The 108,823-nt window shown below is 59.1% G+C and carries 126 protein-coding genes and 2 tRNA genes (1 of these 128 running past the window's edge); 81 read left to right on the top strand and 47 right to left on the bottom strand.

Annotation, left to right across the window (positions count from 1 at the left end; genetic code table 11):
* The 3 genes from Q1A52_RS01870 to Q1A52_RS01860 all read left to right on the top strand — a co-directional run.
* On the top strand, positions 1-152 hold the 3' end of the coding sequence (locus Q1A52_RS01870; protein ID WP_300010083.1) for a lysine--tRNA ligase. 1,432 nt of this gene lie to the left of the window's left edge; only the last 152 of its 1,584 coding nucleotides appear in the window; the start codon falls outside the window, past its left edge; its stop codon occupies positions 150-152.
* 59 nt (positions 153-211) lie between these two features.
* Positions 212-613, top strand: coding sequence for a DUF4864 domain-containing protein (locus tag Q1A52_RS01865; protein WP_300010080.1), 402 nt, complete (start codon positions 212-214; stop codon positions 611-613).
* Between the two features lie 86 nt (positions 614-699).
* Positions 700-2,424: a right-handed parallel beta-helix repeat-containing protein gene (locus tag Q1A52_RS01860; RefSeq protein ID WP_300010077.1), complete on the top strand. Its 1,725-nt coding sequence runs from the start codon at positions 700-702 to the stop codon at positions 2,422-2,424.
* A gap of 21 nt (positions 2,425-2,445) precedes the next feature.
* Here the strand turns inward: Q1A52_RS01860 and Q1A52_RS01855 are convergent, their stop codons facing one another.
* Together Q1A52_RS01855 and Q1A52_RS01850 are read right to left on the bottom strand one after the other, a co-directional pair.
* On the bottom strand, positions 2,446-3,117 hold the full coding sequence (locus Q1A52_RS01855; RefSeq protein WP_300010074.1) for a hypothetical protein: 672 nt from the start codon (positions 3,115-3,117) through the stop codon (positions 2,446-2,448).
* Positions 3,118-3,224: 107 nt separating this feature from the next.
* On the bottom strand, positions 3,225-3,653 hold the full coding sequence (locus Q1A52_RS01850; protein ID WP_300010071.1) for a hypothetical protein: 429 nt from the start codon (positions 3,651-3,653) through the stop codon (positions 3,225-3,227).
* Positions 3,654-3,777: 124 nt separating this feature from the next.
* On the opposite strand from Q1A52_RS01850, the gene Q1A52_RS01845 reads away from it, so the two are divergent.
* On the top strand, positions 3,778-4,023 hold the full coding sequence (locus tag Q1A52_RS01845) for a zf-TFIIB domain-containing protein (RefSeq protein WP_300010068.1): 246 nt from the start codon (positions 3,778-3,780) through the stop codon (positions 4,021-4,023).
* A gap of 17 nt (positions 4,024-4,040) precedes the next feature.
* Here Q1A52_RS01845 and Q1A52_RS01840 read toward each other — a convergent pair whose 3' ends face one another.
* From Q1A52_RS01840 to radC, 5 genes are all read right to left on the bottom strand, one after another.
* Positions 4,041-4,379 carry a hypothetical protein gene (locus tag Q1A52_RS01840; RefSeq protein ID WP_300010065.1) on the bottom strand — a complete coding sequence of 113 codons (339 nt, stop codon included), beginning with the start codon at positions 4,377-4,379 and terminating at the stop codon, positions 4,041-4,043.
* Positions 4,380-4,633: 254 nt separating this feature from the next.
* Positions 4,634-5,104 carry a hypothetical protein gene (locus tag Q1A52_RS01835; RefSeq protein ID WP_300010062.1) on the bottom strand — a complete coding sequence of 157 codons (471 nt, stop codon included), beginning with the start codon at positions 5,102-5,104 and terminating at the stop codon, positions 4,634-4,636.
* A gap of 63 nt (positions 5,105-5,167) precedes the next feature.
* On the bottom strand, positions 5,168-7,375 hold the full coding sequence (uvrB, locus tag Q1A52_RS01830) for an excinuclease ABC subunit UvrB (RefSeq protein WP_300010059.1): 2,208 nt from the start codon (positions 7,373-7,375) through the stop codon (positions 5,168-5,170).
* A gap of 81 nt (positions 7,376-7,456) precedes the next feature.
* Positions 7,457-8,185, bottom strand: a complete 729-nt coding sequence (locus Q1A52_RS01825) for a VWA domain-containing protein (RefSeq protein WP_300010056.1) — start codon at positions 8,183-8,185, stop codon at positions 7,457-7,459.
* A 95-nt stretch (positions 8,186-8,280) separates the two neighbouring features.
* Positions 8,281-9,096: a DNA repair protein RadC gene (radC, locus tag Q1A52_RS01820; protein ID WP_300010053.1), complete on the bottom strand. Its 816-nt coding sequence runs from the start codon at positions 9,094-9,096 to the stop codon at positions 8,281-8,283.
* A 176-nt stretch (positions 9,097-9,272) separates the two neighbouring features.
* Between radC and Q1A52_RS01815 the strand changes: the two genes are divergently transcribed.
* The 3 genes from Q1A52_RS01815 (at position 9,273) to Q1A52_RS01805 (ending at position 10,161) form a co-directional block, all read left to right on the top strand.
* Entirely contained in the window at positions 9,273-9,584 is a 312-nt protein-coding gene (locus tag Q1A52_RS01815) for an ETC complex I subunit (RefSeq protein ID WP_300010050.1), read from the top strand.
* Complete coding sequence (locus Q1A52_RS01810) at positions 9,584-10,042, top strand: GNAT family N-acetyltransferase (protein WP_300010047.1); 459 nt, start codon at positions 9,584-9,586, stop codon at positions 10,040-10,042. Before Q1A52_RS01815 ends, Q1A52_RS01810 begins: the two co-directional genes overlap by 1 nt.
* A gap of 42 nt (positions 10,043-10,084) precedes the next feature.
* Positions 10,085-10,161, top strand: a tRNA-Arg gene (locus Q1A52_RS01805).
* A 60-nt stretch (positions 10,162-10,221) separates the two neighbouring features.
* Here Q1A52_RS01805 and Q1A52_RS01800 read toward each other — a convergent pair.
* The 12 genes from Q1A52_RS01800 to Q1A52_RS01745 form a co-directional block, all read right to left on the bottom strand.
* Positions 10,222-10,422, bottom strand: a complete 201-nt coding sequence (locus Q1A52_RS01800; protein ID WP_300010045.1) for a hypothetical protein — start codon at positions 10,420-10,422, stop codon at positions 10,222-10,224.
* A 132-nt stretch (positions 10,423-10,554) separates the two neighbouring features.
* Complete coding sequence (locus tag Q1A52_RS01795; RefSeq protein ID WP_300010043.1) at positions 10,555-11,436, bottom strand: AEC family transporter; 882 nt, start codon at positions 11,434-11,436, stop codon at positions 10,555-10,557.
* 225 nt (positions 11,437-11,661) lie between these two features.
* The gene (locus Q1A52_RS01790; RefSeq protein ID WP_300010040.1) at positions 11,662-12,639 is read right to left on the bottom strand and encodes an endonuclease/exonuclease/phosphatase family protein; all 978 of its coding nucleotides are present in this window, start codon (positions 12,637-12,639) and stop codon (positions 11,662-11,664) included.
* A 101-nt stretch (positions 12,640-12,740) separates the two neighbouring features.
* Positions 12,741-14,198 carry a hypothetical protein gene (locus Q1A52_RS01785; RefSeq protein ID WP_300010037.1) on the bottom strand — a complete coding sequence of 486 codons (1,458 nt, stop codon included), beginning with the start codon at positions 14,196-14,198 and terminating at the stop codon, positions 12,741-12,743.
* Between the two features lie 20 nt (positions 14,199-14,218).
* Complete coding sequence (locus Q1A52_RS01780) at positions 14,219-14,992, bottom strand: methyltransferase domain-containing protein (protein WP_300010034.1); 774 nt, start codon at positions 14,990-14,992, stop codon at positions 14,219-14,221.
* Complete coding sequence (locus Q1A52_RS01775; protein WP_299829111.1) at positions 14,989-15,378, bottom strand: GtrA family protein; 390 nt, start codon at positions 15,376-15,378, stop codon at positions 14,989-14,991. Before Q1A52_RS01775 ends, Q1A52_RS01780 begins: the two co-directional genes overlap by 4 nt.
* Positions 15,378-16,328 carry a glycosyltransferase family 2 protein gene (locus Q1A52_RS01770; RefSeq protein WP_300010031.1) on the bottom strand — a complete coding sequence of 317 codons (951 nt, stop codon included), beginning with the start codon at positions 16,326-16,328 and terminating at the stop codon, positions 15,378-15,380. Before Q1A52_RS01770 ends, Q1A52_RS01775 begins: the two co-directional genes overlap by 1 nt.
* 158 nt (positions 16,329-16,486) lie before the next feature.
* Entirely contained in the window at positions 16,487-16,786 is a 300-nt protein-coding gene (locus Q1A52_RS01765) for a DUF4387 family protein (protein ID WP_300010028.1), read from the bottom strand.
* Entirely contained in the window at positions 16,779-18,134 is a 1,356-nt protein-coding gene (locus tag Q1A52_RS01760; protein WP_300010025.1) for an acyclic terpene utilization AtuA family protein, read from the bottom strand. Before Q1A52_RS01760 ends, Q1A52_RS01765 begins: the two co-directional genes overlap by 8 nt.
* Before the next feature lie 43 nt (positions 18,135-18,177).
* Positions 18,178-19,683 (bottom strand): tripartite tricarboxylate transporter permease, encoded by a 1,506-nt coding sequence (locus Q1A52_RS01755; protein WP_299780893.1) that lies wholly within the window; start codon positions 19,681-19,683, stop codon positions 18,178-18,180.
* Between the two features lies 1 nt (position 19,684).
* Entirely contained in the window at positions 19,685-20,173 is a 489-nt protein-coding gene (locus Q1A52_RS01750; protein WP_299780895.1) for a tripartite tricarboxylate transporter TctB family protein, read from the bottom strand.
* Entirely contained in the window at positions 20,173-21,141 is a 969-nt protein-coding gene (locus Q1A52_RS01745) for a tripartite tricarboxylate transporter substrate binding protein (RefSeq protein WP_300010022.1), read from the bottom strand. The genes Q1A52_RS01750 and Q1A52_RS01745 overlap by 1 nt, the downstream gene beginning before the upstream one ends.
* A 104-nt stretch (positions 21,142-21,245) precedes the next feature.
* Between Q1A52_RS01745 and Q1A52_RS01740 the strand changes: the two genes are divergently transcribed.
* From Q1A52_RS01740 to Q1A52_RS01730, 3 genes are read left to right on the top strand one after another with little or no spacing between them, the layout of a single operon-like run.
* Positions 21,246-21,914, top strand: a complete 669-nt coding sequence (locus Q1A52_RS01740) for a response regulator transcription factor (RefSeq protein WP_299780899.1) — start codon at positions 21,246-21,248, stop codon at positions 21,912-21,914.
* A complete protein-coding gene (locus Q1A52_RS01735) occupies positions 21,911-23,287 on the top strand; it encodes a sensor histidine kinase (RefSeq protein ID WP_300010020.1) in 1,377 nt (458 codons plus the stop codon). Before Q1A52_RS01740 ends, Q1A52_RS01735 begins: the two co-directional genes overlap by 4 nt.
* A complete protein-coding gene (locus Q1A52_RS01730; protein WP_300010018.1) occupies positions 23,257-24,279 on the top strand; it encodes a substrate-binding domain-containing protein in 1,023 nt (340 codons plus the stop codon). The genes Q1A52_RS01735 and Q1A52_RS01730 overlap by 31 nt, the downstream gene beginning before the upstream one ends.
* Positions 24,280-24,673: 394 nt before the next feature.
* Here the strand turns inward: Q1A52_RS01730 and Q1A52_RS01725 are convergent, their stop codons facing one another.
* The 8 genes from Q1A52_RS01725 to Q1A52_RS01690 form a co-directional block, all read right to left on the bottom strand.
* Positions 24,674-25,297: a trimeric intracellular cation channel family protein gene (locus Q1A52_RS01725; protein ID WP_300010015.1), complete on the bottom strand. Its 624-nt coding sequence runs from the start codon at positions 25,295-25,297 to the stop codon at positions 24,674-24,676.
* Complete coding sequence (gene rnhA / locus Q1A52_RS01720; RefSeq protein WP_300010013.1) at positions 25,294-25,749, bottom strand: ribonuclease HI; 456 nt, start codon at positions 25,747-25,749, stop codon at positions 25,294-25,296. Before rnhA ends, Q1A52_RS01725 begins: the two co-directional genes overlap by 4 nt.
* The gene (locus tag Q1A52_RS01715) at positions 25,742-26,335 is read right to left on the bottom strand and encodes a bifunctional 2-polyprenyl-6-hydroxyphenol methylase/3-demethylubiquinol 3-O-methyltransferase UbiG (RefSeq protein WP_300010011.1); all 594 of its coding nucleotides are present in this window, start codon (positions 26,333-26,335) and stop codon (positions 25,742-25,744) included. The genes rnhA and Q1A52_RS01715 overlap by 8 nt, the downstream gene beginning before the upstream one ends.
* Positions 26,332-26,784 carry a DUF3429 domain-containing protein gene (locus tag Q1A52_RS01710; protein ID WP_300010009.1) on the bottom strand — a complete coding sequence of 151 codons (453 nt, stop codon included), beginning with the start codon at positions 26,782-26,784 and terminating at the stop codon, positions 26,332-26,334. Before Q1A52_RS01710 ends, Q1A52_RS01715 begins: the two co-directional genes overlap by 4 nt.
* 31 nt (positions 26,785-26,815) lie before the next feature.
* Positions 26,816-27,472 (bottom strand): glutathione S-transferase family protein, encoded by a 657-nt coding sequence (locus tag Q1A52_RS01705; protein WP_300010007.1) that lies wholly within the window; start codon positions 27,470-27,472, stop codon positions 26,816-26,818.
* Positions 27,469-28,083, bottom strand: coding sequence for a LysE family translocator (locus Q1A52_RS01700; protein WP_300010004.1), 615 nt, complete (start codon positions 28,081-28,083; stop codon positions 27,469-27,471). The genes Q1A52_RS01705 and Q1A52_RS01700 overlap by 4 nt, the downstream gene beginning before the upstream one ends.
* Positions 28,080-29,030, bottom strand: coding sequence for a 4-hydroxy-3-methylbut-2-enyl diphosphate reductase (gene ispH / locus Q1A52_RS01695; RefSeq protein ID WP_300010001.1), 951 nt, complete (start codon positions 29,028-29,030; stop codon positions 28,080-28,082). Before ispH ends, Q1A52_RS01700 begins: the two co-directional genes overlap by 4 nt.
* A 101-nt stretch (positions 29,031-29,131) precedes the next feature.
* Positions 29,132-29,686 (bottom strand): NYN domain-containing protein, encoded by a 555-nt coding sequence (locus Q1A52_RS01690; protein ID WP_300009998.1) that lies wholly within the window; start codon positions 29,684-29,686, stop codon positions 29,132-29,134.
* A gap of 97 nt (positions 29,687-29,783) precedes the next feature.
* Between Q1A52_RS01690 and folK the strand changes: the two genes are divergently transcribed.
* The 12 genes from folK to recO all read left to right on the top strand — a co-directional run bounded on the left by folK (position 29,784) and on the right by recO (position 39,248).
* On the top strand, positions 29,784-30,392 hold the full coding sequence (gene folK, locus Q1A52_RS01685) for a 2-amino-4-hydroxy-6-hydroxymethyldihydropteridine diphosphokinase (protein ID WP_367277974.1): 609 nt from the start codon (positions 29,784-29,786) through the stop codon (positions 30,390-30,392).
* 97 nt (positions 30,393-30,489) lie between these two features.
* Positions 30,490-30,843 (top strand): DNA-directed RNA polymerase subunit omega, encoded by a 354-nt coding sequence (rpoZ, locus tag Q1A52_RS01680; protein WP_195819676.1) that lies wholly within the window; start codon positions 30,490-30,492, stop codon positions 30,841-30,843.
* 32 nt (positions 30,844-30,875) lie between these two features.
* Positions 30,876-33,035 carry a bifunctional (p)ppGpp synthetase/guanosine-3',5'-bis(diphosphate) 3'-pyrophosphohydrolase gene (locus Q1A52_RS01675; protein ID WP_300009995.1) on the top strand — a complete coding sequence of 720 codons (2,160 nt, stop codon included), beginning with the start codon at positions 30,876-30,878 and terminating at the stop codon, positions 33,033-33,035.
* A gap of 88 nt (positions 33,036-33,123) precedes the next feature.
* Positions 33,124-33,795: a DUF2062 domain-containing protein gene (locus Q1A52_RS01670; RefSeq protein ID WP_299780924.1), complete on the top strand. Its 672-nt coding sequence runs from the start codon at positions 33,124-33,126 to the stop codon at positions 33,793-33,795.
* Positions 33,796-33,809: 14 nt separating this feature from the next.
* Positions 33,810-34,559 carry a pyridoxine 5'-phosphate synthase gene (locus tag Q1A52_RS01665; protein ID WP_299780926.1) on the top strand — a complete coding sequence of 250 codons (750 nt, stop codon included), beginning with the start codon at positions 33,810-33,812 and terminating at the stop codon, positions 34,557-34,559.
* Complete coding sequence (locus tag Q1A52_RS01660) at positions 34,556-35,179, top strand: LysE family transporter (RefSeq protein ID WP_300009991.1); 624 nt, start codon at positions 34,556-34,558, stop codon at positions 35,177-35,179. The genes Q1A52_RS01665 and Q1A52_RS01660 overlap by 4 nt, the downstream gene beginning before the upstream one ends.
* On the top strand, positions 35,176-35,583 hold the full coding sequence (gene acpS, locus Q1A52_RS01655) for a holo-ACP synthase (RefSeq protein WP_299780930.1): 408 nt from the start codon (positions 35,176-35,178) through the stop codon (positions 35,581-35,583). The genes Q1A52_RS01660 and acpS overlap by 4 nt, the downstream gene beginning before the upstream one ends.
* 119 nt (positions 35,584-35,702) lie before the next feature.
* Positions 35,703-36,542: a signal peptidase I gene (lepB, locus tag Q1A52_RS01650; RefSeq protein ID WP_299780932.1), complete on the top strand. Its 840-nt coding sequence runs from the start codon at positions 35,703-35,705 to the stop codon at positions 36,540-36,542.
* Positions 36,539-37,225 (top strand): ribonuclease III, encoded by a 687-nt coding sequence (gene rnc, locus Q1A52_RS01645; protein ID WP_300009988.1) that lies wholly within the window; start codon positions 36,539-36,541, stop codon positions 37,223-37,225. Before lepB ends, rnc begins: the two co-directional genes overlap by 4 nt.
* A complete protein-coding gene (gene era, locus Q1A52_RS01640; RefSeq protein ID WP_300009985.1) occupies positions 37,222-38,130 on the top strand; it encodes a GTPase Era in 909 nt (302 codons plus the stop codon). The genes rnc and era overlap by 4 nt, the downstream gene beginning before the upstream one ends.
* Before the next feature lie 63 nt (positions 38,131-38,193).
* Positions 38,194-38,523 (top strand): DUF1491 family protein, encoded by a 330-nt coding sequence (locus tag Q1A52_RS01635; RefSeq protein ID WP_300009982.1) that lies wholly within the window; start codon positions 38,194-38,196, stop codon positions 38,521-38,523.
* The gene (gene recO, locus Q1A52_RS01630) at positions 38,523-39,248 is read left to right on the top strand and encodes a DNA repair protein RecO (protein ID WP_300009979.1); all 726 of its coding nucleotides are present in this window, start codon (positions 38,523-38,525) and stop codon (positions 39,246-39,248) included. Before Q1A52_RS01635 ends, recO begins: the two co-directional genes overlap by 1 nt.
* On the opposite strand, the gene Q1A52_RS01625 is transcribed toward recO, so the two are convergent.
* The 4 genes from Q1A52_RS01625 to Q1A52_RS01610 all read right to left on the bottom strand — a co-directional run bounded on the left by Q1A52_RS01625 (position 39,232) and on the right by Q1A52_RS01610 (position 42,639).
* Positions 39,232-39,639: an META domain-containing protein gene (locus Q1A52_RS01625; RefSeq protein ID WP_300009976.1), complete on the bottom strand. Its 408-nt coding sequence runs from the start codon at positions 39,637-39,639 to the stop codon at positions 39,232-39,234. The two genes, recO and Q1A52_RS01625, sit on opposite strands and share 17 nt — an antisense overlap.
* Entirely contained in the window at positions 39,636-40,157 is a 522-nt protein-coding gene (locus Q1A52_RS01620) for a TetR/AcrR family transcriptional regulator (protein WP_195819687.1), read from the bottom strand. The genes Q1A52_RS01625 and Q1A52_RS01620 overlap by 4 nt, the downstream gene beginning before the upstream one ends.
* 137 nt (positions 40,158-40,294) lie before the next feature.
* A complete protein-coding gene (locus tag Q1A52_RS01615) occupies positions 40,295-41,980 on the bottom strand; it encodes an acyl-CoA dehydrogenase family protein (protein WP_300012108.1) in 1,686 nt (561 codons plus the stop codon).
* Positions 41,981-42,279: 299 nt separating this feature from the next.
* A complete protein-coding gene (locus Q1A52_RS01610) occupies positions 42,280-42,639 on the bottom strand; it encodes a helix-turn-helix transcriptional regulator (RefSeq protein WP_195819689.1) in 360 nt (119 codons plus the stop codon).
* A gap of 109 nt (positions 42,640-42,748) precedes the next feature.
* Here Q1A52_RS01610 and Q1A52_RS01605 point away from each other — a divergent pair, with 109 nt between their 5' ends.
* The gene (locus tag Q1A52_RS01605) at positions 42,749-43,726 is read left to right on the top strand and encodes a LysR family transcriptional regulator (RefSeq protein WP_299829143.1); all 978 of its coding nucleotides are present in this window, start codon (positions 42,749-42,751) and stop codon (positions 43,724-43,726) included.
* Between the two features lie 54 nt (positions 43,727-43,780).
* Positions 43,781-44,512, top strand: coding sequence for a hypothetical protein (locus Q1A52_RS01600; RefSeq protein ID WP_299780951.1), 732 nt, complete (start codon positions 43,781-43,783; stop codon positions 44,510-44,512).
* 44 nt (positions 44,513-44,556) lie between these two features.
* Here the strand turns inward: Q1A52_RS01600 and Q1A52_RS01595 are convergent, their stop codons facing one another.
* Complete coding sequence (locus tag Q1A52_RS01595; protein WP_300009973.1) at positions 44,557-46,155, bottom strand: phosphoenolpyruvate carboxykinase; 1,599 nt, start codon at positions 46,153-46,155, stop codon at positions 44,557-44,559.
* 324 nt (positions 46,156-46,479) lie between these two features.
* Here Q1A52_RS01595 and Q1A52_RS01590 point away from each other — a divergent pair, with 324 nt between their 5' ends.
* Genes Q1A52_RS01590 through Q1A52_RS01560 form a run of 7 tightly spaced genes read left to right on the top strand, consistent with a single transcriptional unit; the run spans position 46,480 to position 51,865 of the window.
* On the top strand, positions 46,480-47,181 hold the full coding sequence (locus tag Q1A52_RS01590) for a response regulator transcription factor (RefSeq protein WP_195819692.1): 702 nt from the start codon (positions 46,480-46,482) through the stop codon (positions 47,179-47,181).
* Between the two features lie 8 nt (positions 47,182-47,189).
* Complete coding sequence (locus Q1A52_RS01585; protein WP_300009970.1) at positions 47,190-48,911, top strand: sensor histidine kinase; 1,722 nt, start codon at positions 47,190-47,192, stop codon at positions 48,909-48,911.
* A gap of 3 nt (positions 48,912-48,914) precedes the next feature.
* Complete coding sequence (locus tag Q1A52_RS01580) at positions 48,915-49,373, top strand: HPr kinase/phosphorylase (protein WP_300009968.1); 459 nt, start codon at positions 48,915-48,917, stop codon at positions 49,371-49,373.
* Complete coding sequence (gene rapZ / locus Q1A52_RS01575) at positions 49,370-50,257, top strand: RNase adapter RapZ (protein WP_300009965.1); 888 nt, start codon at positions 49,370-49,372, stop codon at positions 50,255-50,257. The genes Q1A52_RS01580 and rapZ overlap by 4 nt, the downstream gene beginning before the upstream one ends.
* Before the next feature lie 4 nt (positions 50,258-50,261).
* Positions 50,262-50,675, top strand: coding sequence for a PTS fructose transporter subunit IIA (locus Q1A52_RS01570; RefSeq protein WP_299780962.1), 414 nt, complete (start codon positions 50,262-50,264; stop codon positions 50,673-50,675).
* Complete coding sequence (locus tag Q1A52_RS01565) at positions 50,672-50,941, top strand: HPr family phosphocarrier protein (RefSeq protein ID WP_195819697.1); 270 nt, start codon at positions 50,672-50,674, stop codon at positions 50,939-50,941. Before Q1A52_RS01570 ends, Q1A52_RS01565 begins: the two co-directional genes overlap by 4 nt.
* A 42-nt stretch (positions 50,942-50,983) precedes the next feature.
* Positions 50,984-51,865: a lysophospholipid acyltransferase family protein gene (locus tag Q1A52_RS01560; RefSeq protein WP_300009962.1), complete on the top strand. Its 882-nt coding sequence runs from the start codon at positions 50,984-50,986 to the stop codon at positions 51,863-51,865.
* Positions 51,866-51,869: 4 nt separating this feature from the next.
* On the opposite strand, the gene Q1A52_RS01555 is transcribed toward Q1A52_RS01560, so the two are convergent.
* Positions 51,870-52,745 carry a 3-hydroxybutyryl-CoA dehydrogenase gene (locus Q1A52_RS01555; protein WP_300009959.1) on the bottom strand — a complete coding sequence of 292 codons (876 nt, stop codon included), beginning with the start codon at positions 52,743-52,745 and terminating at the stop codon, positions 51,870-51,872.
* 157 nt (positions 52,746-52,902) lie between these two features.
* On the opposite strand from Q1A52_RS01555, the gene Q1A52_RS01550 reads away from it, so the two are divergent.
* A complete protein-coding gene (locus tag Q1A52_RS01550; RefSeq protein WP_300009956.1) occupies positions 52,903-53,739 on the top strand; it encodes a DUF6473 family protein in 837 nt (278 codons plus the stop codon).
* Positions 53,740-53,802: 63 nt separating this feature from the next.
* Here the strand turns inward: Q1A52_RS01550 and Q1A52_RS01545 are convergent, their stop codons facing one another.
* From Q1A52_RS01545 to Q1A52_RS01520, 6 genes are all read right to left on the bottom strand, one after another.
* Positions 53,803-54,729: an FAD-binding protein gene (locus Q1A52_RS01545; RefSeq protein ID WP_300009953.1), complete on the bottom strand. Its 927-nt coding sequence runs from the start codon at positions 54,727-54,729 to the stop codon at positions 53,803-53,805.
* Entirely contained in the window at positions 54,729-55,487 is a 759-nt protein-coding gene (locus Q1A52_RS01540) for an electron transfer flavoprotein subunit beta/FixA family protein (protein WP_300009950.1), read from the bottom strand. The genes Q1A52_RS01545 and Q1A52_RS01540 overlap by 1 nt, the downstream gene beginning before the upstream one ends.
* 288 nt (positions 55,488-55,775) lie before the next feature.
* Positions 55,776-56,348 (bottom strand): cob(I)yrinic acid a,c-diamide adenosyltransferase, encoded by a 573-nt coding sequence (locus Q1A52_RS01535; protein ID WP_300009947.1) that lies wholly within the window; start codon positions 56,346-56,348, stop codon positions 55,776-55,778.
* A gap of 18 nt (positions 56,349-56,366) precedes the next feature.
* Positions 56,367-56,558, bottom strand: coding sequence for a twin transmembrane helix small protein (locus Q1A52_RS01530; protein ID WP_299780976.1), 192 nt, complete (start codon positions 56,556-56,558; stop codon positions 56,367-56,369).
* Between the two features lie 80 nt (positions 56,559-56,638).
* Positions 56,639-57,469: an SDR family NAD(P)-dependent oxidoreductase gene (locus Q1A52_RS01525; RefSeq protein WP_300009944.1), complete on the bottom strand. Its 831-nt coding sequence runs from the start codon at positions 57,467-57,469 to the stop codon at positions 56,639-56,641.
* Between the two features lie 58 nt (positions 57,470-57,527).
* Positions 57,528-58,130: an SH3 domain-containing protein gene (locus Q1A52_RS01520; protein WP_300009941.1), complete on the bottom strand. Its 603-nt coding sequence runs from the start codon at positions 58,128-58,130 to the stop codon at positions 57,528-57,530.
* 204 nt (positions 58,131-58,334) lie between these two features.
* Here Q1A52_RS01520 and parC point away from each other — a divergent pair, with 204 nt between their 5' ends.
* On the top strand, positions 58,335-60,638 hold the full coding sequence (parC, locus tag Q1A52_RS01515) for a DNA topoisomerase IV subunit A (RefSeq protein WP_300009938.1): 2,304 nt from the start codon (positions 58,335-58,337) through the stop codon (positions 60,636-60,638).
* Between the two features lie 96 nt (positions 60,639-60,734).
* Here parC and Q1A52_RS01510 read toward each other — a convergent pair whose 3' ends face one another.
* A complete protein-coding gene (locus tag Q1A52_RS01510; RefSeq protein ID WP_300009935.1) occupies positions 60,735-62,114 on the bottom strand; it encodes a cytochrome P450 in 1,380 nt (459 codons plus the stop codon).
* A gap of 112 nt (positions 62,115-62,226) precedes the next feature.
* On the opposite strand from Q1A52_RS01510, the gene Q1A52_RS01505 reads away from it, so the two are divergent.
* Complete coding sequence (locus tag Q1A52_RS01505) at positions 62,227-62,847, top strand: hypothetical protein (protein WP_300009933.1); 621 nt, start codon at positions 62,227-62,229, stop codon at positions 62,845-62,847.
* Positions 62,848-62,956: 109 nt separating this feature from the next.
* Positions 62,957-64,132: an elongation factor Tu gene (gene tuf, locus Q1A52_RS01500; protein ID WP_300009905.1), complete on the top strand. Its 1,176-nt coding sequence runs from the start codon at positions 62,957-62,959 to the stop codon at positions 64,130-64,132.
* Between the two features lie 240 nt (positions 64,133-64,372).
* Here the strand turns inward: tuf (Q1A52_RS01500) and Q1A52_RS01495 are convergent, their stop codons facing one another.
* Entirely contained in the window at positions 64,373-64,522 is a 150-nt protein-coding gene (locus Q1A52_RS01495) for a hypothetical protein (RefSeq protein ID WP_300009930.1), read from the bottom strand.
* Positions 64,523-64,752: 230 nt separating this feature from the next.
* Between Q1A52_RS01495 and Q1A52_RS01490 the strand changes: the two genes are divergently transcribed.
* The 18 genes from Q1A52_RS01490 to tuf (Q1A52_RS01405) all read left to right on the top strand — a co-directional run bounded on the left by Q1A52_RS01490 (position 64,753) and on the right by tuf (Q1A52_RS01405) (position 85,932).
* On the top strand, positions 64,753-65,409 hold the full coding sequence (locus Q1A52_RS01490) for a CatB-related O-acetyltransferase (RefSeq protein WP_300009927.1): 657 nt from the start codon (positions 64,753-64,755) through the stop codon (positions 65,407-65,409).
* A gap of 80 nt (positions 65,410-65,489) precedes the next feature.
* A tRNA-Trp gene (locus Q1A52_RS01485) sits at positions 65,490-65,565 on the top strand.
* Positions 65,566-65,666: 101 nt separating this feature from the next.
* Entirely contained in the window at positions 65,667-66,278 is a 612-nt protein-coding gene (locus Q1A52_RS01480; RefSeq protein ID WP_300009925.1) for a hypothetical protein, read from the top strand.
* A 77-nt stretch (positions 66,279-66,355) separates the two neighbouring features.
* Entirely contained in the window at positions 66,356-66,553 is a 198-nt protein-coding gene (secE, locus tag Q1A52_RS01475; protein WP_195819712.1) for a preprotein translocase subunit SecE, read from the top strand.
* 209 nt (positions 66,554-66,762) lie between these two features.
* A complete protein-coding gene (gene nusG / locus Q1A52_RS01470; protein WP_159978217.1) occupies positions 66,763-67,296 on the top strand; it encodes a transcription termination/antitermination protein NusG in 534 nt (177 codons plus the stop codon).
* A gap of 123 nt (positions 67,297-67,419) precedes the next feature.
* A complete protein-coding gene (gene rplK, locus Q1A52_RS01465) occupies positions 67,420-67,845 on the top strand; it encodes a 50S ribosomal protein L11 (RefSeq protein WP_299780995.1) in 426 nt (141 codons plus the stop codon).
* 1 nt (position 67,846) lies between these two features.
* Complete coding sequence (gene rplA / locus Q1A52_RS01460) at positions 67,847-68,545, top strand: 50S ribosomal protein L1 (protein ID WP_299956959.1); 699 nt, start codon at positions 67,847-67,849, stop codon at positions 68,543-68,545.
* A 271-nt stretch (positions 68,546-68,816) separates the two neighbouring features.
* Complete coding sequence (rplJ, locus tag Q1A52_RS01455) at positions 68,817-69,332, top strand: 50S ribosomal protein L10 (RefSeq protein WP_300009923.1); 516 nt, start codon at positions 68,817-68,819, stop codon at positions 69,330-69,332.
* Positions 69,333-69,405: 73 nt separating this feature from the next.
* On the top strand, positions 69,406-69,780 hold the full coding sequence (gene rplL, locus Q1A52_RS01450) for a 50S ribosomal protein L7/L12 (RefSeq protein WP_195819717.1): 375 nt from the start codon (positions 69,406-69,408) through the stop codon (positions 69,778-69,780).
* Between the two features lie 285 nt (positions 69,781-70,065).
* Positions 70,066-74,202: a DNA-directed RNA polymerase subunit beta gene (rpoB, locus tag Q1A52_RS01445; protein ID WP_300009920.1), complete on the top strand. Its 4,137-nt coding sequence runs from the start codon at positions 70,066-70,068 to the stop codon at positions 74,200-74,202.
* A gap of 53 nt (positions 74,203-74,255) precedes the next feature.
* Positions 74,256-78,500, top strand: a complete 4,245-nt coding sequence (rpoC, locus tag Q1A52_RS01440; protein WP_300009917.1) for a DNA-directed RNA polymerase subunit beta' — start codon at positions 74,256-74,258, stop codon at positions 78,498-78,500.
* Positions 78,501-78,698: 198 nt separating this feature from the next.
* On the top strand, positions 78,699-79,049 hold the full coding sequence (locus Q1A52_RS01435; RefSeq protein ID WP_300009914.1) for a hypothetical protein: 351 nt from the start codon (positions 78,699-78,701) through the stop codon (positions 79,047-79,049).
* 3 nt (positions 79,050-79,052) lie between these two features.
* Positions 79,053-80,285: an HlyD family secretion protein gene (locus tag Q1A52_RS01430; RefSeq protein WP_300009911.1), complete on the top strand. Its 1,233-nt coding sequence runs from the start codon at positions 79,053-79,055 to the stop codon at positions 80,283-80,285.
* Between the two features lie 71 nt (positions 80,286-80,356).
* Entirely contained in the window at positions 80,357-81,223 is an 867-nt protein-coding gene (locus Q1A52_RS01425; RefSeq protein ID WP_300009908.1) for a DMT family transporter, read from the top strand.
* A gap of 416 nt (positions 81,224-81,639) precedes the next feature.
* The gene (gene rpsL / locus Q1A52_RS01420; RefSeq protein ID WP_011570072.1) at positions 81,640-82,011 is read left to right on the top strand and encodes a 30S ribosomal protein S12; all 372 of its coding nucleotides are present in this window, start codon (positions 81,640-81,642) and stop codon (positions 82,009-82,011) included.
* Positions 82,012-82,023: 12 nt separating this feature from the next.
* Positions 82,024-82,494 (top strand): 30S ribosomal protein S7, encoded by a 471-nt coding sequence (rpsG, locus tag Q1A52_RS01415; protein WP_195819724.1) that lies wholly within the window; start codon positions 82,024-82,026, stop codon positions 82,492-82,494.
* A 66-nt stretch (positions 82,495-82,560) separates the two neighbouring features.
* Positions 82,561-84,678: an elongation factor G gene (gene fusA / locus Q1A52_RS01410; protein WP_299781018.1), complete on the top strand. Its 2,118-nt coding sequence runs from the start codon at positions 82,561-82,563 to the stop codon at positions 84,676-84,678.
* 78 nt (positions 84,679-84,756) lie between these two features.
* Positions 84,757-85,932: an elongation factor Tu gene (tuf, locus tag Q1A52_RS01405; protein WP_300009905.1), complete on the top strand. Its 1,176-nt coding sequence runs from the start codon at positions 84,757-84,759 to the stop codon at positions 85,930-85,932.
* Positions 85,933-86,196: 264 nt separating this feature from the next.
* On the opposite strand, the gene Q1A52_RS01400 is transcribed toward tuf (Q1A52_RS01405), so the two are convergent.
* From Q1A52_RS01400 to Q1A52_RS01390, 3 genes are read right to left on the bottom strand one after another with little or no spacing between them, the layout of a single operon-like run.
* Positions 86,197-86,991: a metal ABC transporter permease gene (locus Q1A52_RS01400; RefSeq protein WP_300009902.1), complete on the bottom strand. Its 795-nt coding sequence runs from the start codon at positions 86,989-86,991 to the stop codon at positions 86,197-86,199.
* A complete protein-coding gene (locus tag Q1A52_RS01395) occupies positions 86,991-87,740 on the bottom strand; it encodes a metal ABC transporter ATP-binding protein (RefSeq protein WP_300009899.1) in 750 nt (249 codons plus the stop codon). The genes Q1A52_RS01400 and Q1A52_RS01395 overlap by 1 nt, the downstream gene beginning before the upstream one ends.
* Positions 87,737-88,252, bottom strand: coding sequence for a Fur family transcriptional regulator (locus tag Q1A52_RS01390; protein WP_300009896.1), 516 nt, complete (start codon positions 88,250-88,252; stop codon positions 87,737-87,739). The genes Q1A52_RS01395 and Q1A52_RS01390 overlap by 4 nt, the downstream gene beginning before the upstream one ends.
* Before the next feature lie 56 nt (positions 88,253-88,308).
* Here Q1A52_RS01390 and Q1A52_RS01385 point away from each other — a divergent pair, with 56 nt between their 5' ends.
* The 12 genes from Q1A52_RS01385 (at position 88,309) to Q1A52_RS01330 (ending at position 98,101) form a co-directional block, all read left to right on the top strand.
* Positions 88,309-89,322, top strand: coding sequence for a zinc ABC transporter substrate-binding protein (locus Q1A52_RS01385; protein ID WP_300009893.1), 1,014 nt, complete (start codon positions 88,309-88,311; stop codon positions 89,320-89,322).
* An 86-nt stretch (positions 89,323-89,408) separates the two neighbouring features.
* Positions 89,409-90,020, top strand: a complete 612-nt coding sequence (locus Q1A52_RS01380; RefSeq protein WP_300009890.1) for a DUF1007 family protein — start codon at positions 89,409-89,411, stop codon at positions 90,018-90,020.
* The gene (locus Q1A52_RS01375) at positions 90,011-90,892 is read left to right on the top strand and encodes a hypothetical protein (RefSeq protein WP_300009887.1); all 882 of its coding nucleotides are present in this window, start codon (positions 90,011-90,013) and stop codon (positions 90,890-90,892) included. Before Q1A52_RS01380 ends, Q1A52_RS01375 begins: the two co-directional genes overlap by 10 nt.
* Before the next feature lie 107 nt (positions 90,893-90,999).
* On the top strand, positions 91,000-92,037 hold the full coding sequence (locus tag Q1A52_RS01370) for a GTP-binding protein (protein WP_300009884.1): 1,038 nt from the start codon (positions 91,000-91,002) through the stop codon (positions 92,035-92,037).
* Between the two features lie 12 nt (positions 92,038-92,049).
* Positions 92,050-93,258, top strand: a complete 1,209-nt coding sequence (locus Q1A52_RS01365; protein ID WP_300009881.1) for a GTP-binding protein — start codon at positions 92,050-92,052, stop codon at positions 93,256-93,258.
* Positions 93,255-93,890, top strand: a complete 636-nt coding sequence (locus tag Q1A52_RS01360; RefSeq protein WP_300009878.1) for a DUF1826 domain-containing protein — start codon at positions 93,255-93,257, stop codon at positions 93,888-93,890. Before Q1A52_RS01365 ends, Q1A52_RS01360 begins: the two co-directional genes overlap by 4 nt.
* Complete coding sequence (locus tag Q1A52_RS01355) at positions 93,887-94,141, top strand: DUF6525 family protein (protein ID WP_300009875.1); 255 nt, start codon at positions 93,887-93,889, stop codon at positions 94,139-94,141. Before Q1A52_RS01360 ends, Q1A52_RS01355 begins: the two co-directional genes overlap by 4 nt.
* Positions 94,142-94,598: 457 nt before the next feature.
* Positions 94,599-94,919, top strand: coding sequence for a 30S ribosomal protein S10 (gene rpsJ / locus Q1A52_RS01350; RefSeq protein ID WP_300009872.1), 321 nt, complete (start codon positions 94,599-94,601; stop codon positions 94,917-94,919).
* 18 nt (positions 94,920-94,937) lie between these two features.
* A complete protein-coding gene (gene rplC, locus Q1A52_RS01345) occupies positions 94,938-95,819 on the top strand; it encodes a 50S ribosomal protein L3 (protein ID WP_300009869.1) in 882 nt (293 codons plus the stop codon).
* Entirely contained in the window at positions 95,816-96,433 is a 618-nt protein-coding gene (gene rplD, locus Q1A52_RS01340; protein ID WP_299781027.1) for a 50S ribosomal protein L4, read from the top strand. The genes rplC and rplD overlap by 4 nt, the downstream gene beginning before the upstream one ends.
* Positions 96,430-96,726, top strand: coding sequence for a 50S ribosomal protein L23 (locus Q1A52_RS01335; RefSeq protein ID WP_298974888.1), 297 nt, complete (start codon positions 96,430-96,432; stop codon positions 96,724-96,726). Before rplD ends, Q1A52_RS01335 begins: the two co-directional genes overlap by 4 nt.
* A gap of 226 nt (positions 96,727-96,952) precedes the next feature.
* Positions 96,953-98,101, top strand: coding sequence for a hypothetical protein (locus tag Q1A52_RS01330; RefSeq protein ID WP_300009866.1), 1,149 nt, complete (start codon positions 96,953-96,955; stop codon positions 98,099-98,101).
* Between the two features lie 245 nt (positions 98,102-98,346).
* On the opposite strand, the gene Q1A52_RS01325 is transcribed toward Q1A52_RS01330, so the two are convergent.
* The gene (locus tag Q1A52_RS01325) at positions 98,347-99,060 is read right to left on the bottom strand and encodes a DUF533 domain-containing protein (RefSeq protein ID WP_300009863.1); all 714 of its coding nucleotides are present in this window, start codon (positions 99,058-99,060) and stop codon (positions 98,347-98,349) included.
* Positions 99,061-99,374: 314 nt separating this feature from the next.
* On the opposite strand from Q1A52_RS01325, the gene rplB reads away from it, so the two are divergent.
* From rplB to rplP, 5 genes are read left to right on the top strand one after another with little or no spacing between them, the layout of a single operon-like run.
* Complete coding sequence (gene rplB, locus Q1A52_RS01320; RefSeq protein ID WP_300009860.1) at positions 99,375-100,217, top strand: 50S ribosomal protein L2; 843 nt, start codon at positions 99,375-99,377, stop codon at positions 100,215-100,217.
* 3 nt (positions 100,218-100,220) lie between these two features.
* Positions 100,221-100,499: a 30S ribosomal protein S19 gene (gene rpsS, locus Q1A52_RS01315; RefSeq protein ID WP_067296663.1), complete on the top strand. Its 279-nt coding sequence runs from the start codon at positions 100,221-100,223 to the stop codon at positions 100,497-100,499.
* A 3-nt stretch (positions 100,500-100,502) separates the two neighbouring features.
* Complete coding sequence (gene rplV, locus Q1A52_RS01310) at positions 100,503-100,883, top strand: 50S ribosomal protein L22 (protein ID WP_300009857.1); 381 nt, start codon at positions 100,503-100,505, stop codon at positions 100,881-100,883.
* Entirely contained in the window at positions 100,883-101,590 is a 708-nt protein-coding gene (gene rpsC, locus Q1A52_RS01305) for a 30S ribosomal protein S3 (protein ID WP_195819735.1), read from the top strand. Before rplV ends, rpsC begins: the two co-directional genes overlap by 1 nt.
* A 13-nt stretch (positions 101,591-101,603) precedes the next feature.
* Positions 101,604-102,017, top strand: a complete 414-nt coding sequence (rplP, locus tag Q1A52_RS01300; RefSeq protein ID WP_219499988.1) for a 50S ribosomal protein L16 — start codon at positions 101,604-101,606, stop codon at positions 102,015-102,017.
* A 643-nt stretch (positions 102,018-102,660) separates the two neighbouring features.
* Here the strand turns inward: rplP and Q1A52_RS01295 are convergent.
* Both Q1A52_RS01295 and Q1A52_RS01290 read right to left on the bottom strand, forming a co-directional pair.
* Positions 102,661-103,281 carry a TIGR02466 family protein gene (locus Q1A52_RS01295; RefSeq protein WP_300009854.1) on the bottom strand — a complete coding sequence of 207 codons (621 nt, stop codon included), beginning with the start codon at positions 103,279-103,281 and terminating at the stop codon, positions 102,661-102,663.
* 257 nt (positions 103,282-103,538) lie between these two features.
* Entirely contained in the window at positions 103,539-104,027 is a 489-nt protein-coding gene (locus Q1A52_RS01290; protein WP_300009851.1) for a GNAT family N-acetyltransferase, read from the bottom strand.
* A 354-nt stretch (positions 104,028-104,381) separates the two neighbouring features.
* Between Q1A52_RS01290 and rpmC the strand changes: the two genes are divergently transcribed.
* The 11 genes from rpmC to rpmD all read left to right on the top strand — a co-directional run bounded on the left by rpmC (position 104,382) and on the right by rpmD (position 108,733).
* The gene (rpmC, locus tag Q1A52_RS01285; RefSeq protein ID WP_195819739.1) at positions 104,382-104,588 is read left to right on the top strand and encodes a 50S ribosomal protein L29; all 207 of its coding nucleotides are present in this window, start codon (positions 104,382-104,384) and stop codon (positions 104,586-104,588) included.
* Between the two features lie 11 nt (positions 104,589-104,599).
* A complete protein-coding gene (rpsQ, locus tag Q1A52_RS01280) occupies positions 104,600-104,839 on the top strand; it encodes a 30S ribosomal protein S17 (protein WP_195819740.1) in 240 nt (79 codons plus the stop codon).
* Between the two features lie 71 nt (positions 104,840-104,910).
* Complete coding sequence (rplN, locus tag Q1A52_RS01275) at positions 104,911-105,279, top strand: 50S ribosomal protein L14 (protein WP_011567679.1); 369 nt, start codon at positions 104,911-104,913, stop codon at positions 105,277-105,279.
* Between the two features lie 2 nt (positions 105,280-105,281).
* Positions 105,282-105,593, top strand: coding sequence for a 50S ribosomal protein L24 (gene rplX, locus Q1A52_RS01270; RefSeq protein ID WP_300009848.1), 312 nt, complete (start codon positions 105,282-105,284; stop codon positions 105,591-105,593).
* Positions 105,586-106,149 carry a 50S ribosomal protein L5 gene (gene rplE / locus Q1A52_RS01265; RefSeq protein ID WP_300009845.1) on the top strand — a complete coding sequence of 188 codons (564 nt, stop codon included), beginning with the start codon at positions 105,586-105,588 and terminating at the stop codon, positions 106,147-106,149. The genes rplX and rplE overlap by 8 nt, the downstream gene beginning before the upstream one ends.
* A gap of 16 nt (positions 106,150-106,165) precedes the next feature.
* On the top strand, positions 106,166-106,471 hold the full coding sequence (rpsN, locus tag Q1A52_RS01260; RefSeq protein WP_219505940.1) for a 30S ribosomal protein S14: 306 nt from the start codon (positions 106,166-106,168) through the stop codon (positions 106,469-106,471).
* Positions 106,472-106,483: 12 nt separating this feature from the next.
* Positions 106,484-106,876 (top strand): 30S ribosomal protein S8, encoded by a 393-nt coding sequence (gene rpsH / locus Q1A52_RS01255; protein ID WP_195819744.1) that lies wholly within the window; start codon positions 106,484-106,486, stop codon positions 106,874-106,876.
* Positions 106,877-106,886: 10 nt separating this feature from the next.
* Complete coding sequence (gene rplF / locus Q1A52_RS01250; RefSeq protein WP_300009843.1) at positions 106,887-107,420, top strand: 50S ribosomal protein L6; 534 nt, start codon at positions 106,887-106,889, stop codon at positions 107,418-107,420.
* An 11-nt stretch (positions 107,421-107,431) separates the two neighbouring features.
* Complete coding sequence (gene rplR / locus Q1A52_RS01245) at positions 107,432-107,791, top strand: 50S ribosomal protein L18 (RefSeq protein ID WP_299829227.1); 360 nt, start codon at positions 107,432-107,434, stop codon at positions 107,789-107,791.
* A gap of 172 nt (positions 107,792-107,963) precedes the next feature.
* The gene (rpsE, locus tag Q1A52_RS01240) at positions 107,964-108,542 is read left to right on the top strand and encodes a 30S ribosomal protein S5 (protein ID WP_159974569.1); all 579 of its coding nucleotides are present in this window, start codon (positions 107,964-107,966) and stop codon (positions 108,540-108,542) included.
* Between the two features lie 2 nt (positions 108,543-108,544).
* The gene (rpmD, locus tag Q1A52_RS01235; protein ID WP_299734790.1) at positions 108,545-108,733 is read left to right on the top strand and encodes a 50S ribosomal protein L30; all 189 of its coding nucleotides are present in this window, start codon (positions 108,545-108,547) and stop codon (positions 108,731-108,733) included.
* Positions 108,734-108,823 lie beyond the last annotated feature (90 nt).

The following is a 108,823-nucleotide window of genomic DNA, read 5'->3' as shown; positions in this document are numbered from 1 at the left end:
CGCTGCGGGCCTGGTTCACAGCGCTTTACGAGGTACTGCTCGGGGCCAGCCAGGGGCCGCGCTTTGGCGGGTTCATTGCGCTTTACGGCATCGAGGAAACCATCGCTCTGATCGATCAGGCGCTGGCGGGCGAATTGGTGTCCGACGCCTGACCCCTTGCCGGGCGGACCATCCGCGTTACCCTTTGCCGAGAGCAAAAGGGGGTATTGTCATGCGCAGCGCGGTTTTTGGGCTTTTAATTTGGTTGGGTCTCGCTACGGCGCTGCCCGCGCAGGAGGCGGATATTCAGGCGACCATCGACAGCCAGCTGCAGGCCTTTCAGGTCGATGACTTCGGCGCGGCCTTTGAATTCGCCAGCCCGAACCTGCAACGCCTTTTCCAGACGCCAGAGAATTTCCAGCGCATGGTCACGCAGGGCTATCCGATGGTCTGGCGCCCCGGCGAGGTGCGCTATCTGGAACTGCGTGAACAGGGTAGCACCTTTTGGCAACGCGTGATGATCACTGACCAGAGCGGGCGCGTGCATATCCTTGACTACCGGATGCTGGAAACCGGAGACGGCTGGCGCATCAACGGCGTTCAGATTCTCGACAGTTCCGATTTCAGTGCGTGACCTGACCGTCACGGTGGTGTGAGCCGACCTTAATCCTTTGCCGCTAGGCCTGATCATCTGTCAGCCCCTGCGAAAAAGGATACGCGATGAACAAGGCGATCACCGATGGTGCGCAACTGATGCCACCGCCCTTTGTGCGGGCGCTGAGCGCTTACTCAAGCGGTGACGGCACGCCGGGATCCGAGGGCATCGAAGGGTCCGGGCGGCTCGTCACCGGGGATGGCGATTTCGGCACCTGCCTTGAGATCACCAAGACGGCAGGGACGCAACGCCTGCGCTACACAGGCGAAACGCCACTTTTGCCGGGCTGCTATTTGCGCATCTCCGCACGTGTCAAGGCGGTCAGCGGCCCGTTGCCATCAGTCCGGATCGCCGGGTTTGCGGGCGGGCCGGAAGGTCAGCCGGCACCGGGTGCGCAGACCACTGGCCCGTCACTACGCTTGCCCGCGCTTGGCGCGGTTGTGGAGGTGTCTGCGATCGTGGGTGCCGGTCTGCGCATCGGCGTCGATATGATCTGGGGTGGTGCCGCGCTTTACGGGCATTTCGGACTGGATGTGACGGGATCCAAAGGATCGGTGGTGCGGATCGAAAGTCTTGAAATCGAGGATGTGACGTCGGCCTTTCTGCGCGATTTGGTCGCTATGGTGGATGTGCGCGATTTCGGTGCCCTGGGCGATGGGGAGAGTGATGATGCTACAGCGTTCGCGGCCGCGGATGCGGCGGCTTTCGGCCGTACGATATTGGTGCCGCGTGGTCAGTTCTATCTGGGGCAGGACGTGGCGCTTGACGCCCCGGTTTGCTTTCAGGGACGCGTGCTCATGCCGGGTAACGCGACCCTGCATCTGCGGCGTAACTTCGATTTACCGAGTTACAGCGCGGCTTTTGGTGATGATGCCATGGGTTTACGAAAGGGGTTTCAAGCTTTGATGCAGGCCGAGAGTCACCACAGCTTCGATCTTGGCGGATGCGAAATCGAACTGCACGGGCCTCTCATGCTGAAAATGGCGCAATTAAGCAGCGATAACCGCTACCGCAAGACGGTACACAACGGGCAACTGACGGCCATCGATGGACCGGGCTGGGAAGCCGATACCATCACAACGAAGGGGCAGTGGACTGCCGAACATCCCACCGTGCTGACAGCTGTCGCGAATGTGGAAAAGGTTGCCGTTGGCGCAGCTGTTTCAGGCCCGGATGTGCGCCGCGAGACTTACGTCCACGCGACAGATGCAGCGGTTGGGACTGTGACGTTGAGTAGACCTCTTGCGAATGGTTCAGCCCAGCGGACACTGACCTTCACCCGGTACGCATATCTTCTCGATTTCAGCGAGATCGCGGAGTTGAACAATTTCACCCTGTCCAACGTGCATTTGCAGGGCAATGGGGTGGCAAGCGGTGTGATGCTTGCGCCGCAGGGCGCAGGCATGCAGTTGCAGAACTGTATGATACAAGGGGTGAGGAACCGGGCGCTCACGTCCACCGGTGCAGGCTGCGCCAATCTGGTGCTTGATCGGTGTGACATCATCAGCAACAGGATCGAGGACAATGACCCGGTTGCGATCAACTTGAATGCTGATGGAGTACGGCTGTTGAACTGCCATGTGCGCGGGCCACACCCCTTTGCGCATATCATTGGCAACGGGGTATTGGTCACCGGTCTCCACCTACAAGGGATCGCAGGGGACACGCCCGGTCTGATCCTGACGCAGGGCGGCACAGCTTGTGTCATCGGCAATCATTTTCAGAACTGTACCCTTGTCGTTGGGGATGGAACGACGCCAATCGAGCCACCGGGCAACCTGTTTTCCTGAACGGAGCCACTGCGACGCAGGTCAGAAATCCCGCCAGAGCCCCAGTTTGAATTCCGTGTCCCCATCCCCCTGGATGGGAATTTCCAGACCGATCTGAATGGTGTAGCGGCTCTTGCCCGGCACCAACAGCACCGATGGGGCGAATTTGGCAAAGATCTCGCCGCCCTGATGGGTCATGAAGACCTGCGCCATGCCCTTGACGTGATCGGTGAAGCCAAGCCCGATTGTGCCATCGAGCTTGATGCGGGTTTCGAGGTCCGAGCCGGGGATGTTCAGGCTGCTGTCTATCACCGCCCAGCCGTAGCGCTCGCCGATCTTGATGCCACGCCCCCAGGAGAGCCCGGCCTCGACCGCCGGGGTGATGACGGTGTTCTGCGACCGCGCGCCGATCCCCACATGCCAGGCCCATTTATGCGTAGCGTCCGGTTCGCTGATCGGAAACCGCAGGAAGACGATGCCAGAGCCGGACTGTTGCAGCGTCCGGTCGATGCCATAGAAGAGATCTGCGCCCAGCGTGATAGTCTCGCGCAGACCATATTCGAAATAAGCCGAGCCGGAGGTGTCCTTTTCCTGCGTGATATTGCCGGAGATCGCGGCAAACCCCTTGCCCTTTTCGCGCAGCCACGGCCCTGCGGGCGCGGCCTGCGCGCTTGCCAGAACAACACTTATGGCCAGCGCAATGAACCGCATCATACCATTCTCCCGTCGAAGATCATGGTTAACGGAAGTTAACAATTGGTTACGCGGCGGTTTGAGCCGGTTTACAGGTGCCGATCCGCAACAGCCCCGGATCTGCCGGATCAGGCCCCGGCAGCCACCTCGCAACGGCGGAACCGCTCCACCGGCTCGGCCGCACCGGCCAGCGGGATTGACACAGCCTTGTCGCCCAGCCGCCCGGTTGCGACGCTGTTGAACTGCAAGCCGTTCAGGACATTGCCAAACCCGCGGTCCGTGACGGTCAGCGCCGTGCCGTCGGGGCTGATCTGATGGCGATCCGTGGAAATCGTGAGCGGGGCCGATCCGGTGAACTGCAGCGAAAAGACGGTCTCGCCGGGCCACGGCGCCGCTTGCCTCAGCGTGATCGTGTAAAGCGGTTGCGTCGGATCATAGGTCAGTTCCAACTGCACCTCCGCCGTCTCGTGGGTCAGGCGACAGGGCAGGCCGGGGGTGAACTCCCAGGCGGGTGCGGCGGTGGCGGCGCAGATCAGGGCGGGCAGAACGGTCTTCATAGCGCAAAACTAGGCCGTTCCGCCCCGTTGACCAACCCCGCCGGTTTCTGCGGCGCACCGGATGAAAATTGTCGCCCGCGCCCCTATATGCAGGGGAACGCAACGTAACTCAGGAGACCGCCCTATGAAATGCCCCGTGGATGGAACAACGCTGGTGATCACCGACCGCAGTGGGGTCGAGATCGACTATTGCCCACAGTGCCGCGGGGTCTGGCTGGACCGGGGCGAGCTTGACAAGATCATCGACCGCAGCGCCTCAGCGCCGCCCCCACCGCCGCCGCAATCGCGGGGCTATGACGACCGGGATGATCGCGGCGGGTACCGCAAGAAGAAGCGCGGCGGGTTCCTGGAGGACATCTTCGACTTCTAGGGCGCGCGGCTGGCGGCTCAGGCCAGCCGGCTCATCAGCACCATCGACAGCAGCGCGCAGCCGAGCCCTGCGTATTCCCGGCCCTGCAGGCTTTCGCCGAACCACACGGCACCGATAATGGCCAGCGCGATGAGCGTGAGCATGGAATAGGCCACTCCCGCCTGCGCCAGCGTGACGTGCTGCATGGCGAAGAACCAGAAGAGCGCGGAGACGCCGTAGAGCGCCACGCCGATGGCGACATAGGTCGAGGTGATCGTGTGGCCCGCGTCGGCGGCGGTTTTGATGGCGAAATCACCGATGATGACGATGAGCGCGGTGAAAAGGGCGAAGGCGTAGCCGAAGGCAAATTGGGTCATAAATACTCGCGATTTGAAAAGGGTTTGGTTTGAAATATTGCAAGCATAGCACAAAATCTGGTCGCCTGCATCTTCGGTTGAAATCTGGTAGGAACGCGCACTGCGGAGACCAGCCGTGCTGTGCACGGCAGCGCCTGACCCTCCCCCCAGGGAGGGCGCTTCACACCCCCTACGGTCTGGCGCTGAGGATCACTTGCTCTTGGAAAGGTGGAAGCGTGGTAGGACCTTGCCGACTCCGAACAAGTCTTTGGTCATTATGGTAGTTTCGCGTCGTGTTCAAATGCTGCTTGTTCGCGCTTGTGCAGATTATAGTGACTTACTAACGCGCTGACCGACGTCACCAGAAACAGTGCCCACATCCAGCGAAGGTCAAACAAGGGCGAGAAGCCCACCTGTTGGCAGACAAAAAGCGATAGAACTCCGAGCAAAACGAAAAGGTACATGAAATGCACTTGGGAACCCCACTCAGTGAGGTATTTAGACACGTTTCTATCTTTGTTTAGATTGCTCCATCGGATGATATCCATTTCTTGTTGCGTTCCTTTTCTCCCTGCGACTGAAGCGACACAGAAAAATAACAGCCAATAGACTGTTGCGCGGTACAGACTGTAAGAAAGAGTACCAACTATCAGAAACCCGAAAACTACAGCTGCCCACGCGAGCCCCGCAGTTTTATCTGAAAGCACGAATTGCTGAATTTCTCTAAATGAGGCAACCGAAATCACAAATGGTATTGACCCGGTAGCCATGTATCTGAGCAATTGGTTTAAATTTAGGTTTTCCATCGCTCACCGCCCTCGCTTCTTCCGCCGTGTGCCGCCGCGCATACCGCCACGGCCCAGCGTACTGCGGCCTGACGCCTTAGCGCTTTCTTCAACGGCTTTCTCGACTGCGTATTGGCGGGCCATGGGGTCGTCGGCGATGGCCAGATCCACCGCTTCGAGGCGTTTGACCTCGTCGCGCAGGCGGGCGGCCTCTTCGAATTCGAGGTTCTCCGCCGCCTTGCGCATGTCGGCGCGCAGCCCGTCCAGAACAGCCTGCATATTGCCACCGGCCATCTGTTTGTCGATCTTCGCGGTCACGCGGTTCTGGTCCGTATCGCCCTTGTAGAGCCCGGCAAGGACGTCCTCGACGTTCTTCTTCACCGTCGCGGGTGTGATCCCGTGTTCCTCGTTATAGGCGATCTGCTTGGCGCGGCGGCGGTCGGTCTCGGCCAGCGCCCGCTCCATCGAACCTGTGATGCGATCAGCATACATGATCACCCGCCCATCGGCGTTGCGCGCGGCACGACCGATGGTCTGGATAAGCGAGGTCTCGGAGCGCAGGAAGCCCTCCTTATCCGCGTCGAGGATCGCCACCAGCCCGCATTCGGGGATGTCCAGACCTTCGCGCAACAGGTTGATCCCGATCAGCACGTCGAACGCGCCGAGCCGCAGGTCGCGCAGAATCTCGATGCGTTCGATGGTGTCGATATCGGAGTGCATGTAGCGCACGCGGATGCCTTGTTCGTGCATGTATTCAGTGAGGTCCTCGGCCATGCGTTTGGTCAGCGTGGTGCAGAGCGTGCGGTAGCCGTCGGCGGCAACCTTGCGCACCTCGTCGAGCAGATCGTCCACCTGCATCTCAACGGGGCGGATCTCCACCTGCGGGTCCAAGAGGCCTGTGGGGCGGATCACCTGTTCGATGAAAACGCCACCCGTCTGTTCGATCTCCCAACTCGCGGGCGTGGCGGAGACGAAGACGGATTGCGGGCGCATCGCGTCCCATTCCTCGAACTTGAGGGGCCGGTTGTCCATGCAGGACGGCAGGCGAAAGCCGTGTTCGGCGAGCGTGAACTTGCGGCGGTAGTCGCCCTTGTACATGCCACCGATCTGCGGAACGGAGACGTGGCTCTCGTCCGCGAAAACGATGGCGTGATCGGGGATGAACTCAAAAAGCGTGGGGGGCGGCTCGCCCGGCGCGCGGCCCGTGAGATAACGCGAGTAGTTCTCGATGCCGTTGCAGACGCCGGTGGCCTCCAACATCTCCAGATCAAAGTTCGTGCGCTGCTCCAGTCGCTGGGCTTCGAGCAATTTACCTTCAGAAACAAGCTGATCCAGCCTGATCTTCAGCTCTTTCTTGATGCCGATGATGGCCTGCTGCATCGTCGGCTTGGGCGTGACATAGTGGCTGTTAGCATATACGCGGATCTGGTCGAAATTGTCGGTTTTTTCACCGGTCAGCGGGTCAAACTCGGTGATAGCTTCCAGTTCTTCGCCGAAAAAAGACAACTTCCACGCGCGGTCTTCCAGGTGGGCCGGGAAGATCTCAAGACTGTCGCCCCGCACCCGGAACGATCCGCGCTGGAAGGCCTGATCATTGCGACGGTACTGCTGGGCCACTAGATTGGCCATGACCTGCCTTTGGTCGTAACTCGACCCCACTTTCAAATCCTGCGTCATCGCACCATAGGTTTCGACCGAGCCGATGCCGTAGATGCAGGAGACGGAGGCCACGATGATCACATCGTCGCGCTCCAGAAGCGCCCGGGTGGCGGAGTGGCGCATCCGGTCGATCTGTTCGTTGATTTGGGATTCCTTCTCGATGTAGGTATCCGAGCGCGCCACATAGGCCTCGGGCTGGTAGTAGTCGTAATAGCTGACAAAATACTCCACCGCGTTGTCTGGAAAGAATCCTTTGAACTCGCCATAGAGCTGGGCGGCGAGGGTCTTGTTGGGCGCCAGAATGATCGCCGGGCGCTGGGTTTCCTCGATTACTTTGGCCATGGTGAAAGTCTTGCCGGTGCCGGTGGCGCCCAGCAGCACCTGATCGCGCTCGCCATCGCGGACCCCGGTGCTGAGCTCTTCGATTGCGGTGGGTTGGTCGCCCGCAGGTTCAAATTCCGTAGCCATGACGAACTCTCTACCGCCCTCAAGTTTGGGGCGGCTGCGCACGTCTGGGGCCGGATTGGCCATGATCACGGGGACGTCGGACGAATCGGTCTGGGCGTAGGGCATCGGTGCTCCTTGGAATTACCTCCAAAGTGTCATGAAACGTCAGGGGTTCAAGGGGCCAGCCTCGCCTGATGACAGAAATTGTCAGGTGGGCAGGCGGTTCCGGTCGATGGTCAGCAACCCGATCAGCTGACAGCCCAGCGTCCGGGTCAGCGCCTCCGTCAGTTCATCGAGTGTCTCGGCGGAGGCGTAGGTACCACCCGTGCGGTCAGCGAGGCAGCGGGCGACCGCGATCCTGCGTTCGTAATCGTCATCCTGCGGGTTGTCCCAGCCGAAATGATCGTCGCGCACCTTAAATCCGATCACATGCACCGTGAGGTCATGGGCATCTGCGGCCAGGGTGGCCGCGAGTACACAGGGCTGGCCGTTGCAGGTTTCCTTGCCATCGGTCAACAAGACGATGACGCCCGGACGGGCGCGGTAGTCGAGCACTTCGGCAGCCTGCGCCACCGCATCCGTCAGAGGGGTTTCGCCTGCAGGCTGCAGACCGTCGACGGCATCGATGATCGGGCGTGCGGCCTCAGCACGCGGGCCGAAACGCAGATCGATATTGCCGCAGGTCGCTGTCTGGCCGGGACCGTAGATCACAAGGCCAAGGCGCCGCACGGCCGCAATCTGCGGGATGCTGTCATGGATTGCCCGGCGCGCCTCGAAGATGCGCGGCTCATCCAGCAGGTTGAACCCCATCTCCGACATGGACCCGGACCCGTCGAAGACGATCATCGCATCCTCGGTGCAGCTTTGCGAGGCGGGCAGCGTCGCTGGCAGCAGCGTTGCTGCAAGGGTCGACAAGATACGCAAGGGCAGCCGCATGGATCACGCCTTTCCTGTTTCGGGTGACCCATCCTCACCGGGCCGACGCCATTCTGTCAACGTTCAGGCGTTTGCGGCGGAGTATGGTTCTGCTCTCAGAGCAGCCCCAGCGTGCGGAAAGACGTCTCTTCCGTCTTGCCGATGATCACATGGTCATGCACCCGCAGATCGATTGCCTGACAGGCCATGACGATCTGTTCCGTCATGGCGATGTCCGCCTGGCTGGGAGACGGATCGCCCGAGGGATGATTGTGCACGAGGATAAGGGCTGAGGCGTTGAGTTCCAGCGCGCGCTTCACCACCTCGCGGGGGTAGACCGGAACGTGATTGACCGTGCCCCGCGCCTGTTCTTCATCCGCGATGACAACGTTTTTGTTGTCCAGAAAGAGAATGCGGAATTGCTCAGTATCCCGATGCGCCATGGTTGTGCGGCAATAGGTGATCAGTTCTTCCCAGCATGACAGGGCGCAGCGTTTCAGCACCTTTGCCTGCGCCATCCGGTGGGCAAAAGCCTCGACCAGCCGCAGTTGCAGATAGACTTTTTTGGTGGTGCCGCGGACCTGCAGAAGACGGTGCTCTGAGGCGGCAACCACGCCGTTCAGATCACCGAAGGTCTCCAGCAGTCTTTTGGCCAGAGGTTTCACGTCAATGCGTTCGATTGCGTTAAACAACAAGAGTTCCAGAAGCTCGTATTCCGGCATCGGGGCATGACCCCCTGTCAGAAAACGGGTACGCAGCCGCGCGCGGTGACCCATGTAGTGCGGCGACGGCCCGCCGCCATGGCCGGCAAATTCGCCGGGGTTCAACGGTCTTGTCTCGACGCCGCTGGGAATGCGCCGCTCCAATTCGTCCAACCCCCGCAACGCAGCTTCGGAAAACCCATGTCTCATATCGGCACACATCAATCCCATGTCATCCACGTGAGTCGGATGTTGGGAAATCAAGGTTAGCGAAATCTTAATCGCATCGATTTTTGAGATGATTGTTTGCAAATGTTGCTCAATCTGACGGCAGGGCTGGAAATGGTATCTTGCTCCAGCGGGTTAAATCTCCGATATACAAGGCAAGACCTATGAGGAGCCAGCCCATGCGCGCACGCATCTACCAGCCCGCCAAAACGGCGATGCAATCCGGGACCGCCAAGACCCATGGATGGGTGCTGGAATTCGCCCCGGCCTCGGCGCGCGAAGTTGACCCGCTGATGGGGTGGACCTCTTCGGATGACATGCAAAGCCAGGTGCGCCTGCGGTTTAAGACCAAGGCAGCCGCAGTCGAATATGCGCAGGAAAATGGTATCGACGCGGATGTACAGGAACCCAAGAAGCGGCGTCCGAACATTCGTCCCGGTGGTTATGGTGAGAATTTCGCAACCGGACGGCGGGGCGCCTGGACGCACTGATGGGATTTGATATCGCCCGCGCGCAGGTGTCGGAGGACGATGTCGCCACACTACTGGACCGACACTTTGAGTTGATGCGCTCCCAGTCTCCTGCCGAGAGTTGTCACGTCTTGCCGTCTGAAGACCTCGCCGCTGATGATATCTCGCTTTTCGCCTTGAGGGATCACGGTCAGATCCTTGCCATTGGTGCTCTCCGCAGTTTTGGTGACTGGGGCGAATTGAAATCCATGCATACCGCGCAAGAAGCACGGGGTCGCGGCGCGGGGCGGGCGATGGTGGCGACTCTGATGCAAGAGGCCCATGCACTTGGGTTGAAACAGCTCAACCTTGAGACCGGATCCGGAGATGAGCACCTGGCTGCTCGACAGCTCTACGAGAAAGCGGGTTTTTCAGAATGCCCGCCATTCGGCGACTACGTTGATGATCCGCTGAGTGTTTTCATGATGCGCGCGCTCTAAGACTTGCACGATGCGGCGTGCTGCGGCATGTACGGCAACAGCGGTCCCTTAGCTCAACTGGATAGAGCAGCTGACTTCTAATCAGCAGGTTGAGGGTTCGAGTCCTTCAGGGATCGCCATCCAATCGGGTATACAGTCATGACGCACGGGTGTATTTCGGGTGGGCAGCAGGTGCACACCTATTTCCGCTCGAAATTCAGGATGGCTGTAATCAGGCCAATCAAGGCGGCAATCAGCGAAACAACCGCTGTCACGAAAGCAATTGTCAAAACGACGGTATTGGCATCGCCCGCGCTGTCCTCGTGAAAGGCGCGCTCCATAAATCCAGAATCTTTCAGGGTCTCCCAAAAGACCAAGCAGGAGACGGCAAAAAGGACCATCAGAACAAATAGAACAATTGGTTTCGCCAGATTTCGCACCGTCGCGCTTTCGCTCACTTATCTACATCAAACTGGGGTCTGTGGTTCAGGCGGTCAAGCCGGATGATGCAGCTCGATTTCAACTCAGGCAACTCACAAAACGATGCTCAGTAACACGGGCAGCGTCAGGATCGACAGCAATGTTGATACGACAACAAGACCTGCAACCGCTTGCGCGTCAGCGCCATATTTCTCGGCGATCAGATAGCTGGTGACGGCGGCAGGGGCCGCAAGCTGGAGAACCAGGATGCCAAAGGCAACGTCGGGCAGTTCGAACCAGACACCGATGGTCCAAGCGATGATGACGCAGAGGCTGGTTTTTGTAAGGGCAATCAGGAACGAACGGCCAAGGTTGTTGGGCGTCAACCGGGCTACCGCTACGCCCAAGGTGACAAGCATCAGCGGGATCGCCATCTGACCCACAAGCGAAATGGTGTTGGTGACAAAAACCGGCGTTTGCCAGCCCTGCCACAGAAACAATGCGCCCAGTAAGGTTGCGGCGACCATGGGTTCCTTGAACATGGCAAGGGGTGAGCTCGCCTTCGAGACAATCCAGACGCCGAAGGTAAAGGCGTAGATTGCGGACACTGCAAAAACGACGACAGCATATCCCAAACCTTCATCTCCGTAAGCAAAGAAGGCGAGAGGTAGTCCAATATTGCCGGTGTTTCCCATGACGATCGGCGCCAGATAGGTCCGTATTTCCAGGTTGGCCAGCCGCACGATTGCCCAAGCGGCTATTGTGGCGATCACGTACCCTGCTATCGCCGCGAGACTGATGCGTGACAGTGCATCCGTTGGAATTTCCGTTTCCATGAGGGCAACAAAAATGAGTGCTGGGACTGCCAGCGTCATTGATAGCCGTGTTACGAATTGAACCCGGTACTCAAACCCGAGTTTCACCCAGACAAAGCCAATTGCGGCGAGAAGGAAAACCGGCGCGGTAATTTCGACAACTTTCAGAAACAAGTCCACGACGCCGTCTTTCCCAGTATTGGTCTACCTGCCTGACAGACCTAGTTTGGTTCGTTTGCAAATGGCAACCGGTATTGGACGTTAATGCGGTGAAATGGATGCCGCAGGCAGTGTGCAGTCTTTTGCCGAAGCCATCTTTGCCCATTGGCCTGTTCTCATGCACCACGATCAACGCGGCACCAATGCTTTGGGCCAAGCTGCGTTCCCGGCGGGAACCGGGTCAGGCTATTTGTCAGCCGTAACCGCGATGACTGCTTTCATGGGGAAGTGATCCGATCCTATGTGTTCCAGCCGGTCGAAGGCGGCAAGATCCAAGCCTTCTGTCAGATAGAGCTGATCGATGGGAAACCGCATCAGCCATGAGTTCGCGTCAAAGCTAGAGAGCATCCCGCGACCAACCCTCGGATCTCTGAAATTGCCATATTCCTTGAACCGTTCTGCCGTCCAGGACCAGGCGACATCATTGAAATCTCCCATGGCCACCACGGGCAAGTAGGTGCGATCCGCAAGCAGTGCTGCGCGCTTGATCTGCGCATCCCGCGCCTCGGTGTCGTTGCCCGGAACCGGGGGCCTGGGGTGCAGCCCAACAAAGAAAAAGCCACCGGTCGGTGTTTCGAGCTCGGCCAGTATCGTGGGGGTTTCATCGTCGCTCAGAAAGATGGTTTCAGCCCGGCGCGCGGGCAGGCGAGTGGCGAAAATCAAACCGTAGTGGTTCACCAGGGGATGCAGAACAACCGTTTCGTAACGGGCGAGCTGTTCTTCGAGTGCACTGGCCCAGACGGCGTCCGTCTCCATCAGGAAAAGCACGTCCGGGTCTTCACGATCGATCAACTGGCGAAGCTTCTCGTGCTCGGTGTTCTCCATCAGCACGTTGATGGACAGCAGCGAAACGCGATCTTCCTCCGGTATGCCGGGTTTCAGAGCGATCTCCGTTTTGGCAAGCGGACTGTAGGGAAAGATGCGCACCGCTTGGTAGATTGCGCAGCTGACAAGGACGATTGCCGCAATCTGTGTCCACGTATTGAAAAGCAACAGGCCGATAACCGCAGCGACAACTGCCGCACAGGCGATATGCAGTCGCGGAAAATCCCAGCCCCGCACCCACCACTGCGCGCCGTTCGTCAGCGGTGCAAGGGTAGTGAACACCACCGCAACAGCGAGCAACCAGAAAAGGAAGACAAAGATCAGTTGCATCCGGGGCATACTCTGTTTGCGGCAAGACAGGCAAGCACGGCGCGCCTCCCTGTGTTTTCAACGGCGGTTTACGCTATTGGTTCCCTGAGAGCAGCATAAATGTAAAGGGATCAACCGTTCGGCGTCCATGCACCTGTGGTCGCACCGTTCAGACCGACCTTGCCCGGGTTTTCGACCTCACGGATCACGAGGACGGTTTTGCCGTCGATTTGACCTACGTGCCAGTCGGACGTGGCTTGTGCCAGAGCAGCCGCCCTGTCGAGGTTTGAGCAATCCACACCCTCGCTGTCGCAGAGCAGCGGCTCCTGACCGGTTAGCTGCCTGATCCGGAAAAACAGGGCAAAGTTCGACTGGATCGAGGCGCTCATCCCTGCCTCGCTGTGCACGGCCCTCCCGAGGATGTAATAGGGGGCGGGCAAGGCGGCGAGGTCCTCGGCGCTCTGCCGGGTTTGCCCCTGCCACTCATGATAGAGGGTGTAGCGCTTGTGCGCCTGCGCGCCGTAGCTGAACAGGACCACCACAATCGCAGCGACACCCAGTCGGGCCGCCGAAGCTCCCCGGTCGTTCAACACCTGGATGCCGCGTACTACGATCACTGCGTAGAAGACCCAGAAAAAGATCAGTGCACGTGCTGGCACGACGATCCCCAGCTTGACGGCCTGTAGGGTGATGAGCGCAACACCGGTGAGCAGCCCGGCATAGAGATACAGGACCTCGAGCGGCGCGCGCTGTGCGAGCACGACGGTTGCCAGAACAAGGGTGATGACATGCGCAAAGAACACGCTGTTGGATGCAAAGCTTGATTTGCCGAAGAAGAGGATGAACGTCTCTTGCGCTGCGCCCAGGTTCCCCCACATCTCAGAGAAGCTGCCCGCAGGAACGGCTTGTCGCCACTCGGCCAAGGGGATGCCGAAGATACCGTGGAAGTACCAGTTGAGGGCATAGGTGATCAGGATCGCTCCGACGAAACTGGCGCCGAACAGCACCATCAACCAGAACAGATCCCGGACTGAACGGTTGCGTGTGCGCATCAGGCACAGGGCCAGAAGCAGGAGCGGGTAGGTGGTATAGGCCATCAGCGCAGGCACGGTGAAGACCGGCAGCAGCATGCGCGATGTCCGTTCCGAGCATTTGCAGACAATCACGGCATAGATCGCGATGATGGCGATGCCCAATTGCAGCGTGTTGAACCATAGCGAAATCAGGGTGGCCGGCGGGGTCAGCAGCACCAGTGCCGCCAGCAATACGCTCAGCAGGGTGATGCGCTGTTCGGGCGCAGCCAATACCGCGATGCTGGCTGCGAAGACGGCCCAGCAGATCTGGTAGACGGCGAAGTTCAACCACGAGGGCGTGATGATCTCGCGCAGATGCCAGATGTAGTTGATCCAGCGCCCCTCATGCAGTGTCTTGTGGTAGAAGGCGTCACCGTATCCCAGCAAAGCCGGGAAGTCATCGTGACGGATCATCGGATCAATCAGATTGGGCAGAGAGATCACAAAGATAAACGCCAGCGAGACCCATAAGACGGGCCCGATGCTGAACCGCTCTGGCGCACCGGTCTGTGCCATATCCGTATCCCCCATCGTAATCAGGCTGAGGCGCGTTCGGAGCGGCCGCTGAACCGTGCACGGGCTGCGAGTACTGCCGCGCGCAGCTTTGCGATCCGGGTCACGGTGTTGCGCGGCAAATGCGACACGACTGCACAGCGCAACCGCCACATCATGTCGCCCCCGTTTTCAACGCGCTGTCCTTCTGGCAGTTCGTGGCGCAGGATTTCCTGCGGCAAGCCTGCGCGTCCGGCGTCGTTCACGTAGAGAATGGCGTTGTAGCGATACCATGGTGCCACGTCGCGATCGTCCTGAAGATGGGGTCGCACGCAGTCATAGGCGCGGTAGCCGCGGGCGGCAAAAAGCGCCTGCCAGTACGACAATGGCTGTTCGTTTATGTGAAATTCACCACCCTGCCCAACGACGGCAGCGGAAAACAGCACGCGATCCGATGCGGCGGTCAGACTGTCCACCAGCGTCTCGGAAGCAGACCCGGGCAGGTGTTCACCCACTTCGAGGCTCTGGGCCAGATCAAACCGGCGGTCGGTCTTCAACGGCGCAGTCAGATCGGTTGGCAAAAAGGCGTCCTTTGCAATGTCGAGATTGTCAGGATCGACGTAGTCGCCGTCTGCACCCAGTACATCCGTCGCGCCCGCGCGTTGCCATTCGTTGAGCCAAACGCCCCGGCCACAGCCAAGATCAATAACGCTGTCGGGGCGCAACAGCGGGTACAGAAGCTTGGTGAAACTCTGTGCAGAGGCGCGTGCACTTTGATTGATGTAGTCGAAAAACGTGTCGTTGTAGACATGGGTCATGACAGGTTTCCTTTGGTGTGCTGTTGTTTTGCAAAGACCCAGATGGTCATGAGAATGTAGTTTTGGATGGGCAGAACGACCGTGACAGTCGCAGCTGCCACCCAATCGGCGATCCCAAGGGCGGGGCCAATCACACCGGTGATCAGGCCGGAGGCAACAAAGCCGAGGCCAACCATCACCACGAAGCGTAGCACCTGTTGCGGATCATCCAGCCGTTTGCCAAATGTGAATCCAGCCTGCCCAACATATTGCAGGCAAATTGCCAGCAGGAAGGCCAGACCGTTGGCAAATCCGCGCGCCATCCCCAGCTGCAGGAACCCGAGGTACAGCAGGAAGTAAACAAGGGCGACGAGTCCGCCGATCAGGGCAAAACGAAGGACGTGCATTACGCAGACTTTCGCATGGTGACTGGAGTGGCATCGCGCAGCTCTTCGCTGACAAAGTACAGCGGGCGGTTCTTGGCTTCCACGTAGAGCCGCCCAATGTATTCGCCCATAATACCAAGCGTCAGCAGCTGCACACCCGAGAAGAAGCTGATCGCCAGCACCACCGAAGCCCAGCCGGGGGCGGTCTGGTAGAGGATCAGCGAATAGGCGACATAGATTGCCATCAGCGCGGTAATGCCAAGGCTGGCGAATGAGAGGCGCGTGGCAAGCTTAAGTGGTTTGGTCGAGAAGGACGTCATCGCGTCGATGGCAAAGCGCATCATCGCGCGGAATGGGTATTTTGTCTCGCCGATGGTACGCGGCGCGCGGGTGTATTCAATGCCGATCTGCCGGAACCCGGCCCAGGCGAACATACCGCGGATAAAGCGCGACCGTTCAGGCATTGCCAGCACCGCGTCCAGCGTCTTGCGGCTCACCAGACGGAAGTCGCCGGTGTCGCGCGGGATCGGCACATCGGACATGGTGTTCAGGACGCGGTAGAAAAGATAGGCGGTTGCGCGTTTGAAGATGGTCTCTCCCTGACGTTCGATCCGGCGTCCGTAGACCACGTCATACCCTCGATCCATCATCAGCATCATGTCCGAAAGCAATTCCGGGGGATCCTGCAGGTCGGCGTCCAGCATCATGATCCGCTCGCCCTTCGCTGCTTCCAACCCAGCGGTCAGCGCGATCTGATGGCCGCGGTTTGCCGAAAGCCTGACGCCGACGAGGTTTGCGCAATGCAGACAGGCATCCTGGATGGCTTCCCACGTTCCGTCGCTGGACCCATCGTCAACCAATATGATCTCGGCATCTTTTTCCCACGGCTCAATGGCGGCAGCCAGACGTTCAACCAGTGCTGGGATGACGTCCTGCTCGTTCATGCATGGAACGACGATGGAAAGGTGCATTTGTGCCTCGCGTATTGCGCTGTTCACTAGAAACTACAAACGCAATGCGGTCGGAATATGGCAATTTTTGCTCGAAACTACGAAGATCAGTGGGCTTTATTGTCGCGTGATTGCGAACAGACTGTTATCCAATCCATGCTCATACAGGTAAAAAAGCCTTAAATATCAAGCTCACCTACCAAAGCTGCCCAGGACGCACCGTGCATGTCGCGGTCACCGATCGCACCCTGCACTGTGGGGCGGGGTAAAGAAAACTTAACCACGTTCAGGTCGGGTATATCGAAGCGCTTTATGGTTTGACTATCGGCATGAAAGACGCTGGCAATTTGCGTTGTCTTGAGGTCGCGGACAACCCGGGAATAGACCTCCGCGTTGCCACAGAAGATGTCGACGGTCAGCCAGAAGGGGCCAGCGTTCTTGCTGCGGACCTTGGTGACGAGAGTGCCTAGCTCAGCCAATGTCGACGACCTCCAGTCGGAATGCGTCCATCGGATTCTCAAGGTGCAACACGTGATGCAGTGCGAATTCGTGGACTATGCCCTGGTGCATTTCAGGCGGGGAAAAGAGGAAGGCAAATGTGGGCTGTTCCTCCTCCTGCGTCAGCGGGTGATGAAGCAGGTAGGGGTTCAGCAGCTTGCCGATCTCGGCAGCCTGAGCCTCGGAAGGCGCGGTGATGATGCCGATGGCGCCGATCTCGACAGGATCGCCGGTACGGGTCTCTAATGCGCCGAAACTGGCGGACTGGCCCATCAGCCGTATCTCAAGTCTGAAGTCTTCGGCGCGGATGTTCATTCGGTCCAGCACTTTTGCGGTGCATTTCGTTACGATGTCATCTGCCCAGGCAGCGGCATTTGCGACGTATCGCGGGTCTCGAAGAAGCGCCATGACAACAGTGCGTGCGCCCGCGGGCCGGGCGCCTTCGAGCTTGACGGTGTAGCGGTCCGAGGGCACCCACTTGGAACCTTCGACCCGCACGGAAGTGTCATTGAGGGCGGTGTAGCTGGCCGCAGTTACGTCCAGATGCCCGCCCGGTTCATGCAGGATGAATGGGTCGGAATTCTCGTAGAGCATGTGCGCCGAGACGGTGTGTGGGCTGGCATGCGCGCCGTCCGCAAGGGGCGTGACGGTGAAGCCGGTGGTGTCGAAGTCGATCAGGATGACGCCGGACTGTGGGTTGGTGGCGCAGAGCGCCCCGCATTCGCCGATCTTGGCGCCGTGCCAGGCTCCGCCCGCGTGACACCCCTGCATCAGCGGTAAGGCGGCGATGATCGCGGTGTCGGTGGTGCGCCCGGCGATGATGATATCCGCACCGGTTTCGATAGCGGCGGCGATCTGCTCGATGCCGGCAAGGGCCACAATGTTGGCGCAGGCGCGGATGTCTGCCGTGCTGACCTCCGGGGCGCCCGGCAGCGGCGTGACCTCTCCGGTTTCGAAGCTCTGCGCGATGCGGTCCGGGTCTTGGGAGGAGCGCAGAACCGCTACTTTCAGAGTTGTGCCATTCTCTGACGCAATCTCGCGAGTGATATCGAGCATCCAATCCACTGCGCTGTCGGTACCGCAGGTGCCTGCGGTCCCGATGACCAGAGGTACGCCCGCCTTGGCACGGGCAGCCATCAGCCCGGCCCACTCCAGTTTGGTTGAGGCGCGAGCGTATTTCGATACGCCGCGTCCCAGGTAGGAAGGCCCGCTGTCGGTTGACCCACCGTCGATGGCGATGATGTCCGGCTTGGCGGCAAGGCCACGGGCCAGTGCCTCAGGGTCATAGTTGAGACCGAGCGCGCCAGAAGGGATCAGAACCCTGGTCATAGCAGCCACCCGGCAAAGCCGGGCAGGACGGCTGCGCCGTCCATCAGTCTGTCACCGCCGGTGGTTTTTTCAGCACGCCGCGCAGGAACATGGGGGCCACAAATCCTGCAATCGCCGCCACCCACAGCCCGATCGCGATGGGGCTGGAGAAGAGGTAGATGGGGTCTCCGTCAGACAGGGTCATGGCGCGGCGCAAGGCGTCTTCCATCTTGCCACCGAGAAGGATGCCGAGGATCACGGGCACCGTGGGCACGTCGAGCTTGCGCAAAATATAACCCAGCACACCGAAGCCGACCATCAGCAGCAGATCGAAATAACTGCCCGACAGCGAGTAGATGCCCACGAAGGAGATCATCGTGACGCCCGGCAACAGCACCCAGGCGGGCACCGAGAGGATCTTCACGAAGATCTTGACCATGGGCACATTCATCAGCAACAGCACCACATTGGCGATCAGCAGAGACGCGATCAAGCCCCAGACCACATCGGCCTTTTCCGTAAAGAGCGTGGGCCCGGGCGTGATATTCAAGGTCATCAGCAGCGCAAGCAGTACCGCCGTTGTTCCCGACCCTGGCACGCCCAATGTCAGCATGGGTACCAATGCACCGCCCGCTGCGGAGTTATTGCCTGCCTCGGGGGCCGCTACGCCTTTGGGTACACCCGTGCCAAAGCCGCCTTTTTCACCCGCGATCGACTTTTCTGTCATGTACGCGAGGAAGGAGCCCAGCGACGCGCCCGCGCCCGGCAGAATACCAGCGATGAAGCCCACACCAGAGGCGCGCAGCATGGTCCACTTGGTCGCCATGATGTCTTTCCAAGGGATGCGTACCTTGTCGAGCTTCACACCGATGGAGGAGCCCTTGCCGTGGCTTTCTATGAAGAAGAATACTTCTGCGATGGCGAAGAGCCCCACAATGGCGACAAGGAAATCGATCCCGTCAAAGAGGTGCAGGTTGCCGCCGGTCAGGCGCGGCAGACCGGAAGATGAGTCCACCCCGATCATCGCGATACCAAGGCCCATACAGGCGGCCAGCGCCGCCTTGGCCTGGTTGTTCGAGGCCATGCCACCAAGGGTGCAGAAAGCCAGCAGATAAAGCGCGAAATACTCGGCAGGGCCGAAGAAGAAGGCCACGCGTGCCAGCGTGGGGGCGAGCAACATCAGCCCCACCGTGGCCAGCAGCGCGCCCACGAAAGACGCAACACCCGAGAGCACCAACGCATCGCCCGCGCGGCCCTGTTTGGCCATGGGGTAGCCGTCGAGTGTGGTCATAAGTGCGGGCTCGTCCCCGGGGATGTTCAACAGGATCGAGGAGATCCGCCCGCCATACATGGCGCCGTAGTAAACTGAGGTCATCAGCACCAGCGCGGAGGTCGCGTCCAAACCCAGCGTGAAGGTGATCGGGATCAGGATCGCCACGCCATTGGAGGGGCCCAAACCGGGAAGCGCGCCGATGATGGTGCCCAGAAAACAGCCGCAGACCGCCAGAAACAGGGTGAACGGCGACAGCGCCACGGAAAACCCGAGCGCCAGGTTGGCAAGGATATCCATGTCAGTGCCCCACGAATGGAATGAGAATTGAGATCGCGTCCCAGAGCTTGGCGGCCGTCGGCACCTTGTAGGCGACGATATTACCCAAGCCCAAAGCGAATTTGAACAGAACGAACAGCCCCAGTGACAACCCGATGCCCGCTGCAATCGCAGGCTTCACGTTCGGCGAAATCTGGTAGCTCAGGATGCCCGCGGCAATGGCCGTGGGCAGGATGAAGCCCAGTGGCGTGATCATCACTGCATAGATGCAGAGCACCAGAACGGCCACACCCATCGCCGCCCATGTGCGGCCTATCGGCCAATCAGGGTCCGGATCAGGCTTGAACATGATCGTCAGCGAACAGAGGGCTGCCACACCACCGATCAGAAGCGGAAAGAGCTTGGGCAGAAACTCACCCGAGAAGAGGTTCGTCTGGATCTGGGTGGCGGCCGCGATATACGCGACCGCCGTGATCAGACAGACCAGACCAAAAATCCGGTCCGAGGCCATTACTGAAGGACCCCAAGCTCTTTGGACATGGCGTTGATCTCGGCCACAAGCCCGTCAACATATGCCTGGAAATCGCCGCCCACCTTGGTGAAGGGTGCCAGACCATTGTCGGCCATCGCCTGGGCCCATTCGTCGCTGTCTGCGACCTGCTGCAGCTTCCCGGCCCATTCATCGAACTTGGCGTCCGAGATGTCCTTGGGCACGTAGAGGCCACGCCAGTTCACCGCGACTACGTCAAAGCCCTGCTCCTTGGCGGTCGGGATGTCGTCAAAGCCCGGTACCCGCTCTTCGGTCAGCACCGCGATCACGCGGATGTCGCCATTGGCGAGGAACGACACGATCTCGGACATGTCACCGGTCATCGCCTGGGTGAACCCGCCCACGGTCTGGGTGATTGCATCCGCGCCGCCATCCACGCCGATGTATTTCACCGATGTGATGTCGGTGAAGCCCGCTTCTTTCAGGATCATCAGCGGCTTGAGGTGGTCGAACCCGCCCACGGCGGAACCACCAGCAAAGGCGACAGAGCCCGGATCGGCCTTGATTGCCTCGACCAGATCACCAAGGGTCTGATACTCACTGTCCGCAGCCACGGCGATCACGCCCGGATCAGCGCCGATGGCACCCACGAAGCGCACCTGATCAGCGGTCATGCCCGCATAGGCGTTTTGGGCCAGACGTGTGGTGGTGGCCGAAGACGCGGCGATGACGACATCGCTGTCATCCGCACGTTCACTGACCACGTGGTTGTAGGCCAGACCGCCACCCGCACCGGGCATGTTGGTGACCTGCACGGGCTGGTCGACCGCACCGATGTCATACATGATCTTGCCGATCTGGCGGCAGGTGAAATCCCAGCCGCCGCCGGGGTTCGCGGGCGCGATGCATTCTGCGGCATATGCGCCGCCGGCCAGCCCTGCGGACAAGACGGCACTCGTCATGAGCGCCTTGAAAAAGCGTTGTGTCATTGGTTCCTCCCATTTGACTTGACGGGTTTCCACCCGTTTCATGTGGTCAAAAGACTGTAGGAACCTGACACCAACCTGTCACGCAGGAAGAACGCTGCCCCGAGATGAGATTTTTGCTAGTTGAAGACAACGTCGATCTGGCCCGCGCGCTGACGGGACGCTTTGCGGTGGACGGCCATGTGGTGGATCATGCGGGCAATCTGGCGGATGCGGAACTGGCCACGCGCACGGTGGCTTACGATTTGATTTTGCTTGATATTATGCTGCCGGACGGTGACGGGCGCGAGTTTCTGCGCCGTCACCGGGCGCAGGATAACCCCACGCCTGTCATTGTTTTGACGGCGCGCTCTGAGGTGTCGGACCGGGTGGGGCTGCTTGACTTGGGGGCAGATGACTACATTACCAAACCCTTCGATTTCGCCGAGCTGGAGGCCCGCGCGCGCGCCGTCATGCGACGCCTCGGCGGCGCCGCAGACAATAAAAAGGAATTCGCGGGGCTCATATTCGATTCGAATGCGGGCACGATTACGACGGGGGAACGCTCCGAGCAGCTGCGCAATCGCGAGATGCGTCTGTTGGAGGTATTTTTTGCGGCACCCGGACAGATTTTCTCCAAGTCGCACCTGATGGACCGGTTGTTTTCCTTCGCCGATGATGTCTCCGAAAACGCGATTGAAGTCTATGTAGGGCGTCTGCGGCGCAAGCTCAGCGAGACCCAGGCGACCATCGAAACCGTACGCGGTCTGGGGTACCGGATGGTACGACGGGAATGACTCGCACGCCCAGTTCCATTCGCCGCCGTCTGGTCGTGCAACTGGCGCTGGTCGCAGCGCTTTTGTCGGTGGCGTTCTTTTTTGCGCTGCGAGTGGTGGCCGAGCGCGCGACGGAGGCGACGCAGGATAACATCCTTGCCGCCTCCGCCACCTCCATCGCGGATGCAGTTTATACCGATGCAGGCGTGGTGCGCGTCGAAATCCCCTATTCGGCACTGTCCATGTTGGGAACAGTGAGCGAGGATCGGGTGTTTTATCACGTGATCCTCGACGGGCAGACACTAACAGGCTACGACGACTTACCGGTACCGGAGGTGCGCGGGGCCGGGCGTGATCCGCGCTTTGGTACTTATCTCTACCGTGACGACACAGTGCGTGCGGTTGTGGTGCGGCGGGCGTTGAATGCGGCAGACCGCATCCACCGGGTTGAGGTTGTGGTGGCGCAGACCCGGCTGGGGCTGGCGGCGATCTCCTCGCGCATCACCACAACGGCGACGGCCATTGGTGTCGTGTTCTTCCTGGCAGCCACGGCGCTCAGCAGTTTCGCCGCACAAAACGCCCTTGCCCCGCTTAACCGACTGGCAGAGGCGGTGCGGCGGCGGGGTCCGCGCGATCTGCGGCCAGTGACGGCGGAAACGCCCACCGAATTAGCCCCGCTGGTGAGGGGGCTCAACGGGTTCATCGCGCGGCTGCGGTCCGCGTTGACGCGCTCTGAGGATCTGATCGTCGAGGCCGCGCACCGCGTGCGCACGCCGCTGGCCACCGTGCGTACGCAGGCAGAGATGGTACATCTGCAGATGGAGAAACCCGAAAACCGCACCGCCCTGCGCCAGATGATCCGAGCCGTGGACGAAAGCTCGCGGTCCGCGGGACAGCTTCTTGATCACGCGATGGTCACCCTGCGCTCGGACCAGTTGGAGACCGAAGCGATTGACCCGGCCGAGTTGCTGCGCGACGCGGTGGACCGGCTCTCGCCCACTGCAGATCTGAAGGATATCACGATAACACGCGATCTGCCGGACAGCGCTCTGCGCGTACAAGGTGACGCGATTTTGCTGCAAAACGCAGTGCGCAACATCCTCGACAACGCAATCAAGTACTCGCCTGCCGACACCGAGATCGCGGTGCGGCTCATCCCGGGTCTCTCCTGCCGTCTGGAGATTTGTGATCAAGGTCGGGGATTCGTGGCTGAAGATGTAGCGCAAATGCCCGAGCGTTTCTCGCGTGGCTCCAATGTGGAAGATGTGGTGGGTTCCGGCCTCGGCCTCACTATCGTACGCGACGTGGCCGAGGCCCACGGCGGTGCGCTGGAGATCGCGCCCAATGAGAAAGGACCCGGCGCATGCGTCACGCTTGTCTTGCCCTGCTCCTGAGCCTTGTCACGGGCGTGGTTCAGGCCTTCGAGATAGAGGAAAGCCGTAGATATCCGGCGCCGGGTGGCACCGAATTGCGCATCCTTTCGACCGCAGATGCCGATGTGTTCGAGCCGATCATCGCGGCTTTTCAGGCTCTCCATCCGATTCCGATCACCTATGACGTTGCCAGCTCCGCGCAGGTGATGACAGCGCTCTACGACGAAAGTGCTACCTATGATCTGGCGATATCCTCGGCGATGGATTTGCAGACCAAACTGGCCAACGATGGGCTGGCACAGCGTTACAGCTCGGATGCCACAGCCGCCTTGCCACCCTGGGCGAAATGGCGTGATCGCGTCTTTGCTTTCACTCAGGAACCGGCAGTGCTGGTACTGAACGCACAAGCCTTCGAGGCGCTCGACATCCCGAAGAACCGCGAGGGGCTGATTGCCCTACTGCGCGACCATCCGCAGGTCTTCGACGGGCGCGTTGGCACCTATGACGTGCGCGTCTCGGGGCTGGGGTATCTGTTTGCGACGCAGGATTCGCGCAATACCGAAAGCTTCTGGCGGCTGACGGAAGTGATGGGGCGGCTCAATACGCGGCTCTACTGTTGTTCCGGGGAAATGATCAATGCGGTGGCTCAGGGCGAGTTAGCATTGGCCTACAACGTTCTTGGCTCTTATGCGCAAGCCCGGCTTCAGGATACGCCCGGCATTGTAATTGTCGAGATGGATGATTTCGTCTCGGTGATGCTGCGTACGGCGCTGATCCCGCAGACGGCGGAGGCGCCGCAGGCGGCCGGGCTGATGATCGATTTTCTTGCTGCAATGCGGCTACGCCCGGATCTGGCGACGGCAACGGGCCTTCCCCCAGTGGTCAGCGGGGCCGGGGAGGATGAAAATGTGATCCGGCCAATCCGTCTGGGGCCTGGACTGCTTGTTTTCCTCGACCGGCTCAGGCGCGACACCTTCCTGCGGAGCTGGGTCAGTTCGATTGAACAGGAATAGACCGGTGACCGTAGTGAGCCCAAAGTACAGTATGTCGGGAGGCATCCGGACGTCTGCCTAAGTGATGAGTCCGAAAGTCACTCGTGGTGTGTCTGTACTTGGTTTTGCAACCGCCAAGTCAACGCACAGTCCTACGGGTGTTTGCCGCATGCGTGCTCCTGAGTTTCCTGACATTGCTCGGCGCTTTGTGAGTGCTCTTTGCATGCAGTGACCCAAATGGGCCTTGCGCTGTCGACCGGACTGATCGGCTCGGACACGTTGAGGGTGAGATTAATCCGCGAAGGCACACGTGTTTCGAAGGGTTCCGGTGCGCTGCCTTGCGGAGGCATCGCCTTGCGACCGGCGAAGGGTCCCAGGCCGAGGAAACAAATCGTCCAACCTGGGTTCTTTCCCCTCAGGACCGGGGGGGACGACTTTTGTAGACGGGGAGGCGCCAGCCAAATGCGAGCGACCCTGCGCGCAGTGCCCAGGTGACGGCTGCGCAGGACACCAAAGGCACCAGCGCGTCAGGGAAATAGGGCTGGGTGAAAGCGGCGACGGTGGCGCCGGCAAAGGCTGCTGTCACGTAGAGTTCGCCCTGTTTCAGCACCAGCGGGACATCGTCGAGCACCACATCCCGCAGGAGCCCGCCCATGCAGCCCGTGATCGTACCCATCAGCACCACCACCAGAAGCGGCTGCCCCAGCGCCAGCGCCACCCCCGTGCCCGCAGGCACCGCGACGGCCAAGGCAAAACTGTCGAGCCAGATCAGCGTCTTCAGGCGGCTTTCAAAGAGGTGCGCGGTCAGAAACACCAGCAGGGCCGCCGCACAGGCCACGCCGATATAGGCGGGCTGGGCGATCCAGAAGATCGGGTTGCGGTCCAGCAGCACATCGCGCACCGTGCCGCCGCCCACCGCAGTGAGGCAGGCGACAAAGGCAAAGCCCACGATGTCGAGTTGCTGGCGCGAGGCCACCAGCGCGCCGGTAAGCGCAAAGATGAAGACGGAAGCGTAGTCCAGAAAGCTGATCAGGGTCATTTTGGTTTGAAGGGGGCCATGCCCGCCTGTGCCAATTCATCCGCCCGTTCATTCTCGGGGTGGCCTGCATGCCCCTTCACCCACTCCCACGTCACGTCGTGGCGGGCATTCGCCGCGTCCAGCCGTTGCCAGAGCTCGGCATTGGCTACGGGCTTTTTGGCGGCATTCTTCCAGCCATTCTTTTTCCAGCCGTGGATCCAGCCGGTGATCCCGTTTTTGACGTAGTTGCTGTCGGTCACGATGGTGATCTTGCTGCGCCGCGACAGGCTCTCCAGCGCGTTGATCGCGGCCAGCAGTTCCATGCGGTTGTTCGTGGTATCCGGCTCGCCCCCCTTCAACTCGCGTTCCTTTACGACGGTATCGCCGTCCATCGCGCGCAGCAGCGCCCCCCAGCCGCCAGGACCCGGATTGCCGGAACAGGCACCGTCGGTATATGCAAAAAGCTCAGCCATGAGCGGCGAGGCATATCCAGTCTGCCGGAACCCCGTCAAGGCCCTTCTCCCGACCTGTGGTGCGTTCCGTGACGGTCAGCCCCGCGTCTTCCAGAAGCCCGCTCAACTCCGCATCCGTGTAGTAGGTGTAAAGCCGCCCGATGGGATCCCGTTTGGATCCTGTTCCGGTCTTCATGCCGATGTGGAACCGCCCGCCGGGTTTGAGCGCCCGTGCCAGGGCGGTCAGGTGGCGGGGCATGGCCTCGCGTGGCGCGTGCAGCAGGCAAAAATTGGCCCAGATGCCGTCGTAGATGTCGGTCCCCGCGATGTCATCGAAACTAGCGATCTGTGCCTCGACGCCCATATGGGTCGCGGCCAGTTCGACCATCTCGGGCACCGGGTCCAGTGCGGTTACACGCAGCCCGGCATTCGCCATCCTGGCCGCCGCATGGCCCGGCCCACAGCCCAGATCGAGCGCATGACCGCCTGCGGGCAGGGCTGCGATGAATGCCATCAGGTGGGCATTCTGCTTGCTGGCGCCGGTAAAGCGCTTGGCATAGTCTTGTGCCCGGTTCGCATAGACTTTCAGGGTCTCATCATCACTCACAGGAATACTCCAACGCTTAGACACAGCACGACGATGGCCGTCAGAAGGAGGCGCAGCGACATCCACCAGCGCGGTGCCAGCCCCCATTGCCAGAAGGCGAAATCAAGCATCAGCAGCCCCAGAAACCCGAAGATGAGGTTCAAACCGGCCGTGGTCGGCCCGCCGCCGGTCATGAAAAAGGCCCAGAGGGCGGGAATGACGGATAGCGCGTAGCCTGTAGCGGCCCGCCCGCCTGTCGTTTTGGTGGCGAAGCCCCAAAGCACGCCGGACATGAAGCTGAGGATCACAGAGCCGTAGAAAAGCTGAATGTAGGGCCCAATGAACCGTGGCCCCAAGGCGTCAGCACCCCAGCTTGTCAGGGTGCCATTCAGCATCGTGACCGCGCCCCAGACAAAAGGGATAAGCCCGGCGAGGCCGAGGATCAGGGGGGCGGTGGGGATACGGGCCATAGGCTGTTTTGTGACATGTGAACCAGTGAGGTCAAGACTCTGGGTGCGCCGCGTCAAAGCCCGCATCGGTTTGGCGCATACTGGAGCGGGTGGCCCACTTGGACCACCATTTCGACAGGACGGGGCGCCGGGACAGCGCCGCTCGACCCTCTGGCGCTGCGGCAAAGGCTGCGATCATCGGAGCCAGATGGCAATCGGCAAGCGTGGGCGCATCCCCGGTCAGTATGTACCCTTCGAGTGCAACGGTCTCTAGCGCCTCGAGCACGCCCTCAGCCGCCGCAAGACCCGCTGCGAATTCGGTCTTGTCGGTCTCAAGCCCATCCGCGGGCCGGAAGACGCCTTGGCTGAACACCTGCCGGACCAGCGGCCAGTAGCCATAGGCATCGACGACAGAGATAACCTGCGCCATCCGCGCCACGGCGCGCGGGGCGTCAGGGGTCAGCGGCGGTGTCGGAAAAGCCGCGTCAAGATAACGCGCGATCGCGACTGTTTCGTAGACCTTAAAGCCATCATGCTCCAGCAGGGGGACACGGGTAAAAGGATGTGGCGTGCGCTGCTCTGCCTTGGCGTCCGGATCAAAAGGGTCGACCTCGCGATAGTCATAGTTCAGCCCTTTTTCGGCCAGCACCAGCCGGGCTACGCGGGTATAGACAGAGGGTCTGTGGCCATAAAGCGTGAGGTCACTCACGCCCGTTCCAGCGCGAGGCGGCCTGCAAGGGCGGCAAAGATCGCGGCAAACGAGCGGTTGAGCCAGCGCATCACCGCCTCAGAGCCCAGCAACCATGCGCGCGCCTGCGCGGCAAAGAGCCCGTAGAGCAGGAAGACCGCGAAGGTTAGCGCCATGAAAATCCCGCCCAGTACGGTCATCTCCAGCGTGGCAGTTGCCGGACTGCCCGACAGGAAAGGCGGCAGCAATGCGAGGAAGAAGATCGACAGTTTGGGGTTCAGGATGTTGAGCAGCGCGCCCCGCCGGGCGATGCGCCAGCCGTTCTCCACCTTGCGGTCCGTCGAGATCGCCAGTGCGCCGCCCGAGCGTAGCGATTGCCAGGCGAGATAGAGAAGATAGGCGACGCCTGCGAATTTCACGATTGTGAACAAGACGGCGGAGGTGTGCAGCACTGCCGCGAGCCCCAATGTGGCGGCAGCCAGATGCGGTACGATCCCGAAGGTGCAGCCCACGGAGGCCCAAAAGGCCGCCATACGCCCCTGGCCCAGACCCAGAGCCAGTGTATAGATGACGCCGGTGCCCGGCGCGAGCACAACGACGATGGTGGTCAGAAGAAATTGCAGCGAAATCATGCGGGTACCCTCAATACCCGGGGGACTTTGAATTCGACATTCTCCACTGCGGTCTCCACGATTTTACGGGTCACATCGTAGTGTTCGGAGAACGCATCCATCACCTCGTTGATCAGCACCTCCGGCGCCGAGGCGCCAGCGGTGATGCCAATGCTGCGGATGCCTTCCAGTGCGCGCCAGTCGATATCCGACGAGCGCTGCACCAGCTGGGCATATTGGCAGCCCGCCCGCGCGCCAACCTCGACCAGCCGCTTGGAGTTCGAGGAGTTCGGCGCGCCCACCACCAGCATGGCGTCGCATTTTGGCGCCATGGCTTTCACAGCCTCCTGCCGGTTGGTGGTGGCATAGCAGATGTCTTCTTTATGCGGGCCGACAATGGCGGGGAACCGCGCCTGCAGGGCGGCAACGACCTCTGCCGTGTCGTCCACGCTCAGTGTCGTTTGCGTCACATAGGCCAGCCGTTCGGGGTCGCGCACCGCGACCGTGGCCACATCCTGTGGTGTCTCGACCAGCAGCACCTCGCCTTCCGGCAGCTGCCCCATGGTGCCCACGGTCTCAGGGTGGCCCGCGTGGCCGATCATGATCATCTGCAGGCCGTTGTCTGAATGCCGCTGTGCTTCGATATGCACCTTGCTGACCAGAGGGCAGGTGGCATCCACATAGATCATCTCGCGCGCGGCGGCGGCGGCAGGCACCGCCTTGGGGACGCCATGCGCCGAGAAGATCACGGGGCGGTCATCGGGGCATTCTTCGAGTTCCTCGACGAACACCGCCCCCTTGTCGCGCAAGCCGTCGACGACAAATTTGTTGTGCACGATTTCATGGCGCACGTAGACCGGCGCACCCCATTTCTCCAAGGCCATCTCGACAATCTTGATGGCGCGATCAACGCCAGCGCAAAAGCCGCGCGGGGCGGCAAGGTAAAGGGTCAGAGGAGGCTTGCTCATAGGTACGCTCCGGTCACCGCATAAAATGCGTCTCATGTCACTGCACCAGAGGTAAGGCTTTGATCCGGTAGCGTCCAGAGCGACCTGCCACCGGGGAGAGATCAGCCGTTCGCAGCGTCCGGCATGTCGCGCGGTGGTCGTCCGATGACATCCTTCAGCTCATCGAGTTCGATGAAGTTGTCAGCCTGACGGCGCAGATCGTCCGAAATCATTGGTGGCTGGCTGCGGATGGTCGATACTACCGATACGCGAACTCCTGAGCGTTGCAGGCTTTCGACCAGCGGTCGAAAATCGCCGTCACCGGAAAAAAGCACAATATGATCAACCCGTGGCGCCAGCTCCATCGCGTCCACCGCAAGCTCGATGTCCATATTTCCTTTGACCTTACGGCGGCCCATGCTGTCGGTGTATTCCTTCGCAGGCTTCGTGACCATAGTGAAGCCGTTGTAGTTCAGCCAGTCAACCAGAGGGCGAATAGGCGAATACTCGTCGTTCTCCAGAAGGGCCGTGTAGTAGAACGCACGCAGCAGCTTGCCCCGACGCATGAATTCCTGACGCAGCAGTTTGTAGTCGATGTCAAAACCCAGAGACTTGGCCGCCGCGTAGAGATTCGATCCGTCGATGAACAGCGCGAGCCGTTCGTCCTTGTAAAACATTTTTGGTCCTTCCGATGGGGCCGGCCGCTGGTGCTCACGAAACAATATGATTAATTATTTGGCGAACCGATCAGTTCAAAAATAAGGTTTTTTTATCTTGCCGCAAGAGACACTCTTACCTGAATCCGGCGAAAAACTGCCACAAAACCGAACAATTGCGTTGGTTGCCCTCGGGTCAAACCGCTCGTCGGAAGAAGGAACCCCCGCAGAGGTTGTGGAAAAGGGGATTGCTGCACTTGCGAAATACTTCGAAGTGATTCGCTCCCGGAGCCCGCTTTACCAGACGCCAGCCTTCCCGCCGGGCAGCGGGGCTGACTATATCAACGCCGCCGTTTGCATTGAAACCGATCATCCGCCGCAAGCGGTGATCAAGCTGCTGCACGACATTGAGGCTCAGATGGGGCGCACCCGCAAGACGCGGTGGGGGGATCGTACGCTCGACCTCGACTTGATCGGTTTTGGCGATATTGTGTTGCCGGATGCAGAAACGCACGCGATTTGGCGCGCATTGCCGCTCAGCGAACAGATGGCACGCGCCCCCGATCTGCTGATTCTCCCTCATCCGCGGGTGCAGGAGCGCGCCTTTGTGTTGGTGCCCTTAGCGGATGTGGCGCCCGATTGGGAGCATCCGACGCTTGGACTGAGCGTGACGGATATGCTCGCGGCCTTGCCGGAGGCCTTGAAACAGGAGGTTGTTGCGCTCTGACGGACAGGGCCAGAGAGCTGCAATAGGCGCTTGTAAATCCGCTGAAAGGGGCCTAAATACTGCACTTCTGACAAATCCCCGATTTATGGAGTGTTCCATGGCCCGCGTCACCGTTGAAGATTGCGTCGATAAAGTTCCCAACCGGTTCGAACTGGTGATGCTTGCCGCACATCGCGCGCGTGAGATCTCCTCCGGTGCTGCAATCACTGTGAACCGCGACAATGACAAAAATCCGGTCGTGTCACTGCGTGAGATCGCCGATGAAACGCAAAGCGCGGACGAGCTGCGCGAGCGTCTGATCGAGAGCAACCAGAACCAGATCGAGGTTGATGAGCCTGAAGAGGACGCCATGGCGCTTCTCATGGGTGCCGAGCAGGACAAGCCCGAGGAAGACAGTATGTCCGAAGAGATGCTGTTGCGGCAGCTGATGGCAGCGCAGGGCCAGAGCTGACACCAGCCAGGCCCCGGCCCAGAGGCTGACGGATGATCACGACGACCGACCAGATGGACATCACAGCCGACGATCTGGTCAGCCTTGTCAGCAAATATAATCCAAAGACAAACGAAGCACTGATCCGCGCGGCCTATGATTATGGCCGCGAGATGCATGAGGGCCAGACCCGCCATTCCGGCGAGCCCTACTTCACGCATCCGGTGGCCGTGGCCGCGATTCTCACCGAGCAGCAGTTGGATGATGCGACGATCATCACCGCGCTGCTGCATGATACCATCGAAGACACCCAGGCCTCGTATCTGGAGGTCACCCGGCGGTTCGGCGCGGAAGTCGCCGGGCTCGTGGATGGCGTGACCAAGCTGACCAATCTGCAGCTCAATTCGACCGAGACCAAGCAGGCGGAGAATTTCCGCAAGCTTTTCATGGCCATGTCCAAGGACTTGCGGGTCATTCTGGTCAAACTGTCGGATCGGTTGCACAACATGCGCACGATCAAGGCGATGCGTCCCGAGAAGCAGGCGCAAAAGGCACGTGAGACTATGGATATCTTTGCGCCGCTTGCCGGGCGCATGGGCATGCAATGGATGCGGGAGGAACTCGAAGACCTTGCGTTCCGTGTTCTGAACCCGGAAGGCCGCGCCAGCATCATCCGCCGTTTTATCAACCTGCAGCGCGAAACCGGCGATGTGATCCAGCGGATCACCGGCGACATGCGGCTAGAGCTGGATAAGGCCGGCGTGGAGGCGGAGGTTTTTGGTCGCGCCAAGAAACCCTACTCCATCTGGCGCAAGATGCAGGAGAAGGAACAAACCTTCTCGCGCCTCTCCGACATCTACGGGTTTCGCATCATTACCGAGAGTGAAGAGGATTGTTACCGCGCGCTGGGGGCGATCCACCAGCGCTGGCGCGCCGTGCCGGGCCGGTTCAAGGACTACATCAGCCAACCGAAATCAAACGGCTACCGTTCGATCCACACCACTGTTTCGGGGCGCGACGGCAAGCGGGTGGAAGTGCAGATCAGAACGGGCCAGATGCATGACGTCGCCGAAACCGGCGTGGCGGCGCACTGGTCCTACCGCGATGGGGTGCGGTCGAAAAACCCCTTTGCCGTGGATCCGGCCAAGTGGATCACCACGCTAACCGAACAGTTCGATGCCGAGGAAGACCACGAGGATTTCCTCGAGGCGGTCAAGCTGGAGATGTATTCCGACCAGGTCTTCTGCTTCACGCCCAAGGGGGAGGTCGTGAAGCTGCCGCGCGGCGCAACGCCCATCGATTTCGCCTTTGCCATCCACACCCGGATCGGCACCGCCTGCGTGGGCGCCAAGGTCGACCATATGCGCGTGCCGCTCTGGACCCGTCTGAAGAATGGCCAAAGCGTGGAGGTGATCACCGCCGAAGGGCAAAGCCCGCAAGCCACGTGGCTCGATATTGCCACAACCGGCAAGGCACGTTCCGCCATCCGCCGCGCGCTGCGCGACGAGGACCGCGCGCGCTTTGTGAAACTGGGCCGCGAACTGGCACGATCCGCCTTTGAACACGTAGGCCGCAAGGCCACCGACAAGGCCTTGTCGACGGCGGCGCGCCACATGCGTTTTGACGGGCGTGACGATCTGCTGGCCCGTCTCGGCAGCGCCGAGATCACCGGGCGTGAAGTGGTGCAGGCGGTCTACCCTGACCTGACACCGAAAACCGGCGACAAGGTCGATGCGCGCCGGGCTGTTGTGGGGCTGGCGCGCGGCCAGTCGTTTGAGCGCGCGTTTTGCTGCCAGCCGCTGCCGGGGGAGCGTATCGTCGGCATCACCTTCAAGGGACGCGGCGTGGTTGTGCATGCAATCGATTGCGACCGGCTGAGCGCGTATGAAGACCAATTGGATCGCTGGATCGACCTGCGCTGGCATGAAGGCCCGCATTCTGCGATATATGGTGCGACGCTTGACGTAACGCTCAACAATGATGCGGGCACGCTTGGGCGCATCTGCACCTTGATCGGAGAGACCCGGGCGAATATTTCAGATTTGCAATTTATCGATAGGAAACCTGACTTTTACCGTCTTCTGATTTATGTGGAGCTCAGAGACGTGTCACATTTGCATTCGTTGATGCTGACACTGGAAGCTGAAGGCGACGTGGCTGAGATTTCGCGTTTGCGCAACATGGCACAAGGGGCAGCAGAAACACCTGCCTGATGCCGCGACCCGGCCATTTGTAGGTCACAATTTCGGGGTGTCATGCGCGGGCAGACGCCCGGGAAAAACTGGAAAAGGACCCCATCCGTTGGTTTTCAAACGCCGCGACCCCAAAAGCTGGCCCCGAGCCCTGGTCGAGTTGCTGTGGCCGCGTGGCGGCTGGGCGCGTGCGTTTCACTACGTCAAACACCGGATGCGTCGTCTGCCCGACAGCCCCGAGCGCATTGCGCGCGGTATCTGGGCGGGTGTCTTTGCCGCCTTCACGCCGTTTTATGGCTTCCATTTCTTCATTGCGGCTGGCCTCGCCTTTGTCATGCGCGGCAATGTGCTGGCCTCGCTAATGGGGACGTTTTTTGGCAATCCGCTGACTTATGTACCGATCGGTGTGACAGCCCTCTCCACCGGCCACTGGCTGCTGGGCGATCATATGGATGAACGTATTCATCGCTCTTTCGTGGGCAAGTTTGCGGATGCTGCGGCGGATCTCAAAGATAACTTTCTTGCAATCTTTACCGATGCCCGTGCCGATTGGACGCGTCTGTCGGTATTCTATGACGAGATTTTCTTTCCCTATCTGGTCGGCGGCGTGCTGCCCGGCATCTTCTTTGCCTCCCTGTGCTACTATCTCTCCGTGCCGCTTATTCGGGTTTACCAGAAGCGCCGCAAAGGTATGATCAAAAACAAGTTCGATGCCCTCAAGGCCAAAGCTGCTGCAAAAGCAGACGTCAAACGCAAAGCGGAACATCCAACCGGGGACTAAATGGGGGCTGTCTAATGGCCAATACCGAAAAACTGCGCCTCGGCGTAAACATTGATCACGTGGCAACAGTGCGCAATGCACGCGGCGGGGCCTATCCCGATCCGCTGCGGGCGGCACGCATTGCCGAAGAGGCGGGGGCGGACGGGATCACGGCGCATCTGCGCGAAGACCGCCGCCATATTTCCGACACTGATATCGAAGGGTTGATGGAGGTGCTGCATGTGCCTTTGAACTTCGAGATGGCTGCAACGGATGAGATGCAAAAGATCGCCCTGCGTCACAAACCCCACGCGGTTTGCATCGTGCCGGAAAAGCGCGAGGAACGTACCACCGAAGGTGGTCTTGACGTCGCGCGCGACGAAAACCGGCTGGCGCATTTCATCGCACCCCTGCGGGATGCCGGGTGCCGTGTGTCGATTTTCATCGCCGCCGACCGCCGCCAGATCGAAGCGGCCCACCGCATCGGCGCGGAGGTCATCGAGTTACATACGGGTGCATATTGCGACGCCTATGCGGATGGGGAACTCGACACTCATCATGACGAACTTGAGGCGCTGCGCGAGATGGCGACATTTGGCCATTCGCTAGGCCTGGAGGTGCACGCAGGCCACGGCCTCACCTACGATACCGTGATGCCCGTCGCCGCTTTCCCGGAAGTGCGCGAGCTCAACATCGGCCACTTCCTCATCGGTGAGAGCATCTTTCTGGGACTGGAACCGGCGATCAAGGAAATGCGGCGCCTGATGGATGAGGCACGCGCATGATCACCGTGCAGTTCGCCGCGATCTGGGTCGCCTGGTTGCTCGCGGGCGGCTCACCCGGGCCAGCGACCATGGGCATCGCTGGGACGGCCATGTCCGCCGGGCGCACGTCAGCGCTGGCCTTCGCGCTGGGCATCCTTGCAGGTTCCGCCAGTTGGGGCATTGCCGCGGCGCTGGGGCTTTCGGCGATCATGCTCGCCAACGCGTGGATCTTCGAGATGATCCGCTATGCGGGTGCGCTCTACCTCGGTTGGCTTGCGCTCAAGGCGCTGCGACGGGCAGCCTCTCCGCAAGGTGCCGCGATGGGCACGCCTTTCTCAGGCAGCGGACGCACGCTCTTCATGAAAGGTGCGGCCATCCACATCACCAATCCTAAGGCCATTCTCAGCTGGGGCTCGATCTACGCAATCGTCGCCCCCCCGGATGCCACACCGGCGATGCTCTTTGGCTACTTCGCTTTGCTGTACGCCGGCTCCATCCTGATTTTCATCGGTTATGCTTTGCTGTTTTCCTCTGCCAAGGTCGTCCGCGCCTATGCCCGTGCGCAGCGCTGGTTCGACCTCGCCTTTGCCGGGTTTTTCGGCTTTGCCAGCTTCAAGATCCTGACAGCGCGCTTGCAATGATCCTCGGCATCGGCACAGATCTCGCAAATATTGAGCGTATTCAGGGCACGCTGGACCGGTTTGGTGATCGCTTCCGCAATCGCGTCTTCACTGAGACAGAGCAGCGCAAGGCGGAGCGGCGCAAGGATACCGCGGGCACCTACGCCAAACGTTGGGCCGCCAAGGAAGCGTGCTCCAAGGCACTTGGCACCGGGCTGGCCATGGGGATTTCGTGGAAAGACATGTCGGTCAGCAACCTGCGCAGCGGCCAGCCGATCATGCATGTGACCGGCTGGGCCAAGGAAAAGCTCGCCGCAATGACACCGGAAGGGCATGAGGCGGTGATCCACGTCACCCTCACCGACGACCACCCCTGGGCACAGGCCTTCGTGGTTATCGAAGCTCTGCCGATCCCTGGAAAATGACCTCAGATACCCGTTTTCCGATAACTCCTGCTGGGGCTCACCGAACGTTGCGTGCGCTCGGGTTGACTTGCCCCCGTCGCACCCGCATTTAGGCGCAAACCAATGAGTGGGAGCGCCCGATGGCCGCCAAAGAAGAAAAGAAGCAGAATGCCTTTGTCGAGACGATCAAGACGATTGTCTATGCGCTGCTGATTGCCGGTGTCTTCCGCACCCTGTTTTTCCAACCATTCTGGATTCCGTCCGGCTCCATGAAGGAAACCTTGCTGGTTGGTGACTTCCTCTTCGTGAACAAGATGGCTTATGGCTATTCCTACGCGTCCTGCCCCAGTCTGATCATGCCGCGCTTTGGTGTGAACATTGATGCGAGGGACATCTGCGGGGTGTTCGACGGGGACAACAAAAGGCTGTTCGGTGGCGAGCCTGAGCGTGGTGACGTTGTCGTCTTTCGCCACCCAGTATCCGGGCGTGACTACATTAAACGGCTGATCGGCATGCCCGGTGACAGCATCCAGATGCGTGATAGTGTCGTCTACATCAATGGAACGGCCGCGCCGCAGGAGCCTGCCGGCATCTTCGAAGAAATCATGGAACCGCAGGGACCGGAAGGCCGCCGTCCCAGATGCTCGAACGGTCCTGTGGGAGATGGTGGTGTTTGCCAGAAAGCGCGGGCGATAGAGACACTGCCGGGCGGAACACAGCATCTCGTTCTGGACATCGGGTTGCAAAGCTCTGATCGCACGGGCGTATACCGTGTTCCGGAAAAGCATTACTTTTTCATGGGGGATAATCGCGACAACTCTGCCGACAGCCGTCTGGCGCAACAGGTGCAGGGCGTCGGTTTCGTGCCCTTTGAAAACCTGATCGGACGGGCAGATCGGATCATGTTTTCCTCCGGTGGGCGGTCGATGCTGTTCTTCTGGACGTGGCGCGGCGACCGTTTCTTCAAGGCGGTCGAGTGAAACTCTCGGCTGAACTGAGGTCTTTCCAGGACCGTCTGGGCCATAAGTTTTCACGGCCTGAACTGCTGGCGCAGGCGGTGACCCATGCCTCGATGTCTTCGGCCAACCGGGATGACAATCAACGCCTGGAATTCCTGGGCGACAGGGTGCTTGGGCTTGTGATGTCCGAGGCGCTTCTTGCTCTGGACAAAGGAGCAACCGAAGGCCAACTTGCCCCCCGCTTCAACGCGCTTGTTCGAAAAGAGACCTGTGCGGATGTGGCACGCCAGATCGATCTTGGTGCCGTCTTGCGCCTTGGCCGGTCAGAAATGCTGTCGGGCGGGCGGCGCAAGCAGGCGCTGTTGGGCGATGGGATCGAAGCGGTGATTGCGGCGGTCTATCTTGATGCCGGCTTCGACGTGGCCAAGGCTTTGATCCTGACGCTTTGGGGGGACCGGGTGCATGATGTCGAGGACGATGCGCGCGACGCCAAGACCGCGCTTCAGGAATGGGCGCAGGCGCGCGGCCTGCCGCCACCGTCATATACCGAAGTGAGTCGTTCGGGGCCGGATCACGCCCCGGTCTTCACCATCGCCGCCGCGCTAGAAACCGGCGAGAGTGAGCAGGCGACGGCCGGATCGAAGCGGCAGGCGGAGCAGGCGGCGGCTGGTAACCTGCTTGCAAAACTGGAGAAGGTCCAATGAGCACCCGTGCAGGATTTGTGGCGCTGATCGGCGAGCCCAATGCGGGCAAATCCACCCTGCTCAACCGTATGGTCGGGGCCAAGGTGTCGATCGTGACCCATAAGGTCCAGACCACCCGCGCGCGCATTCGTGGCGTGGCGATGGAAGGCGATGCGCAGATTGTTTTTGTCGACACACCGGGGCTTTTCCAACCGCGTCGCCGGTTGGACCGGGCCATGGTGGCGGCGGCCTGGGGCGGTGCGGCGGATGCCGATGTCGTGGTGCTGCTGGTCGAGGCGCAGCGCGGCGTGACGGAGGGGGTGGAACGCATTCTGGACGGCCTCGCCGATATCGGGCAGGGGCGCAAGGTCGCGCTGGCCATCAACAAGATCGACCGGGTGCAGGCCGAAGTGTTGCTTGGCCTCTCCAAGGATTTGAACGACCGCTACCCCTTTATCGAAACCTTCATGATTTCTGCGGAACGGGGACATGGCGTGGATGCGCTACGGCAGTGGCTGGCAGCTGAATTGCCGGAAGGCCCGTGGCTCTACCCAGAAGACCAGATCGCCGACCTGCCAATGCGCATGATCGCGGCAGAGATGACACGTGAGAAACTGACGCTGCGCCTGCATCAGGAATTGCCCTATCAGCTGACGGTGGAGACGGAAGGCTGGGAAGAGCGCAAGGATGGATCCGCCAGGATTGATCAGTTGATTTACGTTGTTCGCGATGGCCACAAAGGGATCGTCCTGGGCAATAAGGGCGAGACGATCAAGGCCGTGTCAAAGGCCGCCCGGGAAGAGTTGGAAGAGTTCCTGGGCCGCCGGGTTCATCTCTTCTTGCAGGTCAAGGTGCGGCCAAACTGGCTGGACGAGGCGGAAAGGTATTCCGAGATGGGGCTTGAGTTCAAAGATGGCAACAGCTGACCCAGTTGTCCTGGCCCACTCCGGCAATCCGGTTTTGATCCGTCAGACAGGGGTGACAGCATCATGGCCCGGCTGACCGCGCGCTTCTGGATCGACGCCTATCTGACCCGATTGCGCGGGCAAGACATCCCGGCCTTCATCGTAAGCCATGGCGATGATACGGCGGGCAGCATCCTGGTGAAACTGAATCGGCTCGACGGGCAGGCCACCGTCTACCAGCGCAGCTACAATCTGATGGACGACACGCGCACCTGGGCCATTCTGGAGCAGGGGGCGGAGGCGGATGTTGATGCCAGTATCACGCGGCAGCAAGGCTATGACCCGGACATCTGGGTGATCGAGGTGGAGGATCGGCAGGGGCGCCACCTGCTCGACCAGCCGGGGCTGGACTGATGGAGTGGCGTGACGAAGGGATTTTGCTGAGCACCCGACGTCACGGCGAAACCTCTGCGATCATTGAAGTTTTCACGCCTGAGCATGGGCGACACGCCGGTGTCGTGCGGGGCGGCACAAGCCGCAAGATCGCGCCCATCCTGCAGCCGGGCGCGCAGCTCGACGTGACCTGGCGCGCGCGGCTCGAAGATCATATCGGCAGTTTTCAGGTGGAGCCGGTGCGCAGCCGGGCCGCCGCAGCGCTGAGTGATCGTCTGGCCTTGGCGGGCCTGAATGCGGTGACGGCGCTTCTCGCATTCTGCCTGCCAGAGCGGGAGCCGCATAAACGACTTTACCTGCAGTCCGAACAGTTACTGGACTTGCTTGACGCGACCGATGTCTGGCCGCTGGCCTATTTGCGGTGGGAGGTCAGCCTGCTGGAGGAAATGGGCTATGCATTGGAGCTGGAGGCCTGCGCCGTTACCGGGCAGACCGACGATCTGGCGTATGTCTCGCCCAAATCCGGGCGCGCGGTGTCCCGCGGCGCGGCAGGGGATTGGGTGGATAGGCTCCTGCCTCTGCCGGATGTGTTACGCGGCGCTGGTGTGGCGGGCGATGCCGAGATCGCACAGGCGTTTGTTACCACCGGGCATTTTCTGAGCGCTCATCTGGCGCACGATCTCGGCAATAAGCCCTTGCCGGAAGCACGCGCCCGGTTTGTTGACGCCTTCACCCGTCGGCTTTGAAGACCATCTTGCGCCCCTCGGCGGTGGACAGGATTAGCGTATCCCCCAGCACTTCGGAGAGTGTCATCTCGCTGAGCGCTGCCAGATAAGCTGTCTCGGCGTCGATGTCCGGGCAGGCGAGTTGCGTTGCCACGATCTCTTGCGCATCGAACCAGGGGTAGGGCACCGTCATCGCACCCGAATAGCTGTTGCAGGGGGCGTCACCGGCAATCTGGCCAGCTTCCGGAAAGCGCAGGTTTGCATCGTAAGGAACGGTCTTACCGTCTATCTCGATCAGGCGCCAGGTTTTATCGGCGGCGCCATAGGCGGTGACGGTTTCATCGCGGCGGCAGGCGCTTAGCGCTAGCGCAAGCACGATGCACGTCAGAACACCACGACAGGCTCGGGTCATTTCAGAGCAAGCACCAGATCGATCATCGTGTCATACGCCTTGGCGGGTTTGGTTTTGCCCTGCAGTTGCGGCAATCCGATGAGCGCGGCCAGACAGCTTTGGGCAAACTCCGGGTTTCCCACGCCGAGGTGAGCCAGAAGGCTGGCCATATAGGTCAGGCGCTCGGCATCCACGTCCGACACGACGGCTGCGACCGACGGAGACGTCTGCGCCCATCCGCGAAAAGCAGGATCCTGCCTGTCCCGCAACAACCGTTTGCCGAAGGTGCGCAATCGTTGCTCCGCCGCACCATTCTCGGACAGAGCGGTTGCGATGTCGGACAGCGCGCGCGATTGCCAGTCTTTTAGAACCGCGTCATGCAGCGCGGGCACATCCTTGAAATGCCAGTAGAACGAACCTTTGGTCGATCCGAGCGTACGGGCAAGGGGCTCCGCCGCGAGAGCGGCAGGGCCCGTCGCCACCAGAGCATCAAGCCCGGCGTCGATCCACGATTGGCGGGTGAGTCGCTTTGCTGCCATGGTCTAGCCATACGCAGCGGCATGTCATGCTGCAAGTGCGAAGACGGTCGCACGCGGTAAACCGCAGTTAACCGCGTGCCAACGGTATTTCGTGCGCGCCAATATGCGCGTTTTTGTCTGGAGTGCCGCGTTTGCCGTCAGCCGAGCAGGCGCCGCGCGATCACCTGCGCCTGAATTTCTGCCGCCCCTTCGAAGATGTTCAGAATGCGGGCGTCGCAGAGCACGCGGCTGATCTTGTACTCCAGTGCAAAACCATTGCCGCCGTGGATTTGCAGGCCGTTGTCCGCCGCAGCCCAGGCAACACGGGCGCCCAGCAGCTTGGCCATCCCGGCTTCTACATCGCAGCGCCGCCCCTGGTCCTTTTCGAAGGCAGAGAAATAGGTCAACTGCCGCGCAATCATGATCTCGACCGCCATCATCGCCAGTTTGGATGAGACGCGCGGGAAGTTGATCAGCGCCTTGCCGAACTGTTTACGATCGAGGCTGTATTGCATGGAGATGTCGAGCGCCGATTGCGCCACGCCGATTGCCCGCGCAGCGGTCTGGATGCGCGCGGATTCGAAGGTTTCCATGAGTTGCTTGAACCCCTTGCCTTCTTCACCACCCAGCAGGTTCTCGCCTTTGACGTGGAAGCCGTCAAACGCCAGCTCGTATTCCTTCATGCCGCGATAGCCCAGCACTTCGATTTCGCCGCCGGTCATCCCGTCGGTCGGGAAAGGGTTCGCGTCATCACCGGGTGTCTTTTCGGCCAAAAACATCGACAGGCCTTTGTAATTGGTCGTGTCCGGATCGGTACGCGCCAGCAATGTCATCACGTGGGTACGCGACGCGTGGGTGATCCACGTCTTGTTGCCGGTGATCTTGTAGTCCTCGCCCTCCTTGACCGCACGGGTGCGCAGACTGCCGAGGTCCGAGCCCGTGTTGGGCTCGGTAAAGACCGCCGTGGGCAGCGTTTCGGCCGAGGCGAGACGTGGCAGCCACTTCTCCTTTTGGGCGTCGGTGCCGCCTGCCATGATCAATTCAGCCGCAATCTCGGACCGGGTGCCGAGGCTGCCGACGCCGATGTAGCTGCGTGACAGCTCTTCGGAGACAACACACATAGACGCCTTGGAGAGGCCAAACCCGCCGTATTCTTCAGGGATGGTCAGGCCAAAGACGCCCATTTCCGCCAGTTCTTCGATCACCCCCAGCGGGATCAATTCGTCCTTGAGGTGCCAGTCGTGGGCATGGGGTTCGACCTTTTCGACCGCGTAGCGCCGGAACTGCTCGCGGATCATCTCAAGCTCTTCTTCAAGGCCCGAGGCGCCGGTCGTGATGTTTGCCGAATGCTCCTGCATCAACTCCACAAGCCGCGTCCGCGCAGCCTGCGTGTTGCCGCCCTGCGTCAGTGTCTTGATCGCGGGCTCCATCAGCGCCCGCATATCGGACTGGTCGAGACCAAGGTCCTGCAGGCGCAGAATCTCACCCTGGTTCATCTGGATGCCGCCATAGATTTGCCAGAGGTATTCGCCAAAGGCGATTTGATGGATCAGCTGTTCGGTTTCCCCAAAGCTCCCCTCGGCTGCCAGCTTCTCCGCCCAGTTTTGCATCTGACGCAGCGCTTGCGCATATGTCGCGATCCAGGCCAATCCGTGAGCTGCCGTTTGATGGGTCTCGATCAACGCGCCTGACACCCGGTCGCCATCCGTGACCAGTGTTTTCACCCGCGCGGTCGCCGTGACAAGCAAGCTGTCCACCGGGGGCAGGGCGGCGGCTGTCAGAGCAAGCAGGTCGTCAAGAATCACTTGAGTGTGCGTCGGTGCGGGTTGTCCATCATGGGGCATCATAACATCCTTCATCGGTTGAAGGTGATGTAGGTCTTTCGCAGTTGCAGCGCAACAAAAATACCAACTGATGCGGCAATTTGGTCGAAAGTTTCGCGACGTTTCTTCGGGTACCTGCCTTTGCGGGGTGCGTTGCCCGGGTGCAACAGTCTGCCGAGAGGGGAATTAGGCTTGGCAGACATGAAAAACGCCGCTGGCGCGGCGCTGATCAGTCACAAACTCATTAACGATTCTTGGGATACATATGGCGCATCGGAAGTCAGGTGAAACTGTCTACCGATGCGCCGGTCACCAGGGGCTCAGCCCTGACGCGCCACTGTCACACCGGAAACGTCCTCGATGAACGTCACGATGCGTGTCTTGATGGTATCGTCGCGGATGGCAGCCAGTGCCGTGACGATTTCGAGGCTCGGATCGCGACGCTCAGATTTTTCTGCCGACGTATCAAGGCCTTCGAAGAAGTAAGACGTGGGCACATCAAGGATGCGCGACAACTCGTAAAGTCTGCTGGCAGCAATCCGGTTCGATCCGATTTCATATTTCTGGATCTGCTGGAAAGACAAATCCAACTCGCGGGCGACATCTGTCTGGGACAAACGGCGCATCGTGCGGATTTGTTTCAACTTGCGACCAACGTGAACATCAACTGGATGGGACATAACTATTTAACACCTCTGGTTGTGACTGTCCTCACTCTTCGCGGGAATCGGCGACTCGTTCAACTGAGTACCTTTTTCTTTTTTTTGATTAAAAATGTTCAGGTGATGGGTGAAAAATGTTGCATTACTGGGTGATTTATTTACCATTAGATTCATGAATCGAGTCGTAGACCCGTCTGATACGTCAGAAGCGGTTAAAAAGGCCGCCGACTCTCATGGTTTGCTCCATGAGATGATCCGGTCGTTCACGACGCTCGCCAGGACATTGAACCTCAGTCACGCAGTGAAAGAATTGGGCAGTACGCGCCAGACGGTGCGTCGCCATATTGCGCAGCTCGAGGAAGCGAAGGGTGAGGCGCTGTTTAATGTGGAGGACCGGCAGTACGGCCTCACAGAGGCCGGGGAACGTGCGCTGCCGGAAGCGCTTGGTATTCTTGCCCGGGGCAATGCCTGGCTGAACAGTAACGTCAGCCATGTGCATGGGCTGCAGCTCTTCAGTTCAGTCCTGCCGGATGGCTGGTGTTTCTGGCAGCAGCAGCATTCGCTGGGGCGTGTCTGGGATTCGCCGTCCTGTCTGCAACGCGAAACACTGCGCAGCTGGGCCATGGCGGGGGGCGATATCGAATCACCCTTCATGGAACATGTGCGCCCGTACCTCATCGTCTACCGTCATACGATCGCCGGATGGATTTGTGTCGAATTCGGCGAAGAGTCTTTTTTTGTTAAATGGTTCGGTTGGGCAAAGGCCCGCAGTAGCGTTGGTCGATCGCTCGGGCGCATGCCCGGTGGCGATGACTTTGCGCGCATGCTGGATGAGCCCTTTCACGAGGTTCAAACCACGCAAAGTTTGCGTTTGGACCATGTTTACACATTGGTCCCCTCCGAAGCGGAGGGCGGCCTGAAACCCGTCAACTATCAACGTCTAATGCTGGGGGGGCGATTCCCTGACGGCAGCTTAGCGCTTTATTCCCTTGTCGAGCCTTCGTCCGATATTGAGATATCTGGGCTCGATCATGGCAAGATTGTGCGACCTTCTGCCGATATTATGGTAAATTTCGATCCTGCTGACGCAAAGTTCGAGCGTTAAGCACTTATTTAGTCTAACCTTTGCATGAGGATGCTCGTGCAAAGGAGTTTTGGCATGTCTTTTCAAAGTTTGAATGCGGGGACACAATTCGTGGCCACTAGCCGCGATATCCTGCATCAAAACCAAATTACGGTCACGATTGGGTCAAATTTCCTCAAGTATCGAGCACTTCTTAAAACGGAACGTCCGCAGCAGGTTCTGGGTGCGCCTTTTGATCCTGACGTGCACGACCTGAATGACCAGAACGCCTTTTGGTTGATTGCGCGGGACGTGGACGGGATGATGATGCATACGCAAGCCTCCCGGTTGATTGATCTGGGAGATCAGTCGCTGAGCGGCTACATGCTCAAAAGGTTCCGGGATTTCCCGCCGGCCATCCCTGATCTCGATCTTAAACGGTCGCGCTATCGTGCCAGCCCCGGTGCCAATCGGATCAAGGGGCAGGTGGTCTATCATGGCGAAGTCTGGATGGGTGATACAGGGCAGTATCGTGGCACGGGTCTCTCAACGGTGCTTGCGCGCTACGGTATTCATGAGGCGATGTGCCGATGGAACCCCGATTACATCTTCGGTTTCATGGCGCGTACGGTGGCCTTCAAGGGGTTTGCCGAGCGCATGGGCTACATGCACAACGAACCTGGCGCCTTGAGATGGTACCGCAAGGGATCAGATACGCCCTTCGAGGGGTTCGTCAGCTATCTGAGCAACGAAGATACCCGCTATCTTCTGGAAATGCCCGTCATCGATGTCGTCGATGTGCCGCAACCACAGAAGAAAGCTGCCTGACGCAACAGATATGCGTCAGACGTCATGCATATACTTGGCGGCAATCAGCTGATCGCCGCTGCTTTCACGTCATCATCGATGAACGGCAGATACTGTTCGAAGTTGTCCGAGAACATCTTGACCAGCTTTGCGGCCTGTCGGTCGTAGCTCTCCGCGTCATCCCACGTGCGACGGGGGTCGAGCAGGATGCTGGGCACGCCCTTTACATCCACCGGCACGTCAAACCCGAAATTAGGGTCCTTGCGGAAGGTTGCATCAGCCAGTGACCCATCCAGCGCCGCTGTCAGTAGGCCGCGCGTTGCCTTGATCGGCATCCGGGACCCGGTGCCATGGGCGCCGCCGGTCCAGCCCGTGTTCACCAGCCAGCATGTCGCCCCGTGGGTGGCGATCTTTTCCCGCAGTAGGTTGCCATAGACCTCCGGTCGTCGCGGCATGAAGGGCGCGCCGAAACAGGTCGAGAATGTGGGTTCGGGTTCGGTGACGCCCCGTTCTGTGCCCGCCACCTTGGAGGTGAAGCCCGACAGGAAATGGTACATTGCCTGCGCGGGCGTCAGCCGCGAGATTGGAGGCAGCACCCCAAAAGCGTCGCAGGTCAGCATGATGATGTTCTTCGGATGCCCACCGCGGGCCGAGGCAGACGCATTGGAGATGTAATGTAGCGGATAGGCGCAGCGCATATTGGCGGTCAGGCTGTCGTCTTCGAAATCCAGCTCCTTGGTCTCGTCATCATAGATCATGTTCTCGATCACGGTGCCGAATTTCTCCGTCGTGGCATAAATCTCCGGCTCGGCATCCGCGCTCAGGCTGATGGTCTTGGCGTAACAGCCTCCTTCAAAATTGAACGTGCCTGTATCGGACCACCCATGTTCGTCGTCGCCGATGAGCGTGCGGGCGGGATCCGCCGAGAGCGTGGTTTTGCCTGTGCCGGAAAGGCCGAAGAACACGGCCGTATCCACCGGATTGCCGTTGGCATGGTTGGCCGAGCAGTGCATCGGCATCACGCCTTTCTCCGGCAGCAGGTAGTTCAGCAGGGTAAAGACGGATTTCTTGTTTTCACCCGCATACTCAGTACCGCCGATCAGGATGAGCTTCTTGTCGAAGTTCATCGCGATTACTGTCTCCGAGCGGCAATTGTGCTTCTTCGGGTCAGCTTGAAAGCTGGGGCAGTTGATGACCGTGAAATCTGCAATGAAATCATCCAGGTCTTCGCGGTCCGGGCGGCGCAGCATGTGGCGGATGAAGAGCCCGTGCCAGGCCAGTTCCGTCACCATGCGGACATTGATCGCGTGTTTCGGATCGGAACCGCCGGTCAGGTCCTGGACGAAGTAGTCCTTGCCTTGCATGTGCGTAAGCATGTCGGCATGCAGCGCGTCGAACCCGTCGGGCGACATGGCCGCGTTGTTTTCCCACCAGATGGTATCGGCAACGCTGTCCGTTTTCACGACGTGCTTGTCCTTGGGGGACCGTCCAGTGAATTTCCCGGTGGTGACCAGGAAAGCGCCGCCTTTGCCCAGATTGCCTTCGCCGCGGGCCAGGGCGAGTTGAATGAGATCGGGTTCGATGAGGTTGTAATAGACGGTGCCTGCCCCTTTGATCCCTTGATCTTCGAGCGTAAAGTCCGGGTTTACCCGTCCATGTGTCATCCATCGTCTCCTAGTTGTGTGCACCTGGAAGTGGCGCCCGTGCCTCTTAACATGACGTTTTTATCGTTGAACAGGCAGCTTGCATGTCGTTAGCGCCACCATGTGCAACTTTGTTTCAGAGGGCTCATCTGATGCTTGCTTTGGCGTCGTGACCTTGTCGAAAGCAAAGCGCAAATGTGCGGCAATTTAGCCATTGGTAATCAAATTATGGCCAAAATGTGGCGGAGTGCTGTGCTGATTCGCACTTAAGGATTGATTCGGAGGGCTAAAAAGTGGTCAATAGCCCAAAAAATCTAATAAACGAGCAGTACAAGGAAACGGGTAATGTCTAAAATTGCATTGGTGGACGACGACAGGAATATCCTGACGTCAGTGTCCATGACGCTTGAAGCTGAAGGCTTTGAGGTCGAAACGTATAATGACGGGCAGGCGGCACTTGACGCGTTCAACAAGAAGCTTCCGGATATGGCCGTGCTCGACATCAAGATGCCGCGCATGGACGGGATGGATCTGCTGCAGCGTCTGCGCCAGAAAACGGCAATGCCGGTGATCTTCCTCACCTCCAAGGACGATGAGATCGATGAGGTGCTCGGCCTGCGTATGGGTGCCGATGATTATGTGAAGAAGCCTTTTTCTCAACGTCTTCTGGTAGAACGCATTCGCGCGCTCTTGCGCCGTCAGGATGCGGTTGCCGGTGATGTTGTCGCCGACAGCGAAGAAACCAAGGTAATGGAACGTGGCGATCTGCGCATGGATCCGTTGCGCCACGCAGTAAGCTGGAAGGGTAAAGACGTTTCCCTCACGGTAACCGAATTCCTGCTGCTGCAGGCTTTGGCCCAGCGTCCTGGTTTTGTGAAGTCGCGTGACCAGTTGATGGATGTCGCATATGACGACCAAGTTTACGTCGATGATCGCACCATCGACAGCCACATCAAACGTCTTCGCAAGAAGATGCGCACTGCGGATGACGAATTCTCCGCGATTGAGACCCTCTACGGTATCGGTTACAGATATAACGAGGAATAACCGAAGAGATGGCCTTGGCCGAGAGGAACTTTGTGCGCGACATGACCCCTCCTCCTTCACGGGACGGCGATGTCGTTCTGGGTGAAGACTGGGTAGCTCCTGAAAGCACTGCCGAGAACGAGATGCGCGCGAACCGCGAGCGTCGTGGCTGGCTTTCACTGCGTGGCTCACCACTCACGCGAAAGATCATCACGTTCAATCTGATCGCGATTTGTGTTTTCGTATCGGGGATTTTGTACCTCAATTCCTCTCGCGATAGCCTGGCAAAGCAGCGCGCTGCGTCGCTCTACTCGGAAGCGGAATTAATTGCCGACACACTGGAAGTGCAATTGCCCGCCGGTGCCCCGGTTAATCTCGCGACAGGTGATGGGGTCGACGTAACCGCGACACTGGACGAACTTGACCTGCGCAACGGCGTTGAGGTGTTCGTTTTCGACCAATCCCAATTGTTGGTGGCGAACATAGAAGGGCAATTGGCAACAAATCAGGCTGCAGGTGGATTCGCCGAAAAAACCTATCTGATGGATGGTCTGAGCTGGCTATGGTCGACGCTTTTTGCGCCCTTCGCTGAAACCAAAGTTACCGACCAGACAGAGCTCAGCGACAAGATCAAACCAATGATCGGCACCAGTCTGCAGGAAGGTACCCAAATCCGGTATGAACTGGATGACGAAGGGGCCACATTCCTGACCGTGGTGACGCCCATTTTGCAGAGTGGTCAGGCGATTGGGGCGGTTGCCGTGGTCACCGCAGCAGGCGAGATCGACAACCTTGTACGTGTGGAACGCGAACGCGTCTTGCAGATTTTTGTCATTGGAGCGCTGGTATCTATCGGCCTCAGCCTTGTTCTGGCTTCGACGATTGCCAACCCTTTGGCGGATTTGTCCGCCGCTGCTGAACTCGGGCGCGACAAGAATGCGCGGAAAATGAACCCTGGCCGCATCCGCATCCCGGACCTTACGGCGCGTCCGGATGAGATTGGCCGGCTGAGCGGTGCACTTCGAGGTATGATTTCGGCGCTCTACAATCGCATCGACGGCAATGAACAATTTGCCGCGGACGTCGCTCATGAAATCAAGAACCCACTGGCCTCGCTTCGGTCTGCGGTCGGGACGCTGCGCATGGTAAAACGTGATGATCAGCGCGAAAAGCTGCTCGATGTGATCGATCATGATGTGCGGCGCCTGGATCGTCTGGTCAGTGACATCTCGAATGCTTCCCGCTTGGACAGCGAACTGGTCAAGGAAGAGGAAGAGCCCTTTAACGTGCTCGCCACTCTGACCAATCTGGGCCAATATCTGGGGGAAGATGCACGATCCAGAGGGATCGATTTCATCACTGATTTACCGGATGCCCCCATTGTTGTGCATGGGTTGGAAGCGCGTTTGGCGCAAGTTTTTGTCAACCTGATTACCAATGCGATTTCTTTTTGCGAAGACGGAGACGCAATACGTATCTGGGCGCGCAAAAAAGAAAACCGGGTGCTGATCGTGGTGGAGGACACGGGCCCAGGTATTCCTGACCAGGCATTGGCCAAAATCTTCAAGCGGTTTTATTCGCAGCGCCCTGATGAGCACTTCGGCAACAACTCGGGACTTGGGTTGGCTATTTCGAAACAGATTGTGGAAGCTCATGGCGGCGTGATCTGGGCCGAAAATATTCGACCCACCGAAGCCGATATCACCTCCGATCCGTTAGGTGCGCGTTTCGTCGTTGGTCTGCCCATCTGAGCTATGGAAGGCGGGGGCACCGAGACCTCAGAAAGTCCCCGGGCGACGACGATTCATGCCAGCTGCGTTGCGCACCAAGGGCGTGGTGTTCTGATCCTCGGCGAATCCGGTCGGGGAAAGTCTGCCCTGGCACTACAGCTGATGGCGTATGGCGCTGATCTGATCGCTGACGACCGTACGGAGGTTACCTCAACAGGGGGTGTCGTGCGTGCCGCGGCACCGCGCGCGTTGGCCGGATTGATTGAGGCCCGCGGCGTGGGGCTTCTGACCGCGGAACATGCAGAATCCGCTGAGGTGGTTCTGACCGTCGATCTGGATACGCCCGAAACCGCTCGTTTGCCAGCGGTGCATACGGTACAAGTGGTCGGGGTCCCGATACCCTGCCTTCACAAAGTAGAAAGTGCCTATTTCCCGGCGGCGATTTTGCAATATCTCAAGACGGGCAGAAGAGATCCGGGATGACCGAACCAGAACCGACAGCGCGCAGGATTGTATTTGTCACCGGTCCCTCGGGGGCCGGGCGTTCGAGCGCGCTGAATGTGCTTGAAGACGCGGGCTTCGAGGCCGTGGATAACTTGCCCCTGCGCCTGCTCCCTGCTCTCCTTGAAGGTCCCGGCACAGAGCGTGCGTTGGCCTTGGGGATCGATCCCCGGAACCGGGATTTTTCCACCAACACGATCATCGACCTTCTCGGGCGCTTGACTGGCGTGCCCGGACTGGCGCCGGAACTTCTGTACCTCGATTGTAGCACCGATGTCTTGCTGCGTCGGTTTTCAGAAACCCGCCGGCGCCACCCTCTGGCGCCTGACGACCGCCCATCGGACGGCATCATGCGCGAATTGGATATGCTGGCGCCGTTGCGATCCCGTGCGGACGTCCTGATCGACACCAGTGAATTGAACGTCCACCAATTACGCGCCGACGTAGAGCATTGGTTTGCGCCGGGCGGGCACCGGCGGCTGACCGTCTCCGTTCAATCTTTTTCCTACAAGCGGGGTCTGCCGCGCAGTGTCGATATGGTGTTCGATTGCCGGTTCCTGACGAATCCCTATTGGGTGGCAGAATTGCGGGCGCTGGACGGCAGGCAGGACGCCGTCGCCGCCCATGTGACCGCTGATCCGAGCTTTGCCGAGTTCGAGAACAAAGTGCTCGATCTTACGCTTTTGTTGCTGCCCTCTTATCGCGAGGAGGGAAAATCTCACCTGTCAATCGCCTTTGGGTGTACCGGCGGCAAACATAGGTCTGTTGTGATGGCGGAAAGGCATGGTTTGCGCCTTGCGGAAGAAGGCTGGCAGGTGTCAATAAGACACCGCGAATTGGACCTGCGTAAGAAAGAAGAGGCTTGAGCCCGTGATCGGTATCGTGATTGTTGCCCATGGCGGGTTGGCCAAGGAGTATCTCGCAGCTGTTGAACATGTTGTTGGCGTTCAGCCGGGGATCAGGGCGATCTCGATCGATGCGGTGCATGACCGGGCCGCCAAGGAGCGGGAAATCTGTATAGCGGCGGATGAAGTGGACAGGGGCAGTGGCGTTGTCGTTGTTACCGATCTTTATGGCGGATCGCCGTCCAATCTGAGCCTGATGGCGTGCCGACCGGGCGACCGTCGCATCCTTTATGGCGCAAATCTGCCAATGTTGATAAAACTGGCAAAAAGCCGACAGAAGGCTGTGCCTGATGCTGTGCGTCTGGCATTGGAAGCTGGAAAAAAGTACATCGACAGCCAAAACGTGAGTCCAGAGCAGGATACCCAATCAAGACAATGACGGAATGCACGCTTAAGATTGTGAACGAGAAGGGTTTGCACGCCCGCGCCTCGGCCAAGCTGGTTGAGGTTGTGGAGGGGTTCGACGCGAGTGCCGAGGTCTCCAAAGACGGTTTGTCCGCCTCCGGAGACAGTATTATGGGACTTTTGATGTTGGCAGCGTCCAAGGGAAGCTTTATTGACATAACGACCTCCGGACCGGATGCTGATGCATTGGCCGAGGCGCTGACGACGCTTGTCTCTGACAAATTCGGCGAAGGTCAGTGAAGAAACCGGCGCTGTGACAGGCGCCAGACAGGATAGCAGGTCTTGGTAGAAAGTTCACAAGACATCAATGTGGCTGCCGGGAAGGCGGAACCGGTCAATTTCAGCAAATATGACCGCAGAAGTTTGTCCTACGCGTCAACCTTCGAAGATCCCTGGAAATCCACGATTATTCGCATCATCGAGGCGCTGACCGGCAAGCTGACCATTCTGCGCCTTGTGCGCAAGTTCGAGCAGCGTGGCGCACCGCAGGGGCAGGCGTTCTGGCGTGCGGCACTGGACGTGATGGGCATCGATCTGCTGACCCCGCAAGAGCAGTTGGACCGTATCCCCAAAACCGGGCCTGTGATCGTTGTGTCCAATCACCCGCATGGCATGGTCGACGGCATGATATTTGCCGATCTCATCGGGCGGGTGCGGCCTGATTATCGCATCCTGACCCGCTCATTACTGACCGTGATCGATGAGGTTGCGGGGTCTTACATGATCCCGGTGCCCTTCCCGCACGATCCGGACGCACAACGCAAAGGCGTTGAGATGCGCGCGAAGGCGATGCAGCATCTGAAGGACGGCGGTGTCGTCGCGCTTTTCCCGTCGGGCGGTGTCGCCGCATCGGAGACCTATTTCGGGCCGGCGATCGAGGGCGAATGGAATGTGTTTACCGCCAAGCTCATTCGCCGCTCGGGTGCAACGGTTCTGCCGATCAAGTTTCCGGGACAGAATTCCCGCGCCTACCAGATCGCCAACAAGGTATCGCCGATTTTGCGGCAGGGCCTTTTGCTTCACGAGATCGTGTATTCCCTCAACAAATCGCAGGCGCCGATTGTCGGGCACCCGATCGATCAGGACGATTTGCGCAAATGGGACGATGATCCGCGCGGGTTCATGGCCTGGCTACGTGACCACACGTTGTCGCTGAAAGACTAGTCTTCTATCGCGTCGGCACCGGTGTCTCGCCGCGATAATCGTAGAAACCACGCTGTGTTTTGCGGCCCAGCCAACCGGCTTCGACATATTTGGTCAACAACGGGCATGGGCGGTATTTTGTATCAGCCAGCCCGTCGTGCAGCACGTTCATGATCGCCAGACAGGTGTCCAGCCCGATGAAATCGGCCAGCTCCAGCGGCCCCATTGGATGGTTGGCCCCGAGCTTCATTGAGCTGTCGATGGATTCCACGCTGCCGACCCCTTCGTAAAGGGTATAGACGGCCTCGTTGATCATCGGCATCAGGATGCGGTTCACGATAAAGGCAGGAAAATCCTCGGCTGACGCCGCCGTTTTGCCCAGCCGGTCCACGACTGATTTGCAGGTCTTGAAGGTTGCCTCATCCGTCGCGATGCCTCGGATCAGCTCTACAAGTTGCATCACCGGCACCGGGTTCATGAAGTGGAAACCCATGAATTTTTCGGGTCGATCGGTCCGACTGGCCAGCCGTGTGATGGAGATGGAGGAGGTGTTCGATGTCAGGATCGTATGGGGCTGCAGATGCGGCAGCAGGTCTTCGAAAATTGCCTGCTTGACGGCTTCGCGTTCTGTTGCGGCTTCGATGATCAGGTCGGTCTGACCGAGATCGGTCAGTGTCTTTGTTGTCTTGATCCGCGCCAGTGCCGCGGCCTGGTCTTCGCCGGTAATCTTGCCGCGGCTGACCTGCCGATCCATATTTTTCGTCATCAGGCTCATTGCGGCAGTCAATGCGTCTTCGCTGACGTCGTTCAGCAGAACATCGTACCCGGCCAGCGACATCACATGCGCAATCCCGTTGCCCATCTGGCCCGCGCCCACAATCCCGATTGCCTTGATATCCATCGCCAGCCCCTTTTCGATTTGACGCACCTTAGGGTGCCAGATGCATGGGCTGCAAGGCCATCCACCTTCTAAAATACAGCTCAAAATGACCGTTTAAGAAAATCTAAGGATGCACCATGCAAAGTGATCCACGGGTGAACGAAAAAAGGTGGGTTCTATGACCTATGACGTACTGGGGGCGGGGGCTCTCGATTACATGCCGTGCAGATACGGCCAATCAAAACTGTTGTTCCGGGGGCCTGAGCGGCGCCTGGATGCGCCTTACGTTTCTTTCCTTGGCGGTACGGCGACTTATGGGAAATTCATAAAAACGCCGTTTCCGGCGCTTGTTGAAAGTGGTCTTGGGGTGAATTGTGTGAACTTTGGCGTTGCGAACGCTGGTGTTGACGTGTTGTTAAATGACAGTTTCTTGGGTGAGGCCTGTACGGGCGCGGCGGCGACAGTGGTTCAGATCGTTGGGGCGCAAAACCTGTCGAATCGCTTTTACACGGTGCATCCGCGTAGGAATGATCGTTTTGTTACTGCGTCTCCCTTGCTGACGGCGATCTTTCCGGAAGTGGATTTTGCGGAATTCCATTTCACCAAACATATGCTTAGCTCGCTCTTTAACGTCTCGAATGAGCGATTTGCTGCCGTGCGCAACGAAGTTCAGACAGCGTGGCTGGCACGTATGAAGCTGCTACTGAAACGTGCATCCGGCGAAACGGTATTGGTCTGGTTTGCTGATCACGCGCCATTGCATCAGGAACCTGCCGGGCTGGATCCTGCCAAGGCACGCTCTCCTCTATTCGTGACACGCGAGATGCTGGAGGAACTGACGCCCCATGCGTCCAGATTTGTCGAAGTCGTTGCCACCCCGGAGGCCTCTTCGGTAGGTACAGAGGGTATGGTGTTCAGTCAGCTGGAAGCGATGGCGGCGGCAGAGATGCTGGGCCCCAAAGCGCATGGTGAGCTGGCGCAGAAGCTTGGGACCGTGCTTCAGGAACTTGTCTGACAAAAGAAGCCGCGCTTAGAGCAAGCGCGGCTTTTTTGTTTTCGCGATATCGCGGTGCGTCGATTACAGCTTTTCGATCAGCTCCGGCACGGCGGTGAAAAGGTCCGCCACCAGCCCGTAGTCAGCAACCTGGAAGATCGGCGCTTCTTCGTCCTTGTTGATGGCAACGATGATCTTGCTGTCCTTCATGCCGGCGAGGTGCTGAATCGCACCGGAGATGCCAACCGCGATATAGAGATCGGGAGCCACAACCTTGCCGGTTTGACCAACTTGCCAGTCGTTCGGCGCATAGCCGGAATCGACCGCCGCGCGCGAGGCACCAACCGCTGCCCCGAGTTTGTCAGCAAGCTTTTCGATCAGCGCGAAATCGTCTTCGGACCCGACGCCGCGACCCCCGGAGACGACTACACCTGCGGAGGTGAGTTCTGGACGGTCGCTTGCGGCTACCTTGTCTTCGACCCATTCGCTGAGGCCCGGATTGTCGGCAGCCGAGATGGTTTCGACCGATGCCGATCCGCCTTCGCCCGCGGCGTCAAAGGTCGATGTCCGGAAGGTCACAACCTTCTTGGCGTCTGCGGATTTCACGGTCTGAACCGCGTTGCCTGCGTAGATCGGGCGTTCGAAGGTGTTGCCATCGACCACGCCGGAGGCATCGGAAATCACCATGACGTCGAGCAGGGCTGCAACGCGTGGCATCACGTTCTTGGCGTCGGTTGTCGCAGGTGCCACGATATGCTCGTAGTCGCCTGACAGTGACACGATGAGCGCGGCTGTCGATTCCGCAAGGCGGTGGCCCAGCGTTGCGTCTTCGGCGACCAGCACTTTGCTGACACCATCGATTTTCGCTGCTGCTTCGCCCGCTGCGGCGGCAGACCCGCCTGCGGCCAGAACGGTCACATCGCCCAGCATCTTGGCAGCGGTCACCGCTTTGGAGGTCGCGTCCATCGCCAGTTCGCCATCGGTTACTTCTGCAAGGAGTAGAACAGCCATTACACAGCCCCCGCTTCTTTGAGTTTCGATACCAGCTCTTCGACCGACCCAACCTTGATCCCTGCCGCGCGGGCTTCGGGCTCAACGGTTTTCACGATCTCAAGCCGTGGGCTCACATCGACGCCGTAGTCGGCAGCTGTCTTTTCATCCAGCGGCTTTTTCTTGGCTTTCATGATGTTGGGCAGCGAGGCATAGCGCGGCTCGTTCAGGCGCAGGTCCACGGTGATGACGGTCGGCATTGTTACCTTGATGGTCTGCATCCCGCCGTCCACTTCGCGGCTGACGACGGCATGATCGCCTTCGATGGACACTTCGGAGGCAAATGTCGCCTGCGACCAGCCCATCAGCGCAGACAGCATCTGGCCGGTGGCGTTCATATCATTGTCGATGGCCTGCTTGCCGCAGAACACCAGACCTGGCTGTTCCTCATCAACGATGGCCTTGAGGATTTTCGCGACGGCCAGTGGTTCGATATCCTGATGCACGTCATCTGCAGCGATCACCAGAATGGCGCGGTCTGCGCCCATCGCCAAAGCGGTGCGCAGGGTTTCCTGGCTTTGCTTGACACCGATGGAAACGACGACGACCTCATCGGCCTGACCCGCTTCCTTGAGGCGGATCGCCTGTTCGACGGAAATCTCGTCAAACGGGTTCATCGACATTTTCACATTGGCAAGATCAACACCCGATCCGTCCGCTTTCACGCGCACCTTCACGTTGTAGTCGATCACGCGTTTGACAGGTACCAGAACCTTCATTGGCGTCTCTCTCCTTGGATTAGCGACTCACACTCCCCGTGAGCCTTTCGTTGTCTGAGGGGTGGTTTACCCAAGCTTCGGCACATGAAACAGTGTAAAATCGTCACGCCTGGGCGCAGGAACGCCGCGTTTCCACCGATTTCCACCCTTCAGCGCAAAAATTTCCGATAGGCCGCATCTCAAGCTGGCCGGGATATGCCCGATCTGATCAGCGGTTTGCGCCCGCCCTTTCGGGCTTGGATTCCGCCCTTCCGGTCGCCGATGCATCCGCTGGATGTGTCGCCGCTTTCAGCGGTTCGCGCCCGGAACCCACAAGACGTCGTCCTTACCGTCGTTGTTGGCCATGCGAGCCGCGACAAAAAACCAATCGCTCAACCGATTGAGATATTTCACGGCCGCCGGATTGATGGACTCCATCGTTGCCAGTTCGACGCTCAGGCGCTCGGCACGCCGGGCAACGGTCCGGCACACATGCAGGTGCGCGGCAAGTTTCGCACCACCGGGCAGAATAAAACTGCGCAGGGGATCCAGTTTCGTGTTCATCGCGTCGATTTCGGATTCCAGCCGCGCCACCTGTGCGTCGACCATGCGCAGCGGAGGATACTCCGCCTCTGCATCCTGTTCCATATCCGGGCGACAGAGATCGGCGCCAAGGTCGAAAAGGTCGTTCTGAATGCGGCTCAGCGCGTCATCGACATCACCGGTGGCTTCAAGCCGCGCCACGCCGACAAAGGAGTTCAATTCATCAGCGGTGCCATAGGCCGTCACGCGGGATGCGTGTTTGGCGACACGTGCGCCATTGCCTAGCGCGGTCTCGCCCGCATCGCCGGTTTTGGTGTAAATCTTGTTAAGAACGACCATATGACGTCAGCCTCCCTTTCAGCGCAGATAGACATAGATCACGATGAGGATCACCGCGACAAATTGCGCGCCAATCCGGTAGCGCATCAGCTTATTGGCGTTCTTCTTGTTGAAGGCGCCACCACCCGCGAAGCCGCCAAGCCCGAGCATTAAGACGACGACGACTGCGAGGCAGGCGAGTATGATCAGCACGAATAATGGGTCACCCACGGCATTTTCCTTTTCTGTCCCAGCAGCACATGTAGGGGGGTGTGCGGGAAAAGCGAACCGGTTTTGCGCGAAGTGCTGCGTCAGCCTTTCGACAGTACCCAGTCGAGCGCCCGTGTCGGTAGCACGCGGCGCAACAGCCCCATAGCATACGTTGGCGCTGTTACGTAGTATCGTGCCTGTGGCCGGGAAGCTTCGCAGGCGTGAATGAGTTTTTCGAGAACAGCCGCCGGGGGCAGTTCAAAGGGGTCCGGCCCTCGGCTCTCGTAGAGGCGTTTGTTTAACCCGTTTTCGTATTGTGTCCGGCGGGCGGAGCCGCGCCAGTCGATCCATTTTTCATAGTGGATCACCGCATTCTCGCGAATTTTGGACGTTACGGGACCCGGCTCGATCAGAATGACATCGACCGGCGTGTCGCGCATTTCGATCCGGAGCGTGTCCGTCAGCCCTTCGAGCGCAAATTTCGTCGCGTTGTAGGCCCCTCGCCAGGGCATCGTCACAAAGCCAAGTACGGAGGAGCACTGTACGATGCGGCCATGGCCTTGTTGGCGCATGACGGGGATCACAGCGCGGGTCAGGTGGTGCCAGCCGAAAAAATTGGCCTCAAAGATTGCGCGCAGCGCGTCCGTGGGCAGGTCTTCCACAGCGCCAGGTGTTCCATGCGCGCCGTTGTTGAAGAGAACATCGAGCGTACCGCCTGTTGCGGAGAGTACCTCCGCAAGGGCGGCGTCAATCGTGGTGCTGTCGGTGTAGTCCAGAAGAGGGCTTTCAAACCCCTCTGCCTGAAGGCGGTCGCAGTCTTCGGGTTGGCGGCAGGCCGCAAAGACGCGCCACCCCTGGGCACGCATGCCCACGGCCGCACAATATCCTATGCCCGATGAACAGCCGGTGATGAGTATGGATTTCTGCGCCATGTGCCCCCTCTGCGATTTCCGGGTTCAGCAATCGCAACTTGGGGCGGGGGGTGCAACCCTATCCGCTTGTCAAGAGGAACTCTGCAATCCAGCCGTCCGGACCACCCGCGACAGGGCGCAGTTTTACCCAGCCGGTGCCGTCATCCTGCAGCACTTCTACTTCGGTATCCTGGTCCAGCTGTGCCACGACATCGAAACCCGTGCCTGGTCCGCCGCGCAGATTCACAAGCGTACCGGAGACGTAGCGTACATCCCGCGTCTGCGTGACAGCGGCGGAGGAGGCCTGCGCAGTATTGCCCGGGAAAATGATACTTGGCAGCACAACGCCGCTGTCGGATGGGTTTCTGAAGGTCACATTGGTCACCGAAGCGGGTGCCGTCGGTGAAGTAACATGGCGAGATGATGTGCGCGGTTCGGGTTCTTCTTCTTCGAGCACCGTGCTGAGCGATGTCAGGTTCAGCGACATACGGGTCACTTCCTCTTCGCGCTGCACTGCAGGCTCGGCTTGTGCGGTCTGAATATCCTGTGCGGAAATGTCGGCGCCACTTCTTGCGAGAACTGCTGCATTTCTGGAAGCGATCGGATCAAATTCCGCCCCCCCGCTCATTTCATAGAAGGCGAACCCCAAAAATCCGAAACTCAAGAAAATGAATCGCTTCATAGAAAAAACCCTCGTTACAACTTCTGTCAGTCTAACACATTTCGACACTGTTTGGGTCCATAACAATCGAATTTGATTTCGGGGAGTGGGAAATGGCGATGCAAAACCTCACTTTCAGACTGTTGCGCTGTCGTCACATCGGGGCCGCGCCTTTTCTGCCACAACGCGCTTGTTCGGGCGCAGACGGGGCGCTACACACCCTCAATGGCCGACGATCTCGATACCCCCGACATGCCGCCCGCTGATGTGTCCGAACCCCTGCGTCGGGCGCTGGGCGAGCGGTATCTGACCTATGCGCTCAGCACGATCATGCACCGGGCCTTGCCGGACGCGCGGGATGGATTGAAGCCTGTGCATCGCCGTATTCTCTATGCGATGCGGGAATTGCGGCTGACGTCATCGGGGGGCTTTCGCAAGTCTGCCAAGATTTCCGGCGATGTGATGGGCAATTATCACCCGCATGGCGATGCCGCGATCTATGACGCGATGGCGCGGCTCGCGCAGGATTTCAACGTGCGTTATCCGCTGGTCGATGGGCAGGGGAATTTCGGTAACATCGATGGCGACAACCCTGCGGCCAGTCGGTACACTGAAGCGCGCATGACCGCCGTGGCCGAGGCCATGCTCGAAGGTCTGAACGAGAATGCCGTCGATTTCCGCGAGAATTACGATGGCACCCTCACCGAACCGGTGGTGTTGCCTGCGCAGTTTCCCAACCTGCTGGCCAACGGGTCGTCCGGGATTGCGGTGGGGATGGCGACGAACATCCCGCCGCACAACATCGCAGAGCTTTGTGATGCCTGCATCCATCTGATCAAGACGCCTGATGCGCGGGATGACACGCTGCTGAACTACGTGCCGGGTCCGGATTTCCCGACCGGTGGCGTGATCGTCGAGCCGCCTGAAAACATCGCTACGGCGTATCGTACCGGGCGGGGCTCGTTCCGGTTGCGCTGCCGCTGGGAGGTTGAGGATCTGGGCCGCGGTCAATGGCAGATCGTGGTCACAGAGATCCCCTATCAGGTCCAGAAGTCAAAGCTGATCGAAAAGATCGCGGAGATCATCCAGACCAAGAAAATCCCGATCCTCGCCGATGTACGCGACGAATCCGCTGATGATGTGCGCATGATCATCGAGCCCCGGTCGCGGTCCGTCGATCCCGAGGTGCTGATGGGGATGTTGTTCCGGAACTGCGATCTCGAGGTGCGGTTTTCGCTCAACATGAACGTGCTGATTGACGGGCTGACGCCCAAAGTCTGCTCGATGAAAGAAGTGCTGCGCGCCTTCCTCGATCACCGGCAGGACGTCCTGATCCGGCGGTCCACCCACCGGATGGAAAAGATCGATCACCGTCTTGAGGTGCTCGAAGGTTTCATCATCGCCTTCCTCAATCTCGACCGGGTCATCGACATCATTCGATATGATGACGATCCCAAGGCCGCCCTCATGCGTGAGGATTGGGGCAAGACCCACACGCGTGTCACCGATGAGAACGACTATGTGACCCCGGCACCGGGGGAGGGCGAGTTGAGCGAGGTGCAGGCCGAGGCGATCCTCAACATGCGCCTGCGGTCCCTGCGGCGTCTGGAGGAGATGGAGTTGCTGCGCGAGCAATCCGCGTTGATGGAGGAGCGGGCAGGTCTTGAGGATTTGCTGGATAACCCCGGCCTGCAATGGGACAGCATCACGGCGCAACTGCGTGAGACCAAGAAACAGTTCGGCAAGGACTACGAAGGCGGTGCGCGGCGCACGACCTTTGCCGAAGGGGCGGTGATCGAAGATGTCCCCATCGAGGCGATGATCGACCGCGAACCCATCACTGTGGTCTGTTCGCAAATGGGGTGGGTGCGTGCGATGACCGGACACATCGACCTGAATCGCGAGTTGAAGTTCAAGGATGGCGACGGTCCCCGCTTCATTTTCCACGCGGAGACGACGGACCGATTGCTGGTCTTTGGCTCTAACGGTCGGTTCTACACGGTGTCCGCCGCCAATCTGCCCGGTGGTCGCGGCATGGGTGAGCCTCTGCGTCTGATGGTCGATCTGCCGAACGAGGCGGAGATCGTGACCATTCTGACCCATCAATCGGGTCGCAGATTGCTTGTTGCGTCGAGTACCGGGGACGGGTTCGTGGTGCCAGAAGATGATGTGGTCGCACAGACACGCAGTGGCAAACAAGTACTCAACGTCCGCGGTGATACCCGTGCGCTGGTGTGTAAGCCCGTGACGGGCGACAGCGTGGCGGTTGTGGGCGAAAACCGCAAGGTGTTGGTTTTTGGATTGGATGAACTGCCCGAGATGGGACGCGGCAAAGGTGTTCGGTTGCAAAAGTACAAGGACGGCGGTCTGTCCGATGCGGCTACGTTCGAGCGTGCAGAAGGCCTGAGTTGGCAGGATCCGGCAGGGCGGACAAGAACGGAGGCAGCGTTAGACGAGTGGACCGGCAAACGTGCCAGCGCCGGTCGCATGGCGCCCCGTGGCTTCCCGCGCGACAACAAGTTCACCTGAAACGCTTACCTGACGGCGGGGCTTTGACGCATCGGTTTTGCGTTTGAGCCACGGGCAACAGGCAGCGAAAGCCTCTCAGACAGCAGGTGACGTAATCTAGACTGGGTCTGCCATGAGCCAGACGCCGCCTTCGGGCCGCAGGGTCAGGATCATGACCGGCTTCGGGTCCCGACCGGGCACGGGTCGGAAGCGAAACCGCGACAGCAAGGTGGCGAGGATGATTACCGCCTCTTGCACCGCAAAAGACGCGCCGATGCAGATGCGCGGGCCGTCCCCAAACGGCAGATAGGCGTATCGGTCGATGGCCTTTCGATCTGCGAACCTGTCGGGATTGAACTGATCCGGTGCGTCCCAAAGCAGCTTATGTCGCCCCAATGCGTAGATCGGGATCATCACTGTGTCACCGGGACGGATGTCAGCACCGCTCAGATCATCCGCCTTTTGCGCTGTGCGTGAAATGACCCCGGCGGGCGGATAAAGCCGCAAAGCTTCCTCCACGATCTGCCGGATATAGGGAAGATTATCCAGATCGTCGCCTGTTGCGGCGCGTCCCTGCAGCACGTTTCTGGCTTCTTCCCGGGCCTGCTCCTGGACCGCCGGGTCGAAAGCACAGAGGTAGAGTGACCACGCCAGCGTCAACGCGGTGGTCTCATGCCCTGCAACGATAAAGGTCAGCAGATTGTCCCGCAACTCCGCCACATTCATGCGGCGTTTGGTTTTCGGGTCTTCTCCGGCGAGGAGTAGATCCAGCAGGTCCGGTACGGGGCCCGGCCCGCGCGCCGCCCTGGCGTCGATGGCATCATCCGCATCGCGGCGCATCTGCTCCATTGACTGGGTGGAAAGAACCCGTGCCGGGCGCGGCATCCAATCCGGTGCGCCCAGAACATCGAGGAGCGAGACGCGTCCGGCATCCGCGATATAGGCATCGATTGCGCGGTGAATGGAGGTGCGGTCAAAACTGCCATCCCCGCTGAAGGTCACCTCTGAAATGACGTCGAAGGTGGCCTTGACCATCTCATCCAGGAGGTTGACCGCGCGCGGGCCTGCTTGCCCGATGCGCTCCGCACTGCGCTCGGCTGCGGCTGTCATCACACCTGAGAGGTTCCGGACATTGCGATGGGAGAAAACCGGTGCCGCAAGGCGTCGTTGCCAGCGCCAGTGCGCGCCTTCCGCGATGAACAGCGACTCGCCTACTGCAGGGCGCAACAGGTTTTTGGTGACGACCGACTTCGGGTAATCTTCGACCCGATCCAGAAGAATCCGTCGAATGGCAGGCGGGTCCATGATCATATGCCAGCGTTTGGCGGTGCGGCCTGACACAACAGGCTCTTGCGTGGCAATCTCGGGAATGATGTTCAGGATATTCTCGCGCATGCGTGCAAAGCTGCGCAAGACGCCCAACTCTTCACGCACCAGCGCGACCCTTACGGGCAGGCGGACATGTTCATGGTGCCGGATATCTTTTGGGGGGTGCATGGGGCTGAGATAGTGCCGGGCGCGTGGTGGTCCACCGAATGGCTCGGATGGATTGCGCGTTGGGAAGGCTTGGGCTAGGCAGGGTGCCAACAAAAAGGCATCGGGGTGCACTATGATCAGGCGTATCGGACTACTCATGGCAGGTTTGGCGCTGGCCGCCTGCACAGGGGCCAAGGACCTTGACGCGCCGCTTGTCCCACTTGGCAATTTCAGCCTTGGGCACAACGTGGTCGTCGCGCCCAAGGTTCAGACCACCGCCACGGTGAGCCGCGAGGTGCCGAAGGAAGGGTTAATCGCCTCATTGCAGTCCGCCATTGCCGAGCGGTTTGATCGATACGAGGGTACCAAGGATTATCATTTCGGCGTGAGCATCGAAGGGTACGTGCTGGCCAAGCGGGGTGTTCCCGTGGTGGCCGCGCCCAAGTCGGCGATGATCATCCGTCTGACGGTCTGGGACGATGCGCGGGGCGTGAAGCTCAATGAAGAGCCGGAGCAATTGACCGTGCTGGAAACCCTGGACGGGGAAAGCATCGTCGGAACGGGCTGGAGCCAGTCCGCCGAGACGCAGCTTTTGAACCTGTCGCGGAATACGGCACAGGCCATTGAAAACTACCTGGTCAAGATGAAAGCTGAAGAGGGCTGGTTCGAAGATGTGCCCGGCACGGTGTCGCTCGAAAACGGCGAAGCCTCGCCGAGTGTGATCGAAGAGAAACTGGTCACAGCGGCCGAATAGCACCGCGTCAACGTCGTGCTTGATTTTCCTGTCGCTTCGCAATACATCGCGCGCCATATGAAGAATGGGTCTGCGACGACCCCCTGCAAGCAAAAGGGCGCCTCTCACCATGGCAAAGGCAAAGTTTGAACGGAATAAACCGCACGTCAACATTGGCACGATTGGTCACGTTGACCACGGCAAGACGACGCTGACGGCTGCGATCACGAAGTATTTTGGCGATTTCCAGGCCTATGACCAGATCGACGGCGCGCCCGAAGAGAAAGCCCGCGGGATCACCATCTCGACCGCACACGTGGAATACGAGACCGACGCGCGCCATTACGCGCACGTCGACTGCCCCGGCCACGCGGACTATGTGAAAAACATGATCACCGGTGCGGCGCAGATGGACGGCGCGATCCTGGTGGTGAACGCCGCTGACGGCCCGATGCCGCAGACGCGCGAGCACATCCTGCTGGGCCGCCAGGTGGGTATTCCCACCATGGTTGTCTACATGAACAAGGTCGATCAGGTGGATGACGACGAGCTGCTGGAGCTGGTCGAGATGGAAATCCGCGAGCTGCTGTCCTCCTACGAGTACCCCGGCGACGACATCCCCGTCATCCCCGGCTCGGCGCTGGCGGCGATGGAAGGCAACAACCCCGAGATCGGTGAGGAATCCATCAAGAAGCTGATGGCCGCCGTCGACGAGTGGATCCCGACGCCTGAGCGTGCGATCGACCAGCCGTTCCTGATGCCCGTGGAAGACGTGTTCTCGATCTCCGGTCGCGGCACCGTTGTGACCGGCCGTGTCGAGCGTGGCGTGATCAACGTGGGCGACGAGATCGAAATCGTCGGCATCAAAGACACGCAGAAAACCACCTGCACAGGTGTTGAAATGTTCCGCAAGCTGCTGGACCGCGGTGAAGCGGGCGACAACATCGGCGCGCTGCTGCGCGGCATAGACCGGGAAGCGGTTGAGCGTGGCCAGGTGCTCTGCAAGCCGGGTTCCGTGACCCCGCACACCAAGTTCGAGGCGGAAGCCTACATCCTGACCAAAGAAGAGGGTGGCCGTCACACGCCGTTCTTCGCGAACTACCGTCCGCAGTTTTACTTCCGTACGACGGATGTGACCGGCACGGTTCAGCTGAACGAAGGCACCGAGATGGTGATGCCGGGCGACAACGTGAGCTTTGGCGTCGAGCTGATCGCGCCGATCGCGATGGAAAATGGTCTGCGGTTTGCGATCCGCGAAGGCGGCCGCACCGTCGGCGCAGGCGTGGTGTCCAAGATCACCGAGTAAAACGGGGTGCGGAGTGAAAGCTCCGCGCGCCGTGTGGGCGTCACCTGTGGCAGATGGTCCACAGGATCAACGGGAGCAGAGACGCGGCACCCGGTCGCTCTCCAAGAAAACGGGCCCAGCCCTTCCTGAGAAACAGAAAAGAGCCACCGGCAAAACGGTGGCTCTTTTTTTGTGCTGCAACCTCCGAGGTCAGGCGCAACACCAGGTTCCGATTATGTCCGGTATCGGAAGCCTGCTAGGTCAGTACCGCGCTACGTCGGGCGCGGCCATGAACTGGACGGAGTCCCCCGCGCCGATGGCAGCGCCGGTGAGAGGGTATTGGCTCTGGTTCGCGCAGCCAGCCAGGATAATTCCGGCACCGGCGATGAATGAGATGAATTTCATATGCATAATGATCGTCCTTAAAAATACCGGAACACCAATTCCGGCGGGTCGTTGAATGCGCGGTAGAAACGCTTGGGCAGTACCGTTTCAGCCGCTGCCTGTACCCACTTTTGCAGTTGGGTGCCGTCGCGTCAGTGAAGCGGATCACACTGATTAAGGTTTTTTAAGATTTGTTGATTTTCTTGCCTGTGCAATTCGCTACAAGGCTCTCAACGCACCTTTTTCAGAGTGAGTTCATGAGTTTTCCATCGCCAGACACAATCCACCCCGTCACGCTGCCGGATGGCGGCAAGCTTCCCAACAATGTCTTTCTCAAGGCGGTCATTGATCACCCGCGCATCGAGGTCGGGGACTATACCTACGCCAACGATTTTAACCCGCCTGCAGAGCTGTCTGGCTGGGCAGGTCGGATCGCGCCGTATCTTTTCCCGATGTCCAGCGACAGGCTGATTATTGGCAAGTTCGGGCAGTTTGCCCACGGCGTTCGGTTCATCACCCATGGGGCCAATCATGACATGCGGGGGGTTTCGACTTTCCCCTTTGCCATTCACGATCCCGAGCGTTTCGGTGCTTATGCAAATGCGTTGCCGGAGGGGCGGGACACGGTTGTCGGCCATGATGTCTGGATCGGAGCCGATGCGCGGATTCTGCCCGGCGCACAGATCGGGTCTGGTGTCATTATCGGCACGGGGGCTGTCGTCGGCGGCACAGTCCCGGACTACAGCGTGGTCGTGGGCAATCCAGGCAAGGTAATCCGCCGGCGTTTCGACCCTGGCGTGATTGCCAGGTTGCTGGATCTCGCATGGTGGGATTGGCCCATCGAAAAGATCATGCTCCATGAGACGCTGATTACGGGCGCGGATATCGACGCGCTGGAAGCCGTGGCAGGATAATCGCACGCCTCTTTTTCAGGTTTGACCTTGCGATCCCTCTTGAACCCGACCGCTTTTCCGACTACGCCATCCCCCGGCATAGGGGTTTAGCTCAGTTGGTAGAGCATCGGTCTCCAAAACCGAGGGTCGTGGGTTCGAGTCCCTCAGCCCCTGCCAGCCCTACCGTCACATCCGCGCCATTTTTACGCCACCGAATGGTCAGAATCCTCCCTCACAAATGCCGCGTTGGGGATGAGATGAAACAGGTGGACTGACATATGGCTCAGACTATGGACCGGGATATTGCTGCCATCCGGGCTATGATCGCCGAAGAAAGCACGGCGCCCGATGTACCAGCGGCCAAACCCACCTCGCCGCACCGCATGGCGCAAGGCAAACGCCCAGCACAACGACAATTTGAAAAACCGGCTGCACCTGCACCTGCGCCAGCGCGAAAACCGTTGCTCAGGCCGGTTCTGCAATCCGCAAGACGGCGCGTTCTGAGCTATCGACCGAATGCCAAAACAGTTCTCGCTACGAGCCTGGTCTTACTGCTGTTGTTACAGCCTGTGTTGGTTCTCGGCACGATACTCATCGCGGCCATCGGCCTGATGATAACATTCCTGATCCTCGGGGCGGAGACATTCTGGCGGCGCTTTCTTTCAGTATTCAACATTTACGCACGCTGGTTCCCGGCGTCAGCACGTAGTCTGCGCATTCGCAGCGAGCTTGCCGCACGGAAATGGGACAGACTGCTTGAACGTCTGCCGGGCCGACTGGAAGACTGCCTGCGTGCGCCCGATCTGCGGGCAATGGCCCGGGCAGACAAGCGTCACGCAGAGGCGGTGGCGGATCGGTTGAGCCGTTTGCACGATGAAGGTGCCGTCTAGGGACGGGTCGCTGCGCTCTTGAAATCCTCGGCTGGCCTCGCTATGTCGCTTTCATCTCAAGTTCAGAAAGATGCTCCATGGCCACCACCAATCCGCTCCAGTTCATTCAGCAGGTTCGCGCAGAAGTCGCGAAAGTGGTCTGGCCGACCCGGCGCGAGGTGATGCTGACCACGGTGATGGTCTTTATCCTGGCAGCACTTACGGCGATCTTCTTTGCGACAGTGGATATCATTATCCGTGGTGGGCTGCAGGCTGTCCTGAATATGTTCGGCTAAAGCTGAACGAGATCGTTCAAAAAACCCAGCCGCCCCCCTTGAAACATTCGGCCGTGCGGAGTATGCCGCACACCTGACCTGAACGGGGGCGTGCGGCGATTCGAGTTGCGCGCCGATTTTTTGTTTAAAGTCAGCGGGCTAAGTGTCTGAAAGACAGTGGAATTTTCGCGCTGAACGCAGCGCACGGCAAGACAGGGACCAGGGATCAAATGGCAAAACGGTGGTATTCGGTCAGTGTCCTGTCGAACTTCGAGAAGAAGATCGCGGAACAAATCCGTACATCCGTGACCGAACAGGGCCTGGAAGAGCAGATTGATGAGGTGCTGGTCCCGACCGAAGAGGTGATCGAGGTGCGCCGCGGCAAGAAGGTGACGACCGAGCGCCGCTTCATGCCGGGGTATGTGCTGGTGCACATGGAAATGTCGGATCAGGGCTATCACCTGATCAATTCGATCAACCGCGTCACCGGGTTCCTGGGTCCTCAGGGCCGCCCGATGCCGATGCGGGATGCGGAGGTGAACGCGATCCTGAACCGTGTTCAGGAAGGCGAAGATGCGCCGCGCACGCTCATTCACTTTGAAGTGGGTGAGAAGGTTAAAGTGGCTGACGGTCCGTTCGAGGACTTCGACGGCATGATCGAAGAGGTCGATGATGAAAACCAGCGCCTGAAGGTGTCGGTGTCGATCTTTGGCCGGGAAACCCCGGTCGAGCTGGAATTCACACAGGTCAACAAACAGACCTGAGTGCGCAAAGCGTGGGAGGCGAGGGTGCCGCGGCATCCGGACCGAACCACGACAACAACGGCGGGTCCCCCGCCAAAGACCTGATCCGGCGCGCCGGAGAGGGGTTGGAAAAGGAGAAGGCCAATGGCCAAGAAACTCGTAGGCAGCATGAAGCTGCAGGTGCCTGCCGGGCAGGCAAACCCGTCGCCACCTGTGGGTCCGGCGCTGGGTCAGCGCGGCATCAACATCATGGAGTTCTGCAAGGCGTTCAACGCCAAGACGGCAGATATGGAGCAGGGCGCGCCATGCCCGACCGTGATCACCTATTATCAGGACAAGTCCTTCACCATGGACATCAAGACGCCGCCCGCGTCTTACTACCTGAAAAAGGCTGCCAAGCTGAAGTCCGGCGCCAAGACGCCGTCGCGCGAAGTGGTGGGTCACGTGACCTCCAAGCAGGTGCGTGAGATCGCCGAAGCGAAGATGAAAGATCTCAACGCCAATTCCATTGAGGCGGCGATGCAGATCATCCTGGGTTCTGCCCGCTCCATGGGCATCGAGGTGAAGTAAGATGGCAAAGCTTGGAAAAAGAACCCGCGCCGCGCGTGAAGCTTTCGCTGGCAAAGAGAACGTGACCGTTGAAGAGGCGGTTGCGCTGATCAAGGGCAACTCGGGTGTGAAGTTCGACGAGACCGTCGAGATCGCGATGAACCTTGGTGTTGACCCGCGCCACGCCGACCAGATGGTCCGCGGTGTGGTCGGCCTGCCGAACGGTACCGGTAAAACCGTTCGCGTGGCTGTGTTTGCCCGCGGTCCCAAGGCAGAAGAAGCCGAGAAGGCCGGAGCGGACATCGTTGGCGCCGAGGACCTGATGGAAACCGTGCAGAGCGGCAAGATCGAGTTCGATCGCTGCATCGCCACGCCCGATATGATGCCCATCGTGGGTCGTCTGGGTAAGGTGCTCGGCCCGCGCAACCTGATGCCGAACCCCAAGGTCGGCACGGTGACCATGGACGTCGAAGCCGCTGTGAAAGCCGCTAAGGGCGGTGAAGTGCAGTTCAAGGCGGAAAAAGGCGGTGTTGTGCACGCCGGCGTTGGCAAACTGTCGTTTGACGAAGCCAAGCTGGTGGAAAACATTCGCGCTTTCGTTGGTGCTGTGTCCAAAGCGAAGCCCACAGGCTCCAAAGGGACATACATGAAGAAAATCGCGCTGAGCTCGACCATGGGCCCTGGCGTTTCCGTGTCGGTCGATAACGCCGTCACCGAGTAAGCAGGTAGGGTGGGCTTCAGCCCACCGTGCCATCAGAATTTGGCGGGGCAACCCGCCAGATAGGCAGGGCCAGACGATCGGCCTTGCTTCTGTCCGAGACGGAGGGTGTGGGGTACCTCACATAATTCCTTCCTGAGATGGGAAACGAGAGAATTCAGCCTTCGGGCGGTTTTGGTCTCGGGACCCTGAATTGGACCCGAAACGAGGGGCAGACCATCGCCCTTCTAAACTGAGCCGGGAGGCGCAAGCTTCCCAATTTTGGAGTGAAACTGTGGATAGAGCACAAAAAGAACAGCTGGTCGATGAACTCGGCCAGATCTTTGAAAGCTCTGGCGTCGTTGTGGTTAGCCACTACGCCGGTCTGACAGTTGCTGAAATGCAGGACCTGCGCGCCAAAGCACGCGACGCGGGCGGGTCTGTGCGTGTTGCCAAAAACAGGCTCGCCAAGATCGCCCTTGAGGGCAAGCCATGCGCAAGCATCGCTGACCTTCTGTCGGGTATGACCGTTCTGACCTATTCTGAGGATCCTGTGGCCGCGGCCAAGGTGGCTCAGGACTACGCCAAGGGCAATGACAAGTTCGTCATCCTCGGCGGGGCCATGGGGGAGAACGCGTTGGACGTCGCCGGTGTCGAAGCCGTGTCCAAAATGCCGTCGCGCGAGGAGCTTATCGCTACCATCGCTGGCATGCTGGGCGCACCTGCATCGAACATCGCCGGGGCCATTGGCGCACCTGCAAGCAATATCGCATCCATCTTGTCCACCATCGAGGACAAGGCGGCAGCATAAGGCATCGTCAAACCGGCGTCGGGTTGAATACACGACGTTGGAACACACATATCGTTAACGGAAAGAGCTAAACATGGCTGATCTGAAAAAACTGGCAGAAGAGATCGTTGGTCTGACTCTGCTTGAAGCACAAGAACTGAAAACCATCCTCAAAGACGAGTACGGCATCGAGCCCGCAGCAGGCGGCGCAGTGATGATGGCTGGTCCTGCAGACGGTGCTGGCGCCGCTGAAGAGGAAAAAACAGAATTCGACGTTGTCCTGAAAAACGCAGGCGCGTCGAAAATCAACGTGATCAAAGAAGTACGCGGCATCACCGGTCTGGGCCTCAAAGAAGCCAAAGACCTCGTGGAAGCGGGCGGCAAGATCAAGGAAGGCGTCGACAAAGCCGAAGCCGAAGAGATCAAAGGCAAGCTGGAAGCAGCTGGCGCCGAGGTCGAACTGGCCTGAGGGGTCGTGTCCGGGGGCTGTGCAGCATAGGCTGTCGGTCGGATTTTTGTAGTCCGCAAACCCCGCCGAAAGAAACGAGCTGGACCCGGAAAATCGGGTCCGGCTCAACCTGTCTTGGAAAGGGCCTTTGGGCAAAGGTCTTTTCCAAGATGCGGTTCAATGGTCGGGAGGGCGCCGGTGGGACGGTGCTCACGAATAGACCGAAACGTATCGTCTCGTATGGGCGAGGTGCCGTGGCCCGACGGCCTCCTCGTCCGGTGAGAACTCTGAAAGGTGACACCTGATATGGCTCAATCGTTCCTTGGCCAGAAACGTCTACGTAAATATTATGGCAAAATCCGCGAAGTTCTGGAGATGCCGAACCTCATCGAGGTGCAGAAATCCTCGTATGATCTCTTCCTGAATTCCGGCGACGCCGACGTCCCCACGGACGGCGAAGGCATCACCGGCGTGTTCCAGTCGGTCTTCCCGATCAAGGACTTCAACGAAACTTCCGTGCTTGAATACGTCAAGTACGAGCTGGAAAAACCGAAATACGATGTGGAGGAGTGTCAGCAGCGTGACATGACCTATAGCGCACCCTTGAAGGTGACGCTGCGCCTCATCGTGTTTGATGTGGACGAAGACACCGGTGCGAAATCGGTCAAAGACATCAAGGAACAGGATGTCTTCATGGGCGACATGCCGTTGATGACACCGAACGGCACATTCGTGGTGAATGGCACCGAGCGGGTGATCGTCTCCCAGATGCACCGCTCGCCCGGCGTGTTCTTTGATCACGACAAGGGCAAGACGCATTCGTCTGGTAAACTGCTCTTTGCCTGCCGCATCATTCCCTATCGCGGCAGCTGGTTGGACTTTGAATTCGACGCCAAGGACATCGTCTTTGCGCGTATCGACCGTCGCCGCAAACTGCCTGTGACAACGCTCCTTTACGCGCTTGGTCTCGACCAGGAAGCGATCATGGACGCCTATTACAACACTGTCACCTACAAGCTGAAGAAGAACAAAGGCTGGGTCGCCCCGTTCTTCCCGGACCGTGTGCGCGGCACCCGCCCGACCTACGATCTGGTCGATGCAAAAACCGGTGAAGTGCTGTTTGAGCAGGGCAAGAAAGTCACCCCGCGCGCGGTCAAGCAATTGATCGACGATGGCAAGGTGACCGAATTGCTGGTGCCCTACGATCACATTGCGGGCAAGTTCGTCTCCAAAGACATCATCAACGAAGAAAACGGCGCGATCTATGTCGAAGCCGGTGATGAGCTGACGCTGGAGTACGACAAGGACGGCACGCTGATCGGTGGCACCGCGAAGGAGTTGATCGACGCAGGCATCACCGAGATCCCCGTGCTCGACATTGATAACGTCAACGTCGGCCCCTACATGCGCAACACCATGGCGCAGGACAAGAACATGAACCGCGACACTGCGCTCATGGACATCTACCGCGTCATGCGTCCGGGCGAGCCGCCCACCGTCGAAGCTGCCTCAGCGCTCTTCGACACGCTGTTCTTTGACAGCGAGCGCTATGACCTCTCCGCCGTGGGTCGCGTGAAAATGAACATGCGTCTGGCGCTTGACGCCGAAGACACCCAGCGCACGCTGCGCCGCGAAGACATCGTGGCCTGCATCAAGGCGCTGGTGGATCTGCGCGACGGGCGTGGCGACATTGACGACATCGACCACCTCGGCAACCGCCGGGTGCGTTCGGTCGGTGAGCTGATGGAGAACCAGTACCGCGTGGGTCTGCTGCGCATGGAGCGTGCGATCAAGGAACGGATGAGTTCCGTTGAGATCGACACCGTCATGCCGCAGGATCTGATCAACGCCAAACCTGCCGCAGCCGCCGTGCGTGAATTCTTTGGCTCCTCGCAGCTGTCGCAATTTATGGACCAGACGAACCCGCTTTCGGAAGTCACGCACAAACGTCGCCTGTCCGCGCTTGGACCGGGCGGTCTGACGCGTGAGCGTGCGGGCTTTGAGGTCCGCGACGTGCACGCCACCCACTATGGCCGGATGTGCCCGATCGAGACGCCGGAAGGGCCGAACATCGGTCTGATCAACAGCCTCGCCACCTTCGCGCGCGTGAACAAATACGGCTTCATCGAAACGCCATATCGCAAGGTCGAAGGCGGCAAGGTGACGGACGAAGTACACTACATGTCCGCCACCGAAGAGCAGCGGCACACCGTTGCGCAGGCCAACGCGTCGATCGACGAGGGCGGCAAGTTCACCAATGAGTTCGTGAACACCCGCCAGTCGGGCGAATACACGCTCGCACCCAGCGAGAGTGTTGATCTGATCGACGTCTCGCCGAAACAGCTGGTCTCGGTCGCGGCCTCGCTCATTCCGTTCCTGGAAAATGACGACGCCAACCGCGCTCTGATGGGCTCGAACATGCAACGTCAGGCGGTGCCACTTCTGCAAGCCGAGGCGCCGCTTGTCGGCACCGGTATTGAAGAGGTTGTGGCACGCGACTCTGGTGCTGCGATTATGGCGAAACGCGCCGGTGTGATCGACCAGGTCGACGCCAGCCGGATCGTGATCCGCGCCACCGAAGACCTCGAACTGGGTGACGCAGGCGTGGACATCTACCGCATGCGCAAGTTCCAGCGGTCGAACCAGAACACCTGCATCAACCAGCGTCCGTTGGTGAAGGTGGGCGACACGGTGCGCAAAGGTCAGGTGGTGGCCGATGGGCCGTCCACGGATATGGGGGAACTGGCGCTCGGCAAGAACGTCGTCGTCGCCTTCATGCCCTGGAACGGCTACAACTACGAGGACTCGATCCTGATCTCCGAGCGGATTGCCCGCGACGACGTCTTCACCTCGATCCACATCGAGGAATTCGAAGTCGCTGCACGTGACACCAAGCTGGGGCCAGAAGAGATCACCCGCGATATCCCGAACGTCGGTGAGGAAGCCCTGCGCAACCTCGACGAAGCGGGCATCGTCTACATCGGTGCCGATGTGGAGCCGGGCGACATTCTCGTGGGCAAGATCACCCCGAAGGGTGAAAGCCCGATGACGCCGGAGGAGAAACTCCTGCGCGCCATCTTCGGGGAGAAAGCCTCCGACGTGCGCGACACCTCTCTGCGCGTGAAGCCGGGTGACTTTGGTACGGTCGTGGAAGTGCGTGTCTTCAACCGCCACGGTGTGGAGAAAGACGAGCGTGCGCTGCAGATCGAGCGGGAAGAGGTCGAACGTCTGGCCCGTGACCGGGACGACGAGATGGCGATCCTTGATCGTAACATCTATGCGCGTCTCAAGGGCATGATCCTCGGCAAGGTTGCGGTGAAAGGCCCGAAAGGCGTCTCCGCGAACTCCGAGATCACCGAGGATCTGCTGCAAATGCTGACCCGTGGTCAGTGGTGGCAGCTCGCGCTCAAGGACGAAGCCGACGCGCAGGTGGTCGAGGCTCTGAACGAGCAGTACGAGATCCAGAAACGCGCGCTTGATGCCCGTTTCGAGGATAAGGTCGAGAAGGTGCGTCGCGGCGACGATCTGCCCCCGGGCGTGATGAAGATGGTCAAGGTCTTCGTGGCGGTAAAGCGCAAGCTGCAGCCGGGCGACAAGATGGCCGGACGTCACGGCAACAAGGGTGTGATCTCGAAAGTGGTGCCGATGGAGGACATGCCGTTCCTTGCCGATGGCACCCCGGTCGACTTCTGCCTCAACCCGCTGGGCGTGCCGTCGCGCATGAACGTCGGGCAGATCCTTGAGACGCATATGGGCTGGGCCGCACGCGGTCTGGGTATCAATGTAGACGAGGCGTTGCAGGAATACCGTCGCTCTGGCGATCTGACCCCTGTGCGCGACGCGCTGCACCATGCCTATGGCGAGGATGTCTATGACGAAGGCATTGCTGGTCTGGCAGAAGACTTGCTGATCGAAGCAGCCAGCAACGTCACACGCGGTGTGCCGATTGCCACGCCGGTCTTCGACGGCGCCAAGGAAGCGGACGTGAATGATGCGCTGACCCGCGCGGGTTTCGACAGTTCCGGCCAGTCGGTGCTGTTCGACGGGCGTACGGGTGAGCAATTCGCGCGTCCTGTGACCGTGGGCGTCAAATACCTGCTCAAGCTGCACCACCTGGTGGATGACAAGATCCACGCGCGTTCGACCGGGCCTTACAGCCTCGTCACCCAGCAGCCGCTGGGCGGTAAGGCGCAGTTCGGTGGCCAGCGCTTTGGGGAAATGGAGGTCTGGGCTCTGGAAGCTTACGGCGCTGCATACACCCTGCAGGAAATGCTGACCGTGAAGTCGGACGACGTGGCCGGACGGACGAAAGTCTACGAAAGCATCGTCAAAGGCGAGGACAACTTTGAAGCGGGCGTGCCCGAGAGCTTCAACGTTCTGGTCAAAGAAGTCCGCGGCCTCGGCCTCAACATGGAACTCCTGGATGCGGAGGAAGATGAGTGACGGGCTGAGCCCCGTCACTTCACTCCCAAAGCACCCCTTTCAAGGATTTGAAAATGAACCAGGAACTGACAAACAACCCGTTCAACCCGCTCACGCCGCCGAAGGTGTTTGACGAAATCAAGGTGTCTCTGGCCTCGCCCGAGCGCATCCTGAGCTGGTCCTTCGGGGAGATCAAAAAACCCGAAACCATCAACTACCGGACGTTCAAGCCCGAGCGGGACGGTCTTTTCTGCGCGCGTATCTTTGGCCCGATCAAGGACTACGAATGTCTCTGCGGCAAGTACAAGCGCATGAAGTATCGCGGCGTTGTCTGCGAGAAATGCGGTGTGGAAGTGACGCTGCAGAAGGTTCGCCGCGAGCGCATGGGCCACATCGAGCTGGCCTCGCCCGTCGCGCACATCTGGTTCCTGAAATCGCTGCCCTCCCGCATCGGCCTGATGCTGGACATGACGCTGCGCGATCTGGAACGTGTGCTCTATTTCGAGAACTACGTGGTGATCGAGCCGGGCCTGACGGATCTTCAATACGGTCAGATGATGACCGAAGAAGAGTACATGGACGCGCAGGACGCCTACGGGATGGACGCCTTCACGGCGAACATCGGCGCCGAAGCGATCCGCGAGATGCTGGCCGCGATTGATCTGGAGCAGGAAGCTGAAACCCTGCGCGCTGATCTGAAAGAGGCCACAGGCGAGCTGAAGCCCAAGAAGATCATCAAGCGTCTGAAAGTGGTTGAGAGCTTCTTGGAGTCCGGCAACCGTCCGGAGTGGATGGTTCTGACCGTGATCCCTGTGATTCCGCCAGAACTGCGCCCGCTGGTGCCGCTGGATGGCGGCCGTTTCGCGACGTCTGACCTGAACGACCTCTACCGTCGGGTGATCAACCGGAACAACCGTCTCAAGCGTCTGATCGAGCTGCGCGCGCCCGATATCATCGTCCGTAACGAAAAGCGGATGCTGCAGGAATCCGTCGACGCTCTGTTCGACAATGGCCGTCGCGGTCGGGTGATCACAGGCGCCAATAAGCGCCCGCTTAAATCGCTCAGCGACATGCTCAAAGGCAAGCAGGGTCGCTTCCGTCAGAACCTTCTCGGCAAGCGTGTCGACTTCTCGGGCCGCTCGGTCATCGTGACCGGGCCGGAGCTCAAGCTGCACCAATGCGGCCTGCCGAAGAAGATGGCGTTGGAGCTGTTCAAGCCGTTCATCTATTCGCGTCTGGAGGCCAAAGGTCTGTCCTCCACCGTGAAACAGGCGAAAAAGCTCGTCGAAAAAGAGCGCCCAGAGGTTTGGGATATCCTGGATGAAGTCATCCGCGAACACCCTGTCATGCTGAACCGTGCGCCGACGCTGCACCGTCTTGGCATTCAGGCGTTCGAGCCTGTGCTGATCGAAGGCAAGGCGATCCAGTTGCACCCGCTCGTGTGTTCCGCCTTCAACGCGGACTTTGACGGCGACCAGATGGCCGTGCATGTCCCACTGAGCCTTGAGGCCCAGCTGGAAGCGCGCGTGCTGATGATGTCGACCAACAACGTGCTGTCGCCTGCCAACGGCGCGCCGATCATCGTGCCGTCGCAGGATATGATCCTCGGTCTCTACTACACGACCCTGGAACGCGAAGGCATGCCGGGCGAAGGCATGGTATTTGGGTCGGTGGAAGAGGTTCAGCACGCGCTGGACGCGGGTCTCGTGCACCTGCACACCAAGATCACGGCGCGTGTCCCTCAGATTGATGAAAACGGTCTGGAGGTCATGCAGCGGTTCGAAACCACGCCGGGCCGTGTGCGCTTGGGCGCGCTGCTGCCGCTTAATGCCAAGGCACCGTTCGAGCTGGTCAACCGTTTGCTGCGCAAGAAAGAAGTGCAGCAGGTCATCGATACGGTCTATCGCTACTGCGGTCAGAAAGAGTCCGTCATCTTCTGTGACCAGATCATGACCATGGGCTTCCGTGAGGCGTTCAAAGCCGGGATTTCTTTCGGCAAGGACGACATGCTCATCCCCGACACCAAATGGCCGATCGTCGAAGAGACGCGCGACCAGGTGAAGGACTTTGAGCAGCAGTACATGGACGGTCTGATCACCCAGGGTGAGAAGTACAACAAGGTGGTCGATGCCTGGTCGAAGTGTAACGACAAGGTCACCGATGCCATGATGGGCTCGATCTCTGCCAGTCAGAAGGATGAGGCCGGTGCTGAAATGGAGCCGAACTCGGTCTACATGATGGCGCACTCCGGGGCGCGGGGCTCCGTCACGCAGATGAAACAGCTCGGCGGGATGCGCGGCCTGATGGCCAAGCCGAACGGCGACATCATCGAGACGCCGATCATCTCGAACTTCAAGGAAGGTCTGACCGTTCTTGAATACTTCAACTCGACGCACGGTGCGCGGAAAGGCCTGTCGGATACCGCTTTGAAAACAGCGAACTCCGGCTACCTGACACGCCGCCTTGTGGACGTTGCACAGGACTGCATCGTACGTATGCCGGACTGTGGCACCGAGACGTCGATCACCGCTGTTGCGGCGGTGAATGACGGTGAGGTGGTGTCGTCCCTGTCCGAACGGGTTCTGGGTCGCGTCGTGGCCGAGGACATTCTGCGTCCGGGCACCGATGAGGTCATGCTCGCCTCTGGCACGTTGATCGACGAGCGCATGGCGGATGCCATCGAAGAGGCTGGCGTGGCCTCTGCCCGGATCCGCAGCCCGCTGACCTGTGAAGCGGAAGAGGGCGTTTGTGCCATGTGCTACGGGCGTGACCTCGCGCGCGGTACCATGGTCAACACCGGTGAAGCTGTGGGCATTATCGCCGCACAGTCCATCGGTGAGCCTGGCACACAGCTTACGATGCGGACGTTCCACATCGGCGGTGTTGCGCAGGGTGGCCAGCAGTCCTTCCTGGAGGCCAGCCACACCGGCAAGGTCGTCTTCGAGAACGCGCAGACCCTTGAGAACGCCGCTGGCGAGATCATGGTCATGGGCCGGAACATGAAGCTGATCATTCAGGACGAGAATGGTGAGGAACGTGCCAGCCACAAGGTCGGCTACGGCTCTAAGCTCTTCGTCAAGGATGCGCAGGACATCGTACGGGGCGACAAGCTCTTTGAGTGGGATCCCTACACGCTGCCGATCATCGCGGAGAAGTCGGGTACGGCGAAATTCGTCGATCTGGTCAGCGGCATTGCCGTCAAGGACGAGACCGACGATGCCACCGGCATGACCCAGAAGATCGTTATCGACTGGCGCTCGGCGGCAAAGGGCAACGAGCTCAAGCCTGAGATCATCTTGGTGGGCGCAGATGGCGAACCGGTCCGGAACGATGCGGGCAACCCGGTCACCTATCCGATGTCCGTCGATGCGGTTCTGTCCATCGAGGATGGGTCCGAGATCAAGGCCGGTGATGTTGTGGCACGGATCCCGCGCGAAGGGGCCAAGACCAAGGACATCACCGGGGGTCTGCCGCGTGTGGCCGAACTCTTCGAGGCACGTCGCCCGAAGGATCACGCCATCATCTCGGAAATCGACGGTTATGTCCGTTACGGCAAGGACTACAAGAACAAGCGCCGTATCGCGATTGAAAGCTCCGAAGATCCAGACACCAAGGTCGAATACATGGTGCCCAAGGGCAAGCACATCCCGGTAGCGGAAGGTGACTTTGTCAGCAAGGGCGACTACATCATGGACGGTAACCCGGCCCCGCACGACATCCTGGCCATTATGGGTGTCGAGGCGCTGGCGGATTACATGATCGACGAGGTGCAGGACGTCTATCGCCTGCAAGGTGTGAAGATCAACGACAAGCACATCGAAGTCATCGTGCGCCAGATGCTGCAGAAGTGGGAAATCCAGGACTCTGGGGATACTACACTGCTTAAGGGCGAACACGTCGACAAGCAGGAGTTCGATCAGGCCAACGAGAAGGCGCTGAGCAAAGGTGGCCGTCCGGCGCAGGGCGAACCGATCCTGCTGGGCATCACCAAGGCGTCGCTGCAGACCCGCAGCTTCATCTCGGCGGCGTCCTTCCAGGAAACCACGCGCGTTCTGACCGAAGCCTCTGTACAGGGCAAGAAGGACAAGCTGGTCGGTCTTAAAGAGAACGTGATCGTGGGCCGTCTGATCCCGGCGGGTACCGGTGGGGCCACCATGAAGGTTCGCCGCGTGGCGCAGGATCGCGATAACGTCGTGATCGAGGCGCGTCGCGAAGAAGCTGAAGCGGCAGCCGCTCTTGCTGCGCCGGCGGAGGATGACATGGTCGGCGGCGACGTCTTCGATCAGGTAATTACACCCGATCCCGACAGCCGCGACTGACGCGATCTGAAAGAAATCAAAGCCCCCCGGCAGTTTGCACCGCCGGGGGGCTTTTTTACGCGCATCTGCAAGGTCGGCGCGCGGGGCTGGTGGGCGCGGATCAGAAAACTATGGCTCAAACCGGTTTTCACAGATAGCGTCCCGAATATTGTGAACGGGACTAAAGTGCCCGCTACTTTTGACTTCAGAAGGTGTTCCATGGCCGACACGCAACATCCGATGGCGCCGCATCATTTGCCGCCCTATTTCGCCGGAGCCGATGGTGGCGACAGCCTCTTTACCGTCATGGTGATTTTTGTGCTTTTGCTGATCTTGCTTCTGGGCATCGCCTACTTCACCCTGCACGCCCTGCCGGAGCGTATGGCGCACAAGGGCAATAGCGCGCAACTGCAGCTGATCAGCATCCTCGCGATGCTGGCACTCTTCACCCACAACAATCTCTTCTGGATCATCGCATTGGTGCTGGCCGCCTTCCGCCCACCGGATCTGGTCAGCCCGCTGAATTCCATGGCGCAGTCGCTGCAAAACCTCGTGAACCGGGAGAAGTAGGCCATGCTAGAGGTCATCCTGTGTTCGCTGGTCACGATCCTGCCGGACTATCTGTTGCGCCGTCGCTTCCAGGGCAAGCGCTGGGGGGATCAGATCAATTTCTTCACGGTCTGGTACGAACTGCGCTGGGGCATCACTCTCTGCGCAATGTTGACGATCAGCCTGATCACCATCGTCTTCTACTACCACCCCAGCACCTCCAACGTCGCCTCCTTCTTCCGCACGGTCACGATCCTGTCCGAACAGGGCGGGCGGGTCTCCGACATCTATGTCGAGATCAACTCCGAGGTCGCGGCAGGTGATCCGATCTTCAAGCTCGACAGCAGCAGCCAGGAAGCCGCCGCCGAAACCGCCCGACGTCAGATCGCCGAAGTCGAGGCCGGTCTCGTGCTGGCGCAAGCGCAACGTGCCTCTGCCGTCGGCACTTTGGATCAGGCCATGTCCGCCTTTGAGCAAACCCGTGAAGATCTGGAGCGCCGACGCGCTTTGCGGGCGCAAGGCTCTGCCGCGGTCAGTGACCGCGACGTGGAGATTTTGGAGAATGAGCTGGGCGCCCGGCAAGGCGAGGTTGATGCGGCACGCGCCGGGGTTGCGGCGGTGGATGCGCAGATCACCGTGCAGCTGCCTGCACAGCGTGCGACCGCAGAGGCGGCACTTGTGCAGGCGCAGAACGAAATCGAAAAGCTCACCGTCTATGCCGGTGTCGATGGTACCATCGAACAGTTCACCCTGCGCGTGGGCGACATCGTGAGCCCCGTGTTGCGCCCCGCCGGTATTCTGGTGCCCGCCGAGGCGGGCCGGAACCGGTTCCAGGCGGGCTTTCCGCAGATCTCCGCACAGGTCGTGAAGGCGGGCGGAGTGGCCGAGATCATGTGCATCTCCAAACCCTTCACGGTCATCCCGATGGTTATCACGGAGGTACAGGATGTGATTGCGGCGGGGCAGGTACGCCCGTCGGACCGGCTGGGCGATGCGCAGGCCATGGGCGCGCCAGGCACGATCACCGCGTTCATGGAGCCGATCTATCCGGGGCAGACCGACGACATCCCACCCGGCAGCCGCTGCCTTGCTAACGCTTACACCTACAATCACGCGTTGCTGGAAGACCCCGAGCTTGGATTTGGGCGCCGCATCTTCCTGCATGTTGTCGATACGGTTGGCGTGGTGCATGCGGCAGGGCTGCGCATCCGGTCGCTTTTGTTGCCGTTGCAGACATTGGTTTTCACCGGCCACTAGAGAGCTGCGCGCCGTTTTTGCGCAGGGAGCGAAAAAAGGTTTTGAACACCGGTCTATCAAACACGGGCACCATGTCGCCGAACCTCGCCGGTGCGTTGTTGATGATGGCCTCTATGGCCTGTTTCACCATCAACGACGCACTCATCAAGGCAACCGGCGGCGCGGTGCCACTGTTCCAGCTGCTGGTTTTGCGCGGGGTTCTGGCGACCTTGCTGATTGCACTTCTGGCATGGTCACGCGGCGCTTTCCGGCCCCGTGTTGCACCACAAGACTGGTTCTGGATCGGCTTCCGCTCGCTTTCAGAAGTCGGGGCGGCGTATTTCTTCATCACCGCCCTTCTGAGTATGCCGCTGGCCAATATCACGGCCATTCTGCAGGTCCTGCCGCTGACGGTGACACTCGGGTCTGCTCTGTTTTTCCGTGAAGCCGTGGGCTGGCGCCGGATGAGCGCCATTGCAATCGGGTTCTGCGGCATGCTGTTGATCGTGCGCCCGGGGCCTGACGGGTTCACGCTGTGGTCGCTTTACGCGCTGATTGCCGTGCTCTGTGTCACGGCACGCGATCTCTCCACACGGCGACTGTCCTCGCACGTGCCTTCGCTCCTCGTGACCTTCTCGGCATCTCTCATGGTACTGGTGGCGGCGGCGCTTGCGTCACTGTCCATCGACTGGGTCCCCGTTTCGACACAACTGGGCACGCTGATTGCTGCGTCGTCGCTCTTCATCGTCGGTGGGTACTACTTCAGCGTTCAGGTGATGCGGGCGGGAGATGTCTCCTTCATTGCGCCCTTCCGGTACACAGGACTGATCTGGGCGCTCGTTCTGGGATGGCTGGTGTTTGGCGACTGGCCCAGTACGCTGACACTTCTGGGCGCAGGCATCATCGTGGCAACCGGGCTCTTCACGCTCTACAGGGAGCGGAGCCAGATGCGGCGATGACTGCCTATGGAGGGGGCACACGGACCGGTCTGTTGCAAGCCGCAAGTCCAGTCTTCTCCGTTGGCAAAAACAAGGAGGTGCCAAGCGCCGGATAACAGGGGTGCGCCTGTTGACACCATGCGCGACTCCTTCTATACGCCGCTCATCTCGACGGCAGGGTCAAGCCTGCGCGCCGAAATCAGAACTGAAGTGGTCACGATCCGGCCCCCTATCGGCCCGATCCTCTGTAAACCCACCGCGTCGTTTTCCTCGGTACGGAAACGTGGCGGTCGTTTGGCATTGCGCCATCGGCGCATGTAAATCGTAGCGCCATCGGCGCATGAGCATTGCAGGCGGACGCGTCTGTGAGAGAGTTTCAACCGCATGGGGGTCGTCCTCGTGCACACATATGTGAGCAACACGGGGAAAGAACCGGAATGCCAACGATCCAACAGCTGATCCGCAAGCCGCGGCAGCCTAAAATCAAACGTTCAAAGTCCATGCACCTGCAGGAATGCCCGCAGAAGCGTGGCGTTTGTACGCGTGTCTACACCACCACTCCAAAGAAGCCGAACTCGGCGATGCGGAAAGTGGCCAAGGTCCGTCTGACCAATGGCTTCGAGGTGATCAGCTACATCCCGGGCGAAAGCCACAACCTTCAGGAACACTCTGTGGTTCTGATCCGTGGTGGCCGTGTCAAAGACCTTCCGGGTGTCCGTTACCACATTCTGCGTGGTGTTCTGGATACCCAAGGCGTCAAAGACCGTAAGCAACGTCGTTCGAAGTACGGCGCGAAGCGTCCGAAGTAAGAGGAATAGAGAATGTCCCGTCGCCACGCAGCCGAAAAACGCGAAGTCCTGCCCGACGCCAAATATGGCGATCTGGTGCTGACCAAATTCATGAACAATCTGATGATCGACGGCAAGAAGTCGGTCGCAGAACGCATCGTCTACTCTGCGCTCACCCGCGTTGAAGACAAGATCAAGCGCGCGCCCATCGAGGTGTTCCACGAAGCGCTCGACAACATCCAGCCGTCCGTCGAAGTCCGGTCGCGCCGGGTTGGTGGAGCGACGTATCAGGTGCCTGTTGAAGTGCGCCCCGAGCGCCGTCAGGCGCTGGCGATCCGCTGGTTGATCAAAGCCGCCCGTTCGCGCAACGAGAACACCATGGAAGAGCGCCTTGCCGGTGAGCTTCTGGACGCTGTTCAATCCCGCGGCACCGCGGTGAAAAAGCGCGAAGACACCCACAAGATGGCCGATGCCAACAAAGCGTTCAGCCACTACCGCTGGTAACCAAATCGTCGCGTCCCGTCCGGGGGCGCGGCAACTCGTTTTCAGATACTTCAAGGAAGCAGCCCCATGGCACGCGACTATCCGCTAGACCGCTACCGCAACTTTGGCATCATGGCTCACATCGATGCTGGCAAAACCACGTGTTCCGAACGCATTCTGTACTACACAGGCAAGTCCCACAATATTGGTGAGGTGCACGATGGTGCAGCCACCATGGACTGGATGGAGCAGGAGCAGGAACGCGGTATCACCATCACCTCCGCTGCGACCACGACTTTCTGGGAGCGCACAGAGGATGGCAAAACGCCTGACTCCGAAAAGCACCGCCTGAACATCATCGATACCCCCGGCCACGTGGACTTTACCATCGAGGTGGAACGTTCGCTGGCGGTTCTCGATGGTGCCGTTTGTGTTTTGGACGCCAACGCTGGCGTTGAACCGCAAACCGAAACCGTCTGGCGTCAGGCTGACCGCTACAAGGTTCCGCGCATGGTGTTCGTCAACAAGATGGACAAGATCGGCGCTGACTTCTTCAACTGCGTGAAGATGGTTGAAGACCGTACCGGCGCGCGCGCCGTGCCTGTTGGTATCCCGATTGGCGCCGAAACCGAGTTGGAAGGCCTGATTGATCTCGTAACCATGGAAGAGTGGCTGTGGCAAGGCGAAGATCTGGGTGCGTCCTGGATCAAGGCCCCAATCCGCGACAGCCTGAAAGACATGGCCGACGAGTGGCGTGGCAAGATGATCGAAGCGGCCGTCGAAATGGACGACGACGCGATGATGGAGTACCTCGAAGGCAACGAGCCTGACGTGCCGACCCTGCGTGCGCTGCTGCGCAAGGGCACGCTGGAGATTGCTTTTGTGCCGGTTCTGGGTGGCTCTGCCTTCAAGAACAAAGGTGTGCAGCCGCTGCTGAACGCCGTGATTGACTACCTGCCGAGCCCGCTCGACGTGGTCGACTACATGGGCTTCAAACCGGGCGATGAAGAGGAAACCCGGAACATTGCGCGCCGTGCGGACGACAACATGGCCTTCGCTGGCCTCGCGTTCAAAATCATGAACGACCCCTTCGTGGGCTCGCTGACCTTCACGCGGATCTATTCCGGCGTGCTGAACAAGGGCGACACGATGCTCAACTCCACCAAGGAGAAGAAAGAGCGCGTGGGCCGCATGATGATGATGCACTCCAACAACCGTGAAGAGATCGAAGAGGCCTTCGCGGGCGACATCATCGCGCTGGCGGGTCTGAAAGACACGACAACGGGTGACACGCTCTGCGCCGTGAACGATCCGGTGGTTCTGGAAACCATGACTTTCCCTGATCCGGTGATCGAGATCGCGGTGGAGCCGAAGACCAAGAACGACCAGGAAAAAATGTCGCAAGGTCTGGCGCGTCTGGCGGCCGAAGACCCCTCCTTCCGTGTGGAAACTGATCTCGAATCCGGTCAGACCATCATGAAGGGTATGGGCGAACTTCACCTCGACATTCTGGTCGACCGTCTGAAGCGTGAATTCAAGGTTGAGGCAAACATCGGTGCGCCGCAGGTGGCCTATCGCGAGACGATCTCGAAAGAGTACGAAGTCACCTACACGCACAAGAAACAGTCCGGTGGGTCCGGTCAGTTCGCGGAAGTGAAAATGATCCTGACGCCGACTGAGCCGGGCGAAGGTTATTCGTTTGAGAGCCGTATCGTTGGGGGTGCCGTGCCCAAGGAATACATTCCGGGCGTGGAAAAGGGCATCAAGTCCGTCATGGACAGTGGTCCGCTTGCCGGCTTCCCGGTGATCGACTTCAAAGTTGCGCTGATCGACGGTAAATTCCACGACGTGGACAGCTCGGTTCTTGCCTTTGAAATCGCAGCGCGCATGGGCATGCGTGACGGCATGAAAGGTGCGGGCGCGAAACTGCTCGAGCCGATCATGAAGGTCGAAGTGATTTCGCCAGAAGACTATACTGGCAACGTCATCGGCGATCTGACATCTCGTCGTGGTCAGGTGACCGGGCAGGAGCCGCGCGGCAATGCGATTGCGATCGACGCTTTCGTGCCGCTGGCCAATATGTTCGGCTACATCAACACGCTGCGGTCGATGTCTTCGGGGCGTGCACAGTTCACCATGCAGTTCGATCACTACGATCCCGTTCCGCAGAACATCTCTGACGAGATCCAGGCAAAATTCGCTTAATTCAGTCGCCCCGACAGGGGCGGCGAAAACCAACACCGGGTGGCGCAGCCATCCACCAGAACACCTAAGGAGGCCACCATGGCAAAGGCAAAGTTTGAACGGAATAAACCGCACGTCAACATTGGCACGATTGGTCACGTTGACCACGGCAAGACGACGCTGACGGCTGCGATCACGAAGTATTTTGGCGATTTCCAGGCCTATGACCAGATCGACGGCGCGCCGGAAGAGAAAGCCCGCGGGATCACCATTTCGACCGCACACGTGGAATATGAGACCGACGCGCGCCACTACGCGCACGTCGACTGCCCCGGCCACGCGGACTACGTGAAAAACATGATCACCGGTGCGGCGCAGATGGACGGCGCGATCCTGGTGGTGAACGCCGCTGACGGCCCGATGCCGCAGACGCGTGAGCACATCCTGCTCGGCCGCCAGGTGGGTATTCCCACCATGGTTGTCTACATGAACAAGGTCGACCAGGTCGATGACGACGAGCTGCTGGAGTTGGTCGAGATGGAAATCCGCGAGCTGCTGTCCTCCTACGAGTACCCCGGCGACGACATCCCCGTCATCCCCGGCTCGGCGCTGGCGGCGATGGAAGGCAACAACCCCGAGATCGGTGAGGAATCCATCAAGAAGCTGATGGCCGCCGTCGACGAGTGGATCCCGACGCCTGAGCGTGCGATCGACCAGCCGTTCCTGATGCCCGTGGAAGACGTGTTCTCGATCTCCGGTCGCGGCACCGTTGTGACCGGCCGTGTCGAGCGTGGCGTGATTAACGTGGGCGACGAGATCGAAATCGTCGGCATCAAGGACACGCAGAAAACCACCTGCACAGGCGTTGAAATGTTCCGCAAGCTGCTGGACCGCGGTGAAGCGGGCGACAACATCGGCGCGCTGCTGCGCGGCATCGACCGGGAAGCGGTCGAGCGTGGCCAGGTGCTCTGCAAGCCGGGCTCCGTGACCCCGCACACCAAGTTCGAGGCTGAAGCCTACATCCTGACCAAAGAAGAGGGTGGCCGTCACACGCCGTTCTTTGCGAACTACCGTCCGCAGTTTTACTTCCGTACGACGGATGTGACCGGCACGGTTCAGCTGAACGAAGGCACCGAGATGGTGATGCCGGGCGACAACGTGTCTTTCGGTGTTGAGCTGATCGCGCCGATCGCGATGGAAAACGGGTTGCGGTTTGCGATCCGCGAAGGCGGCCGCACCGTCGGCGCCGGCGTGGTGTCCAAAATCACCGAGTAAGATCGCGCATTTGGGAGCTTCCCAGCGACGCACGATTTTGAAGAAAGGGCCGCTCAAATTGAGCGGCCCTTCGTTTGTTCAGTGTCGGTCGCTTTGCGGGACAAAACCGACCTTGGATTTGTAGCCCTCGCTGACGCAGCATCGCTTTGCACGTGCAGCGGGCTATATGCTGCATTGCGGCCCAAGTCGCGGAAGCGGTCATTGCATGCTGTTATCGAACGGCTAGCCTTTATCAGGCAATGCTCCGAAAAGTACGGAAGCACCTTACTGCTGAGGTCTAAAACCCCTCAGAACGCTCGTTGCAAGGAAAGTTAGCGCAGCGACACAAACAATTGAGGGTCCGGCTGGCGTGTCGAGCGCATAGGCTGCGCGCAGGCCGACAATGGCGGACAACATACCGATCACACCGGCAGCAATGGCCATGCCCTCGGGTGTTCGCGAAAGTGGTCGAGCAGCCGCTGCGGGTATGATCAGCAAGGCTGCGATCAGCAGAACACCGACGACTTTGATTGCGACTGCCACTGTTATGGCCAATGCCAGTGTCAGAACCAGTTGTTCGCGCTTGGGATCGATCCCGCTGGCATGTGCTAGGTCCTCGTTCAATGTCGACGTCAGTAGGGCCGACCAGCGCCAACCGATCAATGCAACAACGAGTGCCGCACCGCCCCAAATCACCGAAAGGTCTACGCGTGACACAGCCAGGATATCGCCGAATAGGTAGGCCATTAGATCGATCCGCACGCCCGAAAGGAAGGACACTGCAACAAGCCCGAAGGCAAGCGCCGAATGTGCCAGCACCCCCAGCAACGTGTCCATTGCATAACCACGCCCGGACAAGATGTTGACGGTCAGCGCCATCAGTAAGGCCACTGCCATCGCCCCAACAAAGATCGACATCGAGAACGCCAGTGACAGGGCTACACCAAGGATCGCAGCGTGTGCTGTGGCATCTCCGAAATAGGCCATTCGCCGCCACACCACGAAACACCCCAAAGGTGCAGCTGCGAACGCCACACCAATCCCGGCCAGGGCGGCACGCACCATAAAATCATCAAGCATTATTCTGCGGCCTCTGGATGGTCGTGGTCATGATCGCCATGGTCATGGCCGTGATCGTGTTCATGCCGGTAGAGCGCCAATGCCCCACCGGTCCCTGTCCCGAACAAGGCTCTGTATTCGGGCGCGGATGCAACAACCGCCGGCGTACCTTCGCAGCAAACATGGCCGTTCAGACAGATGACGCGGTCTGATGCGCTCATCACGACGTGCAATTCGTGGCTGATCATCAAAACGGCGCAGCCCGTGTCTTGTCGTACATGTTCGATCTGCTGGTAAAAGGAGGCTGAGCCCCTTTGGTCCAACCCTTGTGTAGCTTCGTCCAACAGCAACAGATCAGGTTTTCCGATCAAGGCGCGGGCCAGCAACACGCGTTGAAACTGCCCACCCGACAGCTGCGACAGTTGCGCTTTGGCCAGATCGGGTGCGCCTGCCTGCGTTAACGCTCGGCCGATCTCGGTGGCCGAAACACCAGCAGGCAGCTTCAGGAACCGCGACACTGTAATCGGCAACGTCTCATCAATGTGCAGCTTTTGCGGGACATATCCGATTTTGACGCCACTACCTTGTATGACGTGACCTTGAGCCGGCTTCACTGCTCCGATAATCGCGCGCAATAGGCTGGTTTTTCCGGACCCGTTCGGGCCGACAATCGTGACGATTTCACCGGGTTCTACGCGCAGAGAGACTCCCGACAACACTGTGCTTGCGCCGTAGCGGACGCTAAGGTCTTCAACCTGAACAAGGCTCATGCGTCCGCCTTATCTATACAGGCGGGGCAGACACCTTCGGCCTCAACCACAGTTCGTTCTATCCGGAAGCCCGTTGCGCGCGCGGCGTCACCCAAAGCGCCGCGTGCAGGGGATGATTGTGTTTCCGCTACTGCATCACACAAGCGGCAGATCATGAATGCTGGGGTATGGGAATGGCTGGGGTGGGCACAGGCGATGAAAGCATTCAATCGCTCGATCTTATGTGCCAGACCGTTTGCAACCAAAAAATCTAACGCGCGATACGCCACGGGCGGTTGCGATCCAAATCCGCCTTCGCGCAGTCGGTCCAAAATAGTGTAAGCGCCAAGTGCGCGATGCTCTTGTAACAAGATCTCAAGAACCTTGCGCCGCACAGGCGTAAAACGAAGTCCCTGCGCCGCACAACGCGCCTCGGCTGCGCTAAGTGTCTCACTTACGCATGCGTCATGATCATGATGCGTGAACCCAAGAGGGCCTTCATCTGTGTCGTTCGCGTTAGAGTCTCTTGTCATGTTATTACATTTCGTCTATCCGATGTGTAATGTTATACAATCACGTGGAGACCCTGATGTCCAGAAAGCTAATTGCCGTCTCACTTACTGCCACTTTGATGGGAGGAACTACTTTCGCCGAGACGCCACAGGTCGCCGTTGATATCGCGCCAGTCCATTCCCTCGTCGCGCGGGTAATGGAGGGTGTCAGCACCCCAGATTTGATTGTGCAACCCGGTGCAAGCCCACATGAATACAGTCTGCGCCCATCTGAGGCTGCAGCGTTGCAGAATGCCGATCTGGTCTTCTGGATTGGTCCCGATCTTACGCCATGGCTGACCGAAACAATTGAAACGCTGGCACCCGATGCCGACGTCACAGCATTACTCGAAGCGGATGGAACAATCGAACTAGAGTTCCGCGAGAGTGCGTTGTTCGAGGTTCATGATCACGGCGACGAAGAAGATCACGATGATCATGGGGACGAAGCTCATGACGATCACGACGACCATGGGGATGAAGAGGCCGGACATGATGATCATGGGAATGAGGAAGCCGGACATGAAGGACATGACCACGGTGCACATGACCCACACGCATGGTTGTCACCGCAAAATGCAATGATTTGGATGAACGTGATTGCGGGACAGCTTTCTGCCGCCGACCCTGACAACGCCGGCGCATACTTCGCCAATGCTGCAGCAGGTCGCGCCGAGATCGAAAGCTTGATTGGGGAGGTGAACGCAACGCTCGACCCTGTGCGTGATGGGCAGTTTATCGTGTTCCATGATGCATATCAGTACTTTGAGACCGATTTCGATTTTCCAGCATCGGGCGCAATCTCCATCGGCGACGCATCTGATCCAAGCCCTGCCCGGATTGCCGAAATCCAAGGGCGTATCGCCGAGGAAGGCATAGAATGCGTTCTGGCCGAGCCACAGTTCAATCCCGGCCTCGTGGCAACTGTTCTCGACGGGACTGAAGCTAAAACCGGCATTCTAGATCCACTTGGCTCGGATCTGGAGCCGGGATCGGCGCTTTACCCTCAACTGATCCGGAACCTGTCAACCGCGCTTGCAGGCTGCATGTAATCGCGTCAGTGGTGTAAAGCCGGGACGCAATTTCGGAGCGCAAGTGTCGCGTGTTTCACTACTTTTGGAGCCTTTTGCTATGTGTGATGTGCCTCGGTGGACCCGCCGGGGCACATCCGCATGTCTTCGTCGATGCGCGCACCGGGTTCATTTTTGACGCTGACGGGCAGCTAGAGGCGCTTCGAATTTCATGGACCTACGATGAATTCACGACGCTTATCCTGTTTGAGTCGCTCAACCTGGATCAGGACGGCGACGGACAGTTTAACGACGCCGACCGGGCGGCGGTCATCGAGGGCGAAACCAACTGGGACCCGGAATATAAGGGCGACGTTTACCTAGAGGTTGCCGGGCAGGATTTCCCGTTAGGGCGGCCCGAAGGAGCTGCTGTCACGCTTGAGAACAATCGAGTCGAAGTTTCGTTTGACTTGCCACTGTCCCAGCCTGTCATGATTGGCGATATGCCCGCATTTCTGCGCCTTTATGATCCGGTTTTCTTCTACGCATATACTATCCTGCCCACAGTCGGTCTGGGCACCTTGCCAGAGGGTTGTCAGTCGCAAATCGTTCCGTTCGAGCCGGATGCCGTAGAACGCGTTCTGCAAGAAAAGCTTGCGGCACTGGGGCGAGAAGAGGCCCCCACGCAAGAGATTGTTGGACGTCTCTTTTCTGATGAGGTGCACCTGACATGTGGCTGAGGTTCGGTGCTGTACTTTTAAGCATTTCAGTTGTTGGTTTCGCCGTTTGGAGCATTGTGCCTTGGTTGGACATCCAAAGACGGGCCGCAGGCGAACAACGCACATTCCAGAACGCGATGGCAGGCGCACTACGTGGTATTCAGGCGGGCGATCCACTGGCCGTCTGGACCTTATGCAGTGCGACAGCAGCTTATGGTTTTTTCCATGCGCTTGGACCAGGTCATGGCAAAGTGCTGATCGGTGGAGCAGCCCTTGCCAGTGGCACGACTTTGAAACGGCTCAGCATATTGACGGTGCTATCCAGTCTGGCTCAAGCAGGGACGGCTATCGGTTTGGTGGGGAGCCTCTACTTCCTAGTCCAAATGCGCTCTGGTGATTTGGCCGATATCACAGAGGCGTGGCTCGCCCCGGCAAGCTACGCCGCAATTGCTGCGATAGGGGTTGTATTGGTCTTTCGCGGCGCACGCAGTTGGCACACATTGGCTCAGGCAAAACGGGTTGCACATGGTTGTTGCAGTCACGCGCATGGACCAAGCGTCAAAGACGTCATGACCCTTGCATCCACGCGCGACGCGGTCGCCCTGATCGCCAGTATCGCAGTGAGGCCTTGTACTGGCGCGCTATTCGTTCTGGTGATTGCGGCCCGGTTTGATGCCTTTGCGGTGGGATGTCTTGCGGTCATCACAATGGGTCTGGGGACCGCCGCGTTTAACCTAACGGTTGCGACGTCAGGTGTCGCGGCGCGACGACTTGCGGGGCTTGGTGCGCACAACCAAGAAAGCATGCAAGCGGTCTCAGCAACACTGCATGTGACGGGGGGTGTTCTGATAATTGCTATCAGCCTCGGCATGTTGCTGCCTTACTTGAGTTGAGCCGTCTTGCTTTCTTTTAATATGTTATGTCATAACATTACAAATAAAATGATCGAACTGAAGTAACCGATACCATGCAAACCACAGCTCCCCACGTCCCGGTTACCTTGCTGACCGGTTTTCTTGGTGCGGGTAAAACCACGCTTCTCAATGCGGTAATACCCAATGTGACTGGCCTAAAGATCGCTGTAATTGTGAACGAGTTTGGGGAGGCTGGGCTTGACCATGACCTGATTGAAGCGGTGGATGAGGATATCGTCTTAATGCAATCGGGGTGCCTGTGTTGCTCCATACGCGGTGATCTGTCGCGGACGCTGCAAGACCTCTTCACCCGCAAACAAGAAGATCGAGTGAATTTTGATCGTGTCTTGATCGAGACAACGGGCCTGGCAGATCCTGGGCCAATTCTGCAAACCTTCGTGGCAGATCCCTATCTGACGAAAAACTTCCGTATAGATGGGGTTGTCACGGTCGTTGATGCAGCCACTGGTCCGGACACGCTTGACCGTCAGTTCGAAGCCGTCTCCCAGGTTGCCATGGCAGACCTTCTGGTTTTGAGCAAAACCGATCTGGTGTCCGAGAGTGACAGGCGCGTGTTTGAAACACGGCTGCGGTCGCTAAATCAAACCGCCGATATTCTGAAGGCGGATCGCGGGGTCGTCCCGATTGCGTCCCTTTGGGATTTGAGCGGCATGTGTCCGCAACAAACATCTAACCAAGCTTTGGCGTGGCTCACACCAACCGCAACCAGTGATCCACTTGCTAACCTCTCTGGTTTAGCACCTTCAGGCCGACTCTCGGCGGCTCCGCACACACACGACGCCCGGATCGGATCAGCGTCCATTGTTCTGCACAACCCCATTCCCGCTGCTGCCTTCGATCTTTGGCTAGACACCCTCATCATGCTGCGCGGGCCAGATATCTTGCGCGTGAAAGGCGTTGTGCATCTGGAGGGCATCGAAACGCCATTTGTATTCCACGGTGTCCAGCACCTCTTTGATCCCCCGGTACCCCTGCACGATTGGCAGGGCGGCGACCGGCAATCACGGATCGTAGTCATCGCCCGCGATATGACCCGCGCAGAGCTCGTCTACAGCCTCGACATGCTCCGCGCCCATCAACACTCCGAAACCCAACCCGTCTGAGGATACGCCCCAATGACCGAAAAACTTCCTGTCACCGTCCTGTCCGGCTTTCTTGGAGCCGGGAAAACCACACTTCTCAACCGTGTCCTTAATAACCGAGATGGACGGCGCGTTGCGGTTATCGTTAATGACATGTCCGAAGTGAATATCGACGCTGATCTCGTGCGCGCAGACACCGAGCTAAGCCGCACGCACGAAACACTGGTCGAGATGTCCAATGGTTGCATTTGCTGCACCTTGCGCGATGATCTGTTGGCCGAAGTGCGCCGGTTGTCGGAAGAAGGACGCTTTGATTACCTGCTGATCGAATCTACAGGGATTTCCGAACCACTACCTGTTGCGGCAACCTTTGATTTCCGTGACGAATTTGGCGATAGCCTGTCGGATGTGGCCCGACTTGATACAATGGTGACAGTCGTTGATGCGGTGAACCTGCTGAATGATTACGCCTCGCATGATTTCCTCAAAGACCGAGGCGAGGTGGTGGGCGACGAAGATGAGCGTACACTGGTACATCTGCTGACCGATCAAATCGAATTTGCCGATGTGGTCATTCTGAATAAGGTCGCGGATGCTGGTCTCGAAAAGGTCGATGCTGCCCGCAAAATCATTCGTAGTTTGAACGCCGACGCAGAGATCATCGAGACAAACCAATCCGCCGTCGCTGCCGAGAAAATCCTCGATACGGGTCTGTTTGATTTTGAGCAGGCGCATGAACATCCCATGTGGGCCAAGGAACTTTATGGCTTTGCCGACCATGTTCCCGAAACAGAAGAATATGGTGTCGCGTCTTATGTCTATCGTGCGCGGCTTCCCTTTGTACCAGAACGCATCCTTGAGGTGCTGAACGGTGAACTCCCCGGTGTCATCCGTGCAAAAGGCCATTTCTGGATCTCAACGCGGCCCGACTGGGTTGCCGAATTCTCGCTCGCGGGTTCTCTATCCAGCGTGAAACCTCTTGGCACATGGTGGGCATCTGTTCCAAAGGAGCGGCACCCCACAAATGAGAGTGCGCAAGCTTATATGCAGGCGCATTGGCAAGAACCTTGGGGTGACCGCCGTCAAGAGATCGTCTTCATCGGTGCTGGGATTGATTGGCCGGGCTTGAAGGCTAGGCTGGACGCCTGCCTTGTTCCTGCAGTCGCGGCCCTCGGCCCGGATACCCTACCCGAGTACGACGATCCGTTTCCAATTTGGCGGCGCAATGAGGATGCGGCATGAACATTACCCCACAACTGCTTAAAGCTCGTGCCATCAGCGTGGCAATAGTTGACGATGCCGCATCGCTGAGTACGTTTCGTGATCCCGCTTGTCCCGCCGCAATCTGGCGGCGGCAAACCCCGCCAAGGGTTCAAAGCTGGATTGATCGCCAATACCCTGACACATTTCCAAATGGACGCATCATTCTGCGACCTGACGCAGTGAAACAGACGATTGGCCACCTGTGTGATATGTCCGGCCTGCCCTTAGGGCCTGAGCGTGACTGGCTAGAAACAGACATTACGTCGCTGGCCGAAGTGTTCGCTGTGTTGATCTCGGCAGAATTCCTGCGGATGAGGTTGGCTGTTGTCACCACCAACGCCTGTCGCAAGTTCCACATCGACGCGATCACAGCACGGCTGATTTGCACCTATCGGGGCACCGGAACGCAGTACGGCATTGCGGCCAATGGAGCCGATCCAGAACGGGTTTTCACAGTGCAAACCGGCGCGCCGATCTTGCTGCGCGGAACGCAGTGGCCTGTACAGCCGCCGAAAGGTCTTATGCATCGCTCACCACCGATCGAAGGCACTGGAGAGGCACGTCTTGTCCTTGTCTTGGACCCGGTGCTTGATACGGATGAAGACATATGAGCGGTAATCTGGGGCAAAGCAGCCTGCACCGAAAAAGGCGATCTCGCGATCCTATGGCGGCCTACGACAGTTTGCCCGCCCCACTGCGATCATGGCTGTCAGAGGCTGCACTTCCTTGGTCGCCTGCTTCGGCAAGGCGAATTTGGGCAAAGTCGTTGGCAAAAGGCTTGTCGCCGGAGGAGGCGTTGGCCACTCTTGCCCATGCCGAAGTACGGACCTTGGCACGCGATAAGGTTGCTATCAGGTGCTAAGCGAGCAAGCGCGATCTCCCAATCGATACAAGGTGATTAAATCCGAGGCTTGATCCCGTGTTGCGAGCCGCTCGAATGACCGCATTCCCCTCGGCCAAGCAGCAATGACTTCGCGGCACCGCAGCAGAACTCCACGCTGCGTGCGCGCGCAGCGAGAAACGGGCACTTCCGGTGTGGGCTCAGAACCTCCGTCTGCCGCAATATCGGGCGGCAGCAAGGACGAACTGTTGTTGAAAGCAGCGTTTCAGCAATGACAATACCGGATGCACGGCAGATATCATCCATATTCGTTCGGAAACCCCATTGCCTTTTGCATCGACTCGCCCTAAGACGCCCAAGTCCTGAGAGGGTACGGCCAGCCGTGCCCTTTTTCAGTTCATATAAAGACGCGATGAGGGTGTGCGATGAGCGCCCGCCCTCCTCTCCGATCTGGACCCTGATATAAAGGGTGATGCTCATGGCCGTTCAAAGCCAAAACATCCGCATCCGCCTCAAGGCGTTTGACTACCGCGTGCTGGACACGTCCACACAAGAAATCGTCAACACTGCCAAGCGTACAGGTGCTTCCGTTCGCGGCCCAATCCCGCTGCCGAACAAAATCGAGAAGTTCACCGTTCTGCGTGGCCCGCACGTTGACAAGAAATCCCGTGACCAGTTCGAAATCCGCACGCACAAGCGTCTGCTGGATATCGTTGATCCCACCCCCCAGACCGTGGACGCGCTGATGAAACTCGACCTGGCCGCTGGTGTGGACGTCGAGATCAAGCTGCAGTCATAAGCGTAGGAGGGTAATTTTATGTTGCGCTCAGGCGTTATTGCAAAAAAAGTCGGGATGACCCGGCTGTTCATGGAAGACGGCAAGCAGATCCCTGTGACCGTTCTTCAACTCGACAAGCTGCAGGTTGTGGCCCAGCGGACCGTTGAAAAAGATGGTTACACAGCTGTTCAACTCGGTGCCGGTGTTGCCAAAGCCAAGCGGACGTCTCAGGCCATGCGCGGTCACTTCGCTTCGGCGAAGGTGGAACCCAAGCGCAAGGTTGCGGAATTCCGTGTGGATGCGGAAAACCTGATCAGCGTGGGCGAAGAAATCATCGCCGACCACTACTTTGAAGGTCAGTTCGTTGATGTGGCAGGCACCTCTATCGGTAAAGGTTTTGCCGGTGCGATGAAGCGTCATAACTTCGGCGGTCTGCGGGCAACGCACGGTGTGTCGATCTCTCACCGGTCGCACGGTTCCACCGGTCAGTGTCAGGATCCGGGCAAGGTTTTCAAAGGCAAGAAGATGGCCGGTCACATGGGTGCTGCCCGTGTTACCACGCAAAACCTGCAGGTTGTGCGCACCGATACAGACCGTGGTCTGATCATGGTCAAAGGTGCCGTGCCGGGCTCCAAAGGGGGCTGGGTGACAGTCAAGGATGCGGTCAAGAAACCATTCCCCGAGAATGCGATCCTGCCTGCCGCTCTGAAATCTGCCGCTGAGGAAGCCGCCAAAGTCGCTGAAGAAGCCGCTGCTGCCGCTGCTGCCGAGGCCGAAGCGGAAGCCAAGCGTCTGGCAGAAGAGCAAGCCGCTGCGGAAGCCGAAGCGCTGAAAGCTGCAGAAGCTGAAATCGCAGCAGACAAAGAAGGTGATGCGCCGGAAGCGGATGCAGATGCCGACAAGAAAGAAGGTGACGCATGAAACTCGATGTCATCAAACTAGACGGCAAGAAGGCCGGTTCGGTAGATCTGGACGAGGCGCTTTTTGGTCTCGAACCACGTGCCGACATCCTGCACCGGGTCGTGCGCTGGCAGCGTAACAACGCGCAGGCGGGCACTCACAAGGTCAAGACACGTTCCGAAGTCGACTACTCCACCAAGAAGATCTATCGCCAGAAAGGCACTGGCGGCGCACGCCACGGCGCGCGCTCTGCACCGATCTTCCGCGGGGGTGGCGTCTACAAGGGGCCGAAAGTGCGCAGCCACGGCCACGAGCTGACCAAGAAGTTCCGCAAGCTGGGTCTGTGCCACGCACTGTCCGCGAAAATGAAAGCGGGCGAGCTTGTGATTATCGACGAGGCTTCCTCCGAAGGCAAAACCGCCGCTTTGGCCAAACAGGTTGCAAACCTGGGCTGGAAACGCGCGCTGGTCATCGACGGGGCATCCGTGGACGAGAACTTCGCCCAAGCCGCGCGCAACATTGACGGTCTGGATATCCTGCCGACAATGGGCGCAAACGTATATGACATCCTCAAGCGTGACACATTGGTGATCACGAAGGCGGGTGTCGAAGCACTGGAGGCCCGTTTGAAATGAGCGCCAAGGCAGAACATTACGATGTGATCCGCAAGCCGATCATCACCGAGAAAGCTACCATGTCGTCCGAGAACGGCGCGGTTGTCTTCGAAGTGGCGATCGACAGCAACAAACCCCAGATCAAGGAAGCCGTAGAGGCGCTCTTTGGTGTGAAGGTCAAAGCGGTCAACACCACGATCACCAAAGGCAAAGTAAAGCGTTTCCGCGGCCAGCTAGGCAAGCGGAAGGACGTCAAGAAAGCCTATGTGACGCTGGAAGCCGGCAACACGATTGACGTGTCCACCGGTCTCTAAAAGTCTGATCAGATGTCCTACGGAACCCCGGCCTTGAAAAAGGTCGGGGTTTTGTTTTTTTGCCGACCCATCTCGCGGTGCGTGCTCCTTCTATCCTTCTCAACACGATTATCGATACGCGGGCGGTGCTCTATTGGCGATTTCTTGCCGAAGATGCCCGATCCGCAGGCCCCAGCAGTCCAGCGCATGTTGTTTCGGCCTTCAGTGTAGCAATCTGGTCACCAAATTGCCTTTTTCTTGTGCTATATTAATCGCTTGTGAACAGATTGTTCCCAGTGCCGCGCCGCGGAGTGTTTTCAAACGATCATCTATTGTAGAAATTGCGTCTCTTCGAGAGGTCAATATCGTGTCGAAAATTGAAGCCAGTGGTTTTACACAACCAAGCGCCGGTAGATATCCCGAGGCCTCTAATCATCCGGTCTTTGATGGAAGCTGGAAGGAGCGATTGAGCGAAGCACGCGCCAAACGCGCCAAGCTTCTTTCCGAGCGGGGAGTGGTCGCATCGAACGCACCATCTCAATTGCCTGAGCCTGATCAAATTGGCGACGCCAGAGCACCGGAAGAAGGCAAGGCAGACACAGGTGGTGCTTTGGCTCAGTTGAATGCATCGGATGCGGTGAAGGCTTTGATGCTGTTTTCAGGCGCCGCTGGTTTGGGTCTGGGCGTAACGCTTGGTACTGGCGCATTGATCGGGTTTGGGGCGTCGGTCTCTGTTCCGTCTGATCCGCTTGCAGAAGCCAGCCAGGGCAACACCATCGGTCAATCAAACATTGCGATTGCAACAGCTGTGGTGGAACCACCGGCGGACGAGACCATTGTTGCGTCCGACGGTGTCGAGGGTTCCGCGCAAGTGGAAGTGCCGGACGGATTCTTCGCGCCGGTATCGGTTCGCGCTGACGCGATCAATCTGCCTGAGATTTCGGCCGTGCAATACATGCGTGCAGACACCGATCTGGCTATCGCTGCGGCACTGCGGTCTCTGCCGGAGATCCCCGGCTTGAGTGCGGGAGAAATGATGTACGGGAACAGCAAGGCTTCTGATCTGCAGTTCTTCATTCATGCGCCGGACGGCATCCCCAATGACAAACTTCAAAGCTATGTGGCCGAGCTTGAGAACGCCGGGATTGCAGTCGCCGAAATCGGACGTGAGAGGTTTCGAGTTTCGACCACCCATTTGCGATACTACAGCCCGGAGACTGCCGCAGTCGCCAAGACGGTTGCAAATGATCTTGGTGTGGAAGCCCGCGATTTTTCGGCAAACGCATTGAATGCCGAACGGATCGAGGTTTGGGTCGCTGGAAGGCCAAGGCCATCAGAAGAGGCTCAGCAACCCCGCACTGGGTTTTTCGCTCGGTTGTTTAATCCGCAGAGGTGAAAAACCGACGGATGTAACGGAGTGCTCTCCGATTTGCCGCTGAAAGTGGGCCGTTGGATAACCACATGAAGAATGAACCAGCGCGTTTCCGCGATTGCTCGTGAAACGGAACGTCACAGCAGATGCTCCCACGGTTCTAGAGGCCTACAACTGGCCTGACAGTCACTACAGGCGGCCCCAGTGTCTTCCAGAGAAAACGGGTTTTTAGACCGAGTAAGAGGGATTTGGGGGCGGGACACCCGTCATCAGGTGGCGAGCGGTGGGACTCCCATCCTGGCGTGGATCGCATCACGCTGAGCATCGCTCAACCCAAGCCTCGATGCGAGTTGGCGCATATAGTTGGCCTCGGCGACGTTATCGACACGGATCGCGGCCAGCGAGGTCGAGTAGACCTGCTCTCGGCTGATTGTCCCTGCATCCCGCACGAGACCGGCCAAATCGGGCGAGGCCTGCAATTCTGCCTTCACGAATGCGCGCTCTTCCTCGCTGATGTCGCCCAGCCGGTCGACAATGGCGGCCTGTTCCTCGGCATCGATCTCGCCGTCGGCCTTCGCAGCCTGGATCATCGCGCGGATCATCAGCTTGGCCTGCTGCTCCATCGCGTCGCCGACCGGCGTGTTGCCGAACATCGCCTCCATCATAGAGGCCGATTGCTGACTGCCTGCTTCGGCGGCGCCGCGCAGGCTTGCCATCAGACCACCCAGACCGGCGGCACCCGCTTCGGTGGCGCCGGCCGTTGCCTGCTCCATCTGACCAAACAGGTTCTTGACCTGTGCCGAGCCGCCCGGGATGCCGAACTGATCCGCCATACGGCCCAGCTGATCTGCCATATTGCTGCCGCCTGCGCCCTGCATCGCGTCTTGCAGACCGGCCATACCGCCCATCTGCTTGTACTTGTCCATTCCCTTCGCCGCTGCAAACCCGACAGCGACCGCAGCAAGTGCTTTCACAAAACTCATGGTATTCCCTCCACCCAAGACCGCTTGAGCGTAGCATCTCCCCCATAATGTTAGGAAGACAGAAGATCAGGTGTCTCAGGGCGTGGCGAATAGGTGCCCAGACGCGGTCCCGGCACCCTGAAAAATATGAACTTTCAGCGGGTCCCATGCTTGACCCCGGGAGCGCACTCTCTTAAACGGACGCATCGGCAAGGCCCCGGATTCGTCCGGGGCTTCGCCTTTGTCCGTATGGACATCCAAGTCGGGCACCTACGGGGGCCTTCATACCATGGTCGTCATTGCGACGATCGATAGCAAAACGGAAGACAGACAACATGGCACTCAAGTCGTATAAACCGACGACGCCGGGCCAGCGTGGGCTGGTACTGATCGACCGTTCGGAGCTCTGGAAAGGCCGCCCGGTCAAAGCCCTCACAGAAGGCTTGACCAAACACGGCGGACGGAACAACACCGGACGGATCACGATGCGCCGCAAAGGCGGCGGGGCCAAGCGCCTCTACCGGATCGTTGACTTCAAGCGGAACAAGATGGATGTGGCGGCCACGGTCGAGCGCATCGAATATGACCCCAACCGCACAGCTTTCATCGCCCTCGTGAAATACGAAGACGGTGAGCAAGCCTATATCCTGGCGCCACAGCGTTTGGCCGTGGGGGATAGCGTGGTTGCGTCGCAGAAAGCAGATATCAAACCCGGCAACGCAATGCCTTTCTCTGGCATGCCGATCGGGACAATCGTGCACAACATCGAGATGAAGCCCGGCAAGGGTGGTCAGATCGCCCGTGCCGCCGGTACCTATGCTCAATTCGTGGGCCGCGACGGTGGCTACGCGCAGATCCGTCTAAGCTCTGGCGAGCTGCGTCTCGTGCGTCAGGAATGCATGGCCACCGTGGGTGCCGTCAGCAACCCCGACAACTCCAACCAGAACTACGGTAAAGCGGGCCGCATGCGCCACAAGGGCATCCGCCCGTCCGTGCGTGGTGTCGTGATGAACCCGATCGATCACCCGCATGGTGGTGGTGAAGGCCGGACCTCTGGTGGTCGTCACCCGGTGACGCCTTGGGGCAAGCCGACAAAGGGTGCAAAAACCCGGAACAAGAAAAAAGCGTCCAGCAAGCTTATCCTGCGCTCGCGGCACGCCAAGAAGAAGGGGCGTTAATCTATGTCTCGTTCAGTATGGAAAGGCCCTTTTGTCGACAGCTATGTGTTGAAAAAGGCCGAAGCGTCCCGCGAAAGCGGCCGCAACGAAGTGATCAAGATCTGGTCGCGCCGCTCGACAATCCTGCCGCAGTTCGTGGGTTTGACCTTTGGTGTGTACAACGGTCACAAGCACATCCCTGTTAACGTCAGCGAAGACATGATCGGTCAGAAGTTTGGTGAGTATTCGCCAACACGGACCTACTATGGTCATGCCGCCGACAAAAAAGCGAAGCGGAAGTAAGCCATGAGCAAGGATAAAAATCCCCGCCGCGTGGCTGACAACGAAGCAATGGCAAAACTGCGCATGCTTCGTACATCCCCGCAGAAACTGAACCTCGTCGCCGCGATGATCCGGGGCAAGAAGGTCGACAAGGCCCTGACGGACCTGACCTTCTCCAAGAAACGGATCGCCCTGGACGTGAAGAAATGCCTTCAGTCCGCCATCGCGAACGCGGAAAACAACCACAACCTCGACGTCGATGAATTGGTCGTCGCTGAGGCCTATGTGGGTAAAAACCTGACCATGAAGCGTGGACGTCCGCGCGCGCGTGGCCGGTTCGGCAAGATCATCAAGCCGTTCTCGGAAATCACGATTCTGGTGCGTCAGGTAGAGGAGCAAGCCTAATGGGTAACAAAGTCAATCCGATTGGCATGCGCCTGCAGGTGAACCGCACCTGGGACAGCCGCTGGTATGCCGACACGAAAGATTACGGGGACCTCCTGCTGGAAGACCTCGCGATCCGTGAATTCATCAAGAAAGAGTGTCATCAGGCCGGTGTGGCCCGTGTGATCATCGAACGTCCGCACAAGAAGTGCCGCGTCACGATCCACACAGCCCGCCCCGGTGTCATCATCGGCAAGAAAGGGGCGGACATCGAAGGTCTGCGTCAGAAGATCGCCAAGATGACCGACAGCGAGTTGCATCTCAACATCGTTGAAGTGCGCAAGCCTGAACTGGATGCGGCATTGGTTGGTGAAAGCATTGCACAACAGCTGGAGCGTCGGGTGTCTTTCCGCCGCGCCATGAAGCGTGCGGTGCAGAACGCCATGCGCATGGGCGCCCTCGGCATCCGCGTGAATGTCGCCGGTCGTCTGGGCGGTGCAGAGATCGCGCGGACCGAATGGTACCGCGAAGGCCGCGTGCCTTTGCACACGCTGCGCGCCGACATCGATTACGCACATGTGGAAGCGACGACTGCCTATGGCATCATCGGGATCAAGACATGGATCTTCAAAGGTGAGATCATGGAGCACGATCCGGCCGCGCGTGACCGTAAAGCACAAGAACTCCAGGATGGCCCAGCACCCCGTGGTGCAGGCGGTCGTCGCTAAGGGGGAATGACAGATGCTACAACCAAAACGCACGAAATTCCGCAAGCAGTTCAAAGGCTCGATCAAGGGTCTGGCGAAGGGCGGGTCTGACCTGAACTTCGGCACCTATGGGTTGAAAGCCATTGAGCCTGAGCGGGTCACAGCACGTCAGATCGAAGCGGCCCGCCGCGCGATGACACGTCACATGAAACGTCAGGGCCGGGTCTGGATCCGGATTTTCCCTGACGTGCCGGTCACGGCCAAACCCATCGAAGTTCGGATGGGTAAAGGTAAAGGCTCGGTCGATCGCTGGGCGGCCAAGGTCAAGCCGGGTCGCGTGATGTTCGAGATCGACGGCGTAAACGACGACGTGGCCCGCGAGGCCCTGCGTCTGGCGGCGATGAAACTGCCGATCAAGACACGGGTTGTCGTCCGCGAGGATTGGTGATCCCGGCGGCTTTGCCGCCGAGTGCGATATAGCGGGTTTTCAATGAAAACCTGCGGGCCATCACCCGGTTAAGAAAGAGCCCCCGCTGAGAAATCGGCGGGGGCTTCTTGTCGGTGGTAGCTACTCTGAGTTCAGTACCGTTATTGATAGAAGAGTCTTGCCCACATTGCTTCGCATCAACGCTCAATACGACGGGCGAGAGATTTCTCAATTCTGACGCGACAAATATCTTTGGAGAGTATTTCTGGGGTGTAGGGTAACCCGACCCAAAGGTACGAAAACGCGGAGCTTTCTGTGTCTCCGACGGTGCATATATTTCCAGGCCATTCGGACGAGGGCACATCCAAATCTCCGTCGAAAAGCCGTGATACTGCATTGTGATATGAATTCACTTGCCCAAGAAGATGAGGGGCGAGGTTTTCCCCTAAGCAATTGTGGATCTGGCCACCTGTCCCGACGAACAGGACGGGCGGCAGGTCTCCCTCACTGGAAGCCAGCAGATCTCGCACGATTAGCACGTAGTCGGACCAAATATCCGGGCAATGATCGAAACTATTCGAGGCAGCGACGCTCGGAGACGCCACTACATAGGCGCAAGCGAGCGCCTTTCCTAAGTGGTTCTTTCGCTTGCCCATTTTCGCCTTCATCCCCAGCTATAGTTGAATGAGACGGAAATCCGCTCTTCTTCCGCCATGTTGAGCGGGACCTCGTGGCGGAGCCAGCTCTCCCAGAGCAGCACCTCGCCGGCCTCAGGGGTGACGTAGCTGAAGGTGCGCAACTCGGGTCGGGCGTCTTTGATCCGGGCGGGGGCGGCCATCATCATCGGCAAGCGCGGGTCTTCGAATTTGATCGCACTTGCCCCCGCGGGGACGGCAACATATGTGGTGCCGCTGATCACGGAATGCGGGTGGATGTGGCTGGTGTGGATGCCGCCGGGGGGCAGGATGTTGATCCAAATATCTTCCAGTTTCAACGGTCTGTCGCCGAGATCGAAAGCGAGATCCTTGGCGAAAGATTTCACGTGTTTGTCGAGACACTTGACCAGCTCCTTGAAGATCGGAAAGCGGTAGGGCAGGTCGGTCAGCGAGGCATAGCTTGTGTAGCCCGGATAGCCGTTCTCATCACACCAGTTCTGACCTGCTTCATCATCTTCAGCGATGGACCAGCAGGAGGCTTCGAGTTCGGCTGTATCGATGGCGGGCTTCTTCTCGGAGAGAGGGGCGCGGTAGAGGCGGGTGACAAAGAGGGAATCTATGGTGCTCATGATCCCGTCTTAGCCGAGCAGGTGGCGAGAGGCGAGAGGGTTAACGTGGCATGTGTGGAAAGGAGGAGCAGGCTTGGGATCCTGCCAGGAACTTCGGACCGTTTTCCAAAGGGAATATGGTAAATTCGATGTCGGTATTACGTTGGTGGTCGCATAGGTGTTTGAACGAATTTGCGAGATTACGACGGCGTACCGTGGATAAAGATTTAGGAAAAATGGCGGTTGATCGGACTTTGTTGCCGTTGAGTGCGTCCTGTTTACCGCCTCGCCAGCATTGGCAAGATCAAACCCCATTCGGTTTCTTGAGGTGGCCCAGACGGTTTGAACCCCAGCTTTTTGTAGACGGCTATCGCACGTTCATTGTCTGGGTGAGGATCGGTTGCGATCACATGTGCGCCCTCATCGAAGAGAGCCTGCATTCTTGTTTCGATAAACGCTGATCCATGTCCAATGCCGACCATCTCGGGGTCTCCGATGTATTGATCGATTCCCCGCGATCCTTTTGGAAGACTGGCAAAATGGTGACTTTTCCATCCGTGCACTGTGTAGTCTTGCATAAACGCAAAGGGCCGTTCGATGAATGAAACGATCCAGCGAGCGACCCGAGGATCAGCTAAGTCCTTTTCATCATCAAGGTCATCTGAATCCCACCACTCTAGAACATGCGGGTTCGACCGCCAGGCCTTCAACACAGGAAGGTCCTCCAAGGTCGCTCTGCGAAACTTGTAATGATTGGTCGCAATCATTCGATCACCCTAACAGATTGTCCCACGTCAGGTATGGGCTCGTTGCTGCTGTCAGGATCTTGTTTCCTGAACGTCAGCTTAAAGCATCAAGCCATGCCTTGGCTTTGCGAAGGCAGCGCCCGAGCCTCCGCCATTGGGAGGGCGATTTGCACCCACCTCTCGACTCAGGCACGGGTGCAATTGTAGAGTGAATGGAGGACTAGGCGTTGGTATTGGGTTAGACGTTTTGTTCTTTGTCAAAAGGGGTTGCGATGCAGGGCCGTTGGGCCTATACGGCCCCTTCATCATGAACTCCACGGGAATCAGGGTGACGCTTTCAAGCGGCCTTCTCGTGATGTTGAAAGGAATAAGGCGATGGACGCCAAGGAATTGCATGACAAGACCCCGGATCAGCTGCGTGAAGAGCTGGCCAATCTGAAGAAAGAGCAGTTCAACCTGCGGTTCCAGCAAGCCACCGGCCAGCTGGAAAACCCTGCGCAGCTGCGCACCGCGCGTCGCAATGCGGCCCGTGTGAAGACCGTTTTGAACCAAAAAGCAGCCTCTGCTGCCGCGTCTGAGTAAGGAGAGCACCCATGCCAAAGCGTATCTTGTCCGGCGTCGTGACCTCTGATGCCAACGCCCAAACAGTCACCGTGTCCGTCGAGCGCCGCTTTACGCACCCGGTTCTGAAGAAAACCATCCGTAAGTCCAAGAAATACCGGGCGCACGATGAGAAGAACACGTTCAAGGTGGGCGATAGCGTCCGCATCATCGAATGTGCACCAAAGTCGAAAACCAAACGTTGGGAAGTGCTGGAGGCCGCTGAGGCCTGAGGCACCGCCCTTAATTCGAAACCCTGGGGATATGGCCACGCATCGGCCCCCCAAAGGTCGGGAGAAACCAAATGATCCAGATGCAGACCAACCTGGATGTTGCTGACAACAGCGGCGCGCGCCGTGTTCAGTGCATCAAGGTCCTGGGTGGTTCCAAGCGTAAGTACGCGTCCGTCGGCGACATCATTGTCGTGTCGGTCAAGGAAGCCATCCCCCGCGGTCGTGTGAAAAAAGGCGATGTCCGCAAGGCCGTTGTCGTTCGCACCGCCAAGGAAGTCCGCCGCGAAGACGGCACCGCGATCCGCTTTGATCGCAACGCTGCTGTCATCCTCAACAACAACAACGAGCCCATCGGTACACGTATCTTTGGCCCGGTTGTGCGTGAGCTGCGTGCGAAAAACTTCATGAAAATCATCTCGCTCGCTCCGGAGGTGCTGTAATCATGGCTGCCAAGTTGAAAAAAGGTGACAAGGTCATCGTGCTGGCCGGCAAGGACAAGGGCAAGACAGGCAGCATCACGTCTGTGGACCCGAAATCCGGCAAGGCCATCGTGGACGGCGTCAACATCGCCATCCGCGCCACACGTCAGTCCCAGGAAAGCCAGGGCGGTCGCATCCCCAAGGCGATGCCGATTGATCTCAGCAACCTCGCGTTCGTCGATGCCAAAGGCAAAGCGACCCGCGTGGGCTTCAAGATGGACGGCGACAAGAAAGTGCGTTTCGCCAAGACAACAGGGGACGTGATCGATGCTTGATAGTGCAACCTACACCCCGCGTCTGAAGGCCGTGTACAAGGACACCATCCGCGCGGCGATGAAGGAAGAGTTCGGCTACAAGAACGACATGCAGATCCCGAGTCTGGACAAGATCGTTCTGAACATCGGCTGCGGTGCCGAGGCCGTTCGTGACAGCAAGAAGGCCAAGTCGGCGGTTGAAGATCTGACGCTGATCGCGGGCCAGAAGGCGCTGACCACCACGGCGAAAAAATCCATCGCGGGTTTCCGTGTGCGGGAAGACATGCCGATGGGTGCGAAAGTGACCCTGCGCGGCGACCGCATGTATGAATTCCTCGATCGTCTGATCACCATTGCAATGCCCCGCATCCGCGACTTCCGCGGCGTTTCAGGCAAAAGCTTTGACGGACGTGGCAACTATGCCATGGGCCTCAAAGAGCATCTGGTGTTCCCGGAGATCAACTTCGACAAGATCGATGAGAACTGGGGAATGGACATTGTGATCGCCACAACGGCGCAAACCGATGCTGAAGCAAAGAGCCTGTTGAAAGCTTTCAACATGCCTTTCAACAGCTGATCGGGAGGGAATAGATATGGCTAAGAAATCTATGATCGAACGCGAGAAGAAGCGCGAAGCTCTGGTGAAGAAATACGCTGCCAAGCGCGCTGAACTCAAAGCAATCGTGAACGACCAGGAAAAGCCGATGGAAGAGCGTTTCCGCGCCTCCCTGAAGCTGGCGAAACTGCCGCGCAACTCCAGCGCCGTGCGTCTGCACAACCGCTGCCAGTTGACCGGTCGTCCACACGCTTACTATCGCAAACTGAAAATTTCGCGGATCGCGCTGCGGGACCTTGGCTCGAACGGCCAGATCCCCGGCATGGTCAAGTCGAGCTGGTAAGGAGCGCATCAGATGAACGATCCTATCGCAGATATGCTGACACGCATCCGTAACTCCTCGATGCGCGGTAAATCCACAGTCCACACGCCCGCTTCCAAGCTGCGGGCCTGGGTGCTGGATGTGCTGGCGGACGAGGGCTACATCCGTGGCTATGAGAAAACCACCGGTGCCGACGGCCACCCGGCCATCGAGATCAGCCTCAAGTACTACGAAGGCGAACCTGTCATTCGCGAGCTCAAGCGGGTCTCCAAGCCCGGCCGTCGCGTTTACATGGGCGTCAATGACATCCCCGTTGTCCGTCAGGGCCTGGGCGTGTCGATTGTCTCCACCCCCAAGGGTGTGATGTCGGACCAAGCAGCACGCAGCGCCAATGTTGGTGGCGAAGTGCTCTGCACCGTCTTCTAAGGAGCGGCTCATGTCTCGTATTGGTAAAAAACCGGTCGACCTGCCCAGCGGTGTATCCGCCTCCGTGAGCGGTCAGACCATCGAAGTGAAGGGCCCGAAGGGGACCCGGTCCTTCAAGGCCACGGATGACGTGACCCTGAAGGTTGAGGACAATGTGATCAATATCGAACCACGCGGCAAATCCAAGCGCGCGCGGCAGCAGTGGGGCATGTCCCGCACGATGGTTGCAAACCTTGTCACCGGCGTCACCGACGGATTCAAGAAAGAGCTGGAAATCCAGGGTGTGGGCTATCGGGCCAGCATGCAGGGCAACACCCTGAAGCTGAACCTCGGCCTCAGCCACGACGTGGATTACACGGCACCTGAAGGGGTGACCGTGACGGCTCCGAAACAGACCGAGATTGTGGTGGAAGGCATTGACGAACAGCTTGTTGGTCAGGTTGCCGCGAACATCCGCGCTTGGCGTAAGCCGGAGCCCTACAAGGGCAAAGGCATCCGCTACAAGGGCGAGTTCGTCTTCCGCAAAGAAGGCAAGAAGAAGTAAGGACGCAGACAATGGCAAACAGCAAAAGAGACCTGTTCTTGAAGCGCCGCCTGCGCGTTCGGAACAAACTGCGCAAGGTGAACGCGGGGCGCGTGCGCCTCTCTGTGCACCGCTCCAGCAAGAACATCAGCGTGCAGCTGATCGACGACGTGGCCGGCAAAACGCTTGCCTCCGCCTCGACGCTGGAAAAGGCGCTGGGTGTGGTTGGCAAGAACAATATCGAAGCAGCCACCAAGGTGGGTGCGGCGATTGCCGAACGCGCCAAGAAAGCCGGTGTGGAAGAGGCTTACTTCGACCGCGGCGGTTTCCTCTTTCACGGGAAGGTCAAGGCCGTGGCCGACGCTGCCCGCGAAGGCGGTCTGAAAATCTAAGGTACGGTGGCCCAAGGCCCACCCTACCTGCATGCGGGTAAGGTGGGCTTTAGGCCACCGTTGTTTGAGAAAGCGCAGGCGGCTGTGGTGGCCGCCTCGATGATCCGGGGGCATTGCGCTCACTTGGGTTGAGACAAACGGGCGCTTGCCCAGATATTGAAGGATGTTCTCTATGGCAGAACGTGACAACCGACGCGGCAGAGGCCGTGATCGTGACGAAGCACCGGAATTTGCCGACCGTCTGGTCGCCATCAACCGCGTGTCCAAAACCGTCAAAGGCGGTAAGCGCTTTGGCTTCGCAGCCCTCGTGGTTGTGGGTGACCAGAAGGGCCGTGTGGGCTTTGGCAAAGGTAAGGCGAAAGAGGTCCCTGAGGCTATTCGCAAAGCCACTGAGCAAGCCAAGCGTCAGATGATCCGCGTGCAGCTGCGCGAAGGTCGGACGCTGCACCACGATATGGAAGGCCGTCACGGCGCCGGTAAAGTGGTCATGCGCACAGCGCCTGAAGGAACCGGGATCATCGCCGGTGGTCCGATGCGCGCTGTGTTTGAGATGCTGGGCGTGAAGGACGTGGTTTCCAAGTCCATCGGCTCGCAGAACCCCTACAACATGATCCGCGCCACCATGGACGGTCTGCGCAAAGAGTCGTCCCCAAGGTCGGTCGCGCAGCGTCGCGGCAAGAAAGTGGCTGACATTCTGCCCAAGCGTGAAGACGCCGTGGACACATCCGCGCAAGTGGCTGAGGAGGCATGAGCATGGCCAAGACAATCGTTGTGAAACAGATCGGTTCCCCGATCCGCCGCCCCGCCAAACAGCGCGCAACGCTGATCGGCCTGGGCCTGAACAAAATGCACAAGACCCGCGAGCTGGAAGACACGCCTTCCGTGCGCGGCATGATCAACTCGATCAGCCACATGGTCGAGATTGTGGAAGAAAAAGGCTAAGCCCTTTTTGAGAATTGAGATTGAAAAAGCCCCGCAGGAAACTGCGGGGCTTTTTTTGGTTGCTTGAGCTGGCTATTAGCGATGAATTGA

Source organism: uncultured Roseobacter sp. (genome assembly GCF_947488185.1).
Taxonomy (GTDB): Bacteria; Pseudomonadota; Alphaproteobacteria; order Rhodobacterales; family Rhodobacteraceae; genus Roseobacter.
Note: the sequence above shows the minus strand (reverse complement) of the source record. Positions and strands in the feature narration are given on the sequence as shown.

What these genes read in the sequence shown, in the direction of transcription:
- Q1A52_RS01615 (WP_300012108.1), bottom strand. Translation starts at nt 41,980, where the DNA reads ATGCCCCATGATGGACAACCCGCACCGACGCACACTCAAGTGATTCTT.
- recO (WP_300009979.1), top strand. Translation starts at nt 38,523, where the DNA reads ATGGAGTGGCGTGACGAAGGGATTTTGCTGAGCACCCGACGTCACGGC.
- rpoB (WP_300009920.1), top strand. Translation starts at nt 70,066, where the DNA reads ATGGCTCAATCGTTCCTTGGCCAGAAACGTCTACGTAAATATTATGGC.
- era (WP_300009985.1), top strand. Translation starts at nt 37,222, where the DNA reads ATGAGCACCCGTGCAGGATTTGTGGCGCTGATCGGCGAGCCCAATGCG.
- rplR (WP_299829227.1), top strand. Translation starts at nt 107,432, where the DNA reads ATGGCAAACAGCAAAAGAGACCTGTTCTTGAAGCGCCGCCTGCGCGTT.
- tuf (WP_300009905.1), top strand. Translation starts at nt 62,957, where the DNA reads ATGGCAAAGGCAAAGTTTGAACGGAATAAACCGCACGTCAACATTGGC.
- Q1A52_RS01785 (WP_300010037.1), bottom strand. Translation starts at nt 14,198, where the DNA reads ATGGCACAGACCGGTGCGCCAGAGCGGTTCAGCATCGGGCCCGTCTTA.
- acpS (WP_299780930.1), top strand. Translation starts at nt 35,176, where the DNA reads ATGATCCTCGGCATCGGCACAGATCTCGCAAATATTGAGCGTATTCAG.
- Q1A52_RS01860 (WP_300010077.1), top strand. Translation starts at nt 700, where the DNA reads ATGAACAAGGCGATCACCGATGGTGCGCAACTGATGCCACCGCCCTTT.
- Q1A52_RS01365 (WP_300009881.1), top strand. Translation starts at nt 92,050, where the DNA reads ATGACCGAAAAACTTCCTGTCACCGTCCTGTCCGGCTTTCTTGGAGCC.
- lepB (WP_299780932.1), top strand. Translation starts at nt 35,703, where the DNA reads ATGGCCGCCAAAGAAGAAAAGAAGCAGAATGCCTTTGTCGAGACGATC.
- rpmC (WP_195819739.1), top strand. Translation starts at nt 104,382, where the DNA reads ATGGACGCCAAGGAATTGCATGACAAGACCCCGGATCAGCTGCGTGAA.
- rplN (WP_011567679.1), top strand. Translation starts at nt 104,911, where the DNA reads ATGATCCAGATGCAGACCAACCTGGATGTTGCTGACAACAGCGGCGCG.
- rplK (WP_299780995.1), top strand. Translation starts at nt 67,420, where the DNA reads ATGGCCAAGAAACTCGTAGGCAGCATGAAGCTGCAGGTGCCTGCCGGG.
- Q1A52_RS01810 (WP_300010047.1), top strand. Translation starts at nt 9,584, where the DNA reads ATGGGATTTGATATCGCCCGCGCGCAGGTGTCGGAGGACGATGTCGCC.
- Q1A52_RS01535 (WP_300009947.1), bottom strand. Translation starts at nt 56,348, where the DNA reads ATGGTCGTTCTTAACAAGATTTACACCAAAACCGGCGATGCGGGCGAG.
- tuf (WP_300009905.1), top strand. Translation starts at nt 84,757, where the DNA reads ATGGCAAAGGCAAAGTTTGAACGGAATAAACCGCACGTCAACATTGGC.
- rpsN (WP_219505940.1), top strand. Translation starts at nt 106,166, where the DNA reads ATGGCTAAGAAATCTATGATCGAACGCGAGAAGAAGCGCGAAGCTCTG.
- Q1A52_RS01725 (WP_300010015.1), bottom strand. Translation starts at nt 25,297, where the DNA reads ATGACCCTGATCAGCTTTCTGGACTACGCTTCCGTCTTCATCTTTGCG.
- Q1A52_RS01525 (WP_300009944.1), bottom strand. Translation starts at nt 57,469, where the DNA reads ATGGCGCAGAAATCCATACTCATCACCGGCTGTTCATCGGGCATAGGA.
- Q1A52_RS01550 (WP_300009956.1), top strand. Translation starts at nt 52,903, where the DNA reads ATGACCTATGACGTACTGGGGGCGGGGGCTCTCGATTACATGCCGTGC.
- Q1A52_RS01400 (WP_300009902.1), bottom strand. Translation starts at nt 86,991, where the DNA reads ATGCTTGATGATTTTATGGTGCGTGCCGCCCTGGCCGGGATTGGTGTG.
- nusG (WP_159978217.1), top strand. Translation starts at nt 66,763, where the DNA reads ATGGCAAAACGGTGGTATTCGGTCAGTGTCCTGTCGAACTTCGAGAAG.
- Q1A52_RS01555 (WP_300009959.1), bottom strand. Translation starts at nt 52,745, where the DNA reads ATGGATATCAAGGCAATCGGGATTGTGGGCGCGGGCCAGATGGGCAAC.
- Q1A52_RS01590 (WP_195819692.1), top strand. Translation starts at nt 46,480, where the DNA reads ATGTCTAAAATTGCATTGGTGGACGACGACAGGAATATCCTGACGTCA.
- Q1A52_RS01595 (WP_300009973.1), bottom strand. Translation starts at nt 46,155, where the DNA reads ATGACACATGGACGGGTAAACCCGGACTTTACGCTCGAAGATCAAGGG.
- Q1A52_RS01425 (WP_300009908.1), top strand. Translation starts at nt 80,357, where the DNA reads ATGTCGCCGAACCTCGCCGGTGCGTTGTTGATGATGGCCTCTATGGCC.
- rplE (WP_300009845.1), top strand. Translation starts at nt 105,586, where the DNA reads ATGCTTGATAGTGCAACCTACACCCCGCGTCTGAAGGCCGTGTACAAG.
- fusA (WP_299781018.1), top strand. Translation starts at nt 82,561, where the DNA reads ATGGCACGCGACTATCCGCTAGACCGCTACCGCAACTTTGGCATCATG.
- Q1A52_RS01430 (WP_300009911.1), top strand. Translation starts at nt 79,053, where the DNA reads ATGCTAGAGGTCATCCTGTGTTCGCTGGTCACGATCCTGCCGGACTAT.
- ispH (WP_300010001.1), bottom strand. Translation starts at nt 29,030, where the DNA reads ATGAGCAAGCCTCCTCTGACCCTTTACCTTGCCGCCCCGCGCGGCTTT.
- Q1A52_RS01665 (WP_299780926.1), top strand. Translation starts at nt 33,810, where the DNA reads ATGGCCAATACCGAAAAACTGCGCCTCGGCGTAAACATTGATCACGTG.
- Q1A52_RS01710 (WP_300010009.1), bottom strand. Translation starts at nt 26,784, where the DNA reads ATGGCCCGTATCCCCACCGCCCCCCTGATCCTCGGCCTCGCCGGGCTT.
- Q1A52_RS01490 (WP_300009927.1), top strand. Translation starts at nt 64,753, where the DNA reads ATGAGTTTTCCATCGCCAGACACAATCCACCCCGTCACGCTGCCGGAT.
- Q1A52_RS01635 (WP_300009982.1), top strand. Translation starts at nt 38,194, where the DNA reads ATGGCCCGGCTGACCGCGCGCTTCTGGATCGACGCCTATCTGACCCGA.
- radC (WP_300010053.1), bottom strand. Translation starts at nt 9,096, where the DNA reads ATGGGATTGATGTGTGCCGATATGAGACATGGGTTTTCCGAAGCTGCG.
- Q1A52_RS01700 (WP_300010004.1), bottom strand. Translation starts at nt 28,083, where the DNA reads ATGATTTCGCTGCAATTTCTTCTGACCACCATCGTCGTTGTGCTCGCG.
- Q1A52_RS01780 (WP_300010034.1), bottom strand. Translation starts at nt 14,992, where the DNA reads ATGACCCATGTCTACAACGACACGTTTTTCGACTACATCAATCAAAGT.
- Q1A52_RS01865 (WP_300010080.1), top strand. Translation starts at nt 212, where the DNA reads ATGCGCAGCGCGGTTTTTGGGCTTTTAATTTGGTTGGGTCTCGCTACG.
- Q1A52_RS01565 (WP_195819697.1), top strand. Translation starts at nt 50,672, where the DNA reads ATGACGGAATGCACGCTTAAGATTGTGAACGAGAAGGGTTTGCACGCC.
- rpsG (WP_195819724.1), top strand. Translation starts at nt 82,024, where the DNA reads ATGTCCCGTCGCCACGCAGCCGAAAAACGCGAAGTCCTGCCCGACGCC.
- Q1A52_RS01675 (WP_300009995.1), top strand. Translation starts at nt 30,876, where the DNA reads ATGATCACGACGACCGACCAGATGGACATCACAGCCGACGATCTGGTC.
- Q1A52_RS01745 (WP_300010022.1), bottom strand. Translation starts at nt 21,141, where the DNA reads ATGACACAACGCTTTTTCAAGGCGCTCATGACGAGTGCCGTCTTGTCC.
- rpsC (WP_195819735.1), top strand. Translation starts at nt 100,883, where the DNA reads ATGGGTAACAAAGTCAATCCGATTGGCATGCGCCTGCAGGTGAACCGC.
- rplP (WP_219499988.1), top strand. Translation starts at nt 101,604, where the DNA reads ATGCTACAACCAAAACGCACGAAATTCCGCAAGCAGTTCAAAGGCTCG.
- Q1A52_RS01435 (WP_300009914.1), top strand. Translation starts at nt 78,699, where the DNA reads ATGGCCGACACGCAACATCCGATGGCGCCGCATCATTTGCCGCCCTAT.
- rplX (WP_300009848.1), top strand. Translation starts at nt 105,282, where the DNA reads ATGGCTGCCAAGTTGAAAAAAGGTGACAAGGTCATCGTGCTGGCCGGC.
- Q1A52_RS01385 (WP_300009893.1), top strand. Translation starts at nt 88,309, where the DNA reads ATGTCCAGAAAGCTAATTGCCGTCTCACTTACTGCCACTTTGATGGGA.
- Q1A52_RS01730 (WP_300010018.1), top strand. Translation starts at nt 23,257, where the DNA reads ATGCGTCACGCTTGTCTTGCCCTGCTCCTGAGCCTTGTCACGGGCGTG.
- Q1A52_RS01510 (WP_300009935.1), bottom strand. Translation starts at nt 62,114, where the DNA reads ATGCACCCCCCAAAAGATATCCGGCACCATGAACATGTCCGCCTGCCC.
- Q1A52_RS01290 (WP_300009851.1), bottom strand. Translation starts at nt 104,027, where the DNA reads ATGATTGCGACCAATCATTACAAGTTTCGCAGAGCGACCTTGGAGGAC.
- Q1A52_RS01540 (WP_300009950.1), bottom strand. Translation starts at nt 55,487, where the DNA reads ATGAAGGTTCTGGTACCTGTCAAACGCGTGATCGACTACAACGTGAAG.
- rpsS (WP_067296663.1), top strand. Translation starts at nt 100,221, where the DNA reads ATGTCTCGTTCAGTATGGAAAGGCCCTTTTGTCGACAGCTATGTGTTG.
- Q1A52_RS01690 (WP_300009998.1), bottom strand. Translation starts at nt 29,686, where the DNA reads ATGTTTTACAAGGACGAACGGCTCGCGCTGTTCATCGACGGATCGAAT.
- Q1A52_RS01750 (WP_299780895.1), bottom strand. Translation starts at nt 20,173, where the DNA reads ATGGCCTCGGACCGGATTTTTGGTCTGGTCTGTCTGATCACGGCGGTC.
- rplV (WP_300009857.1), top strand. Translation starts at nt 100,503, where the DNA reads ATGAGCAAGGATAAAAATCCCCGCCGCGTGGCTGACAACGAAGCAATG.
- rpsE (WP_159974569.1), top strand. Translation starts at nt 107,964, where the DNA reads ATGGCAGAACGTGACAACCGACGCGGCAGAGGCCGTGATCGTGACGAA.
- Q1A52_RS01855 (WP_300010074.1), bottom strand. Translation starts at nt 3,117, where the DNA reads ATGATGCGGTTCATTGCGCTGGCCATAAGTGTTGTTCTGGCAAGCGCG.
- rnhA (WP_300010013.1), bottom strand. Translation starts at nt 25,749, where the DNA reads ATGGCTGAGCTTTTTGCATATACCGACGGTGCCTGTTCCGGCAATCCG.
- Q1A52_RS01375 (WP_300009887.1), top strand. Translation starts at nt 90,011, where the DNA reads ATGTGGCTGAGGTTCGGTGCTGTACTTTTAAGCATTTCAGTTGTTGGT.
- rpsQ (WP_195819740.1), top strand. Translation starts at nt 104,600, where the DNA reads ATGCCAAAGCGTATCTTGTCCGGCGTCGTGACCTCTGATGCCAACGCC.
- rplA (WP_299956959.1), top strand. Translation starts at nt 67,847, where the DNA reads ATGGCAAAGCTTGGAAAAAGAACCCGCGCCGCGCGTGAAGCTTTCGCT.
- Q1A52_RS01355 (WP_300009875.1), top strand. Translation starts at nt 93,887, where the DNA reads ATGAGCGGTAATCTGGGGCAAAGCAGCCTGCACCGAAAAAGGCGATCT.
- rplL (WP_195819717.1), top strand. Translation starts at nt 69,406, where the DNA reads ATGGCTGATCTGAAAAAACTGGCAGAAGAGATCGTTGGTCTGACTCTG.
- Q1A52_RS01360 (WP_300009878.1), top strand. Translation starts at nt 93,255, where the DNA reads ATGAACATTACCCCACAACTGCTTAAAGCTCGTGCCATCAGCGTGGCA.
- Q1A52_RS01790 (WP_300010040.1), bottom strand. Translation starts at nt 12,639, where the DNA reads ATGCCCCGGATGCAACTGATCTTTGTCTTCCTTTTCTGGTTGCTCGCT.
- Q1A52_RS01480 (WP_300009925.1), top strand. Translation starts at nt 65,667, where the DNA reads ATGGCTCAGACTATGGACCGGGATATTGCTGCCATCCGGGCTATGATC.
- Q1A52_RS01775 (WP_299829111.1), bottom strand. Translation starts at nt 15,378, where the DNA reads ATGCACGTCCTTCGTTTTGCCCTGATCGGCGGACTCGTCGCCCTTGTT.
- Q1A52_RS01845 (WP_300010068.1), top strand. Translation starts at nt 3,778, where the DNA reads ATGAAATGCCCCGTGGATGGAACAACGCTGGTGATCACCGACCGCAGT.
- Q1A52_RS01610 (WP_195819689.1), bottom strand. Translation starts at nt 42,639, where the DNA reads ATGTCCCATCCAGTTGATGTTCACGTTGGTCGCAAGTTGAAACAAATC.
- rapZ (WP_300009965.1), top strand. Translation starts at nt 49,370, where the DNA reads ATGACCGAACCAGAACCGACAGCGCGCAGGATTGTATTTGTCACCGGT.
- Q1A52_RS01585 (WP_300009970.1), top strand. Translation starts at nt 47,190, where the DNA reads ATGGCCTTGGCCGAGAGGAACTTTGTGCGCGACATGACCCCTCCTCCT.
- Q1A52_RS01505 (WP_300009933.1), top strand. Translation starts at nt 62,227, where the DNA reads ATGATCAGGCGTATCGGACTACTCATGGCAGGTTTGGCGCTGGCCGCC.
- rplD (WP_299781027.1), top strand. Translation starts at nt 95,816, where the DNA reads ATGAAACTCGATGTCATCAAACTAGACGGCAAGAAGGCCGGTTCGGTA.
- Q1A52_RS01380 (WP_300009890.1), top strand. Translation starts at nt 89,409, where the DNA reads ATGTGCCTCGGTGGACCCGCCGGGGCACATCCGCATGTCTTCGTCGAT.
- Q1A52_RS01625 (WP_300009976.1), bottom strand. Translation starts at nt 39,639, where the DNA reads ATGACCCGAGCCTGTCGTGGTGTTCTGACGTGCATCGTGCTTGCGCTA.
- Q1A52_RS01825 (WP_300010056.1), bottom strand. Translation starts at nt 8,185, where the DNA reads ATGCGGCTGCCCTTGCGTATCTTGTCGACCCTTGCAGCAACGCTGCTG.
- Q1A52_RS01520 (WP_300009941.1), bottom strand. Translation starts at nt 58,130, where the DNA reads ATGAAGCGATTCATTTTCTTGAGTTTCGGATTTTTGGGGTTCGCCTTC.
- Q1A52_RS01395 (WP_300009899.1), bottom strand. Translation starts at nt 87,740, where the DNA reads ATGAGCCTTGTTCAGGTTGAAGACCTTAGCGTCCGCTACGGCGCAAGC.
- rplF (WP_300009843.1), top strand. Translation starts at nt 106,887, where the DNA reads ATGTCTCGTATTGGTAAAAAACCGGTCGACCTGCCCAGCGGTGTATCC.
- Q1A52_RS01800 (WP_300010045.1), bottom strand. Translation starts at nt 10,422, where the DNA reads ATGGTCCTTTTTGCCGTCTCCTGCTTGGTCTTTTGGGAGACCCTGAAA.
- Q1A52_RS01580 (WP_300009968.1), top strand. Translation starts at nt 48,915, where the DNA reads ATGGAAGGCGGGGGCACCGAGACCTCAGAAAGTCCCCGGGCGACGACG.
- parC (WP_300009938.1), top strand. Translation starts at nt 58,335, where the DNA reads ATGGCCGACGATCTCGATACCCCCGACATGCCGCCCGCTGATGTGTCC.
- Q1A52_RS01295 (WP_300009854.1), bottom strand. Translation starts at nt 103,281, where the DNA reads ATGAGCACCATAGATTCCCTCTTTGTCACCCGCCTCTACCGCGCCCCT.
- secE (WP_195819712.1), top strand. Translation starts at nt 66,356, where the DNA reads ATGGCCACCACCAATCCGCTCCAGTTCATTCAGCAGGTTCGCGCAGAA.
- Q1A52_RS01600 (WP_299780951.1), top strand. Translation starts at nt 43,781, where the DNA reads ATGTCTTTTCAAAGTTTGAATGCGGGGACACAATTCGTGGCCACTAGC.
- rpsL (WP_011570072.1), top strand. Translation starts at nt 81,640, where the DNA reads ATGCCAACGATCCAACAGCTGATCCGCAAGCCGCGGCAGCCTAAAATC.
- Q1A52_RS01850 (WP_300010071.1), bottom strand. Translation starts at nt 3,653, where the DNA reads ATGAAGACCGTTCTGCCCGCCCTGATCTGCGCCGCCACCGCCGCACCC.
- uvrB (WP_300010059.1), bottom strand. Translation starts at nt 7,375, where the DNA reads ATGCCCTACGCCCAGACCGATTCGTCCGACGTCCCCGTGATCATGGCC.
- rpoZ (WP_195819676.1), top strand. Translation starts at nt 30,490, where the DNA reads ATGGCCCGCGTCACCGTTGAAGATTGCGTCGATAAAGTTCCCAACCGG.
- Q1A52_RS01620 (WP_195819687.1), bottom strand. Translation starts at nt 40,157, where the DNA reads ATGGCAGCAAAGCGACTCACCCGCCAATCGTGGATCGACGCCGGGCTT.
- Q1A52_RS01390 (WP_300009896.1), bottom strand. Translation starts at nt 88,252, where the DNA reads ATGACAAGAGACTCTAACGCGAACGACACAGATGAAGGCCCTCTTGGG.
- rpoC (WP_300009917.1), top strand. Translation starts at nt 74,256, where the DNA reads ATGAACCAGGAACTGACAAACAACCCGTTCAACCCGCTCACGCCGCCG.
- Q1A52_RS01335 (WP_298974888.1), top strand. Translation starts at nt 96,430, where the DNA reads ATGAGCGCCAAGGCAGAACATTACGATGTGATCCGCAAGCCGATCATC.
- Q1A52_RS01840 (WP_300010065.1), bottom strand. Translation starts at nt 4,379, where the DNA reads ATGACCCAATTTGCCTTCGGCTACGCCTTCGCCCTTTTCACCGCGCTC.
- Q1A52_RS01325 (WP_300009863.1), bottom strand. Translation starts at nt 99,060, where the DNA reads ATGAGTTTTGTGAAAGCACTTGCTGCGGTCGCTGTCGGGTTTGCAGCG.
- rpmD (WP_299734790.1), top strand. Translation starts at nt 108,545, where the DNA reads ATGGCCAAGACAATCGTTGTGAAACAGATCGGTTCCCCGATCCGCCGC.
- Q1A52_RS01755 (WP_299780893.1), bottom strand. Translation starts at nt 19,683, where the DNA reads ATGGATATCCTTGCCAACCTGGCGCTCGGGTTTTCCGTGGCGCTGTCG.
- Q1A52_RS01735 (WP_300010020.1), top strand. Translation starts at nt 21,911, where the DNA reads ATGACTCGCACGCCCAGTTCCATTCGCCGCCGTCTGGTCGTGCAACTG.
- rpsJ (WP_300009872.1), top strand. Translation starts at nt 94,599, where the DNA reads ATGGCCGTTCAAAGCCAAAACATCCGCATCCGCCTCAAGGCGTTTGAC.
- Q1A52_RS01770 (WP_300010031.1), bottom strand. Translation starts at nt 16,328, where the DNA reads ATGCACCTTTCCATCGTCGTTCCATGCATGAACGAGCAGGACGTCATC.
- rplB (WP_300009860.1), top strand. Translation starts at nt 99,375, where the DNA reads ATGGCACTCAAGTCGTATAAACCGACGACGCCGGGCCAGCGTGGGCTG.
- Q1A52_RS01545 (WP_300009953.1), bottom strand. Translation starts at nt 54,729, where the DNA reads ATGGCTGTTCTACTCCTTGCAGAAGTAACCGATGGCGAACTGGCGATG.
- Q1A52_RS01740 (WP_299780899.1), top strand. Translation starts at nt 21,246, where the DNA reads ATGAGATTTTTGCTAGTTGAAGACAACGTCGATCTGGCCCGCGCGCTG.
- rplC (WP_300009869.1), top strand. Translation starts at nt 94,938, where the DNA reads ATGTTGCGCTCAGGCGTTATTGCAAAAAAAGTCGGGATGACCCGGCTG.
- rpsH (WP_195819744.1), top strand. Translation starts at nt 106,484, where the DNA reads ATGAACGATCCTATCGCAGATATGCTGACACGCATCCGTAACTCCTCG.
- Q1A52_RS01495 (WP_300009930.1), bottom strand. Translation starts at nt 64,522, where the DNA reads ATGCATATGAAATTCATCTCATTCATCGCCGGTGCCGGAATTATCCTG.
- Q1A52_RS01815 (WP_300010050.1), top strand. Translation starts at nt 9,273, where the DNA reads ATGCGCGCACGCATCTACCAGCCCGCCAAAACGGCGATGCAATCCGGG.
- Q1A52_RS01660 (WP_300009991.1), top strand. Translation starts at nt 34,556, where the DNA reads ATGATCACCGTGCAGTTCGCCGCGATCTGGGTCGCCTGGTTGCTCGCG.
- Q1A52_RS01760 (WP_300010025.1), bottom strand. Translation starts at nt 18,134, where the DNA reads ATGACCAGGGTTCTGATCCCTTCTGGCGCGCTCGGTCTCAACTATGAC.